Below are 115,343 nucleotides of genomic sequence, written 5' to 3' on the forward strand. Positions count from 1 at the left end.
CCTCAACGCTTTCGCCATCACCTTCGAAGGCCGGATCCACCCGACCGGGAACTAACCCACACCGAGGTCGGATCCGCCGTTAAACCGACAGTCCCAAATTGCGTTGCCGCACAGTCCCGGAGCTGTGGAGCGGCGTCAGTCTTCCGTCTCCATATGCGATTCCATGCGCGCCAGAATGTGGTCGATCTGTTCGCGCACCCACTCGGTGAGGCCGTCGCTGCTCATCGCGGTGGCGACCGGGGCCGGGTGGTCCAGGGGCATGACGTAGCGGCCGTCGTCGGGGAGGTCGCGCCAGAGCATGCCTGCTTCGATCCGGCCGCGTGGGCCGTACTTGGAACGGCCCTGCAGGACCTTGACGATGCCGGTGCTCACCGCGGGAGTCGCGAAGAAGGCGTCGCTGCTGATCGTGTCGTCGTCTGTGTCGTCGTTGTCCATGACGCCGGACGACGGGCCCTGGTGAACGATCGTGGGTTCCGAGGTCGGCAGGGTGAGCTGGATGTCGTCCAGATTGCCCGCATTGCATTTGGGCAGCAGTCCGAGCACGGTATCGGCCAGGGCGTGCGGATCGCATTCGACAGCGTCGAAACCACCTGCGTGCATGAGGGTTTCACCGGGGCGCTGGGTGATGACGTACCCGCGGGCGCGTTGCCGGACGGCATGCACCCGAGTGCGCGCTTCGGGGTTGTCGAAATCCTGGTCGTCCCAGGCGTGCGCCACGATGAAGATGTCAGGTCGGGCGATGGCGCTCGCCATGGCGTCCAGGTCGTGGTCGAACCGTCCCCGCAACCGCTGCTGGACCTCGGACTTCTCCCGCTCGTAGTCGTCCGCCAGCCGGGTGCGGCTGGTGAAGACGAACGGGGCGGGCAGTTCGCCTTGCCGCACTTCCTCGCACAGCAGGTTGAACTCGAGGTCGGTGAACTTCCAGGTTCGGCTCACGAGTCGATCACCGGCTTCACTCGGTCTGGCACGGCGCCGATGCCGTCGTTCAGATGCGCTTTGGACTTCAGGTACTTGGCCGGCTTTTGCGCGGTATCGCCCTGCCCACCGCCCGCGCCGGGGGCGCCGGCCGGACCCATCATCGGGGGACCTCCCATCCCGTGCGAGCCCTGGCTCGCCGCCGCTGTGGCCGGATAGAGCGGGTGTTCGGCGCCGGGCAGCGACGCGCGCGGAAACGCACGGGCCTGCTGGTAAGGATGCTCGGACAAACCAGCTGGGCTGCCCACACCACCGGAACCGGTGCTGCCGCCCGCGCCGGACGCCGGATCGACCGGCAGATCGCCCACGGCGGCGGCGAGTGCGGCCGGGTCGAAGCGGCGCAGCATCTCGTGCAACTGGTCCGCGCCGGGCAGGGTGGCACCGAGTTGACCGAGCGACTCCAGTCCTTGGGTGAGCGCCATACCGATCTGGCCGAGGAAGTCCCTGCCCGCCTGGGCGAACGACGCCGGGCCGCCGTCGGCGCCCGCCGTCTGACCGGACAGCCCGGCCACGGAGGACGACTGGCCCGGCACGCCGGCACGCCAGGCCGAGTGGTCACTTGTGCCGGTCGCGGCCGCCAGCGCCTTCTCGTCCAGTGCGTGCGGCAGGTTGTCCAGCACCGACCGCACTTGCGCCGGGTCGAGACCGGTGCGCTTCGCCAGTTCGTCGACGTCGGCCGCCTCCGGGATGTTCTTCAGCACCGAGCGCACCTGTTCCGGGGAGAGGCCGCTCTTCGTGGACAGGGTGTTCTCGTTCAGCAGCTTCGGCAGCTCGCCGAGCATCGAACGCACCTGGGCCGGATCGGCGCCGGTGGCCTTGGCGAGCGCGTCCTCCAACGCGCTCGCGCCGGATCCACCCGCACCCGTTCCCGATGACCCACTGCCCGTTCCACCGCCGCCGGACGATCTGCCCTTCGCACCGTTGGGCAGCGGAGTGCCCTTCGCGCCGTTGGGCAGCGGAGCGGACCCGAGCGACGGGACGCTTGGCATGCTGGTGCCGCTGCCTCCCGAGGGGGAGCCGGACGACGACTCGCCGGGAAAGCTGCTGCGCGGGAACGGATTCCCCGAACTCGACGGGCGCGTCTGCGTCCCGCCGCCGTCCGGCGAACCCGCGCCGGACGAACCGACCGGGGTCGCCGCACCGCGGGCGCCGGCCGCGGCAGACTCGGCCTTCTGCTGCGCGGCTTCGTAGCCGGGTGGGAGCTGCCCCTGCGACCTGGAACCCGCGCCGCTGCCGCCACCGCCCTTGGCGCCGTTGGGCAGCGGGGCACTCGCGCCCGACCCCGTGCCGCCCGATCCCGTGCCGCTCGATTCGGCGCCCTGCGATCCGGCGCTGTCAGGGCGCGGGCTCGTGCCGGAATCCGCTGTGCCGTAACCGGACTGGCTCGCCGGGACGACCTGCCCGTAGCCCGGCTGTTGCCTCGGATCCGGCTGCTGGTTCCCGTAGCCGTCCTGGTTGTTGCCGTACTGGCCGTTGCCGTACTGGCCATTGCCCTGCTGGTCGTTCCCGGGCTGGTTCTGCCCCTGACCACCCTGCGGCGCCGGTTGGGCGATCGGACCGTTCACCACGGGCATCACCGAGACGGTGTTCTTCATGCCCTCGCCGTAGTGCTTCTGCCACTCGTCGCGGTACCGGCGGGTCACCTTGCCCGGGCAACAGTCACCGGGATCGGGACTGGAGGGCATGCTGAGCCTGGTCAGGTGCAGCCACTGCGCGCTGTAGTCCAGGTTCTGGCTCATCGCGATCATCGAGGTGGCCAGCGGTTGCACGCCCTCGGAGTAGTTCTCGATCGCCGCTGCCGCCGCGGCCGCGCCCTGCCCCTCCCATGACTCGGTGCCGGTGTTGATGGCGTTCACGAACGTGTTGAGCTTGCCGAGCAGGTCGGTGGCCATGCTGTGCCAGGTGCCCGCGGCGGCCAGCACCGGAGCCGGGTCGAGATCGCGTCCCAGCTCGTACAATTCGCTGAAGGCGAGGCTGTCCTTGTTCTCGACGTTGGCGGTGACGCCCGGATCCTTCTCGCCCTGGTAGTCCTTCAGCGAGGCGGGGAAGCTCTCCGCGTCGGCACGCTGGATGTGTGGCTTGCCGTCCTTGCCCTTCCATGCGAATCCGCCGTTCGGCTTGTCGAACTCGGCGTCCGGCCCGCCCGGCTTGCGTGCGCCGGGAGTGTAGGTGCTGGCCTCGGTCGGCATCTTCAGGTTGTCGAGCGCCTTGAAGTCGCTCTCGGACTCACCCTCGGCGTTCGCGTACGCCTTGCCCGCCGCGATGTAGGTCTCGCCAATGTCCGTGACGATGTCGGCGTGATCTTCGAGGATCGTTCGCAGCCGGTTCCCTTTGGTGGTGAACGCCATCGCCAACTGCGTGCCGGAGGTGAGCGTGCCGATCGGCGCGAAATTGTCGAGGCGCAGGTCTGTCACGGCCGCGGCCATGCCGAGCAGGTCGTCGACCAGATCGGCGCAGGCCCGAGCGGCGGCCAGCGCGTCGGCCGCGTCGAACTTCAGATACCCGGCCTGCGCCTGGTTCTTCAGGCCCGACCACGTGCCTGGTTCGAGAGCCATCCCGTTCACCCTTCTTGTCGCGCGGGCGCACCGCGTGCGCCGCGTCAGTCGTCGTTGTCGGCCACCACGGACCGGGGCGCGCGGGCGCCGGAATCGTCATCGACGGGCCAGCGGCTCGGGTCCGGCGGGTTCAGCGGCGGTGGCGGCGCCGTCGGCATGAGCGAGCCCAGATCCGGTGCGCCCTCGATGATCTCGGAGAGTTTCGGCAGGGCGTTCTTGCGTTCCAGCAGCGGACGCATGAGCTCTCGGCTGCGCTCGGCCGCCTTCGCGGCGGCGGCCTGCACCGCGGCGGTGACGTTCTTCGCGATCTCCTCGAGGGTCAGATCCAGGACGTCGTCGGCGAACTTGGTGTCGATCAGGATGCCGTCGGCGTTCACCGTGACCTCGATGCGCTGATCGCACACGCGCACCGTCTCGGTGAGCCGCGAACGCCGCTGCTGCAGTTCGGCGATGCCGCGGAACTGCTCGCCGAGACCCTCCACCAGCGTCGCCATGTCGGCGCGCAGGCGTTCGTTGACGGTGGGCTGCCCCGTCACGGCGTCGGCTTCCCGAACTGGCCGGCGTTGCCGGAGTCGGTAGCGGCCAAGGCGTCCGCGGCATCGCGCTGCCCGGTCGCCATGTCGCCCAACGTGGTCGCGGCGCCGATGGCGCCCTCGATCAGGTTGTCCCGCGCCGCCTTGTAGCCCTTGTCGCCGTCGAAGAACTTGTGGCCGCGCTTGTCATCACCCCACGGCATGACGGTGCCGTCGGACTCGATACCGCTGAGGGTGTTGCGCAGCTTCTCGGCGACCCCCGTGGTGTCGTTCGACAGCTCCCGGGTCAGATCCGAGGCGTGGCGCAGCTTGTGAGGATCGACCTCAAACTGGTCCGCGGCCATGGCATTTCCTCCTGTGTCGTCGGGTTACGGAGTGAACGGGACGTCGACCTGCTCACCGGCGTTCGCGAGTGGGGCATTCCGCGCGTCTGTGGTCGGCAACCACTGCTCTCCCGAGGAGCCACTCGACGATGGCGCGGAGTACGGGCCCGGCAGCGGTTCCACCCACGGCCACTGCTTCGGCCGCGGCTTGCCGCGCACGTCCTTGCCCTCGCCCAGGAACGGTTCGCTGTGGTGTGTGGCGATCGGGTTTCCGTTGCTGCTCCCGCCATTCGCGCCGGTCACCCCAGCACCGGATGGGAGCGGGGGTCGCTGCGCACCGCCCGAGCCGGACGGAGGCGGTGGGGTCCAGCCGCCGTCGACCGAGGACGACCACGAGGTCGGGGGTTGGTGGGTGCGGGCGTCGTGGTAGATCGTGCGGCCCGAGCTACTGCTCGAACTGCTTCCGGCGCTGTGGAACGAACTCGCGGCGTCGTAGTAGACGCTGTTGCCCGAGGCGCTGCTGTGCGAGGACGACGGCCGGTGCGACGAGCCCGCGTGCACCGGCTGGGCCGAGGACGACATGCTCGCGTCGGAAACGCTGGACGGCCGGGAACTCGACCCGCTGGACGAACCGTCGCTGCTCGGTGGCCGGGGCGCCGCATTGCCGGAATGCGGTTTCGGCATCCAGACGTAGGAGCGAATGTCGCCGTGCCCCGGCGGAATCGGCTTGCCGATGGCGAAACCGCCGCGCGCACCGCCCACCACCGCACCCCGCGTGGCACCGCCGACCCAGCCCGGCCCGGAGGCGAACGACGAGAAGTCTCTGGTCACCGCGCCCACGGCCAGGTTGCCGAAGGCGGTGCCGACCACACCGGAGGCGCCACCGATCACCGCGCCACGACCGACCCGGCCCGGGATGTTGTTCAATTGCTTGCCCGCGACCTTGTCGATACCGTGCCCGAGATAGCGCCCGAATTCGCGCCCCGGCACCACGCCCGCGACACCGGCGAGGATGGACAGCCCGAACTCCGTGCCGTTGAAGTGCCGTCGTTTGCCCGCCGCGAGCTGACCGACCTGCACCGAGCCGTTGATGGTCCCGACGATGGCGGTCGCCTCGATGGCCCGCGCACCGTAGACGCCCCAGCCCTTCGCGGTGGGAAAGACCGGCCGCAGCCGCGCGGCTTGGGTCCAGAAGTGCCGCTTGGCGGTCGAAGCACCCAGGCGCGCAGCGAGATTGGTGATCGCCTTCTGCACGAAGTCCTCGAATACCTTCAAGAAGGAGCGCGTGGTGGTGATCGCGGCCGCCTCCACCGCGGGCGCGGTGGGCGGAAAGAGCCAGGCCCACAGGATCTCCAGCGCCAGCCAGGCCAGCGTCACGATGACGGTGATCTTGGTGGCCTGGATTTCGGTGCCCATGTCGAACGTGCTGTCGCCGACGGTGCTCATGAAGTTCGCCAGCGCCTCGATGGAGTGCTCACCGGTGCGCAGCGCGTCGTAGCGGGCGCCCATGGCGGTACCGCCCTCGCCCTGCGGATAGGCGTCGATGGTGGCCTGTTTCGCCGCGTCGACATCGGCGAGCAGGGCCGTCAGCTCCGCGCTCGCCGTCTTCCATGCCTCCGACACCGCCCATGCGACGTCCTCGTCGCCCTCCGGCCAGGTGGTTCCGGCCACCCAGGCCAGCCACTGCAACCCCTCGGGCATGTGAATGGTCATCGTTGCACCGCGGCGGCTCCGCACCGCACCGTCGGAACGCTCACCGCGGCTCTCCTCTCGGCGTCCGATGTCGTGGGATTAGAACGCAGACAACTGAATTCGCGATGACGGGCAAACGAATTCGCCGCACCGGCGCCGTTCGCTCCCGAGTGGTAGCGTGCGGGCCCGATCGAGGAGGTGCCGCCTTTCATGACCGCAGCAGAGGATTCGCTCCCCGCCGTTTCCGAGTCACCGCTCGCCGACGCGGCGAGCCGCCGGATCGCCGCGGAATTGATCGCGCTCGCCCCGCCGGGCTGGCACGAGATGCATGCGGTGTTCGCGCTCACCGCCGTATCGGAGCTGGCGTCGGTCTTCTTCACCGACGAGCACGGCCATCCGGCCCAGGTGTTGCCCTCCGAGGAGGTGCTGGCACTGGTCCGGCGACACCGCGAGGCGTCGGCCGCCCTGCCCGGTGGCCCGTGGTGGCGTTACCTGGTGACGGCGTCGGCGTCCGGCGAGGTCGGCGCCGAGCCCGACTTCGGCGCCGAGCCCTTCCCGGATGACCACCTCTTCCCGCCGGAGGTGTATCGGGCCGACCTCGAGGCGTTTCCGCGGGCGCGGCTCCCGGTCTGGTTGGCGGCCCATATCGGGCACGAGAACCGGCAGTCCCGGCCCACCGAGCAGGCGGGGGCACTGGCCCGGACCGCCACGCTCACCCCGGAAATCGAGACGACATTGCCCGCGCTGCCGTTGCTGGCGATGCGCTGGGCGGCGATCGCCGCGGCGTTCGTGGCGGCCGGATCTCCGTGGGGGCCACGGGTGCTGCCCGCGCTCGGCCTGTTCGAGGGCGCCGAGCGCAGCGGTTCTTCGCTGTGGCTGGTCCCCGGCGACCGCGCGGTGCTCTCCGGCGGAGTATGGAACGACCCGGTGCTGGACGCGGTCTACAACGCCGGCGCTCCCATGCCGGATCTCTACGCGGGCGCGCCGGGGTGGGTGGCGAACCCGCTGCTCAACCCGCGCGCCGGGTCCGGGTTGCTCTCCTTCTGCTACTGGTGGGAGGGCGGCCACTGGTATCGCGGCGCCGCACGGCCCGCGAGCGAGGTCGCGGCCGCGATTCCCGGGGTATGGACCAGGGAGAGCGCAGCCGACATCGTGGCGTCGCTCGCCGAGGAATCGGGCGTCGAAACGCGGAACGGGGCAATGGAACTGGTGCTGGCCGCGGAGCACGGCGCGGCCGAGCGCGCACTGCTGGTGCGGCTTTTCGGCGAGCGCGAGGACGTGGACGGCGCGCTACACCAGCTGGTCATGGCGGGCGCGGCGGACTGATGATGCGGTAACCCGCCTCGTTGCTCGAACTGAGTAGATCGCCCTGACAAGAGGTCCGCGCGCTCGACAGAATCGCCGCTGGCCTCCGGGCGCGGGTTCGCGTCGGGTCTCGGCGCGTTCTGCACTCGGCGCACAGTGGTGTGTCCCGTTCGCGCCCAACGTGTTTCGGCGAGAGAGCGACCCCGGATTCGTCGGGATTGCCGGATCTGGACGGGCCGGTTCCGCCGTGACCAGCGCGCGTCGGCGACCTCCACGTGGCGTGGCAGCGCTTGTCACGAAGAGCTCGTGTATGCGGCCGAGGTCGCGTATGCGCCGGTAGCATCGAGATGCTCGGACGGCTCCGTTGTCGAGGTCGCTTCGCAACCATGCTGCCAGTACGGCTTCGGTGCCCGGATGATCACCGATCCGGGGTCGAATTGCTTGGTAGGCAGCATATTTCGAGATATTAGGACGCTTCGACCGATCGGTCAAATATGTGGCGCTGCGAGCCGCGGGCCCGCTGCGGAACAGGCACCTGATGACGCTCAGGTCGGCCCAGGGCGATGCGCATCGTCGCGGGTGCGGCTGGTCACCGACTCGGTGCCGCCCGCCGCCGCGAGGCGTTCGATCCGCTCGGTCCCGAGCGCTGCGAACCCGCGGCTCGTCGTCGGTTCGGGTAACCGACGAGATGCTCTCGGACGGTTGACAAGCTCGAGACCGTACAAATACTGTTCGGTAACCATGAATCCTGTGCCGTCGTACGAAATTCCGAGAGGGATCGTTGTGCCAATCCACATCGCCATAGTGTAGGTGCGACGTACGCACCTTCCTTCGGGCACTACCCCTCTAGCGCGCGCCGCAATCCTCTGGCATGCCCCTGTAGCGCTTCTTTTTCAGCGTCGCTCGCTGATCAATTGCTCTACTGGGCCCCACGGCACAGCGCGGTCCGGTCCGGATCTGCGCCGTCTCCTCGTGGCCTGGGCTTTCCGAGGAAGACGTTCCGCTTTAAGAGGAAGGCATTCCGCTTTATTCGGAGCGCTTCGCCGACCCTCGGCCACGCCGAAATTCGATATGTCGAAGCATGAACTGCCTGAGCCGGAACTAATCAAATCTTAACGCAATCTTTTGGTTTAACCGCGAATCGATCGTGACGGGGGGTCACAGCGTGCGCTGAGGAAGGATGTTCAGAGGTGAACGGATCGGCCTTTGCCGTCGCTATCGTTGGCATGTCCTGCAGAATGCCGGGAGCGGCCGATCTCGATAGTTTCTGGCAGCTCCTCAGGGCGGGGCGCGCCGCGATCGGCGCAGCTCCTTCCGTACGCGGGAACATCACCGAGCGGGCCGGATTCGTCGACACCGTAGGGCAGTTCGACGCGGACTTCTTCGGAGTATCGCCCAACGAGGCGCGGGCGATCGATCCGCAGCAACTGTTGGCGCTGGAGTTGAGCTGGGAGGCGCTCGAGGACGCCGGGCTGGCCGCCACGGCGCGCGATGCCCGGCCGTGTGGCGTGTTTTTCGGCTGCACCGGCGGCGATTTCGCCGAAATCGTTGCCTCCCAGGGCAGTCCGGGAGTCAGCCGCCATTCTCTGTGGGGTGTCGGACGCGGCATCATCGCCAACCGCGTCTCGAACTACTTCGGTTTCAGCGGTCCGAGCATGGTCGTCGACAGCGCCCAGGCGTCCTCGCTGGTCGCGGTGCATCTGGCCTGTGAGAGCCTGCGCAGCGGCGAGAGCGACGTGGCCCTGGCCGGTGGCCTGAACCTGATTCTGTCGCCGACGAGCGGTGAACGGATCGAGCAGTTCGGCGCGCAGTCGGCGCTGGGCGCGTGCCACACCTTCGACGCGCGGGCCGACGGGTTCGTGCGCGGCGAAGGCGGTGGCGTGGTGGTGCTGAAACCCCTGGCGCGGGCGATCGCCGACGGCGACCGGATTCACGCCGTGATCCGCGGCAGCGCGGTCAACACCGGCAACGAACGCCGTGTGTTGAGCGCCCCGAGCCGGGACGCGCAGGCGACGGCGATCCGCTCCGCTCTGAATGCGGCCGGCGTCGAGGCGTCGTCGGTGCAGTACGTCGAATTGCACGGCACCGGAACACCCGCCGGTGATCCGGTGGAGGCGGCCGCGCTCGGTGAAACCTACGGCGTGCGCCGGGCGCGGAACGCGCCGCTGGCCGTCGGGTCGGTCAAGACGAATATCGGGCATCTGGAGGGCGCTTCCGGCATCGCGGGCCTGATCAAGACCGTGCTCTCGCTGAGTCACCGAGAACTGGTGGCCAGCTTGAACTTCGAGACGCCGAATCCGCGAATTCCGCTCGACGAACTGGGTTTGCGGGTGGTGACGGGTATCGAGGACTGGCCCGCAACCGATGTGCGCAGGGCAGGTGTGTCCTCGTTCGGTATGGGGGGCTCGAATGCCCACGTGATCCTGGAGGAGGCACCCGCCGTCTTCTCCGCCGCGTCCACTGGCGACGTCGCGGTCGGAGCGGTGCCGTGGGTGGTGTCGGCCCGCAGCGAGGATGGCGTGCGCGCGCAAGCGGCCAGGCTACAAGAGTGGTTGCTCCGTCATCCGGAGCTGGATGTGGTCGACGTGGCGCATTCTCTGCTGACCACCAGAGCCCAACTGGAGTGGCGCGGCAATGTCGTCGGGCGCGATCGACAGGAGTTGCTGACCGGTCTGGCGGTCCTGGCCGACCCGACCGCGCCCGCCGCGGCGATCGAGCCGACCATCGGGCGGGCCGAGCAGCGGCGGGTCGCGTTCGTCTTCCCTGGACAGGGCAGCCAGTGGGAGGGGATGGCGCTCGGGCTGTTGGATTCGGGTGGCGCGTTCGCGGAGTCGATTGCGGAATGCGCGACGGCGCTCGCGCCGTACGTGGACTGGTCGCTGACGGCGGTGCTGCGTCGCGAAGAGGCCGCGCCCTCGCTGGATCGCGTGGATGTCGTGCAGCCGGTGCTCTTCGCGGTGATGGTCTCACTGGCCCGGATGTGGCAGGCGGCGGGCGTGCGGCCGGACGTGGTGATCGGCCATTCCCAGGGCGAGATCGCCGCCGCCTACATCGCCGGTGGACTGTCGCTGTCCGATGCGGCGCGCGTGGTCGCTCTGCGGTCCCGGGCGGTCGCCGATGAGCTGGCCGGACACGGCGGCATGGCTTCGATCGGACTCGGCGCGGACGCGGTCCGGGAACGTTTGTCGGCGTACGGGGATCGGCTGTCGCTGGCGGCGGTGAACGGACCGGCGCAGAGCGTGATAGCCGGTGATGTTCCGGCGATGGAGGAGTTTCTCGCCGACTGTGCTCACGACGGTGTGTGGGCCCGTCGGATTCCGGTCGACTACGCGTCGCATTCGAAGGCGGTCGAGCGGCTCCGTGATCGACTGCTCGCGGAACTGGAGCCGATCCGCCCGCGATCCGGTTCGGTGCCGTTCTTCTCGACGGTATCCGCCGACCGGTTGGATACGGCGGAACTGGACGCCGACTACTGGTATCGGTCGCTGCGGGAACCGGTTCGATTCGCCGATGCTGTCACGGCGCTCATCGGCGACGGCGTCGACGGATTCATCGAGGCGAGTCCGCATCCGGTGCTCACGATGGGCATCGGCGTAACCGCCGAGGCGGCCGGTGCGGCCGAGGACGTATCCGTTGTCGGGTCGTTGCGGCGCGGCGCCGGCGGCCCGGAACAGTTCATGGCGTCGCTGGCACAGGCACATTGCGCCGGTGTTCAGGTGGATCCGCGTGCGCTGGTCGCCGGTGGGGCGCGGGTCGACCTGCCGCCATACGCGTTCCAGCGCAGAAACTTCTGGGCCGGTGCGCCGGTCACTTCCGGTGGGAATCTCGCCGATCTCGCGGTGGCCGAGGAGCAAGTTTCCGAGGGCCGGATTTCCGAGGACGGGGAACGAACCGGAGCCTGGGACAACGGACCGCTGGCACGCAAACTACTGGCCGCTCCCGAATATCAGCGCGACACAGTCGTTCTCGATATCGTTCGCGAGCATGCCGCTGCCGTACTGGGCCACGAGTCGGCCCGATCCGTTCAACCCGACCTGCCGTTCACCGAGTTCGGCTTCGACTCCGTCAGCGGGGTGGAGTTGCGGAACCGGCTGACGCGGGCCACCGGTGTGCCGCTGCCGAAGACGCTCATCTTCGACCATCCGACCGCGACCGCGGTCGCGGCATTGCTCCGGGCACGGGTCACGGGCGCCGATCGTGGGCAGCGGCGGATATCGCGACGGACGACCTCGGACGAACCGATCGCGATCGTCGGCATGAGCGCCCGATTCCCGGGCGGTGTGCGCTCCGCCGAGGATCTGTGGGACCTGGTGGCCGCGGGGCGGGACGCGATCGGCGAATTCCCGACCGACCGCGGCTGGGACCTGGACCGGCTGTTCGACCAGGACCCCGACAAGCCGGGCAAGGTCTACTCGCGCCACGGCGGATTCCTCGGCAGTGCGGGCGATTTCGATCCGGGCTTCTTCGGCATCAGCCCTCGCGAAGCGCTGGCGATGGATCCCCAGCAGCGGCTGTTGCTCGAAACAGCATGGGAGGCCTTGGAGGACGCGGGCATCGACCCGACGTCGTTGCGGGGCAGTGACACCGGCGTCTTCGCCGGCGCCTGCTCGTCGGGATACGCCGGCCGGGTGACCGGTGACCTGGAGGGATTCCGGCTGACCGGCACGTCGCACAGCGTCATCTCGGGTCGTGTCGCGTACGTGTTCGGCCTGGAAGGGGCGGCGGTCACGGTGGATACGGCCTGCTCGTCGTCGCTGGTGGCGTTGCACCTGGCGTGTCAGGCACTGCGCCAGGGCGACAGCTCGCTCGCTCTCGCCGGTGGTGTGACCGTCGCGGCGAGTCCGTACCTGTACGTGGACTTCTCCCGACAGCGCGGCCTGGCGCCGGACGGTCGTTGCAAGGCGTTCTCGGCTGCGGCCGACGGTGTGGCGTGGTCCGAGGGTGCGGGTGTCCTTGTGCTCGAACTCCTTTCGGACGCGCAGCGGCTCGGCCACAACATTCTGGCCGTCGTTCGCGGTAGTGCGGTGAACCAGGACGGCGCGAGCAACGGTCTGACCGCTCCGAACGGCCCGGCGCAGGAGCGGGTGATCGCGCAGGCCCTCGCCAACGCGGGGATCTCGGCGGTCGACGTGGACGCTGTCGAGGCGCACGGGACCGGCACGACGCTGGGCGATCCGATCGAAGCACAGGCGTTGATCGCTGCCTACGGACAGGATCGCGGCGATCGGGAGCCGTTGCGGATCGGTTCGCTGAAATCGAATATCGGCCATGCCGTGGCCGCCGCCGGTGTGGCCGGTGTGATCAAGATGGTGCAGGCGATGCGGCACGAGCGGTTGCCGCGAACGCTGCACGTCGATTCGCCGTCGCCGCACGTGGATTGGGCTTCGGGCGCGGTGCGTCTGCTGACCGAAGACGAACCGTGGACCACCACCGAGCGGGTGCGTCGGGCGGGTGTGTCGTCGTTCGGCATCAGCGGCACCAACGCGCATGTGATCCTCGAAGAAGCGCCTGCCGCCCCGGTAGCGGCGGCCGAGGGCGACATCGCAGACGACGCGGAGCGGCAGTCGAACACCACCGCGCCGCTCATCCCACTGCTGGTGTCGGGTAAGGGCGAGACAGGGCTGCGCGCGCAGGCCGCCCGGTTGCGTGCGTGGTTGTCGGAGCGACCGGAGATCGACGTCCCGGATGCGGCCTACGCGTTGGCGACGGCACGAGCGCAGCTGGATGCGCGCAGTGTGATCCTCGGTCGCGATCGGGACGAGCTGCTCGAGCGGTTGACGAATCTCGCCGAATCGGGGACCGGCGCCGGTGTCGTCGCGGGCGCCATCGGTACGGGGCGGACGGCGTTCTTGTGCACCGGTCAGGGTGCGCAGCGGGTCGGTATGGGCGCCGGGTTGTACGAGGCGTTCCCGGCATTCGCGGACGCCTTGGATTCGGTGTGCGCCCAGTTCGATCCAGTGCTGGAGTGCTCGCTGAAGCAACTCATGTTCAGCGGCGCCACCGACGAAACCGGTGTCACGGTGCTGGATCGGACGGAGTTCACCCAGCCCGCGCTGTTCGCCTTCGAGGTGGCGCTGTATCGCCTGCTGGAGTCGTTCGGCGTCACTCCGGATGTGTTGATCGGCCATTCGATCGGCGAAGTCGCGGCCGCGTACCTCGCGGGCCTGTGGTCGCTCGAGGATGCCTGCCGGTTGGTGGCGGCGCGCGGCCGTCTCATGGGCGCCTTGCCCGAGGGCGGGGCGATGCTGGCCATCGCGGCGTCCGAGACCGAAGTGCGCGATGTCGTCGCCCGGTATCCCGGCCGAGTGTCGATCGCGGCGGTGAACGCACTTGCCGCCCTGGTGATTTCGGGTGACGAGGACGCGGTTGCCGAGATCGAACCGCTGTTCGCCGAGCGCGGCAGGAAGACGTCGCGGTTGCGGGTCAGTCATGCCTTCCACTCGCATCGGATGGATCCGATGCTGGCCGAATTCGAGGCTGTCGCGAAGGAATTGACGTACCACCGGCTGCGCCTGCCCGTGGTGTCGAATGTGTCCGGTCGGCTGGCCGGGGACGAGATGACCGAACCTGCCTACTGGGTACGGCAAGTGCGGGCCGCGGTGCGATTCGCGCCGGGTATCGAGACGTTGCTCGACTCGGGTGTGCGTCGCTTCCTGGAAGTGGGGCCCGACGCGGTGCTGGCGGCGCTGACCCGGCAGACCCTTGCGGAGGGCGCGGAGTCGGTGGTGACCGCGGCCACGCGGCGGGATCACGATGAGCCCCAACAGTTCCTGACCATGTTGGCGCACGCTCATACGGCCGGTGTGCGGGTGGATTGGACGCCACTGTTCGGTCGCCGCGCGATGCGGCGAGTTCCGCTGCCCACGTACGCCTTCCAACATCAGCGATTCTGGCTGCCGCCGCGTCCCGAAGCCACCGTCGACGATCTCGGCCACCCGTTGCTGACCGGTGTGGTGCCGGTGGCCGGTAAGGACGAGTACGTTTTCACCGGCCGGTTCTCGCTGCCGACCGACCCGTGGGTCGCCGACCACATGACCTACGGCACCGTGGTGCTGCCGAGCGCGACCCTCGTCGAGTTCCTGCTGGTAGCGGGCAGCAGAATAGGTTGCGGCGTCGTCGAGGAGCTGACCCTGGAGGCTCCGATCCTCCCGTCGGAGGACGACGAGGTCGAACTCCAGGTGTCGGTGCGGGAGCCGGACCGGACCGGGCGGCGGCAATTCAGTTTCTATTTCCGCAAGTCGGGTCGCCGAGCGGGCGAGTGGGTGCGCAACGCCAGCGGTGTACTGGCTCCTTCCTGGGACGGCGACGACGCTCTGCTGGACCGGCTGCGGAACGAGTCATGGCCGCCGGTCGACGCCGAAACACTCGACACCGCATGGATTCCCGAGCGGATCGCCACGGGATCCGGACTCGAATACGGTCCGGCGTTCCTCGGTGTCGACGCCGCATGGGAGCGGGATGGGGCCGTCTTCTCCGAGATCACCCTGGACACCGCGGCCGCGCCCGAACCGGAGCGGTTCGATCTGCATCCCGCTCTGCTCGACCTGGTGATGCACGCCGGGCTGGCCGGGCTCGTCTGGCGCGATCAAGACAGCGATCCGAACACCGGCCGGTTGCTGTTCCGTTGGGGCGGGGCGCGACTGCACCGGCCGTTGGTCAAGGCGACGACGCTGCGAGTCATCGCCACGACGACCGGCCCGGAAACGATCTCCGTCGCGACCGTGGATGATTCGGGACGGCCCGTCGTCTCCGTCGACGCGGTCGTCATGCGGCCGTACGACGTGAAGCAGATGCGCGGCACCCTTGCCGGGGATGACGCCGACCTCTACGAGATCCAATGGACGCCCGCGGCGGTGGCGACGCCGAGTGTGCCCGCGGACCGGATCGCCGTACTCGGTTCGGCGCCGGTCGCCGGAATCGAGGCCAGCTATTCGAACCCCGCAGAACTCGCTGCGGCACAGGCGCTTCCGGACGTCGTGCTCTGGCAGACGGAGGTCGGCGCCGCGGCCGACGATCCAGCGGCCGTTCGCGGACACCTGGAGACGGTGTTGGCGACGGTGCAGGCCTGGCTGGCCGAAGATCGTCTGGCCGACACTCGCCTGGTCGTGCTGACCACGAGCGGCGCCGGGCTGCCCGGCGAGACACCGGATCTCGCCGCGGCGGCCGTCCGGGGTCTGATGCGCAGCGCGCAATCCGAATACCCGGGCCGATTCGTCCTCCTCGACGCCGACCCGTCGGCCGCCGTGCCCATGGCCGACCCGACGCTGGTCGCCGCGGTGATCGCGGCGGGCGAAGAGCAGGCCGCGGTGCGCGCCGGATCGCTACTCGTGCCCAGACTGGTGCGAGCGCGCGCCGCGGACGAAGCCGAGCCGCCGCCATTCGGCGACGGCACCGTACTGATCACCGGCGGTACCGGCGGCCTCGGCGCACTCGTGGCTCGTCACCTGGTCTCCGCACACGGAGTTCGCCGTCTGCTACTGGTCTCCAGGCGAGGTGAAACCGCGGATGGTGCAACGGAACTGGTGTCCACGCTGTCGGAAGCGGGCGCTGCTGTCCGGGTAGCGGCCTGCGATGTGGGCGATCGCGAAGCCCTCCGTGCACTCCTGGGTTCGATCGATGCCGATCATCCGCTGACCCGCGTAGTACACGCGGCGGGCGTCCTCGACGACGGCACCCTCGCGGGCCTGACCGCCGAGCAACTGCGGCGCGTGTTCGACTCGAAGGCCGCGGCCGCATGGCATCTGCACGAGCTCACTCGCGATCGTGACTTGTCGGCCTTCGTGCTGTTCTCGTCCGTCGCGGCGACGATCGGTACGGCGGGACAGGGCAACTACGCCGCGGCCAACGCGTTCCTCGACGCGCTGGCACACCGCCGCCGAGCCGAAGGGCTGTCCGCGATATCGCTGGCGTGGGGGCCCTGGAATTCGGCTGCCGGTATGACCGGCGCTTTGGACCGCAGCGCCGTCGCCCGCTGGGAAAGGCTCGGTCTCCATCCCCTCGCCAACGACGAAGGTCTCCGCCTGTTCGATGCGGCGACCAGCCGCGCCACCGCGCACGTGGCAGCGATCGGGTTCGACCCGGCGGAGCTGCGGCGCGAAGCGCGCGACGGTGCGGTGCCCACGGTGCTCCGCGGGTTCCTGCCCCGCACAACGGACCGGCCCGCGGCGGCGTCGAGTTCGCTGGGTACCCGGCTGAGCGGGGTACCGGAAGCCAAACGCGCCGAAGTGGTGCTCGACGTGGTCCGGGAGCACGCGGCAGCCGTGCTCGGTCATGGTTCCGCCGAAGATATTGGTCCCGACCAGCGATTCGACGCATTGGGATTCGACTCGCTCGGCGGCGTCGAGTTCCGCAACCGCCTGTCCAAGGCCACCGGTGTCCAGCTGCCGTCCACGCTGGTCTTCGATCACCCCACCGCCGCGGCGGTCGCCACCCTCTTGCACGCCAAGATCGCGGGAACGGAGTCCGATTCCAGGACGACCCGGGTGTCGCGTCGCGTCCGCGTGGACGAGCCCATCGCGATCGTCGGCATGAGCTGCCGGTTCCCCGGCGGCGTCCGAACCCCGGAGCAGTTGTGGGATCTGGTGCGCTCGGGTACCGATGCCACCACGGAGTTCCCGAACGATCGCGGCTGGGATCTCGAGCGGCTGATCGACCAGGACCCGGACAAGCCGGGGACGGTCTACAGCCGCGGCGGTGGATTCCTCGATGACGCTGCTGATTTCGACGCCGGATTCTTCGGGATCAGCCCACGCGAGGCCCTGGCGATGGATCCGCAGCAGCGGTTGCTGCTGGAAGCGTCCTGGGAGGCATTGGAGCGATCCGGAATCGACCCGGTCACGTTGCGCGGCAGCGATACCGGCGTGTTCGCGGGCGCGTGCGCCTCGGGGTATGTCGACCGCGTCACCGGCGACCTCGAGGGATACCGGCTGACCGGCACCACCCACAGCGTCGTCTCCGGCCGCGTCGCCTACGCGTTCGGCCTGGAGGGGCCAGCGGTCACGATCGATACCGCATGCTCGTCGTCATTGGTGGCCTTGCACCTGGCGTGTCAGGCGTTGCGTCAGGGCGAGACGTCGCTGGCCTTGGCGGGCGGCGTCACCGTGGCGGCGACCCCTTATCTTTCCGTGGATTTCGCGCGGCAACGGGGCCTGTCGCCGGATGGCCGGTGCAAGGCGTTCTCCGCCGCGGCCGACGGTGTGGCCTTCGCCGAAGGCGTGGGCGTCCTGGTCTTGGAGCGACTGTCCGACGCGCAGCGGCTGGGCCACGACATCCTGGCCGTCGTCCGGGGCAGCGCGGTGAATCAGGACGGTGCCAGCAATGGCCTGACAGCGCCGAACGGCCCGTCGCAGGAGCGCGTGATCGCGCAGGCCCTCGCGAATGCCGGGCTCACGCCCGCCGACGTGGACGCGGTGGAAGCGCACGGGACCGGCACTCCCCTGGGGGATCCCATCGAAGCCAACGCGTTGATCGCCGCATACGGGCAGGAGCGTGGGGATCGGGAGCCGCTGCGCATCGGATCGATCAAATCGAATATCGGTCACACCGTCGCGGCGGCCGGTGTCGGCGGCGTGATCAAGATGGTGCAGGCGCTGCGACACGAAACCCTGCCTCCGACCCTGCACGCGGAAACGCCGTCCCCGCATGTGGATTGGTCGTCCGGCGCGGTGCGTCTGCTGAACCGGCCGGAGCCATGGCGCTCAGGGGGGACGGTCCGTCGAGCCGGAGTGTCGTCGTTCGGAGTCAGCGGCACCAACGCGCACGCGATCATCGAGGAGGCGCCCGCCCCGCGGTCCGTCGTCTCGCCACCGGCTATCGACCACGCTCCGACGGCGGCGCCGTGGCTGGTGTCGGCCAAGACCGAGACCGCCCTGCGGGCACAGGCGGCGAACCTCCAGCAGTGGCTGATCGATCACCCCGATGCCGATCCGGCGGATGTGGCGTATTCGCTGGTAACGACACGCGCGCAGCACGAGTGGCGGGCAGCGGTCCTCGGCTCCGATCGCGACGAACTGCTGGCGCGGCTGGCGACGCTCGCCACCGGAACTTCCTCGGCCGGAGTGGTTTCCGGCACGGTGGGCTCCGGCAAGACAGCCTTCCTGTTCACCGGTCAGGGCGCGCAGCGGGTGGGTATGGGCGCAGGTCTCGCCAAGGCCTTCCCGGTATTCGCCGCCGCGCTGGACGAGGTGTGCGCCCAGTTCGATCCGCTGCTGGGCTGCTCGCTGAAGCAGGCGATGGTCACCGGGCACCTGATCGACGACGAAGGAGTCGCCGCGGAGCCCGGGATTCTGGATCGGACACGCTTGACCCAGCCCGCGCTCTTCGCGTTCGAAGTGGCGCTGTCTCGGCTGCTGGAGTCGTTCGGACTGGTCCCGGACATGGTGCTCGGGCATTCGATCGGTGAACTGGCCGCGGCCTATGTGGCCGGTGTCTGGTCGCTGGAGGATGCCTGCGCGCTGGTCGCGGCACGAGGGCGGCTGATGGATGCGCTGCCCTCCGGCGGCGCGATGCTCGCGGTCGCCGCGTCCGAGCCGGAAATCAGCGCGGCGATCGCCGGATTCGGCGAACGTGTGTCGGTGGCAGCGGTGAATGCGCCTGCGTCCGTGGTGGTCTCGGGTGACGAGGACGCCATCGACGAGATCGATCGGCAGTTCACCGAGCGGGGCCGCAAGACCAGCCGACTGCGGGTGTCGCATGCGTTCCATTCCCCGCGGATGGAGCCCATGCTGGCCGAGTTCGAGTCCGTGGCGGCGCGAGTGACCTTCAACGCCCCGCGTATCCCCCTGGTGTCGAACGTCTCCGGACGGATCGCGGGAGACGAGATCCTGGATCCGGGGTACTGGGTGTCGCAGGTGCGCGCCGCGGTGCGTTTCGCGCCCGGCGTCGAGACGCTGTCGGCGTCGGGCGTGCGCCGGTTCCTCGAAGTCGGACCCGACGCGGTGCTGGCGGCGATGACGCGGCACACGCTGTCCGCGGAGGACGAGGCTCGATCGGTGGTCGCCGCGGCGGCCCGCCGGGATCACGACGAGGTCGAGCAGTTCCTGACGCTGCTCGGCCACGCGCACACCGCCGGGCTGGCCGTCGACTGGAATCCGCTGTTCGACACCCGCCGGGTGTCACGAATCGCTCTGCCCACCTACGCCTTCGAACATCGGCGATACTGGCTCGAACCCAGTCTCGAGGAGACCCGGAACGCGACCTCGGAACACCCGCTGCTCACCGACGTGGTGCGCGTGGCCGATCGCGACGAGTGGCTGTTCACGGGGCGGCTCTCGCTGCGCACCCATCCATGGATCGCCGACCACACCACCTACGGCGTTGTGCTCGTCCCGAGTGCCGCGCTCATGGAGATGCTGCTGGTAGCGGGTCCGCGGATCGGCTGCGGCGCCGTGGAGGAGCTCATCCTGGAGGCGCCGATCCTGCCGCCGGCGGAGGGCGACGTCGAACTCCAGGTTTTGGTGCGCGAATCCGATCCTGCGGGACGTCGACCGTTCACGTTCCACTACCGCCGCACCGGCGACGCGGCCGACGGCGAGTGGACGCGCAACGCCAGCGGCGTGCTGAGCAGCCGAGAGCTGGTCGACATCGGACTGATGGACATGCTGCGCGAGGCGCCGTGGCCGCCCGTCGACGCCGAACCGGTCGATACCGACTGGATTCCGGCCCAGGTGGCGCGTGCAGCCGGACTGGAATACGGTGCCTCGTTCCTCGGCGTCGACGCCGCGTGGCGCAGTGGTGACACGGTCTTTTCCGAGGTCACCTTGAATCCGGAATTCCCAGCTGAACGGTTCCAACTGCATCCGGCGCTGTTCGACATGGTGATGCATGCGGGTATCGCCTGTTTGATCTGGCCCGACCACAAGGGCGATCCCGCCGAGGGCAAACTCCTGTTCCGTTGGGGCGGAACGCGAATCCACACCACGTCCACGGTAAGGACGTTGCGGGTGATGGCGATCCGGCGCGGCGGTGAGGCGATCACCGTCGTGGCCGTAGACCAGGACGGAAGTCCGGTGGTCACCATCGACGAAGCGGTCATGCGTTCCTACGACGTCCAGCAGTTCCGCGCCACCTTGCCGGGCGGACGCGCGGCACGGTACGGGTTGCGCTGGGCGACGGTGGAGATGCCCGACGGACGCACCTCGACCGGAAGCGCAGCCGTGCTCGGAGCCGCGCACGTCGACGGAATCGACGAGCGGTATCCGGATCTGGCCGCGCTCGCCTCGGCTTCGACCGTTCCGGACGTCGTGGTCTGGTCCGAAGGCGCTGCACGACAAGGTGATTCGAAGGGGCCCGCGCGCGATCGGGTCAACGCCGCGTTGCGCACGGTACGAGACTGGTTGGCCGACGAGCGATTCGCACGGTCACGGCTGGTCGTGCTGACCAGCCGTGCGGCATCCTTGCCCGAGGAGACGCCGGATACCGCATCGGCTGCGGTGTGGGGGCTGATACGGAGCGCTCAGACCGAATACCCGGAGCGGATAGTCCTGCTCGACACCGGTGAATCGACCGGTGCACAACCGCTTTCGTCAGATTCGATCCGAGCCGTGCTGGAGACCGGCGAGCCGCAGGTGGCAGTGCGGGACGACCGCGTCCTGATACCGCGACTGGAGGCACTGACCTCGAGAGATGTCACAGAGCCAGTGTCGTTCGGCCCCGGAACCGTTCTGATCACCGGCGGGACCGGCGGATTGGGCGCGCTGCTGGCCAGGCACCTGGTCACCGCACACGGTGTGCGGCGACTGCTGCTGGTCTCCCGCCGTGGCGAGCGTGCCGACGGTGCGACGGAACTCGTGGCGGAACTGTCCCGATCCGGCGCCGAGGTACGGATCGCCGCCTGCGATGTGGCCGACCGCGACGCGCTCCGCGATCTGCTGTCCGACCTGCCCGCGGAGCGCCCGCTCACCGGTGTCGTCCACACGGCGGGCGTGCTCGACGACGGCACGTTCCATACACTCACCGAGGACCAGGTCGATCGGGTGTTCGCGGCCAAAGCCGATGCGGCGTGGCATCTGCACGAGCTCACCCGGGACATGAATCTGTCGGCGTTCGTGATGTTCTCCTCGATCGCCGGAATGATCGGTTCGGCCGGGCAGGCGAATTACGCTGCCGCGAACAGCTTCCTGGATGCCCTCGCGAGACAACGCCGCGCCGCGGGACTTCCGGCACTCGCACTCGCCTGGGGTCCGTGGCAGCAGGACATCGGCATGACCGGCGCGTTGGATCGCACCGCCATGAGACGGTTGGAGCGTCTGGGCCTGGCTCCGCTGGACCGCGCCGACGGCCTGCGGTTGTTCGACGAATCGCTGACCACGGCCGAACCGGTGCCGGCGCTGTTGCAGCTGGATACCGACAAACTGCGCATGGAAGCGCACACCGATCCGATTCCGGCGGTGCTGCGTGGGTTCGTTCGCGCCCGCGGCCGGTCGGCCCCGGCATCGAGTGCTGAACCGTCGCTCGGGGAGCGGCTGAACGGTGTGGCGGAGGCGAAGCGACGCGGGATCGTCCTGGACCTGGTGCGCGAACACGTCGCGGCGGTACTGGGTTACGGGTCGGCCGACGACATCGGACCCGATCGCGGCTTCAGCGAACTCGGCTTCGATTCCCTCGGCGGAGTCGAATTCCGGAACCGGCTCTCGAAAGTGACCGGGCTCTCGCTGCCCTCGACCTTGGTCTTCGACTACCCGACCGCGGGAGAGGTCGCCGACTACCTGCTGTCGCAGACCGTGGTGACGACACCCGCGCAACCGACGCCTGTGGCGTCCGACGACATAGCACGGCTCGAGGCCCTGCTCGAGCGGATCATCGCCGATGGCGGTGACAACGACGAGACCGTCGCCGGATTGCGGGGCGTCAACGAGCGCCTGCGCACCTATCTGGCAGGCACGTGGTCGGACGGTGAGTTCGACGACCTCGAATTCAGTTCCGACAGCGAGCTCATGGACCTTATCGACGAGGAGTTCGGCCCAGCATGACCAACCCCGGCACCAGCAACGAGGAACGGCTCAGCCGGTATCTGCGCAAGCTCACCGGAGACCTCCGCGCCGCCAAGAAGCACATCCAGCACCTCGAGGACCGGGCCGGCGAACCGATCGCGATCGTCGGCATGAGCTGCCGTTATCCGGGTGGCGTCGAAACTCCGGCACAACTGTGGGACGTGGTCGCCTCCGGCGCCGACGCCGTCGGCCCCTTTCCGGCCGACAGGGGCTGGGATCTGGAGCGGCTGTTCGACACCGATCCGGACACGCCCGGAACCGTCTACACCCGCGAAGGCGGATTCCTGAACGCCGCAGGCGATTTCGATGCCGGCTTCTTCGGTATCGGCCCGAGTGCGGCCCTGGCGATGGACCCGCAGCAACGGCTGTTCCTGGAAACGGCCTGGGAGGCGCTGGAGGACGCCGGTATCGATCCGGTGACACTGCGCGGCAGCGACACCGGAGTGTTCGCCGGCGTGATCCACCAGGACTACGGCCCGCGCGTCGGTTCGCCCGGCCTCACCGCCGAGGCGGAAGGCCATGCCTACCTGGGTGTTTCGAACAGTGTCCTGTCCGGGCGGGTGGCCTTCACCTTCGGTTTCAAGGGCCCGGCGCTGTCGGTGGACACCGCGTGCTCGTCGTCGCTGGTCGCCCTGCACCTGGCCTGCCACGCGCTGCGACAGGGCGACACCTCGCTGGCACTGGTCGGCGGCGTCACCGTGATGTCGGATCCGGCCCTGTTGATCGCGTTCGGACGCCAGCACGCGCTGTCCCCGGACGCGCGGTGCAAGGCCTTCGCGGCGGCGGCGAACGGGACGGGCTTCTCCGAGGGCCTCGGCATGCTCGCGATCGAGCGCCTGTCCGATGCGCGCAGGCACGGCCACCGGGTGCTCGCGGTCATCCGCGGCAGCGCGGTCAACCAGGACGGCGCCAGCAACCGGCTGACCGCGCCGAACGGTCCGTCGCAGGAGAAGGTGATCGCGCAGGCGCTCGCCAATGCCGGTCTCACCCCGGCCGACGTCGATGCGGTCGAAGCACACGGCACCGGTACCACCCTCGGCGACCCGATCGAGGCGCAGGCGCTGATCGCCGCCTACGGACGCGATCGCGCCGGAGAACCGCTGCGGATCGGCTCGCTCAAGTCGAACATCGGCCACACCTCGGCCGCGGCCGGTGTCGGCGGCGTGATCAAGATGGTGCAGGCGATGCGCCACGACCTGCTGCCCGCGACACTGCACGTCGATGCGCCGACCCCGCATGTGGACTGGTCCGCGGGCTCGGTGCGGCTGCTCACCACGGCGGAACCCTGGCCAGCGGGGGAGCGAGTCCGGCGCGCCGGTGTGTCCTCCTTCGGCGCCAGTGGCACGAACGCGCACGTGATTCTGGAGGAAGCCCCTGCTCTGGAGGATGCTTCCACCGAGACGACGGGCGAGGCGCCCGATCAGGGTGCGAAAGCCGTGGCGGCGGGAATCTGCACCTGGCTGCTCTCGGCGAAGACCGAGGACGGCCTGCGCGCGCAGGCGGCCAAGCTGCGCCAGTTCGCGATCGAGCACCCCGACGTGGCGGTCGACGATATCGGCTATTCGCTCCTGACCACGCGCGCCCGCTTGGACTGGCGGGGCGCGGTGGTCGCGGGCGATCGCGACACACTGCTGGCAGGCCTGGCGGCGCTCGCGGAGCACGGCGCGGCGTGCACGGCCGCCGGTGTGGCGGCAGCACAGGCGATGTCGCGCAAAACCGCTTTTCTGTGCACCGGGCAAGGTGCTCAGCGGGCCGGTATGGGACGTGAACTCTACGAAGCGTTTCCGGTGTTCGCCGCGGCGCTGGACGAGGTGTGTGAACAGTTCGATGCACTGCTGGGCGTTTCGCTGCGGCAGGTGATGTTCACCGGCGGCGGGCCGGACGACGACGGCCTGCTGGATCGAACGGATTTCACCCAGCCCGCCCTGTTCGCCTACGAGGTCGCGCTGTTCAGGCTGCTGGATTCGTTCGGCGTCACACCGGATTACCTGATCGGACATTCGATCGGCGAGCTGGCCGCCGCGTACCTCGCCGGTGTCTGGACGCTTCCGGACGCGTGTCGGCTGGTCGCGGCGCGGGGCCGCCTGATGGGCCTGCTGCCCGAAGGCGGAGCGATGCTGGCCGTCGCGGCGAGCGAACACGAAGTCTCCGAGGCACTCGCCGGTCGGGCCGACCGGGTGTCCCTCGCCGCGGTGAACGCGCCGCAGGCCGTGGTGGTGTCCGGTGACGAGGACGCGGTGGCGGCGATCGAGCAGCAGTTCGCCGACCGCGGGCGAAAGACCTCCCGGCTGCGGGTGTCGCACGCGTTCCATTCCCACCGGATGGACCCGATGCTGGCCGAGTTCACCGCTGTCGCACGGGATATCGGCTACCGCCGCCCGCAGCTGCCGCTGGTGTCGAATCTGTCCGGGCGGATCGCGGGCGACGAAGTGCTCGATCCGGCCTACTGGGTCCGGCAGGTGCGCTCGGCCGTGCGCTTCGCGACCGGGATCGAGTCGCTGGCGGCCGCCGGGGTGCGCCGATTCCTCGAAGTCGGTCCGGACGCCGTCCTGGCGGCCATGACCAGGCAGAGCCTGCCGGAGGATCTCGAAGCGGAGTCGTCGGTGATCGCCGCCGCCCGCCGCGGGCACGGCGAGGTCGCGCAGTTCGTGACCGGTCTGGCGCGGGCGCATGCGGCCGGCGTCGAGGTCGACTGGCGGGTGTTCTTCGCCGCCCGCCCCGTTTCGCGAGTGTCGTTGCCCACTTATGCCTTCCAGCGTCGCCGCTACTGGCTCGAGACGACACCGGGCATCGCGGCCGCCGATTCCCTGGGGCTGCGAGTGGTGGCTCACCCCATGCTGGACGCGGCCGTGCCGATGGCAGCCGGTGGTGTCGTGCTGACCGGGCACCTGTCCGCGCTGTCGCAGCCGTGGCTGGCCGACCACGTCATCGGCGGGGTCATGTTGCTGCCAGGGACCGGGTTCGTGGAGTTGGCGTTGCGTGCCGGTCGGGAAGCCGGGTGCCCGGTGATCGAGGAGTTGATGCTGCGGGCGCCGCTGGTGTTCCCCGCGTCGGGCGGGGTGCGGATTCAGGTCGTCGTCGGCGGACCCGAGCCGGAGTCGGCGCAGCGGTCGCTCTCGATCTATTCCCGCGGTGCGCACGACCACGACGGCCAGTGGGAACTGCACGCGCATGGACTGCTGACCAGCCGAGACGACACGGCTGTGCCCGAACCGGAGGCCTGGCCGCCTGCCGCGGCGAGCGCTGTCGAGATCGATTACACGAAGTTCTTGTCGCGCGGCTACGACCTGGGACCGGCCTTCCAGGGTGTGCGGGCGCTGTGGCGCCGTGGCGACGAGGTGTTCGCCGAGATCGCCGTCGACGCGGACACCGGCGTGCACAGTGCGGGATTCGGCATCCATCCGGCGTTGCTGGACGCGACCCTGCAGTCGGGACTGCTGGCCGGTGTGCAGGAGGTACCGCCCGGTCAGGTCGTCTTGCCGTTCGGGTGGCAGTCGGTGGCGCTGTACGCGGCCGAGGCCTCGGTGCTGCGGGTGCGGCTGACCGTGACCGGTTCGTCGGTGTCGGTGTCGATGACCGACGGGCACGGGCAACCGGTGCTGTCGGGCGAGATGACGACTCGTTCGACCCCGGTGGCGCGACTGGCCGCGACCGCTGCGGCCGCTCCGGTCCTGGAGCTGGTGTGGTCGCCGACCGAATCCGAGTTGCCCGTGGTGGAGTCGGAAGTGGGCCGGTGGGATCGGCTGGGACCGGACTCGCCGGTGCCCCCGCTGGTCGTGGTCGAGGCCGGGTCCGGCTGGACCGAGCACACCGGCGCCGATCCGGTGACCACGACCCACGCCGAAGTCGCCCGGATGCTCGAGGTGGTGCAGGCGTGGCTGGGGCAGGACCGGTTCGCGTCGAGTCGGCTGGTGGTCGCGACGCGCGGCGCGGTCGCCCTGCCCGGTGAGGATGTCACGGATCTCGCGGGTGCCGCGGTGTGGGGTTTGGTGCGGAGCGCGCAGTCGGAGGACCCGGGCCGAATCCATTTGGTCGACACGGACACTCGTATCGATGAGCGGCTCGGTGCGCTGGCCGCGGCCGAACCACAGGTGGTGGTGCGCGCCGGTGTCGTCCACACCGCGCGGCTCACCCGGCCCGCGACCGCCTCGGCCGCCGCCGACGCCTTCGGCACGGGAACGGTGCTGATCACCGGTGGCACCGGTGGTTTGGGTGCGGTGGTCGCCCGGCACTTGGTCGTCGAGCACGGCGTGCGGTCGTTGCTGCTGGTCAGCCGCCGTGGCCCGCGAGCAGACGGTATCGCGGCTCTGTCCGGCGAGTTGGAGCGACTGGGTGCGCGGGTGCGGGTGGAGGCGTGTGACGTCACCGATCCCGGCGCGGTGCGGCGTTTGGTGGCCGAGGTGTCCGAGCCGTGGCCGTTGACCGGGGTGATCCATGCAGCGGGCGTCCTCGACGACGGGGTCGTCGCGGCGTTGACCGCCGACCGGATGGATGCGGTCCTGGCGCCGAAGGCCGACGCCGCCTGGTATCTGCACGAGGCGACCGCGGATCTGAATCTTGCCGCGTTCGTGGTGTTCTCGTCGGTGTCCGGCACGATCGGCGGCCCCGGGCAGGCCAACTACGCGGCGGCGAACACCTTCGTCGACGGTCTGGTGGCCCATCGGCGTGCACGCGGGCTTGCCGGTCGGTCGCTGGCCTGGGGTCCGTGGGCACGCTCCAGCGGTATGACCGGACACCTGACCGATGCCGATGCGGCCCGGATGACGCGCACCGGATTCACCGCTTTGTCGGACGAGCAGGCTTTGGCGGCGTGGGATTCGGTGCTCGAAACGGGTTCGGGCCACGCGGTGATCGCCGGCGTGGACACCTCCGCGATCCGCGCCAAGGCCGAGGCCGGACTGCTGCCGCCTCTGCTCCGCGAACTGGTACCGCGGGCGGTCACCCGTCCGGCGGCGACCTCGATGGTGATATCCGGTCTGCGACAACGGCTCGCCGGCCTGGACGCCGATCGGCAGCGGCAGGTCGTGCTCGATGCCGTCCGTGCGCACGTGACGGCCGTACTCGGCCGGGACGCCGTGTCCGCCCTCGATGCCGACCGCAGCACCTTCCAGGATCTGGGATTCGATTCACTGGGTGCGGTCGAGCTGCGCAACCGGCTCAAAGCGGATACCGGCCTGGCGCTGGCGGCCACCGTCGTTTTCGACTACCCCACACCCGCCGCGCTGGCCGAGCATCTTCGCGAACAACTCTCGGACGGGCCAGGGGAAAAACCGGCTCGCTCGATCGACGCGATATTCGAGGATTTGGAATCCGCCCTCGCGACCGGAAATCGGGGCGAAGAGGAAAAGGTCCGGATCGCGGTTCGGTTGCAGTCCATCGCGGCCAGTTGGGCAGCGCGAATCGACACCGCCGGTGTCCACCGCGACGCCGATGTGGAAGACGCCGACGCAGCAGAGCTTTTCGCGATTCTCGACAGCGAACTAGAAGCCTGAGCACTGAATTCCTCGAGCCTGGCTCGAGTTCGGAAGGATTGCGGGAACTTAGATGGTCGACGACGACAAGACCCTTGACTACCTGAAGCGCGTGACGGTCGATCTGCGCCAAACGCGCAGGCGGCTGCGGGAAGTCGAGGATCAGAAATTCGAGCCCATCGCGGTCGTGGGTGTCGCGTGTCGCTACCCGGGTGGCGTGGCCTCTCCGGAGGATCTGTGGAATCTGGTGTCGGAGGGCGTCGACGCGATCGGTGAGTTCCCCACCGACCGCGGTTGGGACGTGGACGGGCTCTACGACCCGGACCCGCAGGCGCGCGGGAAGTCGTACACGCGCTCGGGCGGATTCCTCTACGACGCAGCGGAATTCGACGCGGAGTTCTTCGGGATCAGCCCGCGCGAGGCACTGGCGATGGACCCGCAGCAGCGGATCCTGTTGGAAACCTCCTGGGAAGCTCTGGAACGAGCCGGTATCGACCCGTCGACGTTGCGCGGATCCGACACCGGCGTCTTCGCCGGTGCGTCGAACGGCGAGTACGCCGATATGCTGCACGCCGGTCCGGTGGATCTGCGGGGCTACCTGCTGACCGGTACGACGGGCAGCGTGGTGTCGGGCCGGGTGGCGTACGCGCTCGGCCTGGAGGGCCCGGCGGTGTCGGTGGACACCGCGTGCTCGTCGTCGCTGGTCGCGGTGCATCTCGCGGTCCAGTCGCTGCGCTCGGGGGAGTGCGCGATGGCGCTGGCAGGCGGCGTGACGGTCATGGGTTCGCCGGGAATGTTCGTGGAGTTCTCCCGGCAGCGGGGGCTGGCGGCCGATGGCCGGTGCAAGTCGTTCGCCGCGTCGGCGGACGGCACGGGCTGGTCCGAAGGCGCGGGCATGCTGGTGCTCGAGCGGCTGTCCGACGCGCGGCGCCACGGGCATCGAGTGTGGGCGGTCATCCGCGGAACGGCGATCAATCAGGACGGCGCGTCCAACGGCTTGACCGTGCCGAACGGTCCCGCGCAGCAGCGGGTCATCCGTGCCGCGCTGGCCAACGGGCGGCTCTCGACCGACGACGTGGATGTGGTGGAGGCGCACGGCACCGGCACGGTGCTGGGAGATCCGATCGAAGCGCACGCCCTGCTCGCCACCTACGGACAGGACCGTGATCCGCAGCGACCACTGTGGCTCGGGTCGCTGAAATCCAATATCGGTCACTCGGTGGCCGCGGCCGGTGTCGGCGGCATGATCAAGATGATCATGGCGATGCGCCAGGGGGTGATGCCGCCGACCCTGCATGTCGACGAGCCCACCCCGCGGGTGGACTGGTCCAGCGGCGCGATCGAACTGCTGACCCGGAAGCGGGAGTGGCCCGAGGAAGCGGACCGGCCTCGCCGGGCCGCGGTGTCCTCCTTCGGCATCAGCGGCACCAACGCGCATGTCGTCCTCGAACACGTATCCGTAAGCGAGCCAGCAGAATCCGAGCCGGGCACCAACCTCGGCGGCGCGGGAAGCGCTGTCGCGGTCGCGGTTCCGTGGGTGGTGTCGGCGAAGTCGGAGGCCTCGCTCCGCGCGCAGGCAGCGCGGTTGCACGAGTTCGTCGCCGCCGATCCCGAGGTGTCGGTGTCCGAGGTGGCGCATTCGCTGATCGCGACTCGCACGCTGTTCGCGCATCGGGCCGTGGTCGTGGGGGACGACCGGACCGAGCTGCTGCGCCGGCTGGCCACGGTGGCGGCGGGCGAACCCGGTCCCGATGTCGCCGTCGGTTCCGGCGCGGCGTCACGGGTCGGCGTGATGTTCGCCGGGCAGGGCTCCCAGCGGGCGGGCATGGGTCAGCAGCTGTATCGACGATTCCCGGTGTTCGCCGAGGCCTTCGACCAGGTCTGCGCGCGGCTGGATCCGCTGCTGGGGCTCTCCTTGCGCGACGCGATCAGCGCCGGAACCGAATTGGAGCAGACCCGGTTGACCCAGCCGGCGCTGTTCGCGGTCGAGGTGGCGCTGTATCGCCTGCTCGAATCCTGGGGCGTCACCGCGGACGTGGTGTTCGGGCATTCGATCGGTGAGATCGCCGCCGCGCATGTCGCCGGCGTGCTGAGCCTGGCCGACGCGTGCACGTTGGTCGCGGCGCGGGGCCGGTTGATGCAGGAATTGCCCACCGGCGGAGCGATGCTCGCGGTGCAGGCCGGTGAGCAGGAGGTCATCGCGCTGCTGGACGGCGTCGACGGGGTGGACGTGGCCGCCGTCAACGGCCCTGCGGCGGTGGTGATCTCCGGTCGCGCGGAGGTCGTGGACGTGCTCGCCGAGCAGCTGCGCGAGCGGGGACGGCGCGTCAAACGGTTGCGGGTCAGCCATGCCTTCCATTCCTCGTTGATGGAACCGATGCTGGCGCTGTTCGCCGAGGTGGTCGCGACACTGCGCTTCGATCCGCCTCGAATCCCGGTGATCTCGACCGTCACCGGGGCGGTGGCGGATCCCGGCCTGTGGTGCTCGCCGCAGTACTGGGTCGACCAGGTGCGGCGGCCGGTGCGGTTCGCCGACGCCGCGGCCGCGGCCTGGGCCGACGGTGTGGACACCTTCGTGGAAGTGGGTCCCGACTCGGTGCTGTCGGCGATGACAGCCGAGTGCCTGCCCGAGGCGGCGACCGCGGTGGCGGTGCTGCGTCCCGAGCGTGACGAACCCGCCGAGATCCTCGCCGCGGTCGCGCGGTTGTCGGTGCGTGCGGTGCCTGTCCGCTGGAACGCTGTGCTCACGAACCCGAATCCGGCACCGGTGGATCTGCCCACCTATGCCTTCGACCGCAGGCGCTTCTGGCTCGAACCCGCGCTCGGCGCCGCCGGTGTCGAATCGGTGGGCCTCGGCGCGATGGGGCATCCGCTGCTCGGTGCGGTCGTGTCGGAAGCGAAGTCCGGCGACGTGCTGCTGACCGGTCGATTGTCGGTGGCGACGCAGCCGTGGCTGGCCGACCACACCGTCGCCGGGTCGGTCCTGCTGCCGGGAACCGGCTTCGTCGAGCTGGCCTTGCGTGCCGGCGCCGAAGCCGGATATCCGGTGATCGACGACCTGACGCTGCATGCGCCGCTGCTGCTGCCCGCCTCGGGCGGTGTGCGGATCCAGGTCGTCGTCGGCGGGACCGGACCGGAGTCCGCGCAACGGCAGATCTCGATCTACTCGCGCGACGAGCACGACCCGGACGGTCAGTGGCTCCTGAACGCGCGAGGCCAGCTGACCACCCTGGACGACACGGCCGCGCCCGCGTCGGAGACCTGGCCGCCGGCCGCGGCGACCGATCTCGATGTCGCGTCCGCGTACGCGGCCCTGTCGGCACGGGGCTACGAATACGGTCCGGCCTTCCAGAGTGTGCGGGCGTTGTGGCGACGTGGCGCGGAGGTATTCGCCGAGATCGCCATCGACGCCGATAGCGGCGCGCGCGCCGAAGGATTCGGGATTCATCCGGCACTGCTGGACGGCGCACTGCAGGCCGGACTGCTGGCCGGTGTCGTCGACGATACTGCGGGACAGCCGGATTCACCGTTCACGATGGCGGCCGGACAAGTCGTGCTGCCCTTCTCGTGGGAGTCGGTCGCGCTGCACGCCGCCGAGGCATCGGTGCTGCGCGTTCGGTTGACCACCGCTGGATCGTCGGTGTCGCTGTGGGCGGCGGACGAGCAGGGGCAGCCGGTGTTGTCCGGATCGGTGACGCCCCGGCCCATGCGGCTGGAGCAGCTCGCCGCGGGTGCGACCGGCGTGGCCGATCCGTTGCTGGAAGTGGTGTGGTCGCCGGTCGAATCACCTTCGCTCGCAGTGGATTCGGCAATGGTCCGGTGGGACCGGCTGGATCCGGAAGCGGCGGTGCCGCCGGTCGTGGTGGTCGAGGCCGGGTCCGGGTGGAGCGAAACCTCCGGCGCCGACGTGGTGACCGCTACCCATGCCGAGGTCGCGCGCGTCCTCGCGGTGGTACAGGCGTGGCTGTCCGAGGACCGGTTCGCCGCGAGCACACTGCTGGTCGCCACCCGCGGTGCGGTCGCGGTGGCCGACGAGGACGTCACCGATCTCCCCGGTGCCGCGGTGTGGGGCCTGGTGCGGACCGCGCAGACCGAGGATCCGGGACGAATCGTCCTGGTGGACATCGACTCCGGCGTCGATTCGTCCGTAGCTGCCGCTGTCGTCGCTGTGGGCGAACCCCAGGTGGTCCTCCGTGACGGCGTCACCCACACCGCGCGGCTCACCCGGCCTGCGCCCGTCGCGCCATCGGCCGCCGCGGAAGCCTTCGGTGCCGGAACGGTGCTGATCACCGGTGGCACAGGTGGTTTGGGTGCGGTGGTGGCCCGGCACGTGGTGGCCGAGCACGGCGTACGGTCGTTGCTGCTGGTGAGCCGCCGTGGTCCTGCGGCCGAGGGCATCACGGCGTTGTGCGCCGAGCTGGAGCGATCGGGTGCGCAGGTGCGGGTGGTGGCGTGTGACGTCACCGACGCCGACGCGGTGGCCGGGCTGCTCTCCGATATCCCCGCGCAGTCGCCGTTGACCGGGGTGATTCACGCCGCGGGTGTGCTCGACGACGGGGTGATCGCCTCCTTGACCGCCCAGCGGGTGGACGCGGTGCTGGCGCCGAAAGTGGATGCCGCATGGCATCTGCACCAGGCGACCGCCGACCTGGATCTCGCGGCGTTCGTGGTGTTCTCGTCGATATCGGGCACCGTGGGCGGTCCCGGGCAGGGCAACTACGCGGCCGCGAACGCCTTCCTGGACGGTCTGGTGGCCCACCGGCGAGCCCGCGGACTGGCCGGTCAGTCGCTGGCGTGGGGTCCGTGGGCGCGCTCCGGCGGTATGGCAGGGCAGTTGGCGGAGGCCGACCTGGCTCGGATGAGCCGGGCCGGATTCACCGCTATGCCGGACGAGCCGGCGTTGGCCGGTTGGGACGCGGCGCTCGAACGCGGCACGGCGCACGCAGTGATCGTCACCGTCGACACCGCCACGATCCGCGCCCAGGCCGAGGCCGGGTTGCTGCCCCCACTGCTGCGCGCACTGGCGCCCGCGGTGCGGCGGTCTGCCGGTCTCGCAACGGTGGGTACTGGTCTGCGGCAACGGCTTTCGGGCCTGGACGCCGGTCGGCAGCGGCAGGCGGTGCTCGATACCGTTCGCACCCACATCGCGGCCGTCCTCGGCCACGATGGCGCGTCCGCGATCGATCCCGATCGAGCCTTCCAGGACCTGGGTTTCGATTCCCTGGGCGCGGTAGAGCTGCGTAACCGGCTCAAGACCGCCACCGGCCTGTCGCTGGCGGCCGCGGTCGTCTTCGACTACCCCACGCCGCAGGCGCTGGCCGCACACCTGACCGACGAGCTCACCGGCGCCGGGCGCAACGTGGCGGTCACCGCCGCCAAAGCCTTCGACGGCGAACCGATCGCGATCGTCGGCATGGCCTGTCGGTACCCGGGCGGTGTCCGATCGCCCGAGGACCTGTGGCAGCTGGTCGTGACCGGGACCGACGCGACGTCGGAGTTCCCGGTGAACCGCGGATGGGATACCGAGCGGCTGTACGACCCGACCGGGGAGACACCGCACACCACGTACACGCGATCGGGCGGGTTCCTGCATTCCGCGGGCGAGTTCGATCCGGCGTTCTTCAACATCAGCCCGAACGAGGCAGCGCTGATGGATCCGCAGCAGTTCCTGCTGTTGGAGACCTCGTGGGAGGCGTTCGAGCGAGCAGGCGTGGATCCGGCGGTGCTGCGCGGCAGTGCGACCGGCGTCTTCGCGGGCATGATGTACCACGACTATCCGGCCAACTCGAACGCGGGATCCATCGCGTCCGGCCGTATCTCGTATGTGCTGGGTCTGGAGGGGCCCTCGGTCACGGTGGACACGGCGTGTTCGTCATCGCTGGTGACAATGCATTTGGCGGCGCAGTCGCTGCGGTCGGGGGAGTGCGATCTGGCTTTGGCCGGCGGCGTGACGGTGATGGCGACTCCGGAGACCTTCGTGGAGTTCAGCCGACAGCGCGGACTGTCGCCGGACGGCCGGTGTAAGTCGTTCTCCGACACGGCCGATGGTGTCGCCTGGTCCGAGGGCGCCGGTGTGCTGGTGCTGGAGCGGTTGTCGGACGCGCGTCGCAATGGTCATGACGTGCTCGCGGTGATCGCCGGTTCGGCGGTGAATCAGGATGGCGCGTCGAATGGTTTGACCGCGCCGAACGGTCCCTCACAGCGGCGAGTCATTCGTCAGGCCCTGGCCAATGCCGGGGTTTCGCCGGTCGATGTCGACGTGGTGGAGGCCCACGGCACGGGCACCACGCTGGGTGATCCGATCGAAGCGCAGGCGCTGCTCGCCACCTACGGCCAGGAGCGCGCCGCGGATCGGCCGCTGTGGTTGGGGTCGTTGAAGTCCAACATCGGTCACGCTCAAGCGGCGGCGGGTGTGGGTGGCGTGATCAAGATGGTCATGGCGATGCGGCACGGACTGTTGCCGCAGACCCTGCACGTGGCTCGGCCGTCCACGAAGATCGATTGGTCCGAGGGCCACGTCCGGTTGCTGGCCGAACCGATGGCCTGGCCCGAGGTGGATCGGCCGCGTCGCGCGGGTGTCTCCTCGTTCGGAATCAGCGGCACCAACGCACATCTCATTCTCGAACAGGCCCCGGAAGCGGCGGTCGAGTCGGTCCCTGAGGTCCGGACCGTCCCGGCGGTGCCGTGGATCCTGTCGGCGCGCAGCGGCGAGGCTCTGGCCGCTCAGGCCGCGCGGCTGGCATCGCATGTGGGCGAACAGAATCCGATCGATGTCGGTTTCTCGCTGGCGTCGCGCAGCGTCTTCGAGCATCGGGCCGTGGTGGTGGCCGAGGATCGTGATGGTCTGCTCGCGGGCGTGCGGGCGTTGGCCGCGGGTGTGCCTGCTCCCGGCGTGGTGTCCGGGCGCGTGGTGGCGGGTTCGACTGGTGTGGTGTTCTCGGGTCAGGGTGCGCAGTGGGCCGGTATGGCGGCTGAGTTGCGTGCTGTGTATCCGGTGTTCGCCGAGCATTTCGATGCGATTGTCGCGCAGTTGGATCCGCTGCTGGGGCAGGCGATTTCGCTGGAAATGGCGCTGTCGGACGATGATTCGATCGATCGGACGGTGTTCGCGCAGGCGGGGTTGTTCGCGTTCGAGGTGGCGTTGTTCCGGCTGCTCGAGTCGTGGGGTGTGCGGGCTGATGTGGTTGCTGGTCATTCGATCGGTGAGGTCGCTGCTGCGCATGTGGCTGGTGTGTTGTCGCTCGAGGATGCGTGTGTTTTGGTGGCGGCGCGTGGCCGGTTGATGCAGGCGTTGCCTGCTGGTGGTGCGATGGTCGCGGTCGGTGCGGCCGAGGCTGATGTGCTGCCGTTGCTGGTCGATGGGGTGTCGGTCGCGGCGGTGAATGGTCCGTCGTCGGTGGTGCTTTCCGGTGTCGAGGACGCGGTCGTCGCTGTTGTCGATACTTGTGTGGAGCGTGGTTGGCGCACGCATCGGTTGCGGGTCTCGCACGCTTTCCATTCGGCGTTGATGGAGCCGATGCTGGCCGAGTTCGCCTCGGTGGTCGAGGGTTTGACTTTCGGTCGGCCGAGTACCCCGTTGGTGTCGACGGTGACCGGCGCCCACGTCATCGATGAGATGGGTGATCCGGCGTATTGGGTCGGTCAGGTCCGGGACACGGTCCGGTTCGCCGATGCTCTTGCCACGATGGCGGGCATGGGCGTGTCCCGGTTCGCCGAGGTCGGACCGGACGCGGTGTTGACCCCGATGGTCGCCCAGACTCTCGGCGATGCCACGGCGGTCGCGGTGACCAGACGCGACCACGCGGACGCGGTGACCGTGACCAGGGCGGTGGCCGCGTTGTTCGTGGCCGGTTCCCAGGTGGACTCGGCCGCCGTCTACGCCGGTTCCGGAGCACGGCGAATCGATCTGCCCACGTACGCCTTCCAGCACGAACGGTTCTGGCTCGACGCCAAGCAGATGCTGGCGCAGTCGTGGCTCGGTGCCGAACTGGGCGGCGTCACCGCGGCCGGGCTGGACGCGGCGGCGCATCCGCTGCTGGGTGCCATTGTGCCGCAACCTGATTCGGGTGCGGTGAGCTTCACCGGCCGGTGGTCGCTGGATTCGGTGGAATGGCTGGCGGACCACAGCGTGCTGGGCACCGTCTTGCTTCCGGGCACCGGATTCGTCGAACTGGCCGGTCACGTCGGTGGCCTGCTGGGCTGCGAGGTCGTCGACGAGCTCGTTCTGCACACCCCGCTTACCCTGACGACCGAGGGCCACGTCTCCGTGCAGGTCGTAGTGGCGGCCCCGGACGAGGCCGGACGACGGCGACTGAGCGTGCACTCTCGCCAGACGGCCGCGGGCCCGTGGGTGCTCCATGCCGAAGGCGTGCTCGTCCCCGGGGACGAGCAGGCCGACTTCGACCTCGTCGCGTGGCCACCGGCCGACGCGCAACCGCTGGACGTCGACGACGCGTACGACGAACTGCTCGATATCGGCTACGGCTACGGCCCCTTCTTCCAGGGGCTGCGGGCGGCGTGGCAGCGCGGTGACGAGGTATTCGCCGAGGTCGCCCTTCCGGATTCTGAGGACGCCAAGGGTTTCGGGATCCATCCCGCGCTGTTCGACGGGGCGCTGCACGCCGCGATCGTCCATGGTCTCCGTGGTGGCGTCGAGGGCTTCCCAGCGCTCCCGTTCAGTTGGAACCGCGTGGTACTGCACGCGGCAGGCGCTGCCGCGGTCCGGGTGCGGATCGTGCTGCAGGGGGACCGGTTCGCGGTACAGATGGCCGACGAGCAGGGACAACCCGTGCTGTCGGTGGGCGCGTTGATCTCTCGGCCGGTGTCGGCCGATCGCCTGAGCACGGACGGGGTATCGGATGCCCTCTTCAGCGTGGACTGGGTCGCTGCCGCGCCGTCCACGGCGAGCATCGAGCCGGACCGGGTGGCGGTACTCGGCAGAGGCGACGGTGATCTCGCGGCATTGATCGCCGATCTGGACGCGAACCCCGATTCGGTCGTGCCCGACCTCGTGCTGCTCGAGTCCCCCGTCCACGAGGGTGCGCCACCGGAGGCCGCCCGCCGGGTCGCGATGGCCGTGCTCGAGACAGTCCAGTGTTGGCTGGCCGACAGTCGTTTCGCTGCTTCGCGTTTGGTGGTGCTGACCAGGCACGCGGTGGCCGTTGCCGAGGCGGAGCAGGTCGATCTCGGCCAAGCACCGGTGTGGGGCATACTGCGTGCCGCGCAAGCGGAACACCCGGGCCGATTCCAGCTGCTCGATCTGGACGCCGACGGTGATTCACTTGCCGCGGCGGCGGCCGTCGGGACCGAGCCGGAGGCTGCGGTGCGGGGTGCCACTGCGTACGTGCCCCGACTGCGTCGTCACGCGCCTGGCGCGAACGCTCGGCTGTCCGAGCCGGGCACCGTGCTGGTGACCGGTGGTACGGGTGGTCTGGGCGCGGTGATCGCGCGGCACTTGGTGACCGAACACGGTGTGCGCCAGCTGCTTCTGACGTCTCGGCGTGGTCCGGATGCTCCCGGGGCGGCCGAGCTGCGTGCGGAGCTGACCGAGCTCGGCGCCGAGGTGACCGTTGCCGCGTGTGATGTGTCGGATAGGTCGGCTCTGGCGGCGTTGCTGGACGGCATTTCGGCCGAATACCCCTTGGTCGGGGTGGTGCACGCGGCCGGGACCTCGGACAACGGTCTCGTCGAATCGATCACAGCTGACCGGATCGACTCTGTGTTCGTGCCGAAGGTCGATGCGGCGTGGCATCTGCACGAGCTGACTCGGGACACCTCGCTGTCGTTGTTCGTCTTGGTGTCCTCGGCGGGCGGATTGGTGCTGGCCGCCGGTCAAGCGAACTACGCCGCGGCGAACGTCTTCCTCGATGCGCTCGCGGCACATCGCCGGAGTCTGGGCTTGCCCGCGACGGCCGTGGACTACGGGTTGTGGGCGCGATCGTCCGGGCTCGGTGTCGAGCTGTCCGAAGAGGACTTCGATCGGATGCGCCGCCAGGGCTTCCCCCCGCTGACCGAGGCCGACGGCCTGGCGCTGTTCGATTCCGCGATCGCGACCGATACCGCGCAGCTGGTGGCGCTGCGAGTCGATCCCGCGGTGCTCCGGACGCGCGGCGAGCAGATCCCCGCTCTGGTCCGCTCGTTGGCACCGGCCCCGGTCCGCCGACAGACCAGGACCGCGGCGGGCCAAGCCTTCGCGCTCGAGCTGGCCGGTTTCTCGGATGTGGATCGTGCGCGTGCTCTGCTCGACCTCGTCCGATCGGTGGCGGCCGCGACGCTGGGGCATGCGTCGGTGGATGCTGTCGAGCCGCAACAGGCTTTCCAGCAGCTCGGTTTCGATTCGTTGAGTGCGGTGGAGTTCCGTAACAAGCTGAACGCCGCGACGGGTCTGCAACTGCCCGCGACACTGGTCTTCGACTATCCGAACCCGCAGGTCGTCGCCGAGTTCATCGATTCCCAGCTCACCGGCGTCGCGGCGGTCGAAAAGCCCGTGGTCGGCCGGGTGCGCACGGGCGACGATCCGATCGCGGTGGTGGCGATGAGCTGCCGCTACCCCGGTGGCGTCGCTTCCCCCGAAGACCTGTGGGACCTGGTCACTTCCGGCACCGACGCCACCGGCGAGATGCCGTCGGATCGTGGCTGGGATCTCGAGGGCATCTACGATCCGGAACCCGGCAAGGCGGGCAAGACCTACACCCGCCAGGGTGGATTCCTCTACTCCGCAGCCGATTTCGACGCGGACTTCTTCGGGATCAGCCCCAACGAAGCCACCATGATGGATCCGCAGCAGCGGTTGCTGCTGGAGATTTCGTGGGAGGCGCTGGAGCGGGCCGGTGTGGACCCTGCGGTGCTGCGCGGTAGTTCGACCGGTGTCTTCACCGGCCTGATGTACCACGACTACGCCCAGCGCACCGGTACCGGCAGCGGCGCCGCGGGCAGCTTGGTTTCCGGCCGGGTGTCCTATGTGTTCGGTCTGGAAGGACCGTCGGTCACCGTGGACACCGCGTGCTCGTCCTCGCTGGTCGCGCTGCATCTCGCCGCGCAGTCGCTGCGGTCCGGTGAGTGCGATCTGGCGCTGGCCGGTGGCGTGGCGGTGATGGGGACACCGGACATGTTCCTCGAGTTCGGTCGGCAACGCGGGTTGTCCCCGGACGGTCGGTGTAAGTCCTTCTCCGACACGGCCGATGGCGTCGGCTGGTCCGAGGGCGCCGGTGTGTTGGTGCTGGAGCGGTTGTCGGACGCGCGTCGCAATGGTCATGACGTGCTCGCGGTGATCGCCGGTTCGGCGGTGAATCAGGATGGCGCGTCGAACGGTTTCTCCGCGCCGAATGGTCCGTCGCAGCGTCGGGTGATCCGTCAGGCATTGGCCAATGCCGGTGTGGCTCCGACCGAGGTGGACGTGGTCGAGGCGCACGGCACCGGGACGACGTTGGGTGATCCGATCGAGGCTCAGGCGATCTTGGCCACCTATGGACAGGAGCGTGCTGCGGACCGGCCGCTGTGGCTGGGGTCGTTGAAGTCCAACATCGGCCACACGCAGGCCGCCGCGGGTGTCGCCGGAGTGATCAAGATGATCATGGCGATGCGCCACGGCCTACTGCCCAGCACGCTGCACGTCGATCGCCCCAGCACCAAGGTGGATTGGTCCGAGGGGCATGTGCGGTTGCTGACCGAGGCGGTGGCGTGGCCGGAGGTGGATCGGCCGCGTCGTGCGGGTGTGTCCTCGTTCGGTATCAGCGGGACGAATGCCCACCTCATCGTGGAGCAGGCCCCGATGACCGCGCCGGTCGTGGCCCAGACTCCGGAACCGGCTTCGGTACCGGCTGTGCGGCCGTGGGTGATCTCGGCCCGCAGCAGTGAGGCTCTCGCGGCTCAGGCTGCCCGCCTGGCATCGCATGTGGGCGACCACGATCCGATCGACGTCGGTTTCTCCCTGGCGTCCACCCGCGCGGTGTTCGAGCACCGTGCGGTTGTCGTGGCCGATGACCGTGACGGTCTGCTGGCGGGGGTCCGGGCGCTGGCCGCGGGCACGCAGGCACCCGGTGTGGTGTCCGGTCGTGCCGCGGCGGGGTCGACAGGTTTCGTCTTCTCGGGTCAGGGTGCGCAGTGGGCCGGTATGGCGGCTGAGTTGCGTGCTGTGTATCCGGTGTTCGCCGAGCATTTCGATGCGATCGTCGCGCAGCTTGATCCGCTGCTCGAGCAGTCGGTTTCGCTGACTACCGCGCTGGCGGACGGTGATCTGGTCGACCAGACAGTGTTCGCGCAGGCGGGGTTGTTCGCGTTCGAGGTGGCGTTGTTCCGGCTGCTCGAGTCGTGGGGTGTGCGGGCTGATGTGGTGGCCGGTCATTCGATCGGTGAGGTCGCTGCTGCGCATGTGGCCGGTGTGTTGTCGCTCGAGGATGCGTGTGTGCTGGTGGCGGCGCGTGGTCGGTTGATGCAGGCGCTGCCCTCTGGTGGGGCGATGGTCGCCGTGGGCGCCTCCGAGCTCGATGTGCTGCCGCTGCTGGTGGACAGTGCGGTGTCGATCGCGGCGGTGAACGGTCCGTCGTCGGCGGTGCTCTCCGGTGTGGAAGCCGATGTCCTCGCCGTCGCTGAACGGTGCGCCGAACAGGGCTGGCGCACACACCGATTGCGTGTCTCGCACGCGTTCCATTCGGCCCTGATGGAGCCGATGCTGGCCGAGTTCGCCTCGGCGATCGAGGGTTTGACCTTCGGGCAGCCCAGCATCCCGCTGGTGTCGACGGTGACCGGCGCCCGGATCACCGATGAGATGACCGATCCGGCGTATTGGGTCGGCCAGGTTCGTGACACAGTGCGGTTCGCCGACGCGGTCACCACGATGGCTGGTTCCGGTGTGTCGAGGTTCGCCGAGATCGGCCCCGACGCGGTACTGACGCTGATGATCGCGCAAACCCTCGATACCGGGGATGGCGCGGCCGCGACCGTGACAGGGCTGTCGCGTCGGGATCAGGCCGATGCCACCGCGCTGCCGACCGGGCTGGCCAGATTGTTCGTCGCGGGCGCCGACCTCGACTGGGCGGCTCTGTACGCCGGTACCGGTGCGCGCCGAATCGAACTGCCCACCTACGCTTTCCAGCGTCGTCGGTACTGGATGTCCGGCGGATCCGCCGGCGACGGCGATGCCCGGGCGATGGGTCTGCTGGCGACCGCCCATCCGCTGGTATCGGTGGTGGTATCGCAGCCGGACTCCGAGGCGATGATCCTGACCGGTCGCTTGTCGGTACAGACGCATCCGTGGTTGGCCGATCACCTGGTATTGGGGACCGTCTTGTTCCCCGGCACCGGATTCGTCGAGCTGGCCCTGTACGCGGGGGAGCGGGTCGGCTGCTCGACGCTGGACGATCTGGTGCTGCGAGCCCCGTTGGTGCTGTCGGAATCCGGCGGGGCCGCGGTGCGCATCGTGGTCGATACCGCGGACGAGACCGGCCGACGTGCCGTACGGATCTTCTCCAGCTCGGACGGAGATGTGGATACCGCGGCGTCGTGGCTGCTGAATGCCGAAGGCGCACTCGCGCCCAGCGCGACCGTACCGACCGCGGATCTCGCGGCGTGGCCGCCGGTCGGCGCGCAGGAGCTGGACGTCGACGGTGTCTACGACGAACTACTCGATGCGGGATACGGATACGGTCCCGTCTTCCAGGGCCTGCGGGCGGCGTGGCAGCGCGGCGAGGAGGTGTTCGCCGAAGTCGCCCTCCCGGACCCGCAGGACGGCCAGGGTTTCGGACTGCATCCGGCGCTGCTCGATGCCGCGCTGCACGCGCTGCGGGCGGTCGGCCACCTGCGCGCCGAGGGCGCCGGGCCGGAGTTGCCGTTCGAGTGGTCGGGTGTCACGGTGCACGCGGCGGGTGCCGGTGCGCTGCGAGTGCGGTTGACCCGGGTCGGTGACCGTGCCGTGGCCGTCGATCTGGCGGATTCGACCGGAGCCGCGGTGGCGACGGTGCGGCAGCTGTCGTCCCGGCCGATCGACCCCGCGCAGCTCACCACCGGTGTGTCCGTCGCACGTAACGCGCTGTTCCAGCTCGAATGGACACCGATCTCGGTGTCCGGCACCGGAATCGATGCGGTGTCGTGGGCGGAACTGGGTGACGAGGTTCCGGCCGCGGTGGTGCTGGACTGCCCGGCGGGTAATGAGCCGGACGCGGTTCGGGCCGCGACTCACGGTGTGCTGCGGGTGTTGCAATCGTGGCTTGCCGATGAGCGATTCGACGAGTCGGCGTTGGTGGTCCGAACCAGCGGTGCGGTATCGGTTGCCGGGGAGGACATTACGAATCTGGCCGGTGCCGCGGTGGCCGGTCTGGTCCGTACGGCCCAGGCGGAGAGTCGGGGCCGCATCGTGTTGGTGGACAGCGATTCCGGCATAGACGGTCTGCTGGGCGGGATTCTGGCGTCGGAGGAACCGCAGGTGGCGGTGCGTGGCGGGCAGGTCTTCGGTGCGCGACTGGCCCGGATCGCCGCCACCGACGCTTCGGCGACCGGTTCCTTCGCTCCGGAAGAAACGGTCCTGATCACCGGTGCCAGCGGCTATCTCGGTGGGTTGTTCGCCCGGCATCTGGTGGCCACACGCGGTGTTCGCCGTCTGTTGTTGTTGAGCCGGCGCGGCGAATCCGCCCCTGGTGCAGTCGAACTGCGCGATGAGCTGCGGCAGCTCGGCGCCGAGGTCGAGTTCGTCGCGTGCGACGTCGCCGACCGTGCCGCGCTGGCGGCGGTGCTGGCCGTGATTCCGGCGGACCGTCCGCTCGCCGGTGTGTTCCATACGGCCGGTGTGCTCGACGACGGTGCGATCGCCGCGCTCACCCCGGAGCGGATGGACGCGGTCTTGCGGCCGAAGGTCGACGCCGCCCTGCATCTGGACGAGCTGACCGCCGATCTGCCGTTGCGTGCGTTCGTGCTGTTCAGTTCGGCGGCAGGCACCTTCGGCAATCCAGGGCAGGGCAACTATGCCGCGGCCAACGCCTGTTTGGATGCGGTGGCGGCGCACCGCAGGGCTTCTGGGCATCACGGGCAGTCGCTCGCGTGGGGTCTGTGGGGCGCGGACGGGGGCATGGGCGCGGAGCTCGGCGACACCGAGCGGCGCCGGATGTCTCGGTCGGGTCTGCTGCCGCTGTCGGAAGAACAGGGTCTGACGCTGTTCGACGCCGTTTCCGGAATCGACGTGGCCGCTCCCGTGCTGGCCCGTCTCGATCTGGACGGCATCCGCACGGCGGGGTCTGCCACGGCTCTGCTGTCCGCCCTGCTCCCTGCTCGCCGTCGGACGGTTTCGGGTGGCGCTACGGCGCTGCGTGCCCGGTTGGCCGCTACTCCCGACAGCGAGCGCCTCGATGTGCTCGTCGAAACCGTGCGCGGTCAGGTCGCGGCGACTCTGGGACATCGGAACGCGAATGCGATCGCATCCGACCGGGCTTTCAGCGAGCTGGGCTTCGATTCGATTTCCGCCGTCGAGTTCCGTAATGCCCTCGCGACCGCGACGGGCCTGCGGTTGCCTGCGACTTTGGTGTTCGACTATCCGTCACCTCAGGCGTTGGCCGAATATCTGGCCGGGCAGTTCGCCGACCACCAGCTCTCGGCAGCTCTGTCGGAGCGGCCCGTTCGCGGAACGCTGCGGACCCGCGACCGTCAGCTCGACGAACCCATTGCGATCGTGGGTATGGCGTGCCGGTATCCGGGTGGGGTCGGTTCCCCCGAGGAGCTGTGGAATCTGGTCGCGACGGGGACGGACGCCGCGTCGCAGTTCCCCGTGAACCGTGGGTGGGATATCGATCGTCTCTACGATGCGGCCGGGGAGAAGCCGAACAGCACATACACCCGCGAGGGTGGATTCCTGCATGCCGCAGGTGAATTCGATCCGGCGTTCTTCAATATCAGCCCCAATGAAGCCGCAATGATGGATCCGCAGCAATTCCTGCTCTTGGAGACCTCATGGGAGGCGTTCGAGCGGGCCGGTGTCGACCCCGGCGCATTGAAGGGCAGCCGGACCGGCGTGTGGGTCGGCATGATGTATCACGATTATCCGGCCAACGCGAACGCGGGATCTATTGCCTCGGGCCGCGTTTCGTACGTGTTCGGTTTGGAGGGGCCGTCGGTCACGGTGGATACGGCGTGCTCGTCGTCGCTGGTGGCCATGCATTCGGCTGCCGCCTCGCTGCGGTCGGGCGAGTGTGATCTGGCGTTGGCCGGTGGTGTCACCGTCATGGCCACCCCGGAGACGTTCGTGGAATTCAGCAGGCAGCGCGGGCTGTCGGCGGACGGGCGGTGTAAATCCTTCTCCGACACCGCCGATGGGGTGGGCTGGTCGGAAGGTGTCGGCATCCTGGTGCTGGAACGATTGTCCGACGCCCAGCGCAACGGTCATCGGGTGCTCGCGGTGCTGACGGGTTCGGCGGTGAATCAGGATGGTGCGTCGAATGGTTTGACCGCGCCGAACGGTCCCTCGCAGCGTCGGGTGATCGGTGAGGCGCTGGCCAATGCCGGGATCGCGCCGACCGAGGTGGATGTGGTGGAAGCCCACGGCACCGGTACCACGTTGGGTGATCCGATCGAGGCCCAAGCCGTCTTGGCTACGTACGGGCAGGGCCGGGATGCGGATCGGCCGCTGTGGCTCGGATCGTTGAAGTCCAACATCGGTCACGCTCAGGCGGCGGCGGGTGTCGGTGGTGTGATCAAGATGGTCATGGCGATGCGGCACGGGATGCTGCCGAAGACGCTGCATGTCGATGCGCCCAGTTCGAAGGTGGATTGGTCCGAGGGGCATGTGCGGTTGTTGACCGAACCCACGGCGTGGCCGGAGGTGGATCGGCCGCGTCGTGCGGGTGTGTCCTCGTTCGGTATCAGCGGCACGAACGCGCACGTCATCATCGAGCAGGCCCCGGCCGTGGAGCCGGAGCCGGTGGCGGTTGTTCCGGTTGGCGGGTTGCTGCCGTGGGCGGTCTCGGCGCGCGGCGGGCAGGCTCTTGCCGCTCAGGCCGAGCGGCTGGCGTCTCATGTCGCCGATCACGACCTCGATCCGGTGGATGTCGGTTTCTCGTTGGCGTCCACGCGTGCGGTGTTCGACCATCGTGCGGTTGTTCTGGCGGAGGATCGTGCGGGTCTGCTTGCGGGTGTGGGGGCGCTGAGTCGTTCCGAAACCACTTCTGGTGTGGTGACCGGCCGTGTGGTTCCGGGTTCGACGGGTCTGGTGTTTTCCGGTCAGGGTGCGCAGTGGGCCGGTATGGCGGCCGAGCTTCGTGCGGTGTATCCGGTCTTCGCCGCGGCTTTCGACGGCATCGTGGACACGTTGGATCCGCTGCTGGGGCAGTCTGTTTCGTTGCGTGCGGCGTTGGCGGACGGTGATTTGGTCGATCGGACGGTGTTCGCGCAGGCGGGGTTGTTCGCGTTCGAGGTGGCGTTGTTCCGGTTGCTCGAATCGTGGGGTGTGCGTGCGGATGTGGTGGCTGGTCATTCGATTGGTGAGGTGGCTGCGGCGCATGTGGCTGGTGTGTTGTCGCTCGAGGATGCGTGTGTGTTGGTGGCGGCGCGTGGTCGGTTGATGCAGGCGTTGCCTGCTGGTGGTGCGATGGTCGCGGTCGGTGCTTCCGAGGCTGATGTGCTGCCGTTGCTGGTCGAGGGGGTGTCGATCGCGGCGGTGAATGGTCCGTCGTCGGTGGTGTTTTCCGGTGTCGAGGACGCGGTCGCTGCCGTTGTCGACACCTGCGTGGAACGTGGTTGGCGCACGCACCGATTGCGGGTCTCGCACGCTTTCCATTCGGCCTTGATGGAGCCGATGCTCACCGAATTCGCTTCGGTGGTCGAGGGTTTGACCTTCGGTCGGCCGAGTATCCCGTTGGTGTCGACGGTGACCGGTGCGCGGATCACCGATGAGATGACCGATCCGGCGTATTGGGTCGGCCAGGTCCGCGACACCGTGCGGTTCGCCGACGCGGTCGTCGCGATGGCGGGTCTGGGCGTGTCCCGGTTCGCCGAGGTCGGCCCGGACGCGGTGCTGACCCCGATGATCGCGCAGATCGCCGATTCCGGGCAGCTGAACGCGACCCCGGCGATCGTGCCCTTGGCCCGTCGGGGCAGGGCCGATACGCCCACCGTACTGGGTGGGGTGGCCGGGTTGTTCGTCTCCGGCGCCGAGGTGAACTGGGCCGCTTTCCATGCCGGAGGACAGCGAATCGACCTGCCCACCTACGCCTTCCAGCACGAGCGGTTCTGGCTCGATCCCCGGCAGGTGCTGGCGAAGTCGTGGCTGGGCGCCGAACTGGGCGGGGTCGGCTCGGTCGGGCTGGACGAGGTGGAGCACCCGCTGCTCGGTGCGATGGTGTCGCATCCGGAGTCGGGCGAGGTGAGTTTCACCGGCCGGTGGTCGGTGGACTCGATGGAGTGGCTGGCCGACCACAGCGTGCTCGGGGTGGTGTTGCTACCGGGTACCGGGTACGTGGAACTGGCGAGCTACGTGGGCGGCGTTCTGGGCTGCGAGGTGGTGGAAGAGCTCGTCCTGCACACCCCGTTGACGATGCCTGCCGAAGGCAGCGTCGCGGTACAGGTCGTGGTCGCCGGCGCCGACGAGACGGGTCGCCGTCGGCTGACCGTGCATTCGCGGCAGACCGCCGAGACGCCGTGGGCGCTGCACGCCGAAGGTGTTCTCGCACCGGGCGAGTCGGCGGCCGATTTCGACCTGGCCGCGTGGCCGCCCGCGGGCGCCCAGCCGACGCCCCTCGCGGGCGTCTACGACGAGTTGTTCGATCTCGGGTACGGCTACGGCCCGTTCTTCCAGGGCCTGCAGGCGGCATGGCGGCGCGGTGACGAGTTGTTCGCCGAGGTCGCGCTGCCGAATCCGCAGGACGGCAACGGCTTCGGAGTCCATCCGGCGTTGCTCGATGCCGCTCTGCACGTGGGAATCGTGCACGGTATGCGGGACGGTGTCGGTGATTTCCCGGCTCTGCCGTTCACCTGGAACCGCGTGGTCCTGCACTCCGCAGGCGCCGCCGCGGTGCGGGTCCGAATCGTGGTCGACGGCGCCACGTTCGCTGTGCAGCTGGCCGATGACCAGGGGCAGCCGGTGCTGTCGGTCGGTGCGCTGGTGTCTCGACCGGTCTCGGCCGATCGCCTGGGCGCCGACCATGGCGCGGAATCCCTCTTCCGCGTGGAATGGGCCCCTGTCGCCCTCCCCGCGGCGACCGTGGAGCCCGGGCGGCTGGCGGCGCTCGGCTGGGGCCGAAGTTCCGCCGCGGTGCGGAGCTACGGAGACCTCGCGGCGCTGATCGCCGATCTGGACGCGAACCCGGCCGCGGTCGTTCCCGAGATCGTGCTGTTGGAGTGCTCGTTCGACGACGATGCGCCGCCGCGAGCGGCACGCCGGGTGGCGACCGAGGTGCTGGACACCGTTCAGGGTTGGCTGGCCGAATCCCGTTTCGCCGGTTCGCGTTTGGTGGTGTCGACCAGACGCGCTGTGGCCGTGGCGGATTCCGATTCGGTGCGGCTGGATCAGGCGCCGGTCTGGGGGTTGGTGCGCGCCGCGCAGGCGGAGCACCCGGGTCGATTCCAGCTGCTGGACCTGGACGGCGACCACGATCCGATCTCGGTCGCGACCGCGGCGATTGCCGGGGAACCGGAAGCCGCACTGCGTACGCAGACGGTGCTCGTGCCGCGCTTCGGCCGCCACGCACCCGATGCGATCGCTCGGCCGATCGAGCCGGGCACCGTGCTGGTGACCGGTGGCACCGGTGGTCTGGGTGCGGTCATCGCCCGGCATCTGGTGACCGAACACGGTGTGCGCCACCTGCTCCTGACGTCTCGGCGTGGCCTGGATGCTCCCGGCGCTCCCGAGTTGCGCGACGAGCTCGTCGAGCTCGGCGCTCAGGTCGGTGTCGCCGCCTGTGACGTGTCGGATCGGGCCGCGCTGGCCGCACTGCTGGACGGCATCTCGGCCGAGCATCCGCTGGTGGGTGTCGTGCACGCGGCTGGAATCGCCGACAACGGCGTGATCGAGTCGATGACGCCGGACCGGATCGGAAAGGTCTTCGGGCCCAAAGCCGATGCCGCGTGGCATCTGCACGAGCTCACCCGCGACGCGGCGCTGTCGCTGTTCGTGCTGGTGTCCTCGGCGGGCGGGCTGGTCCTGGCCGCCGGTCAGGCCAACTACGCTGCGGCGAACGTCTTCCTCGACGCCCTCGCGGCGCATCGTCGCGAGCTCGGTTTGCCCGCTACCGCGATCGATTACGGTCTGTGGGCCCGATCGAGCGGCCTCGGCGCCGAGCTGTCCGACGACGATTTCGATCGGATGACCAGGCTGGGCTTCCCGCCGCTGACCGAGCCCGAGGGCCTGGCGTTGTTCGATGCGGCGCTCGCCACGGAGACGGCCCAGGTGGTGGCACTGCAAGTCGACGCGGCCGTGCTGCGCACCCGGGGCGAGCAGATCCCCGCCCTGTTGCGGGCGATCGCGCCCGCTCCTGTTCGGCGGGCGACTCGGACCGCGGCTGGGCAAGCGTTCGCGCAGCGGCTGGCCGGGCTCTCCGACACCGATCGCGCCGCCGCACTGCTCGATCTCGTCCGGGCCACTGCCGCGGACACACTCGGGCATGCCTCCGCCGCTGCCGTGGAGCCCCAGCAGGCTTTCCAGCAGCTTGGGTTCGACTCGCTGGGCGCCATCGAGTTCCGCAACAAGCTCAATACCGCGACCGGTCTGCAACTGCCTGCCACGCTGATCTTCGATCACCCCAACCCACAGCTCGTCGCCGACTTCATCGATTCCCAGCTCAGCGGCACGACGCAGGACATCGAAATCGCCACCGGCACAGTCGTCGGCGACGACCGGATCGCCGTGGTGGCGATGGGCTGCCGCTATCCGGGTGGAATCGCGTCGCCGGAGGATCTGTGGCGGCTGGTCGCCTCCGGCGGGGAGACCATCGGAGAGCTGCCGGACGATCGAGGCTGGGATATCGACGGCATCTACGATCCCGAGCCGGGCAAGGCGGGTAAGACCTACACGCGCCATGGTGGATTCCTGTATTCCGCGGCGGATTTCGACGCCGACTTCTTCGGGATCAGCCCGAACGAGGCGATGGCGATGGATCCGCAGCAGCGGGTGCTGCTGGAGGTCTCCTGGGAGGCGCTGGAGCGCGCCGGTGTCGATCCGGCGGTGCTGCGGGGCAGCTCGACCGGGGTGTTCACCGGCGTGATGTACCACGACTACGCCCAAGGCGCCGGTACCGGCAACAACGCGGGTGGCAGCCTGGTCTCCGGTCGCATCGCCTACACGCTGGGCTTGGAAGGTCCTGCCGTGTCGGTGGATACGGCATGCTCGTCGTCGCTGGTCGCTCTGCATCTGGCCGCGCAGTCGCTGCGCTCGGGCGAGTGTGATCTGGCGTTGGCCGGTGGTGTGGCCGTGATGTCGGCACCGGACATGTTCCTCGAGTTCAGTCGCCAGCGCGGGTTGTCCCCGGACGGTCGTTGCAAGTCCTTCGCGGACGCGGCCGACGGTGTCGCATGGTCCGAGGGCGCGGGTGTGCTGGTGTTGGAGCGGTTGTCCGATGCCCGGCGCAACGGACATCAGGTGCTCGCGGTGATCGCGGGTTCCGCGGTGAATCAGGATGGCGCGTCGAATGGTTTCGCCGCGCCGAACGGTCCGTCGCAGCGACGGGTGATCCGCCAGGCGCTCGCGAACGCCGGTGTTTCCGCGGTCGACGTCGATGCGGTGGAGGCGCACGGCACCGGCACGACACTGGGTGACCCGATCGAGGCGCAGGCGCTGATGGCCACCTACGGCCGAGATCGGGATGTCGCTCGGCCGTTGTGGTTGGGGTCGTTGAAGTCCAACATCGGCCACGCTCAGGCCGCCGCCGGAGTGGCAGGCGTGATCAAGATGGTCATGGCCATGCGGCACGGGCTGTTGCCGCAGACCCTGCACGTGGATCAGCCGTCCACGAAAGTGGATTGGTCCGAGGGCAATGTCCGGCTGCTGACCGAGGCGGTGGCGTGGCCGGAGGTGGATCGGCCGCGGCGTGCGGCAGTGTCCTCGTTCGGCCTCAGCGGCACCAACGCGCACCTCATCGTCGAACAGGCGCCCGCGGCGGACCCCGTTCCGGAGGTCAAGACCCCTCCGGCAGGCGGCGTACTGCCCTGGGTGCTCTCCGCCCGCAGCGGAGAGGCGCTCGCCGCTCAGGCCGCCCGCCTGGCAGCCCAGGTGAGCGCCCACGAGGACGACCCGATCGATGTCGGTTTCTCACTTGCCGATTCGCGCATGCTGTTCGACCACCGGGCCGTGGTGTTCGCGACCGGAGGTGACGCGCTGCGGGCTGGAACCCAAGCCTTGAGCCGGGACGAATCCCTTCCGGGGGTGGTGTCCGGCCGCGTGGTGGCGGGTTCGACGGGTGTGGTGTTCTCGGGTCAGGGTGCGCAGTGGGCCGGTATGGCGGCTGAGTTGCGGGCGGCGTATCCGGTGTTCGCCGAGCACTTCGATGCGATCGTCGCGCAGCTGGATCCACGTCTGGGGCAGTCGATTTCACTGGAAATGGCGCTGTCGGACGATTCGATCGACCGGACCATGTTCGCGCAGGCGGGGTTGTTCGCGTTCGAGGTGGCGTTGTTCCGGCTGCTCGAATCGTGGAGCGTGCGTGCGGATGTGGTTGCCGGTCATTCGATTGGTGAGGTCGCTGCTGCGCATGTGGCGGGGGTGTTGTCGCTCGAGGATGCGTGTGTGCTGGTGGCGGCGCGTGGCCGGTTGATGCAGGCGCTGCCCGCTGGTGGTGCGATGGTCGCTGTCGGCGCTGCCGAAGCCGATGTGCGGCCGTTGCTGTCCGGCGAGGTGTCGATCGCGGCGGTCAACGGCCCGACATCGGTGGTGCTCTCCGGCATGGAAGACGATGTGCTCGCGGTAGTCGCGAGGTGCTCCGAGCGTGGGTGGCGCACACATAGATTGCGCGTCTCGCATGCGTTCCATTCGGCCCTGATGGAGCCGATGCTGGCTGAGTTCGCCTCGGCGATCGAGGGTTTGACCTTCGGGCAGCCCAGCATCCCGTTGGTGTCCACGGTGACCGGTGCCCGGATCACCGATGAGATGACCGATCCAGCGTATTGGGTCGGTCAGGTCCGGGACACCGTGCGGTTCGCCGACGCGGTCGTCGCGATGGCGGGTCTGGGTGTGTCCCGATTCGCCGAGGTCGGACCGGACGCCGTGCTCTTCCCCATGGTCAACCAGATCATCGAGGAACTGACGGTCACCGTGCCTCCCACGGTGGTGGCGCTGGCGCGGCGGGGCCGGGCGGACGCGTCCGCCGTCGTGGCCGGGACGGCAGGATTGTTCGTCACCGGCGCTCACGTCGATTGGTCCCGCCTGTACGCCGGTACCGGCGCTCGGCGCGTCGACCTGCCCACCTATGCCTTCCAGCGGCAGCGCTACTGGATGGCTGCCGCGTCCGCCGCCGGTGGTGACGCCAGGTCGATGGGTTTCGCGGCCACCGGGCACCCCATGGTCTCGGCCGTGGTCTCGCAGCCGGAGTCCGACGCGATCGCGCTCAGCGGCCGACTGTCGGTGCGGACGCAGCCCTGGCTGGCCGACCACGCGGTCATGGACACCGTGTTGGTCCCCGGCACCGGTCTCGTCGAACTCGCCCTGCACGCCGGAGAACAGCTCGGCTGCACGGTGCTGGAGGAACTGGTACTGCGGGCGCCGCTGGTGCTGTCGGATTCGGCAGGGGTCGCCGTGCGGGTCGTGGTCGATGCCGAGGACGCGGCGGGTCGTCGCGGGGTGCGGATCTTCTCCCGCCCCGACGATGGTGTCGATACGTCGTGGACGTTGAACGCCGAGGGCGGGCTCGCGCCGGAAGGCGACAGCGCCGCGGTGGATCTGGTGTCGTGGCCGCCCGCGGACGCGGTCGCGGTGGATATCGACGGTGTCTACGACTCTCTCGATGCGCAGGGTTATCACTACGGTCCGGTGTTCCAGGCGCTGCGAGCGGTGTGGCGTGGAGCGGATGGGCTCTATGCCGAGGTCGCATTGCCCGAGCAGGTACGAGGCGATGCGGGGCGGTTCGGCATGCATCCCGCTCTGCTGGATGCGGCATTGCACGCCTTGCGTTTTGCCGATGACACCGCAGAGGAAGAAACCGGCCTGGCATTGCCGTTCGAGTGGTCGGGCGTCACTGTGCACGCGGCGGGAGCCGATGCGTTGCGGGTTCGGCTGACTCGTATCGGTGAAAGTGGAGTGGCGCTGGATCTGGCGGATTCGACCGGTGCCGCGGTGGCGACGGTTCGGCATTTGGCGTCGCGGCCGATCGATCCCGCGCAGCTCAGCGCGGGCACATCTATTACTCGTACCGCTGTATTCGATGTGAGCTGGTCACCGATCACTGTGTCCGGCAACGAGGTCGCCGCCGTGGCGTGGGCGGATCTGGGTGCGGTGGGTGAGCACGTCCCGCGGGTGGTGGTGCTGGACTGCCCGGTGGGCGATGATTCCGCGTCGGTTCGTGCCGCTACGCATGGCGTGTTGCATGTGCTGCAGTCCTGGATTGCCGAGCCTCGGTTCGGTGAGTCGGTGCTGGTGGTCCGGACCAGCGGCGCGGTATCGGTGGCAGGGGAGGACATTTCGAATCTCGCCGGTGCCGCGGTCGGCGGCTTGGTTCGTGCCGCGCAGACCGAGAATTCCGGCCGGATCGTGCTGATCGACAGCGATTCCGCCATAGGCGGTCTGCTGGGCGGGATTCTGGCCGCCGAGGAACCGCAGGTGGCCGTCCGCGCCGGGCGGGTGCATGTCGCGCGACTCGCCCGGGTCGTCTCCACCGACGCTTCGGCGACCGGTTCCTTCGCTCCGGAAGAAACGGTCCTGATCACCGGTGCCGGTGGCTTCCTCGGTGGGTTGTTCGCCCGACATCTGGTGGCCGCGCGCGGTGTTCGCCGTCTGTTGTTGCTGAGCCGACGCGGTGAATCCGCGCCCGGCGCAACCGAACTGCGGGACGAGTTGCGGCAGCTCGGCGCCGAGGTCGAGTTCGTCGCGTGCGACGTCGCCGACCGTGCCGCGCTGGCGCAGGTGCTGACCGCCGTGCCTGCCGAGCACCCGCTGACCGGCGTGTTCCACCTGGCCGGTGTGCTCGAGGACGGTGCGATCGCTTCGCTGACTCCGGCCCGGATGGATGCGGTGTTCGGGCCGAAGGTCGACGCGGCCCTGCACCTGCACGAGCTGACCGCCGATCTACCGCTGCGGGCGTTCCTGCTGTTCAGTTCGGCGGCCGGTGTATTCGGCAATGCGGGCCAGGGCAACTACGCCGCGGCGAACGCCTGCCTGGACGCGCTGGCGGCGCACCGCAGGGCAGCCGGTCTTCCCGGCACCTCGCTGGCTTGGGGTCTGTGGAGCATGGACGGAGGTATGGCGGCGGAACTCGGCGATGCCGAGCGGCGCCGGATGTCCCGGTCCGGCATGCTGCCGCTGTCGCAGGAGCAGGGCCTGGCGCTGTTCGATGCGGCGACCGGGCTGGACACGGCGGCCCCGGTCCTCGCCCGCTTGGATCTCGACGCCATGCGCGGCGCGGGATCCGCGGTGCCCGTGCTGCTTTCCGGTCTGATCCCGCAGCGCCGGAAGGCGGCCTCTGGTGCGTCGGCGGCGCTGCGGGCGCAGTTGGCGAGCACTCCCGAGGGCGAACGCCTCGGAGTCCTGGTGGACATCGTGCGCGGTCAGGTCGCGACGATCCTGGGTCATCGGAATGCGAATGCGATCGCACCCGACCGGCCCTTCAGCGAGCTGGGCTTCGACTCGATCTCCGCCGTCGAGTTCCGCAATGCCCTCGCGACCGCGACAGGTCTGCGGTTGCCCGCGACCGCGGTGTTCGACTATCCGTCGCCACAGGCGCTGGCCGAATATCTGGCCGGCCAGTTCACCGGCAATCGGGATGCCGAACCGGCAACCGATCTGTCGGAGAACAGTATTCGCAACGTCCTCCAGACGATCCCGCTCGCCCGGCTCCGCGAAGCGGGCCTGCTGGACGCCCTCATGAAGCTCGCGAACGGGCAGGACAGCCAGGACGACACCGCTCAGACCGTCACGGACGAGTCGATCGACGAGCTCGATATCGACGGCTTGATCGACCTGGCCTACAACAACTCCTCCGAGGACTGAAGGACCGACTGATGACCAAGCCCGATGACAACACTCAGAAGCTGGCTCAGGCCCTCCGTGTCTCGCTGAAGGAGACCGAGCGGTTGCGTGCCCGCAACCGCAAGCTCGAATCGTCGCTTCGTGAGCCGATCGCGATCGTGGGTATGGCGTGCCGGTATCCGGGTGGGGTGGGTTCGCCGGAGGAGCTGTGGAACCTGGTTTCGGCGGGTACCGACGCGACGTCTGAGTTTCCGGCGAATCGCGGCTGGGACATCGAACGCTTGTATGACGCGACCGGTGAGACGCCGAACTCCGCGTATACGCGCGAAGGTGGATTCCTGCATACCGCAGGCGAATTCGACCCCGCGTTCTTCAACATCAGCCCCAATGAAGCCGCGCTGATGGATCCGCAGCAGTTCCTGCTGTTGGAGACCTCATGGGAGGCGTTCGAGCGGGCGGGTGTGGATCCGGGGTCGTTGAAGGGCAGCCGGACCGGTGTGTGGGTCGGGATGATGTATCACGATTATCCGGCCAACGCGAATACGGGATCTATTGCCTCGGGCCGGGTTTCGTATGTGTTCGGTTTGGAGGGGCCGTCGGTCACGGTGGATACGGCGTGTTCGTCGTCGCTGGTGGCCATGCATTCGGCTGCCGCCTCGCTGCGGTCGGGTGAGTGTGATCTGGCGTTGGCCGGTGGCGTGGCGGTGATGGCGACCCCGGAGACGCTGGTGGAGTTCAGTCGGCAGCGGGGCTTGTCGCCGGACGGGCGGTGTAAGTCCTTCGCGGATGCGGCCGACGGTGTCGGCTGGTCCGAGGGCGCGGGAATGCTGGTGTTGGAGCGGTTGTCCGACGCCCAGCGCAATGGACATCAGGTGCTCGCAGTGCTGACCGGTTCGGCGGTGAATCAGGATGGTGCGTCGAATGGTTTGACCGCGCCGAACGGTCCGTCGCAGCGTCGGGTGATTCGCCAGGCCTTGGCGAACGCGGGAGTTTCGTCGGCCGAGGTCGATGTGGTGGAAGCCCACGGCACGGGTACGACGTTGGGCGATCCGATCGAGGCTCAGGCACTGCTGGCCACTTACGGGCAAGAGCGCCATGCGGATCGGCCCCTGTGGCTCGGATCGTTGAAGTCCAATATCGGCCATGCTCAGGCGGCTGCCGGTGTCGGTGGTGTGATCAAGATGGTCATGGCGATACGCCACGGCGTGCTGCCCAAGACGCTGCACGTCGATCGGCCGAGCACCAAGGTGGATTGGTCCGAGGGGCATGTGCGGTTGTTGACCGAACCAACGGCGTGGCCGGAGGTGGATCGGCCGCGTCGCGCGGGTGTGTCGTCGTTCGGTATCAGCGGCACGAACGCGCACGTCATCATCGAGCAGGCACCCGTGGCCGAACCAGCGGTGGACCAGGCCTCGGCGCCTGAGACCTTGCCGACGAATGGGTTGTTGCCTTGGGCGGTCTCGGCGCGCAGTAGCGAGGCGCTGGCCGCGCAGGCCGTCCGCTTGGCGTCTCATGTCGCGGATCACGACCTGGATCCGGTGGATGTCGGTTTCTCGTTGGCGTCCACGCGTGCGGTGTTCGACCATCGTGCGGTTGTTCTGGCGGAGGACCGTGCGGGTCTGCTTGCGGGTGTGCGGGCGCTGAGTCGTTCCGAAACCACTTCTGGTGTGGTGACCGGCCGTGTGGTTCCGGGTTCGACGGGTGTGGTGTTCTCGGGTCAGGGTGCGCAGTGGGCCGGTATGGCGGCTGAGTTGCGTGCTGCGTATCCGGTGTTCGCCGAGCACTTCGACGCGATCGTCGTCGAACTGGATCCGCTTTTGGGGCAGACGTTTTCACTGGGCGAGGCGTTGGCGAGCGAGGATCTGGTCGATCGGACGGTGTTCGCGCAAGCGGGGTTGTTCGCGTTCGAGGTGGCGTTGTTCCGGTTGCTCGAATCCTGGGGTGTGCGTGCGGATGTGGTGGCCGGTCATTCGATCGGTGAGGTCGCTGCTGCGCATGTGGCTGGTGTGTTGTCGCTCGAGGATGCGTGTGTGCTGGTGGCGGCGCGTGGTCGGTTGATGCAGGCGTTGCCTGCTGGTGGTGCGATGGTCGCGGTCGGTGCTTCCGAGGCTGATGTGCTGCCGTTGCTGGTCGATGGGGTGTCGGTCGCGGCGGTGAATGGTCCGTCGTCGGTGGTGCTTTCCGGTGTCGAGGACGCGGTCGTCGCTGTTGTCGAGGTCTGTGTGGAGCGTGGCTGGCGCACGCACCGATTGCGGGTCTCGCATGCTTTCCATTCGGCTCTGATGGAACCGATGCTCACCGAGTTCGCCACGGTGGTCGAGGGTTTGACCTTCGGTCGGCCGAGTATCCCGTTGGTGTCGACGGTGACCGGTGCGCGGATCACCGATGAGATGACCGATCCGGCGTATTGGGTCGGCCAGGTCCGCGACACCGTGCGGTTCGCCGACGCGGTCGTCGCGATGGCGGGTCTGGGCGTGTCCCGGTTCGCCGAGGTCGGCCCGGACGCGGTCCTGAGCCCGATGGTCGCCCAGACTCTCGCCGACGAGGCAGCTGTCGTGGTGGCGTTGGCGCGTCGTGACCGTTCCGACGCGTCCGCCGTGTTGGGTGGGATCGCCGGATTGTTCGTGTCTGGCGCCGAGGTGAATTGGGCTGCTCTCCATGCCGGAGGTCAGCGCGTCGACCTGCCCACCTACGCCTTCCAGCATCAGCGCTTCTGGCTGGATCCGATGGAGGCGCTGGGCATGTCGTGGCTGGGCGCCGAACTGGGCGGCGTCAGCTCGGTCGGGCTGGATCTGGTCACGCATCCGCTGCTGGGTGCGGTGGTGCCGCATCCGGATTCGGGCGGCGTCAGCTTCACCGGTCGGTGGACCGTGGACTCCGTCGAATGGCTGGCCGACCACAGCGTGCTCGGTACCGTATTGCTGCCGGGCACCGGGTTCGTCGAGCTGGCGAGCTACGTCGGCGGTGTGCTCGGTTGTGCCGTGCTCGACGAGTTGGTCCTGCAGGCTCCGTTGACCATGTCGGCGGAGGGCAGCGTCTCGGTCCAGGTCGTGGTGACCGCGGCCGACGAGTCCGGCCGTCGTCGGTTGAGTGTGCATTCGCGGCAGACCGCCGAGGGGCCGTGGTCGCTGCACGCCGAAGGCGTGCTCGCGCCCGACGAGGTGGTGGCCGATTTCGATCTCGCCGCGTGGCCGCCGGTGGATGCCGAATCCTTGGACATCGACGGCGTCTACGACGAGCTGCTCGATATCGGGTACGGCTACGGACCGTACTTCCAGGGCTTGCAGGCGGCATGGCGGCGCGGTGACGAGTTGTTCGCCGAGGTCGCGCTGCCTGATCCGCAGGACGGCAAGGAATTCGGCATCCATCCGGCATTGTTCGACGCGGCGCTGCACGCCGGGATCGTGCATGGTCTTCGCGGTGGCGTCGACGGCTTCCCGGCCTTGCCGTTCACCTGGAACCGAGTGGTGCTGCATGCGGCGGGTGCGAGCGCCGTGCGGGTTCGCATCGTGGTCGAGGGCACCCGGTTCGCGCTCCAGCTGGCCGACGAGCACGGCGCGCCGGTGATGTCAGTGGGGGCCTTGGTTTCTCGGCCCGTGTCGGCCGATCGCCTGCAGTCGGATCGGGTGGATGACGCTCTCTTCGGCGTGGAGTGGGTCGCTGCCGCGCCGTCGGTGGAGAGCATCGAGCCGGGCCGGGTGGCGGTACTGAATGGTGATCTCGCGGCGCTGATCACCGAGTTGGACGCGGCCGAGGATCCGGTTGTTCCGGAAATCGTGTTGTGGGAAATCCCCGTTCACGACGGTGCGCCGCCGGAGACCGCCCGCCGGATCGCGATCGGTGTGCTCGACACTCTGCGCGGCTGGCTGGCCGAACCGCGCTTCACCGGTTCCCGTTTGGTGGTGCTGACCAGAGGTGCGGTGGCCGTTACCGACTCGGAGCAGGTCGATCTTGGCCAAGCGCCGGTGTGGGGCCTGCTGCGTGCCGCGCAGGCCGAACACCCAGGCCGATTCCAGCTTCTCGACCTGGCTCAGGATGAGGATCGCGACGCGCTCGCCATCGCCGCTGTGGCCGCGACCGCTGCGCTGGAACCCGAGGCTGCGCTGCGCGGTGCGACCCTGCTCGTGCCGCGCTTGAGTCGCCACGCGCCTGGCGCGAACCTTCGGTTGTCCGAGCCGGGTACGGTGCTGGTGACCGGTGGTACGGGTGGTTTGGGTGCGGTGATCGCCCGTCATCTGGTGGCCGAACATGGTGTGCGCCAGCTGCTTTTGACGTCTCGGCGTGGCCCGGATGCTCCGGGAGCGGCAGAACTGCGCGATGAGCTGACCGAACTGGGCGCGCAGGTGACCATCGCGGCGTGTGATGTGTCGGATCGGTCGGCGCTGGCGGCCTTGCTGGATGGTATTTCGGACCAGCATCCGCTGGTGGGTGTGGTGCACGCGGCCGGAACAGCGGACAACGGTCTGGTCGAATCGATTACGGCAGAGCGGGTCGATTATGTGTTCGGGCCGAAGGTCGATGCGGCATGGCACCTGCACGAGCTGACGCGTGATGCGTCGCTGTCGTTGTTCGTGCTGTTGTCGTCCGCGGGCGGGCTGGTGCTGGCCGCCGGTCAAGCGAACTACGCCGCGGCGAATGTCTTCCTCGATGCGCTCGCCGCGCACAGACACAGCCTGGGATTGCCCGCGACCGCTATCGACTACGGATTGTGGGCGCGATCGACCGGGCTCGGTGTCGAGCTGTCCGAGACCGAATTCGATCTGCTGCGACGGCAGGGCTTCCCGCCGATCTCCGAGGCCGAGGGTCTGGCGCTGTTCGATGCGGCGATCGCCACCGACACCGCGCAACTGGTGGCGTTGCGGGTCGACCCGGCAGTGCTCCGGACTCGGGGCGAGCTGATCCCGGCACTGGTCCGCGCGCTCGTGCCGAACCCCGTTCGGCGCACGAATCGAGGCGCAGCGGGTCAGGCTTTCGCCCGAAAGCTGGCCGGTTTGTCGGAAGCGGACCGTGCGCGTGCGTTGCTCGATCTCGTCCGATCGGTGGCCGCCGCGACGCTGGGGCATGCGTCGGTGGATGCTGTCGAGCCGCAACAGGCTTTCCAGCAGCTCGGTTTCGATTCGTTGAGTGCGGTGGAGTTCCGTAACAAGCTGAACGCCGCGACGGGTCTGCAACTGCCCGCGACACTGGTCTTCGACTATCCGAACCCGCAGATCGTCGCCGAGTTCATCGATTCCCAACTCTCCGGTACCAGCCAGGATGTCGCGGTCACTGCCAGCAGGGTGGCCGGTGACGATCCGATCGCGGTGGTGGCGATGAGCTGCCGCTACCCCGGTGGCGTCGCCTCGCCCGAAGATCTGTGGCGCCTGGTTGCCGAGGGCGTGGACACCACGGGTGATCTGCCCGCCGATCGTGGCTGGGATATCGAGGGCATCTACGATCCGGAACCCGGCAAGGCGGGCAAGACCTACACCCGCCAGGGGGGATTCCTCTACTCCGCAGCCGATTTCGACGCCGACTTCTTCGGGATCAGCCCCAACGAGGCTTTGGTGATGGATCCGCAGCAGCGGATGTTGCTCGAGATTTCGTGGGAGGCGTTGGAGCGGGCCGGTGTGGATCCTGCTGTGCTGCGCGGCAGTTCGACCGGGGTGTTCACCGGTGTGATGTACCACGACTACGCGATGGGCGCCGGTACCGGCAGTAGCGTCGCCGGTAGTCTGGTCTCCGGTCGCATCGCCTACACGCTGGGCTTGGAAGGGCCTGCGGTGTCGGTGGATACGGCGTGTTCGTCGTCGCTGGTGGCTATGCACTTGGCGGCGCAGTCGCTGCGATCGGGCGAATGTGATCTGGCATTGGCCGGTGGTGTGGCGGTGATGTCCACCCCGGAGATGCTCGTCGAGTTCAGCAGGCAGCGCGGGTTGTCGCCGGATGGCCGGTGCAAGTCCTTCGCGGATGCGGCCGATGGTGTCGGCTGGTCCGAGGGCGCCGGGATGTTGGTGCTGGAGCGGTTGTCGGACGCGCGTCGCAACGGTCATCAGGTGCTTGCGGTGATCGCTGGCTCGGCGGTGAATCAAGATGGTGCGTCGAATGGTTTCTCCGCGCCGAACGGTCCGTCGCAGCGTCGGGTGATCCGTCAGGCATTGGCCAATGCTGGTGTGTCGCCGACCGAGGTGGACGTGGTCGAGGCGCACGGCACGGGCACGATGTTGGGCGATCCGATCGAAGCCCAAGCCCTTTTGGCTACCTACGGGCAGGGTCGTGCTGCGGATCGGCCGTTGTGGCTCGGGTCGTTGAAGTCGAATATCGGTCATGCTCAGGCGGCTGCCGGTGTCGGTGGTGTGATCAAGATGGTCATGGCGATGCGCCACGGCGTACTGCCCAAGACGCTGCACGTCGATAGGCCGAGCACGAAAGTTGATTGGTCCGAGGGCCATGCCAGCCTGCTGACCGAAGCGGTGGCCTGGCCGGAGGTGGATCGGCCGCGTCGTGCGGGCGTCTCCTCGTTCGGCCTCAGCGGCACGAACGCTCACCTCATCCTCGAACAGGCACCCGCGGCGGACCCGGCTCCGGTGGTCAAAACTCCTCCGACGGGCGGGGTGTCGCCGTGGGTGATCTCTGCGCGGAGCGGCGAGGCACTGGCCGAGCAGGCCCGGCGGCTGGCCTCCCACGTCGGCGACCATGATTCGATCGACATCGGATTCTCGCTCGCCGCTTCACGAGTGTTGTTCGAGTATCGGGCCGTGGCGTTCTCGCCCGAGGACGACGTCCTGCGGGCCGGAATCCAGGCGCTCGGGCGCGGCGAAACGATTCCGGGTGTGGTGTCCGGCCGTGTGGTGGCGGGTTCGACTGGTGTGGTGTTCTCGGGTCAGGGTGCGCAGTGGGCCGGTATGGCGGCTGAGTTGCGTGCTGTGTATCCGGTGTTCGCCGAGCATTTCGATGCGATTGTCGCGCAGTTGGATCCGTTGCTGGGGCAGTCGATTTCGCTGAATGTGGCGCTGTCGGACGATGATTCGATCGATCGGACTGTGTTCGCGCAGGCGGGGTTGTTCGCGTTCGAGGTGGCGTTGTTCCGGCTGCTCGAGTCGTGGGGTGTGCGTGCGGATGTGGTGGCTGGTCATTCGATTGGTGAGGTGGCTGCTGCGCATGTGGCGGGGGTGTTGTCGCTCGAGGATGCGTGTGTGTTGGTGGCGGCGCGTGGTCGTTTGATGCAGGCCCTGCCTGCTGGTGGGGCGATGGTCGCTGTTGGTGCTTCCGAGGCTGATGTGTTGCCGTTGCTGGCCGGTGTCGAGGGGGTGTCGATCGCGGCGGTGAATGGTCCGTCGTCGGTGGTGGTTTCCGGTGTCGAGGACGCGGTCGTCGCTGTTGTCGATACTTGTGTGGAGCGTGGTTGGCGCACGCATCGGTTGCGGGTTTCGCATGCTTTCCATTCGGCGTTGATGGAGCCGATGCTGGCCGAGTTCGCGTCGGTGGTCGAGGGTTTGGCGTTGTCTCGGCCGAGTATCCCGTTGGTGTCGACGGTGACCGGTGCGCGCGTCACGGATGAGATGACCGACCCGGCGTATTGGGTCGGCCAGGTTCGGGACACGGTCCGGTTCGCCGACACGGTCGCCACGATGGCGGACATGGGTGTGTCCCGATTCGCCGAGGTCGGCCCCGATGCGGTGTTGACCCCGATGGTCGCGCAGACTCTCGATGACGAGGCCGCTGTCGTGGTGCCGTTGGCGCGTCGTGACCGCGCCGACACGTCCGCCGTGCTGGCCGGGATCGCCGGATTGTTCGTGTCCGGTGCCGAGGTGAATTGGGCCGGTTTCTACGCCGGGACGGGGGCACGGCGGATCGACTTGCCCACTTATGCCTTCCAGCACCGGCGCTATTGGATACCCGAAGGTTCCGCAGGCAAGGGTGACGCCCGGTCGATGGGGCTCGTCGCCACCGGTCACCCGCTGGTGTCGGCGGTGGTGTCGCAACCGGATTCCGATGTGGTCGCCGTCAGCGGCAGATTGTCGGTGCAGACCCAGCCCTGGTTGGCCGACCACCGGGTCATGGACACTGTGTTGTTCCCCGGCACCGGTCTGGTCGAACTCGCCCTGCACGCCGGTGAGCGGGTGGGCTGTTCGAGCCTGGACGAGCTGATCCTGCGTTCCCCGCTGGTGTTGCCGGAGTCCGGTGGTGTCGCGGTCCAGGTCGTGATCGGCGGTGCTGACGCGGGGCGTCGGGGGGTGCGGATCTTCTCTCGCCCCGACGACGATGCCGATTCGATGGCGTCGTGGACCCTGCATGCCGAAGGCGTCCTCGTGCCGGGAGCCGACGGCGCACCGGCGGACCTGGCGCAGTGGCCGCCCGCCGACGCCACCGCGGTCCCGGTCGAGGACCTCTACGACTCTCTCGATGCGCAGGGCTATCACTACGGTCCGGTGTTCCAGTCGCTGCGGGCGGTCTGGCGTTGGTCCGACGGGCTCTATGCCGAGGTCGAGTTGCCCGAGGCGGCGCGCGGCGAGGCAGGGCGGTTCGGCGTGCATCCGGCGTTGCTGGATGCGGCATTGCATGCCTTGCGTTTTGCCGATGACACGGCGTCGGAGGAGACCGGGCTGGCGTTGCCGTTCGAGTGGTCGGGTGTGACGGTGCATGCGGCGGGGGCCGATGCGTCGCGGGTTCGGCTGACTCGTGTCGGTGAGCGTGGGGTGGCGCTGGATCTTGCGGATTCGACCGGTGCCGCGGTGGCGACGGTGCGACATCTGGCGTCTCGGCCGATCGATCCCGCGCAGCTCACCGCGGGCGCTGCGATTTCTCGTACTGCGGTGTTCGATGTGAGCTGGGCGCCGTTCTCGGTGACCGAGGGCGACATTGCCGCGGTCGCCTGGCCGGATCTCGGTGAGGTCGGTGAGCAGGTCCCGCAGGTGGTGGTGCTGGACTGCCCGGCGGGCAATGATCCCGCCACCGTTCGTACTGCTACTCATGGTGTGTTGCAGGTGTTGCAGTCCTGGTTCGCCGAGCCTCGGTTCGGTGAGTCGGTGCTGGTGGTTCGGACCAGTGGCGCGGTTTCGGTTGCCGGGGAGGACATTTCGAATCTGGCTGGTGCCGCTGTCGGCGGCCTGGTTCGTTCGGCACAAGCCGAGGGCGTCGGCCGGATCGTGTTGGTGGATACCGATTCCGAGTTCGGCGGTCTGCTCGGCGGGATTCTGACGTCGGAAGAGCCACAGGTGGCGGTACGTGATGGACAGGTTTACCGAGCGCGGCTCGGGAGAGTCGTCTCGACCGCCGCTGCGGCGACCGGTTCCTTCGATCCGGATGACACGGTTCTGATCACCGGCGCCGGCGGCTACCTCGGTGGGCTGTTTGCCCGGCACCTGGTGAACGCCCATGGCGTGCGCCGTCTGCTGTTGCTCAGCAGGCGCGGTGAATCCGCTCCCGGTGCGCCCGAACTACGGGAAGCGTTGCGGCAACTCGGTGCCGAGGTCGAGTTCGTCGGGTGCGATGCCGCAGACCGCGCCGCCCTGGCCGAGGTGCTGACCAGTATTCCCGCCGCACAACCGCTTGCGGGCGTGTTCCACCTCGCCGGTGTGCTCGACGACGGTGCTGTCGCGTCGCTGAGTCCGGAGCGGATGGACGCGGTGCTGACCCCGAAGGTCGACGCCGCGCTGCATCTGCACGAGCTGACCGCCGACCTGCCTTTGAAGGCGTTCGTGCTGTTCAGCTCGGTCGCCGGTGTGTTCGGTGCCCCCGGCCAGGGCAACTACGCCGCGGCCAACGCCTGCCTCGACGCGCTGGCCGCGCACCGCAGGGCATCCGGGCTGCCCGGGATGTCACTGGCCTGGGGCCTGTGGAGCACGGACGGGGGTATGGCCGCGGAACTCGGCGACGTCGACCGGCGCCGGATGTCCCGCTCGGGTCTGCTGCCGTTGTCGGCGGACCAGGGTCTGGCCCTGTTCGACGCCGCGACAGGAACAGACACGGCGGCCCTCGTCCTCGCCCGAGTGGATCTGGATGCCATGCGCTCTGCCGGATCAGACAGGCCCGCACTGTTTTCCGCACTGATCCCGCAGCGCCGCCGAGCAACCTCCGGCGCGTCCGCGGCGTTGCGTGCTCGGCTGTCGAGCGCTCCCGACAGCGAGCGTTTCGACGTGCTACTGGAGATCGTTCGCGGTCAGATCGCCACCGTCCTCGGCCATGAGAACACGAACGCGGTGGCAGCGGACCGGGCCTTCAACGAGCTGGGCTTCGATTCGATCACCGCTGTCGAATTCCGCAATGCGTTGAAGGCCGCCACCGGTCTTGCGCTGCCCGCGACCTTGGTGTTCGACTACCCCTCGCCGCAGGCTTTGGCGCGGTATCTGGCCGACGAGTTCGCCGGGACGAGCCGCGATGCCGAGGTCACCGCCGTCCGGGCTGTCGACGGCGACCCGATCGCCGTGGTCGGCATGGCCTGCCGTTACCCCGGCGGCGTGACATCCCCGGAGGAACTCTGGGAACTCGTGCGCACCGGCCGGGACGCGGTATCGACGTTCCCGGTCGACCGCGGCTGGGACCTCGACGGCATCTACGATCCGGAACCCGGCCGCGCGGGTAAGTCCTACACACGTGAAGGCGGCTTCCTGCACACGGCAGCGGATTTCGACGCCGAATTCTTCGGTATCGGTCCCAACGAAGCCGTGATGACGGATCCGCAGCAGCGGCAACTGCTGGAAACCACGTGGGAGGCGTTGGAGCGCGCCGGTGTGGATCCTGCTGTGCTGCGCGGCAGTTCGACCGGCGTCTTCACCGGCGTCATGTACCACGACTACGCCCAGGGGACCGGCAACAGCGCGGCAGGCAGCCTGGTGTCCGGTCGCATCGCCTACACCCTCGGGTTGGAGGGCCCGGCCGTGTCGGTGGATACGGCGTGCTCGTCGTCCTTGGTGACAATGCATTTGGCGGCGCAGTCGCTACGGTCGGGGGAGTGCGATCTCGCCTTGGCCGGCGGCGTGACGGTGATGGCGACTCCGGAGACGCTGGTGGAGTTCAGCAGGCAGCGCGGGTTGTCGCCGGATGGCCGGTGCAAGTCCTTCGCGGATGCGGCCGACGGTGTCGGCTGGGCCGAGGGCGCCGGGATGTTGGTGCTGGAGCGGCTGTCCGATGCGCGTCGCAACGGTCATCAGGTGCTTGCGGTGCTCGCGGGTTCGGCGGTGAATCAGGATGGTGCGTCGAATGGTTTGACCGCGCCGAACGGTCCGTCGCAGCGTCGGGTGATTCGCCAAGCGCTTGCGAACGCGGGGGTTTCTCCGATCGATGTCGATGTGGTGGAAGCCCACGGCACCGGTACGACGTTGGGCGATCCCATCGAGGCTCAAGCCCTTTTGGCTACCTACGGGCAGGGTCGTGCCGCGGATCGGCCGTTGTGGCTCGGGTCGTTGAAGTCGAATATCGGTCATGCCCAAGCCGCTGCCGGTGTCGGTGGTGTGATCAAGATGGTCATGGCGATGCGCCACGGACTGTTGCCGAAGACGCTGCATGTCGATGCGCCCAGCACCAAAGTCGATTGGTCCGAGGGGCATATCCGCCTGCTGACCGAGGCGGTGGCGTGGCCGGAGGTGGATCGGCCGCGTCGTGCGGGTGTGTCCTCGTTCGGTATCAGCGGGACCAACGCCCACGTCATCATCGAGCAAGCCCCGGTCGCGGACCTGGCTCCGATACCGGTGGAGGAGACCGTTCCGGTCGGCGGCGTGCTGCCGTGGGTGGTTTCGGCACGCAGTGTCGAGGCGCTTGCCGGTCAGGCCGACCGTTTGGCATCGCATGTGGGCGAACGGAATCCGATCGATGTCGGTTTCTCGCTGGCGTCCACCCGGAGCCTCTTCGAAAACCGGGCTGTAGTCGTGGCCGAAGGTCGTGATGGTCTGCTCGCTGGCGTGCGGGCGTTGGCCACGGGAGTGCAGGCTCCCGGTGTGGTGTCCGGTCGCGTGGTGCCGGGTTCGACGGGTGTGGTGTTCTCGGGTCAGGGTGCGCAGTGGGCCGGTATGGCTACCGAGCTACGTGCTGCGTATCCGGTGTTCGCCGAGCACTTCGACGCGATCGTCGCCGAACTGGATCCGCTTTTGGAACAGACGTTTTCACTGGGCGAGGCGTTGGCGAGCGAGGATCTGGTCGATCGGACGGTGTTCGCGCAAGCGGGGTTGTTCGCGTTCGAGGTAGCGTTGTTCCGGCTGCTCGAATCCTGGGGTGTGCGGGCCGATGTGGTGGCCGGTCATTCGATCGGTGAGGTGGCTGCTGCGCATGTGGCGGGTGTGTTGTCGCTGTCGGATGCGTGTGTGCTGGTGGCTGCGCGTGGCCGGTTGATGCAGGCGTTGCCGTCTGGTGGTGCGATGGTGGCTGTTGGTGCTTCCGAGGTTGATGTGTTGCCGTTGCTGGCCGGTGTCGAGGGGGTGTCGGTCGCGGCGGTGAATGGTCCGTCGTCGGTGGTGCTTTCCGGTGTCGAGGACGCGGTCGCTGCCGTTGTCGACACCTGCGTGGAACGTGGTTGGCGCACGCACCGATTGCGGGTTTCGCACGCTTTCCATTCGGCCTTGATGGAGCCGATGCTCACCGAATTCGCTTCGGTGATCGAGGGTTTGGCATTCGGCCGCCCCAACCTTCCGTTGGTGTCGACGGTGACCGGTGCGCGGATCACCGATGAGATGACCGTTCCGTCGTATTGGGTCGGCCAGGTCCGCGACACCGTGCGGTTCGCCGACGCGGTCGTCGCGATGGCGGGTCTGGGCGTGTCCCGATTCGCCGAGGTCGGCCCCGACGCCGTGCTGACCCCGATGATCGCCCAAACTCTCGACACCGCGATCACGATCGCTCTGACCAGAAGAGGCAACGCGGACCCCGCGACCCTGCTGACGGGGCTGGCTCGTTTGCACGTCACGGGTTCGACGGTGGATTGGTCGAGCTACTACGACGGCGCCGGTGCCGCGAGAATCGATCTTCCGACATACAGCTTCCAGCACCGCCACTTCTGGACCACGGGCCCACTGCACACCGGAGAGGCGCACGCGCTCGGCCTGCGGTCCACCGAACACCCCATGCTGGGCGCATGGGTAGCGCAGCCGGAGAGCGGGGGCGTCAGATTCACCGGTCGTCTGTCCGCGGCCACCCATCCCTGGCTGGCCGATCACGACGTACTCGGGACCGTGCTGCTGCCCGGCACCGGATTCGTCGAACTGGCCCTGCACGCCGGAAACCAGGTCGACTGCCCGGAACTGGAGGAACTGACTCTGCTGGCGCCGCTGGTGTTCCAGGGGCAGGGCGGAGTCCAGATCCAGGTGATCGTCGGTGAGGGTGACGAGACCGGTCACCGACGGCTCGACATCTACTCGCGCAAGGACGACGACGATCCGTCGGTCCCGTGGACCCGCCATGCGGCAGGCGCTGTCGGTCCGGGCGGGGAGACCGGCAGGACGGAAGACTGGGACGACTTCGTTCAGTGGCCACCGGCCGGTGTTACGGAGGTGACGTTGGATGGCGCTTACGACGAACTCGCCGACAACGGGTACAACTACGGGCCTGCCTTCCAAGGACTGGTAGCCCTGTGGCGGCGCGGCGAGGATCTCTTCGCTGAAGTCGCGCTACCCGAGCAGACCTCAGCGCAAGGCTATGGCGTACATCCGGCGCTGCTCGATTCGGCCATGCACGCGCTGTCCGTCGGCCTTCCGGAGGACGTGGACGGGCACGGAGAGCGGCCGACCCTCGTTCCCTTCGCTTGGTCTTCGGTGCGTTTGCACGCCGACGGCGCCCGGCGGGTGCGGGTTCGGTTGACCGTGCCGAATCAGGAGACGGTCACCCTGGCAATGGCCGAGTCCGGTGGCGCGCCACTGCTTTCCGTACAGTCCCTGGCGTTGCGCCCGCTGTCCCGCGAACTGCTCTCGGGCGCACCCCGGTCGCACGACGCACTCTACGAACTCACATGGCGGACCGGTCCGGAGTTGCGATCCGCAGCGGGAGTTCCCTGGGCCGAGTGGGGCGCGGCCGAGTCGGCCTCGGTATTCCTCTTCCGACCGCCGGTCGACGGCGCCGAGATGCCGGTCCGGTTGCGCACGGCTTTGCATCGCACGCTCGGTGTCATCCAGCAGTTCTCCAGCGAAGAACGCTATGCCGCAAGTACTTTGGCGGTGATCACCGACAGCACGGCCGACCCGGCCGCGGCGGCGGTGTGGGGTCTGGTACGCGCGGCGCAGGCGGAGAACCCGGGTCGGATCGTGCTCATCGAGGCGCCCGCGGAGACAACGACGGATCACCTGGTAGCGGCGGCGCTGACGGGCGAGCCGGAATTGGACGTCCATGGCGAGGGGACTCGGGTGCCACGGCTCGTTCGTGCCGCGTCACCCGGATCGGAGCGGCCGACACCCTGGGATTCCGAGCGGACCGTGTTGATCACCGGCGGCACCGGCGGGATCGGTCGCCACCTCGTCGAGCACCTGGTGCGCGAGCACGGTGTGCGACACCTGCTGCTGGCCGGCCGACGTGGACCAGACGCCGCCGCGGATCTCATCGAGGAACTCGACGCTCTCGGGGCCGAGGTTCGCGTAGCGGCCTGCGATGTCGGAAACCGTGATGCGCTGCGAGAACTGCTGGCGTCGGTACCCGCGGAGCATCCGCTGGGCGCGATCGTCCACGTAGCGGGCGTCGCGCACAACGGGCTGGTCGACACCTTGACGCCGGAACAGATCGACTACTCCCTCGGTGCCAAGGCCGACGCCGCTTGGTACTTGCACGAGCTCACCCGCGAAGCCGGGCTGTCCGCCTTCGTGATGATCTCCTCGGCGGCAGGGTCGATACTGCCCGCGGGGCAGGGTGGCTACGCGGCGGCCAACGTGTTCCTCGACGCGCTCGCTACCCACCGGCACGCGGAAGGTTTGCCTGCCACCTCGCTCGCCTACGGTCTGTGGGACATCGAGACCGGACTCTCGCAATGGCTCAGCCAGGCCGACAGGCAGCGCATGCGTCGTCAGGGTCTGCCGCCACTGGCCGCGGACAAGGCGCTCGAATTGTTCGATGCGGCATCGACTTCGGACCGTCCGGTGCACGTACCGGTCGAAATCGACCTGGCCGCACTGCGTGCTCGGGACGCGGTGCCCGCGCTGCTGCGTGACTTGGCCAAGCGGGCCGGGCGGCGGCAGAGCACCGGAACACAGGATGCGGGTGCGGTTCGCAGGCGACTGGCACAGCTCTCGGAGGCCGAACAGGAACAGTGGCTGCGGACACATATCCTCGAGAACGCCGCCAGATTGCTGGGGCACGAGAGCGCCGATGCGCTGGACCCCGAGCGGGACTTCCTCGAATCGGGATTCGACTCCCTGGCTGCCATGGAGTTGCGAACCACGCTCAACGCTTCCACCGGTCTGACACTGCCGACGGCCGCGATCTTCGATCACAAGACGCCGGCGGCGCTGGCCCGATACCTGCGGAAGGAGCTCGCCGGCGACTCCCGAAGGGGTGCGGAGGCCGGTGCCGAAGACGATTCGTTGTACGGGATGTTCCGTGGCGCGGTAGCGTCCGGCCAGGCCGACAAGGGTTTCGCTTTGTTGCGGGCGGCGGCGGAGTTGCGCGAGCAGTTCTCGTCGGCCCACGAACTGGATCGACTGCCGGTGCCCACGCGGCTCGCCGCGGGCTCCACCCTGCCACGCATCATCTGCCTCGCTCCGCCCCTGGCCACCGGAGGCGCACACCAGTACGCCAGGATCGTCTCGCACTTGCGCACTGCCCGTGACGTTTCGGCGCTGACGCCGATCGGTTGCCGGACGGGAGAACCACTGCCGACCACGCCGACGGCGGCCGCGGAAGCGGTGGCGCGCTCCGTTCTCGAGGCGGCGCAGGGAGATCCGTTCGTGCTGGTCGGATACTCCTCGGGCGGCCTGTTGGCCTACCTCGTCACCGAGCACCTGGAAGCAGCCGGCGGCCCAGCGCCCGCCGCGGTGGTCATGGTGGACACCTACAAGGTGAACGACGATGCCGAATGGCTGCTTCGGGCGATGTTCGAACACATGGTGTCGGCGGAGGCCACGTTCGGTCGCTTCGACCAGGCCCGGCTGACCGGCATGGGCCGGTATGTGCAGCTCCTGAAGGAGATGGTGCCCGGCTCCGTCGCCACGCCGACGTTGTTCATCCAGTGTGCCCAGAACTTCCTGGGAAGCTCACCGGATCACGTGAACTGGCAGGCGAAGCCGTGGGATTCGACGCATACCATTGTCTCGGTACAGGCCGACCACATCACGATCCTGGAGGACGGCTCGGCGGATGTCGCCGAAGCGATCGAGAATTGGCTCGAGAGCTAGGAACAACGACCGGGTGGGCGACTCGCCCACCCGGTCGTTTCATCCGCGGACAAGAGCCGTTGCGGGATCAGCTAGACAGCGCTCGAGCGCAATGATCGCGGATCAGCTCTGCTATCGGACGGCCGTTCGAATCGATGAAGAAATGGCCGCCCGGAAAGGATTTCGCGAAGAAGCTTCCAGACGTGTGCGAGCCCCATACCTGGATCTCGGCGAGACTCGCATCGGGGTCACGATCGCCGACCATCGCGACGATGGGGCAACCGACTATCGCGTCCGGCGCGCACCGATAGGTCTCGATGGCTCGGTAGTCGTTTCTGACGATCGACAAGACGATTTCCCGGAACTCGGGATCCTCGAGCAATACCGGCGGTGTGCCGCCGAACCGCACCAAGTGATCGGCGAGTTCTCGATCGCTCATCAGGTGCGTGCGCCCGGATTGCGGCGCCGAAGGGGCGCGCCGACCGGAGGCGAACAGGACTCTCGGGCTCCTTCCCAATTCGCGCTCGAGCCGTCTGCAAGCCTCGAAGGCAACGACAGATCCCATGCTGTGGCCGAATATGGAGAAGGTCTCCGCATCCTGGACCGCTTCTCTCAGCTCGGGAAGCACGCCGTCGACGAGGTCCGCGATGTTGTCCACGAGCGGTTCCTGCCGTCTGTCTTGCCGTCCGGGGTACTGGACGGCGAGAACGTCGTATTCCGGTCCCATGCACTTGGCCAATGGTCCGAAAGAGATGGCGGAGCCGCCGGCGTGCGGAAAGCAGAACAACTTGTGCGAGCCATCCCCGGGAGAGGGGGACAGTCGACGTAGCCAGCTATTACCCATGGGGCGGTAAGCCTTTCGTTACGGCATGGATACGCGCCACCGCGGGGTGCCCGCGGTGGCGCGCCTCGAGGACCAGAGCTAGCGGCTCGACGGGGTGTGCCTGAGCCGCACCACCGAACTCCAAGGCTTCCAAGTGCTTTTCAGCGGCTTGCGTGGATCCGGCTGCGGGAAGAGCGTCACCGGCTTCATGAACCAGGGCAGCCGGTGGTACCGGTGCGCCGCCGAGACCAAAGGTTCCACCTCGTCGGCGGTCCAGTCGAGGTCGGCGAAAAAACGCAGCGGATCGACCGGACCGAAGTGCCACGGGGCGTTGGCCAGCAGATCGGTGGTGGCCTTGCTCATCCGCTGCACAAGCGCCTCGTTGTTGACATCCAATGCCCACCAACCGATTTCAGGACGAGCCAGTGCGGTGGCCAAGCTGGTGACGTCGTCTTCGGTGAGGTAGTAGACCAGACCTTCGGTGAGGACCAGCGCCCGCTGCGCACCCGCGAGCGCCTCGTCGAGGAACTTGCTCCGCGCCTCGGGATCGGCGAGGTCCACCGCCGTTCGGGTGAGCGCGCAGCGCGGCGACTCTCCGGCCAGCAGCTCGTTCTTCTGCTCGATCAAGCCGGGGAGATCGGCCTCTATCCAGGGGAATTCGGCGGGCAGATCCAGTCGATAGGGGCGGGTATCCATACCCGCGGCCATATTGATCACCCGATCGCAGCCCTGCTCGATGGTCTTCATGATCAGGTCATCGATGAGTTTGGTGCGGGTGACCAGATTCCAGCCGTTGTGCATCAAGAGCGGGGTGCGGCCGGCGATGGCGCGTCCCCGCTCGCCGGCGACCCGGTCGGCGAGGGGATCGTGGAAAAGAGCGTCGGGACGGGCGGATTCGACAGCTCGGAAGGCGGCCACCCAACGGGCGGTGTCGGAAACGTTGGTAACTAGATCAGCGGTCTCGGCCACCAGTGCAGTCTCGCACAGCGAACGAAACGATGCTCAATGGTCGCATCGCCGCCAGCGGCGCCCGACTCCCGGAAACGCCGCGGCCCGCCACACGCGCCCGCGGGTGCGCTCGCGCTGGCGGCAACACCGGCCGGTGCGCGTCGTCCGGCGGCGGGTCGCCGAGGTCACCGAGTCGGGGTCCGCTCGGCTGTCGGCCGTCGGCTGGACGCGAGGGCGTTGTGAACGTTCCCAGTGCGGTTCCCGCTGGTCGTACGGCGTCGGCGATGCCGGTTGAGCTGGGTGTTCGCCGCGCGGTCGGGGGTTGTCGACGCCCGGACCAACCAGTGCCGGCTCGTACCCGCCAGTAGATCGGAGGCGACTGTGACGTTTCACAAAGTATTGCCAACGGCTTTCTAGATCGCACGAATCACTAGCTCGAGACGGGTCGGATGCGGTTTCATCATGGTGCGCTGGGGCTCGAGCAGCGGCGGGAAGGAAGTCCAGATGTCCACGATCGATTCCGCGCCGTTGTCGACGATGTCGGGTACGGCCGGTCACCTCACCCGCGCGGGACGTGGGCTCGCTTTCGCGGCGTCCGTCCCACCCATCGAGCCGAACCGTCGACCGTTCGGCTCGACCGCCGCGCACCTCGGCGAAGGAGCGCGTGGCCCGGGATCGCACTGACCTTTCCGGGTTGCTCCACCTATCTCACAGAAAGAAGGACGGCTGACCAATGCTGCCCACCCGAGGATCGCGGACCGCTCTGTCTGCTCTCGTATTGACGGCGAGTGCCGCACTCGTCGCACCGACGCCGACCATGGCCGCGCCACGGCCGGCCCCGGCACAGCAGGCCGTTCCGGCGATCGGAGAGAACGTTCCCTCCGAGGCGCTGGCCGCGCTGGCGCCGACGATCGTCAGCGCCATCTCCGCGCCCGCCCCCATCGCCGACGGCGGAAAAGCCGCGATCCTCGCCCAGGCGCGCGCACTGCTCGCGACACCCGGCATCCCCCCGCAGGTCAAGGCGACCCTGGAAAGGGTCATCACCTTCCTCGACGGTAGCGGTGGCGGTGGCCCCGAGCTCCCGCCGTCGGACGGTCCGCGAATCTCCCAGTTCCTCTACCCGACCATCGGCAAGGGCTGCATCGGACCGACCTCCGATTCGGTCGGCGCCGCGCTGGCCGTTCCCGGTCCGGCCGAACTGCCGCCGCCGGGACCCAAGGCAGGCCAGACCGGCTTCGTCTTCACCGCGCTGGGCACCAAATCCCCTGCGGCCGTGCAAAATCCGCCGCTGACCGTGCAGTGGGTCAACCTCGACAACCGTCGTTCGGGTGTCCAGCCGCTCACCAACGAGTCGGAGCTCAACGCCGACGGTCCCGCCACGCTGTCGGCCCTCGCCGACACCGGCTCGGGCCGCGTCGCCGCGGTGATCTCCGGCTCGCTCACCACCACGACCGCCGATTCCGGCGCTCGTACCTGCACCTTCGCGCCGACCCTAGGGTTCTTCACCGTCGCCTGAGTCGACGCAACGTATTGGAGTTCGATCTATGAAGTTTGCCGTTTCCGGCTTGGTCAGCGGGCTGACCGGCGCGACCTTGGGGGTGGTCGCCGTGCTGGGCGTCACCACTGGCGTGCAACAGAATTCGATCCCGGCGCCCGAGACGACCGTCGACCCCGGTTCGTCGCTGGCCAACACGCCGTACGGCAGCCGATGAGCAACGGGCGCAGGACCATCGCCTGCTTCCTCGTCGGCCTCGGCGCGCTGCTGCTCGTGGCAGCGGTCATGATTCCCAACTACACCGTCGGCAAAGTGGCCAAGACGCCGCTGGACCTGCGGATCACCACGATCGCGAAGAACGTTCCCGGCGAGGAAAGCCTTGTGCTGGACTCGAAGTCGCTCACCTCTCCCGAGGGCTCGGCCAGGGTCGACACCAATGTGCCGATCGTCTCGCAGCGCTTCCTCACCGTCGAAGAGCCGTCCGACGCCGACCAGATGACGGTGCAGGCGGGCCAGACGCTGCGTCGTGACGACCGCGAGGGCGACACCGGTCTGCTCACCGCCTCGATCGACCGCGTCACCATCGACCGCAAGACGGGCGAGCCGATCCCGGTGTCCCCCAACGGTTCCATCGCCGTCTCCGTCGACAAGTCGGGCGCGTCGGTGGCCGACCCGTCGCAGCGCGCCGGTCTGCAGTACCGCTTCCCGATCGGCACCGAGAAGAAGTCCTACCCCTACTTCGATCTCAACGCCCGCGCCACCTACGACATCGAGTACGTCGACGAGACCGAGATCAAGGGCGTGCCGGTCTATCACTTCCGCCAGACGATCCCGGTCACGAACATGTGGGACGTCGTGCAGGCGCCGACCAACAAGCTCACCCTCCCCGCCGCCAAGTGGGGCCTCGAGGGCGAGGAGCCGGTCACGATGACCCGCTTCTACACCAACACCCGCGACGTGTGGGTCGAGCCGAAGACCGGCGCGGTCCTCAAGGGCGGCGAGCAGATCCACCTGTTCTACGGTCGCAGCGCGGGGCAGGTCGACGTCACGGCCCTCAAGTCCCACCTCGTCTTCGACGAGAAGACCATCGATGCCCAGCTGGCCGTCACCCAGGAGAGCCTCGACAGACTCACCCTCTTCGGCCAAACCCTCCCCATCGCCCTGGGCATCCTGGGGGCGATCGCCCTCATCGGAGGCATCGTCCTCGGGGTGTTGAGTGGTGGATCCCGCGGACGCCGAACCGGAAGGTTCTAGCGAAACCTTTGAACAGCCCCACCACCTCGGCCTCCCGTGCCCCAGCACCGGGAGGCCGAGGTGTTTCCCGTTCCGAATGGTCGGCAGACCGGCGGTCCGGGTCAGGCCGCGAGCGTGCGGTGTTGCCGAATCCGGTGGCGGGGCGGTAAGGGCTCACCAGCGCACTGGGAAGGATTCCAGGTCGTTTTGGGTGAGGACGGGGAGATTGTGGATCTCCTCGACCGGGACGGCCAAGGCGAGGGTGGGGAAGCGGGTGAGGAGGGCGGGGAGGGCGATGGTGGCTTCGAGGCGGGCGAGGGCGGCGCCGGGGCAGATGTGCGGGCCGTGGCCGAAAGCGGTGTGGCGGTGGGAGGTTGGGCGGGTGGGGTCGAACGTGTCGGCGTCGGGGCCGTGCAGGGTGGTGTCGCGGCCGATGGCGCGGTAGGAAAGGACGACGCCGTCGCCCTTGGGGATGACGGTGTCGGCGACGGGGATGTCCTCGGTGGCGAAGCGCATCAGCAAGTGGGTGACCGGGGTGTCCCAGCGGAGGGTTTCCTCGATGGCGGATTTCCATTCGAGGTCGCCGTCGCGGAGACGGCTGAGGTGCTCGGGGTGAGTCAGTAAGGCTCGCAACGTATTCAAGAGCAGGCCGACGGTGGTTTCGTGGCCCGCGGCGACGAGCGCCTTCAGGTTGCCGACGACCTCTTCCTCGGTGAGCGGTTCGCCGCCGTCGTCGGCGAGGATGAAGGCGCTGGTGAGGTCGTCGGTGGGCGACGCGGTCTTGTTGCGCACCAAATCCGTGAAATAGGAGTCCAATTCGTCGATGACGCGCAGCCGCTCGTCCTGCGGAGTGAGCAGGGAGAAGAACGCCTTGTACCAGGCGAGCAGCATCGGGTGATCGGCACGATCGACGCCCATCAGTTCGCTGATGACGCGCATCGGCAGCGGATACGCGAACAGCGCCTTCAGGTCGACGACCACCCCGTCGCGGCCGGCAGCGTCCAGATCGTCGAGCAGTTCCTCGGTGAGCCGTTCGATGGCGGGCCGCAGCGCGTCCAAGCGGCGTGCGGTCAACGCCTGGGTGGTCTTGATCCGCAACCGCCGGTGTTCGGCGCCGTCCACCGTGAACATCGAACGACCGGTGTCGATCATGCCGATGAGCGGCCACTGCCTGGTCACCGTTCCGGAGGTCCACAGCGACCACGCATCGATGTCTTTGACCAAGCGCGGGTCGGTGAGAAGTTTGCGGGCCACCGCGTGTTCCGTGACGCTCCAGGCGGGCACGCCGAGCAGCTCGATCCGAGCGAGCGGGCCCGCGGCTCGCAGCCGTTCGGTCTCACCGTCGAGATCGCGTACCAGCGGATCGATGGATATCGCTGCGGTGCAAGGTCTCTCGTCGATCACGGGGTGCCTCCCTGCGCGGCCGAAGGCGACGATGTAGACAGCTACCTGCCCCCGCACATCCCCCGGACTTCGAAAAGAACTGTCGAGAACACGCTTTCGTGCCCACCACAGAGGCTACCGCCGAGGCCGCCGACCTGCCCGGGTTATGTCGCTCGCGCCCCCAGCTACGGGCAGGCTCGACTGAACCTGCCCGATGGCCGAACAGACGTGCGGACGCAACGCCGTTCACGGGAACGTGCAGGCAGGCCCGCCGCCGGAGCTGTCGACATACCCCGCCCGCAACATCCGCAGCAGCAGGCACAGGGACTGGGTGGCCGATCCGGTGGAAGCCGAGCCGCTGTCCGCCACGGAAGCGGGTTCCGAATGCGATGCGGCGGACACCGATCCAGCCGGGACGACGAGCGCGGCGGCAAGGGCGAATCCTGCGAGGGTCTTTCTCATCATGGGCGCGAAGTATTCGTGGCGATTCGGTCCTTCACACGACCTGAATGCTGCCGCCCCCGATTCTGGGGTATGGAGGCCGATGCGACCGGCAGGGTGAGGACGGCCAGGCACCCCAAGACCAGGGCGATGCCGAACCAACCGAGAACAGGCAGGCGTTCCCCGACTACCAACACCGCCAGCACCGCCGCACCGGCCGGTTCGAGCAGCGACAGGGTGGTCGCCGTGCTCGCGGAGACATGCGCGAGCCCCCACCCGAAGAGGACGTACCCGGCGAACATCGGCACCACCGCCATGTACGCGCCTACCGCGGCATTACCCCACGAGCCGACGAGAGGTCCGCCGGTGGCGATCAGGACGGGAACCAAACTCAGCCCGCCCAGGCCGAAGACCGCGCCCATCGACGCGCGGGCACCGATTCCGCCGGTGATCAGGCGATGGGCCGCCCAGGAGTACACCGCGTAGGTCGAAGCGGCGAGCAAACCGAGCACGACGCCGAGCGTGGCGGCCCCGGCCGAATCCGGCCCCGCCGCGCGGCTAGTCCCGGTGGCTTCGGCCGCGCAGATCGACACCGTCCCAAGCAGGCCCAGTGCCGCGCCGAATTGCCAACGGCGCGTGAGCTTTCGCCGGTCGGCCACCCGCTCGATCAGGGCCGAGGCCAGCGGCGCCATGCCGACCGAGACCGCGGTGCCCACCGCCACCCCGGCCAGCCGCATCGAGCTGTAGAACGCCAAAGGGTAGAGAGCCACCGAGACCGCGCCAACGAGCACGGTGCCACCCCGGTCGCGCAGCTGTTGTGCCTGGCGAGCGATCGGCCGCGCGGCCAGCAACGCCTGTAGCAGGCCGCCGACACCCATGGCCATCGCCCCGATGGCCAGCGGCCCCACACCGGGCGCGAAGCTCGCCGCCGTACCGGTGGTGGCCCACAGCAGCGACGCCGCGAGCACGCACACGGCACCCACCTGTACCGACCCGCGCTGTGCGGCGCGCGCCCGAATCACGGCGCGGCTCATGACCGCCAACCCCCGCTGTCGCTGCTCGACACCGCGAGTGCGCCCGAACAGTGATGCCGGTGTGCCCACACGCGGCGCCAACCCGCACCGATCCACGCTGAGCGGCCCGCTTCCGAACCAGGGCACGGCTCATCACAGACCGCCGCCAACTCGGCACGATTCACAACTTGTCCAGCAGTCCGGCGGCGATCGCTCGCGCACGGTCCAAGCGAGCGCCCTCACCTTCCAGCCCGGCTCGCGCTATCGCTCCTTCCAACAGAAACGACAGGTGCTCGGCCAGCACCCGCGCGTCCTCGCCACGCCCGGGAAGCAAGTGCTCGAGGTGGCCCCGCAGCAGCGACTCCACCTCTTCCTTGTGGCGGCGCACCACCGCACGGCCTTCGTCCCCGGCCGGTAGTTCCGCCGCCGCGTTCAGCAGCCCGCACCCGCGGAAGCCGTTCTCGTACGCCAAGGCCGCGTGATCGGCGTAGGAGTCGAAGATCGCCAGCACGCCCCCGGCCGGACCCTCGGCACGCGCGAGCCGCGCTCGGTACAGCCCGAGCCATTCCTCGTGGCGGGCGTCCAGATAGGCCCGCACGAGCTCGGCCTTCGACGCGAAGTTGTTGTACAGGCTCATCTTCGCGACGCCCGCATCGGCGGTGATGGTGTCGATCCCGGTCGCCGCCACGCCGTCGGCGTAGAAGCGCCGCGCCGCCGCCTCCAGCAGACGCTCTCGCGCCGGTCGGCGCCGCTGACCGGATGCTTCCATGCCTCACCTCCAATTAGGTAGGTCAGTCTACCCAGTCAGGCCGGAATCCGTCCTGAAAAACCCATCCGAATTCCGATCCGCAGCGAAGCACCTCTTATGCGGGAAAGGTCGAAGCATGTCGGATGACGCGGACGAACGCGGCATCATCCGGTTGCGCCGGTACTCGGCGGCGAACAGGACGGCGCCGCAGTGCTACCCGCGCGACCAGGACACGGCGGCCGAACGCAGCCGCTGGCTCGCGGACCTGCTGGCCGCCGTGGGCGACGGCGACCGGGAAGCCTTCACCGACTTCTACCGCTCGACCAGCTACCGCGTCTTCGGCCTCGCGATGCGCATCGCGCGCAGCAGGGCCGCGGCCGAGGAGATCACCCAGGAGGTGTACCTCCAGGCGTGGTCGACGGCCGCGACGTACGACCGCAATCGGGCCAGCCCCATCGGCTGGCTGATGATGCTCACGCACCGGCGCGCGGTCGATCGCGTCCGCGCCGAGCAGTCCACGGCCGATCGAGACATCGTGTACGGCCACAGCCACCTGGGCCGGGATCACGACATCGTCGCCGAGGAGGTCGGCCAGCGCCTGGACGAGCAATCCGTGCTCGAATGCCTGCGGACCCTGACGACCATGCAGCGCGAAGCCCTCGCGCTGGCCTACTACAGCGGGCGCACCTACCGCGAGGTCGCCGATCAGCTCGATGTCCCACTGCCCACCGTCAAAAGCCGCATCCGCGACGGACTGCGGCGACTCGCGACCTGCCTGACCGGAGGTGAATCCAGTTGATCGACGCCGAGTCCCCCGACCCGGAACTGCTCGACCTGGCTTTCCCCTATGCGATGGACGCTGTCACCGACCGCGAGCGCGCGATCATCGAACAACGTGTCGACGCCGCGGACGCGGCCACCGCCGCGGCCTTCGACGACACCGTCCGCGGCGTCCGCGAGACGTTGGCGGCGATGACGGTGGTCGACAGCGTCGCGCCGCCCGCCGAACTGGAGGCGACGATCCTGGCCGCCATCGACGGTCCCGCCGTAGGCGGCCTGCGCCGCACAGGGCCGCGATGGCTGGCGGCGGCCGCCGCGCTGGTCGTCGCGGTGGGCGTGGGGGCGGGCGCGGCAGTCTTGCTCGGCCGTGACACGGTCCAAACCAGCCCCGACATCACGGCCCAGCTGGTGCAGGAACAAGCCGACACCAGGACCCGCGCCGCGACGGTCGAGGGCGGCGGGACGCTACTGGTGACCACCTCCGCGCAACTGGGCGCCGCGACGGTGACCTTCGACGGGGTGCCCGCGCCCGAGCAGGGGCGGTCCTATCAGCTGTGGCTGGTGCCGCCCGAGGGTCCGCCGCGCTCGGTCGGGGTTCTCGCGCAGCTGCCGACACCGGACGCGCCGTTCGTCACCCGGTTCCAACCCACGGACGCCCTGGCGATGACGATCGAACCGCCCGGCGGGTCGCCGCTGCCGACGACGACACCGGTCACCGCGCTCGTCCTCGGCTGATCGGCGGGCGGCCGCGATCGCCGATTTCGCCTCCGCGGGCCAACGCCCGCACGTATTCTGGCCCGAATTCGGCCCTACCGACCTTCACCAGCGAGGAGGTGACGATGCGGCGGCGCCTGTCCACCCTGTCGCGGCACCTGTTGCGCGGACTGCTGCTGTACGGCGCGAGCGTCGGCGGTTCCACCCGCTGCCACAACGAATGGCTCGCCGCGGACACCGTTGCGGAGCAGTGGGATTGGTCGATACCGCGCCACTGGTACGACGCCGCGCACCGCTGAGGTTCAGCGCGTTCCTCGGGTAGGTCCCGCGACGATGTCGGAACCGGGCACCGGCTCCACAGGAGCCTCCGGCCGCCACGCTTCCCGGACACCGGGCACCCCGTCCTGCACGACGAAACTCGCGCGGGTGTGGATGGTCGCGCCCTGGCGGCGGATGTACGGCACGACACGGAAGTCGTTGCGCCACAAACCGTGATCGAGTTCGACGCGGACGTAGCCGCGCTGCGCGTTGAAGAACTCGAGATCGGGATTGGCGGCGAGCAGTCGCCGTCCGGTGTCGTTCATGTCCGCGCCGTCGCCCCCGCTGGTGATCGAGGTGCCCGTGAATTCCGAAGCGACCACCGGTGATTCGGGATCGGCGTAGTCGCGGCGCAGGTGGGCCGCGTGGTTCTGGTGCCGGTCGCCGGTGATCACCACCAGGTTGCGTACGCCGCGGTCCGTCGCCGCGCCGAGCACGGTGTTGCGATCGGCCACGTAGCCGTCCCACGAGTCGGTGGAGACTGCCAGATCCGGTCCGGGATCGCTGTCGGTCTGGCTCATGCCCACCTGGTTGCCGACGATCTGCCAGCGCGCGGGCGAGGACGCGAAGCCGTCGAGCAGCCAATCACGTTGCGCGGCACCCAGAATGGTGCGGTCTGGATCGAAGCGGTCGGCACAGCCCGCGGTGACGTTGCCGCCGCAGGCCTGCGGCGTCCGGTACTGCCTGGTGTCGAGCATGGTGATCTCCGCGAGATCGCCGAACCGGTAGCGGCGGTGCAGGTGCATGCCGGAGCCGCGCGGCAGCTGCGCGAGCCGCAGCGGCTGGTGTTCGTACATCGCCTGGAAGGCGGCGGCGCGACGGCGGCGGAACAGCGCGGGAATCATATGGATGTCGATGCCGAGGCCCGGAGAACCCGCCGCCCAGTTGTTGTCGACCTCGTGATCGTCCATGGTGACCAGCCACGGGAACGCGGCGTGCGCGTCACGCAGTGGCTGCTCGGCCTTGTACAGCGCGTAGCGCAGCCGATAGGTCGGCAGGTCGACGGCCTCGTCCTGGAACTCCGTGCCCAGCGAAAGTCCTTGGCGGCCTTGCACCCACGCGCGCTCGTAGATGTAGTCGCCGAGGTGCACGACCAGGTCGAGATCTTCCTGGGCGAGGTGCTCGTAGGCGGTGTAATAGCCGGAGCTCCACGACTGGCAGGAGGCGAAGGCGAAGCGCATGCGCGCGGTCGGCTGCCCGTGCGGCGGCGCGGTGCGGGTGCGCCCGATCGGCGAGATCACCGAGCCGGCGCGAAACCGGTAGTAGTACCAGCGATCCGGCGCGAGTCCGTTGATCTCCGGATGCACACTGTGCGCGAGTTCTCGGGTGGCGACGGCCGAACCGCGGGCCACCACCCGGTGGAAGAGTTCGTCGTCGGCGACCTCGTAGTCGACCGTCACCGGGTGATTCATCATGCCGCCGTGGCCGTCCGGCGCGAACGGGTCCGGCGCCAGCCGGGTCCACAGGACGACGCCGTCCGGAGTCGGATCGCCCGAAGCCACTCCGAGCGTGAACGGATCCGCCGACCAGCGCGGTGTGCGGAACCGCCCGCTGCTGGCCGCCGACGCGCCGACGAGTACCGCGGCCGATCCCGCCGCGCCGAACCGCAACAGCTGCCGCCGAGACACGCCCATAAATCACGGTACATCGGATCGGGCGCGACTCTCCGCCGCCGACCGCGCGGCGCTCGGCGGAAAACGGGCGCGTCTCAGGCTCCCTGGAGCCGGATCTCGCTGGAGAGTTCCGCTGCCAGCTCGCCCAGCTTGGTCCGGTCCGGATCGGCTCCGGCGCGACCCGCGACCTCGTCCCGTGTCGCGATGGTCAGACCTTGCGCGGAGCCCTCGGCTATCTCGACGCGACCCTCGAGCAGCACCAGGCAGGCGTCGGCGCCCGCCCCGAGCAACTCGCGCAGATCGCTCTCTGTGACCGTGGTGTGCGGGCGCTTCGCGTTGTCGTCCATGCCCAACGGGTGCCCGGCCCGCCGGGCGAGAAACCTGGATGCCAACAGTTTGCTGTCGAGGTCGGGGTTGGCCTGGCAAAGGGCATACTTGTTCCGTGACGGACATGGGTGAACTAACCCCGGAGACCCCGGCGGGCGTGGTCGCGCACGTGGTGAGCGTGGGTCGTCCGCAGGTCGCCGGGACTTTCCGCTTCTGGTTCGCCGACCAGCGCTGGGAGTGGTCCGACGAGGTTGCCCTGATGTACGGGTACACCCCAGGCAGCGTCACGCCGACCACCCAGCTGTTGCTCTCGCACAAGCATCCCGCCGACCGCGAACTCGTCGCCGACGCCATCGCCAACGCGCAGCGCAACGCCGCGCCGTTCTGCAGCAGACACAGAATCGTCGACACGACCGGCCGGGTCCATCCCGTGCTTGTGCTCGGCGACATGATGACCGACGACGCGGGCCACCCCCTCGGCACCGCGGGCTACTACATCGATCTCACCGACGCCATCGACGAGCAACGCAGGGAGGCCCTGGACGAGGCACTGCCCGAGCTGTTCGAGGCCCGCGCGGTGATCGAGCAGGCCAAGGGCATCCTGATGAGCGTGTACAGCATCAACGCCGATCAGGCTTTCCGGGTCTTGCGGTGGCGATCCCAGGAGACCAACGTCAAACTACGCACTCTCGCCGCGCAGCTCTTGGCCGAACTGAGCACGCTGCCGCCGGTGCGCCCCGGGGTGCAGACCGCGTTCGATCACCTGTTGCTCACGTTGCACCAACGCATCGCGCCGGACTGAGGGCCGCCGGTCCGATTCGACGCTGCGAAGCTGGGTAGCCCGTCGTTGACACGGACCGACGACGAGAAAGGCATGAGCGATGACTCAGCCCATCACGAGCACCCTCGATCCGGAACAGCAGCGCATCGCCGGCGAGACCCTGCGCGCCACCGTGGTCGATCTGATCGACCTCTCGTTGATCGCCAAGCAGGCGCACTGGAACGTGATCGGCCGGAACTTCCGCTCGGTACATCTGGCACTGGACGAACTGGTGACCGCGGCACGCGAGTTCACCGATTCGGCCGCCGAGCGCGCCACCGCGGTCGGGGTGAGCCCGGACGGCCGGGCGGCGACCGTAGCCGAGAAGTCCGGCGCGATCGGCTTTCCCGACGGCTGGCAGCAGGATTCCGAGGTCATCGACGCGGTGGTCGGCAACCTGACCGCGGTGATCTCCCGGCTGCGCGAGCGGATCGACGCCACGGAGAAGGCCGATCCGGTCACCCAGGATCTGTTCATCGAGATCGCCGCGCGCCTCGAGCAGCTGCACTGGATGTGGCAGGCGCAGCTGGCGACGGCGTGAGCGGGATAGGCCACCGCCCGCGCGCCGCCGACCGGCGTGGGGCGGATGGAGGGCAAATGTCCGGGTTCCGTCGCGGCGCACTGCTTTGGCGCCCTTCCGAATTGGCTGGTTGCACGGTGCTCCGGCCGAGCGGAGTGCTGGACTGGGACGGATATCGCCGATTCGGCGACGACCTGGTGCGATACGCCGTCGACCGCCCGCGCGCGGTGATCGTGGTGGTCGACGATCTCGATCTGGTCGAGGACGCGGTGGCCACGGCGTGCGCGTCCGCCCGGGTGCGAGTCAGCGACTGGCCGCACGTGCCGATCGTGCTGGTGGCCGCCGGGCTGGCGAACCCGACGGCGACCGTCGCGGCCAGGCACCGGGTGCCGACGTTCCCGTCCATCGAGGACGCGCTGCGGGCCCTGCCGCAAGCGCCGTCGCGGCGCGAGGCGGCGATCGAGCTGGCGCCGAGCACGGTCTCCTCGATGCACGCCCGACGGTTCGTCACCCGCATGTGCGATCGCTGGGAGGTCGGCCCGGTCCGCACGGACGCGCTGCTGGTCGCCACCGAACTGGTGGAGAACGCGCTGCTGCACGCCTTCGGCGAGCTGCTCCTGCGCCTGGAATGCCAGGGCGGGTCGCTCACGATCGCGGTGGCCGACGCCGATCCGCAAGAGGCGATGTTGCGCGAACCGGCCGCCGGGCATCCGGCCCGGTTCGGTTTGCACGTGGTGGCCTCGCTGGCGCGGGCGTGGGGTTGCGCGCCGCGCTGGCCGGTCGGCAAGGTCGTGTGGGCGACGCTGGCGGAGCAGCGGAGACCGCTGCTGTTGTGAGCGTGTCGAGGTCGGCCGCCGGGCCGCCGCGCTCGCGTCCGATGCGCGCGGCGGCCAGGACCGGCCGAGCTACGCCGACCGTTGCCCGCCGTTAACTCGGGCGTTCGGTGGGTACCGCCGGGTCATGGCGCACTTCAGACGGTGGGGCGCGGTGTACGTCCTGATACTGCTGTTTGCCGGGTCCTGGCTCGGGCAGTTCTTCACCCAGCTCGCCGACTTCCGCCACGCGCAGTCGGCGCATCAGCAGCCCTTCGTGTGGGGCGAGTTCTGGTCGGACTTCCTGTCCAGCACGTTCGAGAACTGGCAGAGCGAGTGGTTGCAGCTCGTCTTCCAGGCCGTGCTGTTGCTGGGGGCCAAGCACTGGATCTTTCGTGCCGACGCGGAGGATCTGGAACGCATCGAGTCCAAGGTCGACCAGGTGCGACAGGCTCTCGTCCAGCTCGAGGCCGAGAGCCGACGGGTCTGACGGCTCTCGACGCAGGCGCGGTCCAGGTGGCCGGAGCGAAGGCGGAGGTGCGCCGTCAGCCGAACAGGCCGCCCAGCATGCCGCCGCTTTGTCCCGCCTGCTGCCCGCCACCGGTGCCGCCGAGCAGCCCGCCGGGTGGCAGTTCCGAAGGCTGCACGATGACGAAGCCGCGACCCGAGAACGCCAGCGTCAGACCTTCTCCTGTGCTGCGGCCGATCAGCCTGCCCAGACCGAACGAGTCGTTGCGCTTGATACCCGTCTGCAAGCTCGACGACCACGCCACCGCCGCCTGCGGATCGGCGTAGGTCGGCTGGTCGACATTCAGCACCACCGGGGTGCCGTGGGTGGTGATGGCGATCCGGCCCCGTCCGGTGAACACGCAGTTGAAAAGGCCTGCGTTGCTCGCGAATCCGGCCGCGCCCTGCACCATCTTGATGTCGTAGCGCAGCGTCGAATCGAAGGCGAGCACGTTGGCGCCGTTGATGGTCAGGCCGTCGCTGCCGTCCAGATCGATGATGTGCACGTCGGCGGCGGCGCTGGCCAGGAACAGGTCGCCGCGGCCGGAGACCTTCATCAGCGGAACGCCCTCACCGGTCAGCCGCTGCTGGATGGCGCGGCCGATGCCGCCGGAGCCCAGCGCCTGGAACTGCAAGTCACCCTGATAGGCGACCATCGACCCGGCGCGAGCCATGACCTCGCCCGCCAGGCCGACCTTGACCATCTTGCCGCCCTGCTTCTGGATGCCGACGCCGTTGACCTCGGCGTGACTCGGGTTGAACAGATCGCTCTGCATCGGCAGCGCTCCTTGCTGGGGTGTCGACATCGGCGGGGGAGGTACCGCGCCGGGCGGAGGGTAAGCGGGGCTCGCGGGTTGCGGTGAGCCGTACGCCGGGGCGTTCGGGTACGCCGGAGGCGGGGTTGGACCGTATCCGGCGCCCGAGGTCGGGGCGCTGTAGGCACCTGACGGTGGGGGTGCGGCGGGGTACGCCGGGGGCGTGGTCGACGGGCCGTACGCGGTGCCCGCAGCCGGGGTGCCGTAGCCGCCGGATGCTGGTGGGGGAGCGGCTGGATACGCCGGTGGCGGAGCGGCCTGCGGCGCGGTGGGCGACGGCGCGGCCTGGGACGCGGCGGGTGGCGGTGCGGGTTCGTCGTCGACGTTCACACCGAACGCCCTGGCGATCCCGGCCAGCCCGTCGTCGTAGCCCTGGCCGACGGCTCGGATCTTCCACGCGCCGCCGCGGCGGTAGATCTCCACGCACACCACGGCGGTCTCGGTGCTGAGGCCGGTCATCGGGAAAGTGATCGTGCCCGAATCGGATCCGATCGTCGCGGTGAGCGAGCCCGCCCCCGCGAAGGTGGGCGGGCCGCTGCCGTCCAGGCTGGCGGTCACGACGACTTTGTCCACGTCAGCGGGCAGCGCGGAGGTCTGCACGTCGACCATGTCGCCCGCGCCGCGGCCGTGCCGATAGGTGACGCCAGGCCCGACGGGTTGGTTGAAGAAGACGAAATCGCCGTCGGAGCGCACCCGGCCCGCCGCGTTCAGCAGCAGCGCGGACACGTCGACGGGCGCGGTGCAGGTGACGGTGACGGTCATCCGGTCGCCGGGTGCGGGCCGGTTCTCGCCGCGGGCCAACGCGGTCACGCCGGGCCCGCCGTCGCGCTGGGTCGCCAGGACATCGAACTCATGGTCACGAGTGTGTCTCGCATCCGCGCCGTGCGCCACCGTGGCCCTTGGATCAGGCCGGAACGCACCTCAGCGCACCGGTCGATGACCGTCGGCGCACTCCGGTCGCGCCGCACCGGGCCGCGCCGGGATCGAAGCCACACCGCGAGATCGGCCGTGCCGCTGGGCAATACGCCATCTGGTCGATATTCGCGCCCGCCCCCCGAAAGGTCGATTTGTCGATATTCTGAGAATTGACAAGATCGTTTCTATAAGTGGATCGCCGCATTTTCGCTGGAGTCGACTTCTAGTTGATGGACGGCTGCGTTACCTTGGTAAAACAGTCTGTTAGCCAATTATTAACGGTGATAATTCGCACAATCACGAAACTGGATTTATAGATCTCTTTTCCATAACGTTGCTGGTGCGCGCCGCTGGCGTGACGAACCAGTCCGTGAAAGGAAAGCCCCACACATGTTCTCTCGCAAGACCTTCGCCGCCGCCGGTGCCGCCGCTGTCGCTGCCACCATGTTCCTCGGCCCCGTCGCGGTCGCCTCCGCCGACGATTCCACCGGCTTCACCGGTTCCGCCACCGGCTCCGCCGAGTCCGGCTCCGCTGGTTCGTCCACCGGTTCGGCCGGTTCGTCCGCCGGTTCGAGCATGCTCGACTCGGGCAGCTCGGCCTTCGACGGCGGCACCTCTGCCATCGTCAACATCATCGAGGCGCTCACCGGCGCTCGTGAGCTGGCCCAGCCCGCCGCGCCTGCCGAGCCCGCTGCCTGATTCGATCTCGGTCGATCACTGCTTCGGTGGTCCTGATTCCCTTTGAGCCGCGACGTACCGGCGCCTAGGGGTTCATTGCAGTGAATTTGCCGTAATTGATCTTGCCATCCGCCGTTCCCGTATGGGGGCGGCGGATGTGCCATTTTCAATGACATTTGCTGTCAAGGAAATTGGCTCACTACCTCGTCGGCGTGCGCCCTCTGGAACATCGATCGAGTGCCGTCCCGCGAACCCCTCGGAGAAATGATGACCTCGAGAGTCCGGGGTTGACCGCGCCGAGACCGCGGGGCAAGGTGGGCCGATGGGCAGCGAAGAGGTGCGCGCGGGCGTCACGCTGACGAATCTGGACAAGCCGCTCTTCGACGGTGCGTCGGCGACCAAACGGGATCTGATCGACTACCTGGAGTTCGTCGGCGACCGGCTGGTGCGTCAGCTGCGCGACCGCCCGCTTTCGGTGGTGCGGATCCGGCCGGGGCAGGAACCGTTCATGCAGAAGAACCTGCCCAAGTACACGCCGGAGTGGGTGCCGCGGGTGACGCTGTGGGCCGAGAGCGCGCGCCGCGAGGTCACCTACGCCCTCGGTGACGACGTGCGCACCCTGCTGTGGTTCGGCAATCAACGGGCCGTCGAATACCACCCGACGCTGCTGCTCGCCGACCACTCCACCGGCCCCACCCACCTGGTCCTCGATCTCGACCCCTCACCGGGGCAGACTTTTCGCCATGCGGTGCTCGGCGCCGAGCTGATCCGCGCGGCCTTGGCCGCCGACGGCCTGGCGGGCGCGGTGAAAACCAGCGGCGCCAAGGGGGTTCACGTGTTCGTTCCCGTCGCCGCGGGCACCGATAGCGAGGACGCCGCCGCGGCCACCCGGGCGATCGCGGCCCGCGCCGAGCGCCTCGACCCCGACCTGGCAACCACGGCGTTCATCCGCGAGGACCGCGAGGGGAAGGTCTTCCTCGATTCCACCCGCTCCGGCGGCGCGACCGTCGTCGCGGCCTACAGCCCCCGCATTCGCCCCGGCGTCCCGGTCTCCTTCCCGATCGGCTGGGCCGACCTCGCCGACGCGAACCCGACCGATTTCACCCTGCGCACCGCTCCCGAGCGCCTCGGCGACCGCGACCCGTGGACCGAGGATATGCCCGCGCCCCAAACTCTCCCCGAAGATCTCGTCGCCGAAGGCCACACCATCCCGATCGCCCGCGTCCAAGCCATGCACGAAGGCAAGCGCCGCGCCCGCGCCCGCCGCGCCACCTGACGGCGTCCACTGGCGCGAACTCACCGCACGGCTCGCAAAAGCAGAGCGTGCGTCAGGGGATGCGAGCGACGGCGCCGAGCATCGAGACGGCCTCGGGGCGGGGATGCGCGCGCCAGACTTCCGGACGCCAGGTCATCACCGAGCCGATGCCGGGGGGCACCAGACCGAAACCGGTGAAGAATTGGCGGAACTCGGCCGTCGAGCGCAATTGGAAGGGAACGCCGCTGCGCTCGTTGGCCAGTTTCGTCTCGGCGAGATCCTCGTCGGTGAGGTGATCGTTGGTGCCGTGGGTCATCACCAGGTAGCTGCCGGAGGGCAGCGCCTCGCAGAGCTGACGCACCAAGCCGTAGGGCGCCTCGTCGTCGGTGATGAAGTGCATGACGGCCACCAGCATCAACGCGACCGGCTGGGTGAGATCGAGGGTGGCGGTGAGATCCGGGTGGGTCAGGATCCGGTCGGGGTCGCGCAGGTCGGCGTCGAGGTAGGCGGTCGCGCCTTCGGGCGAGCTGTTCAGCAGCGTGCGGGCGTGCACGAGCACGATCGGGTCGTTGTCCACGTAGACGATTCGCGATTCGGGTGCGATGCCCTGCGCGATCTCGTGGACGTTGCCCGCGGTGGGCAGACCGGTGCCGATGTCCAGGAACTGCCGGATACCCGTCTCCGCGGCCAGGTACGTCACCGCGCGGCGCAAGAAGTTGCGGTTCTCCACGGCCGCGAGCCGCACCGTCGGAAAGCCCTCGGCCACCGCGTCGGCCGACTCTCGATCCGCCGGAAAATTGTCCTTCCCGCCGAGCCAGTAGTCGTACCGGCGCGCGGGGTGAGGTTTGCTGATATCCACCCTGGCTGCCGCCGATTCCGAGTTCACCACGCCCTCAATTCATCTCGACTAGGGTCATCATGTCAGCTCGAGTTGCGAACCGGTAGCGAGGGTGAAACTCGCACGGCCCCCGGAAGGCTCCGTCATGCAGTTGCAGTACAGCCCGTACGATTTCGACGTCCACCGCGATCCCTATCCGTACTACGCAAGGCTACGCGCGGAGGCGCCGGTCTTCCACAACCCGGCCGACGATTTCTACGCTTTCTCCCGATACGCCGATATCGTTGCGGCACTGCGTGATTCGGACCGTTTCTCCAGCGTCAACGGACTGCGGATGGAGCCCGCGTTCTGGGGACCGCAGGCCGAACGGTTCTTCTCCTTCGTCGCGATGGACCCGCCCAAGCACACTCGACTGCGCGGCCTGGTGGCCCGCGCGTTCACCAATCGCCGGGTGCAGGAATTGCAGCCCCGACTACGGGAGATCGCGCGCGGGCTGTGGCAGCCACTGCTGGAACGCGAAAGTTTCGACCTGATGGCCGATTTCGCGGGTCCGTTCCCCACCGATGTGATCTCCGAACTGGTCGGCGTCCCGGAAGCGGATCGCGACATGATCCGCAAGCTGGGCATGGAGATCATGTACACCGACGAGGAATCCACCGATCTGCGCCCGGAAGCGGTGCAGGCCATCGGGACCCTGGTCGGCTACTACACCGAGCTGACCATCGAACGGAGCAAGACCCGCCGCGACGACCTGCTCTCCGGCCTGCTCGACGCCGCCGACGGCGACGACCGGCTGACCCCCGAGGAGATCGTGGGCGTGCTGATCCTGCTGGTCGGCGCGGGCATCGAGACCACCATGCTCACGCTGGGCAACCTCTGGCACGTCGCGTGGCAGCACCCCGACCGGCGCCGCGAGGCCTTCGGCGGGCGCATCGACGAGTGGATCGCCGAGGGCATGCGCTACGAACCCGCCACCCAGACCCAGCTGCGCAGCACCACCGAACCGATCTCGTTGCACGGCGTCGACATCCCGGCCGGTGCGCGCATCCTGCTGCTGACCGCCTCGGCCAACCGCGATCCCGAGATCTTCACCGATCCAGACACTTTCGACCTGGACCGCGACACGGGCGCCACACTGTCCTTCGGCAGCGGACGCCACCACTGCCTCGGCGCGAACCTCGCCCAGCTGGAACTGCGCGTCGCGCTGGAGGAGATCATCGGCACGATCGCCGACTACGACATCGACGCCGCGAACCTGCGTCGCATTCACTCCTCCAACAACCGCGGCTTCGCCAGTCTGCCGACCACGGTCACCGCCCGCTGAACGGAATGTCGACGGGGTGGGCCGCCACCCCGTCGACGCCGAGCCGCAGCGCCTCGTCCACCTTGCCGCGGAAATGCGGACAGGAGCGGAAATCCGATGCGCCGCAATCCAATGCGTGGTCGATCGTGTTCAGCGCCGCGGTGGCGGCGGCGATCCGCGCGGCCAGCTGATCGCGGTGCGCGCGCAGCAGCTCGCGGCGCGTGTCGCGGTCCGCGGCACTCTCGAAAAGCCGGGCGATCTCGGCCAAGGTCAGCCCGACCCGTTTGCCGAGCAGGATGACGGCCACCGTCTCGGCGTCGTCGGCGCGATAGACCCGGCGACCGCCGGAATCGCGGCGCGGCGCGAGCAGACCGAGATCCTCCCAGTGCCGCAGCACGTGCGTGGCCAGGCCGAACCGCGCGGCCAGCTCGCCGATCGTCAATCCGGAATCGGACATACCAGCACTCTAAGTCGACAACGGGTGTCGTACCGCCGTGCCCGTCAGGCCGCGCGTGCGGTCCACTGCGCGTACAGCCCGAAGGGGTATCCGCGCGGGCGCACGACCCTCCTGCGCACCGTCGGCTCGGCGAAACGCGCGCCCAACGCGGTGCGCATGGACGCGTCCCGGACGAAACGGAAGTCGTAGAGCGCCAGCGTTCCGCGCGGACGAAGCACCCGCTCGAGCTCGGCCGCCGCCGCGACCGGATCCGGCCACTCGTGCATGCTCAGGCTGGAGACGACGACGTCGAAACTGTTGTCCGGGTGGGGAAGTGCGCCGACGTCACCCACGGACAGTTCGACCTCGTGGTCGGCAAGATTGGTCCGGGCGTGCGCGATCATGTGCGGCGAGAGGTCCACCCCGTGCAACAGCAGATCGGGTCGTCTGCGCGCGAGGTGGGCCAGCAGCAGGCCGGGGCCGGTCCCCACGTCGAGCACCGCCTCGCCCGTCCCGGTGGACGCGGCCACCTCGTCGGCGATATGCCGGTACAGCCCGCCGAGCAGTTTGGTGGCGCGCCGGTCGTAGCCGCGGCTTTCCTGTTCTCCGAACCGGGTCATTTCATCCCTTCCTCCAGGTCGACCCTCAGCGTGCGAGTTCAGGTCGACCTGAAGTCAAGGGCTGGGTCAGACCGCGACTCGGCGCAGTGCGTCCCTGGTCAGCTCGGAGAGGTCGCGGTAGCCGTCGACGGCCATGATCAGGTCGGCCTCGGCGAGCAGCGCGCGCAGCACGTGCACGATGCCGTCGGCGCCGCCGAGCGCGAGACCGTAGGCGTAGGGCCTGCCGATGCCGACCGCTGCCGCACCCAGGGCCAGCGCCTTGACGATGTCGTCGCCGCCGCGAACGCCGGAGTCGAACAGCACCGGCAGCCCGTCGGCCGCGTCGACCACCTCGGCGAGCATGTCGAGGGCGGGCAGGCCGCCGTTGGCTTGGCGGCCGCCGTGGTTGGAGCAGTAGATGCCGTCCACGCCACCGTCTTTCGCGCGGCGCGCGTCGTCGGGATGACAGATGCCCTTCACGATCAGCGGCAGCGTGGTGAGTTCGCGCAGCCACGGCAGGTCGGCCCAGGTGAGCGGATTGCCGAAGAGCTGGACCCAGCGCAGCACGGCGGCCTGGAGGTGCTCTTCCGGCGGGCCGGGCAGACCCGCGCGGAACACCGGATCGGTGAAATAGTTCGCCAGACAGTGCCCGCGCAGTTGGGGGAAATTCGAGGTGCCGAGATCGCGCGGGCGCCAGCCGGTGATCCAGGTGTCGAGCGTGACGACGATGCCCTTGTACCCCGCCTCCTCGGCCCGCTTCACCAGACTCGCGGCGAGATCGCGGTCGGTGGGCGTGTACAGCTGGAAAAGGCCTGGCGTATCACCCAATTCGGCCGCCACCTGCTCCAGCGGATCCACCGAGAGAGTCGATGCCACCATCGGGACGCCGGTGCGCGCCGCGGCGCGGGCGGTCGCCAGATCGCCGTGCCCGTCCTGGGCGCACAGGCCGATCACACCGATCGGCGCGAGGAAAACCGGTGCGGGCCAGGTCATCCCGAACAGCTCCACCGTGAGGTCGCGCTCGGACGCGCCGACGAACATCCGCGGCACAAGGCCCCACTGGTCGAACGCGGTCACGTTGGCGCGCTGCGTGCGTTCGTCACCGGCCCCGCCCGCCACGTACGACCAGACCGAGGGCGGCAATGCCGCCTGCGCCGCGGCCTCCAGCTCGTCGAAGGACATCGGCAGCGCGGGCTGTACCCCGCCGAGGCCGCGCAGGTAGATCTCGTTCTGGTAATCGGCGAAGGCCATGGATTCGGTCGCCCTTTCGTCTCCGGCGCCGCACCGCGCCACCGGGAGAAAGCATGGGTGTCCGGTTCCTCGCTCCCACTAGAATGCAGGAATCAGGCACGATGGGAACCGCGAATGCAGGATGACGCCGCACTCCTGAGCGAGGACGAGCTCGCCCTGATCAATGCGCTGCAACTCCGCCCGCGCGGTTCCTGGTCGGAATTGGGCCACGCGCTCGGCGTCGATCCGGTGACGGTGGCCCGTCGCTGGCAGCGGCTCACCCGGCGCGGGGTGGCCTGGGTGAGTCCTTCGCCCGGCCCGCGGCTGCTCGACCAGATCACCATCGCCTATGTCGAGATCGGCTGCACCGCCGACGCCGCGGCCGCGGTCAGCCGCAGCCTGTGCGAGCACCCGCACATGGTCACCGTCGAGCGCTGCGCGGGCACCTACAACCTGCTGGCCACCGTCGGGGCGCGCGACCTGGCCACCATGTCGCACTACACGCTGGACGTGCTGCCCGCCATCCCGCACGTCGCGGCGGTGCGGGCCAGGATCGTCACGCACATGTTCACCGAGGGCGGCCGCTGGCGCATCGACGCGCTCGCGCCCGACCAACGCGCCGAACTGGACATCCCGCCGCCGCGGCCGTCGGTGCCGGTGCGCGCGGTGAGCATCGACGACGCCGATCGCGCGATGCTCGCGCAGCTCGCCATGGACGGGCGGGCCTCGCACCAGTACCTGGCGACGGTCGTCGGCACCAGCGCCTCGACGGTGAAGCGCAGGCTGGATCGGCTCACCCGGCTCGGATTGCTCCAGTTCCGCTGCGATTTCGCCCGCCCGCTCGGCGGCTGGCCGGTCGCGGTGACCCTGTGGCTTGACGTGCCACCGGATCGGCTCGCCGAGATCGGCGACGCGATCGTCCGGCTCCCGCAGACCCGCAACTGCGCCGCCATCAGCGGCGGTCACAACCTGCTCATCCAGGCCAACCTGCACAGTCTCGCCGACATCCCGCGCCTGGAAGCCGGGCTGGCCGCCGCCCATCCCGCGCTGCGCGTCGCGGAGCGCACCGTCACGCTGCGCCACGACAAGCTCTTCGGGCACATTCTCGATCCGCGCGGGCGCAGCAGGCGCGTGGTGCGACCCGACGTCTGGAGCGAGCCCGGGTCGCTGGGGTGAGGCCAGGTTTAGCGGCGGGGAATCGCGGCATGCCGATCGGGGAGGGGGTCGATCGAGAGGAGTCGCTCATGGCTGAATTGGACGGCGTGCGGGTGCTGGTCGTGACCTCGAACACCGGTGTCGAGCACGACGAGCTGCTGGTGCCGCGCGACGAACTACGCAAACGCGGCGCGCGGGTGACCCACGCGGCGCCGAAATCGGAGCCGGTGCAGACCTTTCAGCACGACGTGGACAAGGACGAGGTCGTCTCGCCCGATGCCGCGCTGGACGCGGTGGACATCGACGACTTCGACGCGCTCGTGGTGCCCGGCGGCACCGTGAACGCGGACAAGCTGCGCGCCGACGATCGCGCCGTCGCGCTGGCCAAGGAATTCGCCGGTGCGGGCAAGCCGGTCGCCGCGATCTGCCACGGGCCGTGGCTGCTCGTCGAGGCCGATCTGCTGCGGGGCAAGACGCTGACCTCGTACCACTCGCTGCGCACCGATGTCGACAACGCGGGCGGAGCGTGGGTCGACGAGCCGGTGGTGCGCTCGTCCGAGAACGGCTGGACGCTGATCACCTCGCGCGCGCCCGGCGATCTGAAAGATTTCGTCGGCGCGATCTCCACCGAATTGCGGGCGTAGCGGCGGCGCGGCGGGAGGTTCGCCGCGGGCGTCGCCCGTTTCGGCCGTGCGGCCTCGGGTACGCGCTCGACGTCGGCCCTCACGAAGGGCAACGAAGCGGGAGGAGGCTGTATGGCAGGCAACCACGGCAACCGGCTGGTGGGCGCGCGAGCGCTCGCGACGCTGGCCGACCTGGGTTTCGCATCGATCGCCTCGGGGGTGATCGCCCGCAGACGCGCGGTCATGGGGGTGCTGGAACGGACGCAGGCCGACCGGCGCGCGGTGGCGCGCATGCGTCGGTTGCGTGCCGAGTTCGGCGCTGGCCCAGTCGAATTGGTGCTGCCGGGGCGTCGCATCGTGATCGTGCTCGACCCGGACGACGTCGGCAGGGTGCTCGCGGACGCGCCGCGGCCGTTCGATCCCGCCAATCGCGAGAAGCGCGCCGCACTGCGCCAGTTCCAGCCGCACGGCGTGCTGCTCTCGGAGGGGCCGGTGCGCGCGCAGCGGCGAGCGGTGAACGAGGCGGCGCTGGACACCTCCGCGCCGCTGCATCGCCTCGCCGAACCGTTCGCCGAGATCATCGCCGACGAGGCGCGCGACCTGACCGCGTCCGCGCTGCGCCGCGGCCACCTCAACGCGGACCAGTTCACCGCGGACTGGTGGCGGCTGGTCCGGCGGCTGGTGCTCGGCAGGCGCGGACGCGACGACGAGGCGATCACCGACGAACTGTGGAAGTTGCGCTCGGCCGCCAACTGGTCGTTCCTCGCGCTACCGCAGCGCGGGCGGCGGGATCGTTTCACCGAACGGCTCTACCGCTACGTGGAAGCGGCCGATCCGGACAGCCTTGTCGGCGCGCTGGCGGCGACCGCCGCGGGTGGCGCTGTGGACCCGGTCGGCCAGATTCCGCACTGGCTCTTCGCTTTCGACGCGGCGGGCATCGCCACGAGCCGAGCCCTGGCGCTACTGGCCACCCACCCGGATCAGCACGCCCGCGCGACTGCCGACGCCGCCGACCCGCACACCCCGCAGACCCGCGACTACCTGCGCGCCTGCGTCCTGGAATCGGTGCGGCTGTGGCCGACGACGCCGGTCATCCTGCGCGACATCACCGAGGACACGCAGTGGCGGACGGGCGCGGACCGGTTCACCATCGAGGGCGGCGCCGCGCTGATGATCGTGGTCCCCGCGTTCCATCGCGATACCGAGCTGCTGCCCTTCGCCGACCGCTTCGCCCCGGACCTCTGGTTGGAGGGACTCGCGGAGCAGTACCCGCAGCTGGTGCCGTTCAGCGCGGGCCCGGCGGTCTGCCCCGGCCGCAACCTGGTGCTCTTCACCACGAGCACCCTGCTCGCCCACCTGGTGGACGCCGCCGACTACCGGCTCCGCTCCACGCCCGCGCTGTCGCCGGACAGCCCACTTCCGTTGACCTTCAACAACTTCGGCCTCGACTTCGTGATCACGCCCGCGGTGACGCGCGCCCGGTGATCGGTTCGAAGCGCCGGGCGGCGCGGTGGCCGCAGGTCCGCGGTGCGAAGGTCAAGTCCGCGGTGCGCGAGTGGCTCAGGAAGGTCCGTCGCGCGGGTGGCTCAGGCGAGCGCGGTGCGCAGGGCGAACCAGCCGGTGGTCGGGTCCGCGAAGCCGTGGTAGACGAGCGGCGCGCGCTGGTCGAGCTCGAAGTGCCGGTAGACCGCGAGCATGGCCTGGCGGATGGATTCGGCCTGGAAGTCCTCGCTGCGGCGGAAGCCGATGCGGCGTTCGGGCAGCAGTGCCAGCCGGGTCACCTCCGCGCGGTCGCCGAGATCGAGTCCGAAGGGATCGATGATCAGGTGGTCGTGCAGGATCGCGCGCAGCCGTTCGGGGTCGGGCAGGTGCGTGGTGCAGGGGCGCAACTCGGCGTGGATCGATGGTTCGGAGCGGCCGGGCACGGTCGGCGTCTCCAGCGACTCGACCAGCGCCACATCGGGCCGCGGCGGCGCGTCGGGATCGTCGACGGTCGCCTGCTCCATCAGATGCAGGATGTTCCCGCCCGGCATCAGCGGTTCCGCGACGAGGAACAGGGTGACCGAGGGGCAGCGGCAATCCTGGCCGGTGAGACAGACCTTCGCGGGAAGCGGGTAGGACATACGTCCTCCTCCGGAAGCGGAACGAACGATCGGTGGGAGGCGACTCCTCTTCGAGCCCTCCCTGCATGGTAATCCGCGACGACGGCCGGTGGCAGGGGCCGCGGGCGGCCCGTTCGGCGGTTGGGCGGCGGCCTGGTCGTGTGTGATCGTTGGACGGTGAGTCCCATCGCGGAGCGCGGATGAACGCGGCGATACGGCCCGATCTCGGCCTGGCGGCGTTGTGCCTCGCGCTGGCGATCGGCGCGGCCACGGTGTATCGGGTGTCGAGACTCGGTTCGCCGTTCGTCGCGCCCCGCGCGGCCCTTCGCGGTGCCGTGCAATTGGCGATCGTGGCGCTCGTGCTGGCAGCGGCGCTGGCGCACCTGTGGTCGGCGATCCTGGTGCTCGCCGTCATGTTCGTCGCCGCGGTGGTGACCTCGGCGCGGCGCTCGGGTGCGGGGAAGTCCGCGCCGTGGCTGGCGCTGGCGCTGGGCGCGGGCGTCGGAGCGGTTCTCCCGCCCATGCTGCTCAGCGGTGTGGTCCCGATGACGGGCGTCGCGGTGGTGCCGGTCGGCGGGATCGTCCTCGGCGGCGCCATGACTGCGACGTCGCTGGCGGCACGCCGCGCCCTCGACGCGGTCGAGCAGCGGCGCGGCGAGGTAGAAGCCGCGCTGAGCCTGGGCTTCACCGAACGTGACGCCCGGCTGGAGGTGATCCGCCCGACCGCCGCCGACGCGCTGCTGCCCGGCGTCGACCAGACCCGCACGGTCGGATTGGTCACCCTGCCGGGCGCCTTCGTCGGCGTGCTGATCGCCAGCGGCTCGGCCATCCAGGCGGGCGCGGTCCAGATCCTGGTTCTCTCGGGTCTGTTGCTCGCCCAGACGTGCGCCGTCGCGGTCACCGTCGAGCTCGTCGCCCGCTGCCGCGTCATGCGAGAGCCGGGCAAGCGCATCGCCGTGTCCGCAAGCGGCCGGTGAAATCCGCCACCGAAATTGTAACTTCGAGTAACAGTTATCTACACTCGGTGCTGCTGGGAACGATCCGGCGACCGACTCGAATCCGTCCGTGCACTGAGGAAAAGCGTGATCTTCACCGAGCTGGCGCATGCGCTCGACAACGGCTGGGCGCTCACCTTCGGCGGTGGCGTCGAACCCCCTGCCCCGACTCCTTCGACGGTGCTCTACGACGAGCCGCACCGGCAGCTGCGCCGCTACGAGGGCGCGCACGGTTCCGGGAATCCGGTCCTGTTGGTGCCGCCGCTCGCGGTGCACAGTTCCTGCTTCGATCTGCGCCCGGGGCAGAGCCTGGCCAAGTTCCTGCTCGACACCGGGCGCACCCCCTACATCGTCGACTACGGCCGGATCACCTACGCCGACCGGAATCTCGGCTTCGAGGAGTGGATCGACGACATCGTCCCGACCGCGATCGCCACGGTCAGCGCGGAGCACGGTGGGGCCGAGGTCGACGTCGTCGCCTGGTCGCTCGGCGGCACTCTGGCCCTGCTCACCGCCGCCGAGCACGCGGACCTGCCGATCGCCTCGGTCACCGCGCTCGGCACCCCGATCGATTACCGGCGCCATCCGATGCTCGCGCCGTCCCGGCTGCTCGCCCGCGTCACCGGCGGCCGCGAAGTCGCCTGGTCCACCGCGTTGTTCGGCGGTATTCCGGCGTTCGCCGTGCAGCTCGGGTTCCGCGGCATGGCGTTGCCGCGCGAGATCATGCGCCCCTGGTTCATCGCCCGCAATCTGGGTCGCATCGAGGCGCTGGCGCGGATGGAGGCGATCGACCGGTTCATCGGACGGATGCCGGGCTATCCCGGCCGCCTCTACCGGCAGAACCACCGGCTGATGATCGTCGGCAACCACATGGCGAAGGGCAGTGTCCCGCTCGGCGCGGACCGGGTGATCGAGATGGCGAAGGTGAGCTGCCGGGTGCTGCTCGTCGGCAGCCCCTCGGACAACATCGCGCCCGCCGCCACGGTCGCGCCGGGCGTGCGGGTGCTCACCGGCGCGGCCGAGGCTCGCTATGTCGAAGTGCCGCGCGCCAGCCACCTCGGGCTCGTCGCCGGGCCGGAGGCGGCCAGCTGGGCGGTCATCGACGAATTCTTGGGTAGCGCCGTGCTCGCGGATCGCTGAAGTCCATCCGCCTGGCCGGACCATTTTCGTCCGAGCCCCCGTGCGGCCGGAGCGAATCCGGGATTCGAGAGGTACGCCTCACAACCCGACCAGCCGGGCGCTCACCTTGTCGAGTTCCTCGGCGAGCGCGTCGTCCTGGGCTCGGCGCGACGGGGTCTTGAGCGCGTTGTTCTGGAAATAGCGTCCGCTGTGCTCGGCGGGCTCCGGCGCGGCGGCGAGATAGGCGAGCCTGCGACCGCCCTCGGCGGCCGGAATCATGAAGACCCGCTTGGCGATCGCCGCGAACGGCCGGCCCCACCACGGCATCGCGTCCCAGATCCCGGTCGCCACCGCCCCGGGATGGAAGGCGTTGACGGTCACCCCGGTGCCTTCCAGCCGCCGCGCCAGCGCGCGCACGTAGAGGATGTTGGCCAGCTTGGACTGGCTGTAGGCCTTTTCGCCGGAGTAACCGCGCGACAGGTTCAGGTCGCCCAAGTCCAGGTCGGCGCCGTAGTGCATGACCGACGAGGTGAACAGGACACGCGATGGTGCGCTGCGCCGCAGCAGGTCGAGCAGCAACTCGGTGAGCAGGTAGCCGCCGAGATGGTTGACCGCGAAGGTGGCCTCGACCTCGTCGCCGGTGACGACGCGCTGCGGATAGTAGGCGCCCGCGTTGTTGGCGAGCACGTCGAGGCGGTCGTAGTTCGCGAGCACCTTTCCGGCGAGCTCGCGCACCGCGGACTGGCTCGCGAAATCGCACACCAGCGTGTCCACCTGTCCCGCGCCCGCCTCCCGGACGAGTCGTGCGGCACGGTCGAGCTTCTCGGGATTGCGTCCGACGAGTATCAGGTGATCGCCTGCTTCGCCCAGTTGCCGCGCGGCTTCCAGACCGATACCCGACGTCGCCCCCGTGATCAGGATCGTCTTCATGAAACCCACACTGCCACAGCGTTATGCGCAGCGGGGGTCACCGCGCGGGTTCGACCTCCGCCGCGTCGTCCGGTTCCGGCGGCGGTGCGGTCGCCGCGTCGATCTGCTCGCCCACGTAACGCAGCACCACGGCGACGATGGCGGCGACCGGCACGGCGAGGAACGCGCCGACGATGCCGTACAGCGAGCCGCCCGCGGTCACCGCGAGCAGCACCACCACCGCGTGCAGCTGCATGCTGCGGCTCTGCAACACCGGTTGCAGCACATTGCCTTCCAGCTGCTGCACGGCCAGGATGATGCCGAGCACGATCAACGCGGTCGTCACGCCGTTGGCGACCAACGCGACGAGGACCGCGAGCGCGCCCGCGACGAACGCTCCGACGATCGGGATGAAGCCGCCGAGGAAGGTGAGCACGGCGAGCACCGCGGCCAGCGGGACGCCCAGGATCACCAGGCCCGCGCCGATCAACACCGCGTCGATCAGGCTGACCAGCGCCTGGGTGCGGATGAAACCGCCGAGGGTGACCCAGATCCGGCCGAGCACTTCCTCGAAGTGCCTGCCGCCGCGGGTCCCGGTCACGCTGTGCAGCCAGGGCATGAAGCGCGGCCCGTCCTTGACGAAGAAGAACGCGAGGACCAGCACCAGGAACAGAGTGACCAGCGCCGAGGTGGCGGTGGTGACGCCGCTGAAGACGCCGGTCGCGATCTGCTCGGCGCTGGACTGCAACCGCGAGACGATGGCGTCCACCGCGGAATCGAGCTGCTCGTCGCGGATGTTCAGCGGTGGGCCCTGCAACCAGTCACGGACCCGGTTGACGCCCTCGGTCGCCTTGTCGGCCAATTCCGGCGCCTGATCCACCACCGAGGGCACGATCAGCGCGATGACCCCCGCGAGCAGACCGAGGAAGCCGAGTATCGACAGCGACGCGGCGAGCGCAGGCCGCAGACCGTGTTTGGTGAGCCAGCGCGTGGGCGGCCACAGCACGGTCGCGACGACGACGGCCAGCGCCATCGGCAGGATCACCACCCACAGGCGCGCGATGATCCAGCCGAGCACCCACGCGCCCGCGGCGATCGCGACGACGCACAGCGCCCATTTCGCCAGCCAGAACAGCCCGGTGCCGATCACATCTCCGCGCTCGGGCGGTTCGAGCGCCTTGTTCTCGCCGGTGTTGGTCTCCACCCTGGGCTTGCTCGGCTCGGTCACGACTTGCCCTCCACTCGCTGACGCCTCACCGGCCCAGTCTCGCACGAGGGCGCCCGCGCGGCGGGTCGCGCTGGCGGCGCACCGGATTGCCGCGCGGATCTCCGGGTAGTGCCACGAAGGAGGAGCTGACCGAACGCGAACCGAGGAGGCTCGATCATGACAGCACCGACCGCGCTGGCGCTGGTGTGCACATTGAAGAAGTCACCGAGCGAATCCAGCAGTGAGCTCATCGCCAGGCAGGCGCTGGCGCGGCTGGCCGAGCACGACGTGAAGGGCGAGGTGCTTCGGCTCGTCGACTACGACATCCATCCCGGCGTCACCGACGACGAAGGCGCGGGCGATCAGTGGCCGCGAGTGCGCGAACAGATCATGGCCGCCGACATCCTGCTCGTCGCCACCCCGACCTGGCTCGGGCACATGTCCTCGGTGGCGCAGCGGATGCTGGAGCGGCTCGACGCCGAGCTGTCCAACACCGATGAGCAGGGGCGGCCCGCGATGGTAGGCAAGGTCGGGCTGGCCGCGGTCGTCGGCAACGAGGACGGCGCGCACAAGATCGTGGCCGATATGTTCCAGGCGCTCAACGACATCGGCTTCACCATCCCGGCGCAGGGCTGCACCTACTGGAACGGCCGCGCGATGGAGACCACCGATTACACAGACCTCGACGAGGTGCCCGAACCGGTCGCGAGCGCCACCGCCGCCATGGCCCGCAACGCCGCGCACCTCGCCCGGCTGCTCGCCGACCAGCGGTATCCCGCTTACCAGTAACGGTTTTCTCTCGGCCAGAGCCGGTTTCTCCGGCGTATCCCGGGTACCCGATCGATGAGGAGGTGTGTGACATGCCGAAGGAATGGACCGACAAACAGGAACGGCAGTACGAACACATCAAGGATTCGGCGCAGGACCGCGGCGCGAGCACCAAGCGCGCCAAGCAGATCGCGGCCCGCACCGTCAACAAGAACCGCGCGCAGTCCGGCCAGAGCAAGACCGCGAGCCGATCCTCGGTCAAGGACAAGTCGCCGCAGCAGCGCGGCGGCCAGCGTTCGGGACGCAGCGGTCCGAAGGGCCCGACCAGGGACCAGCTGTACAACGAGGCCAAGAAGCGCAACATCAAGGGCCGCTCCAAGATGACCAAGAAGCAACTGGAGAGCGCTCTCGGCCGTTAATCCGGTGCGCCGAGCAGTGCCGTCGCGGCCTGCTCGGCGAGATCGGCGGCGTGGGCCGGAATCTCCTGTCCCGTGCGTAGATACCGCCTGACCAGGGCGTAGGGCAGATCGACCAGCGCGAGCAGCACGCGGTCGGTCGCTCGGGCGCCCTCGTCGCCGGTGCGCGCGATCAGTGCGGTCAGCGCGTTCTGTATCGCGGTATTGGCCCGCGCGGTGTCCGCGCGCGCCGCTTCGCTCCACTCCCGTTCGCCCAATTCCCGCGCCCCCGCGAGCAGCACGGCCGCCTCGCGGGGGCTTCGCCGTGCCCAGACGAGGGTCGCGCGTGCGCCGCGGCGGATCGCCTCCTCGGGCGGATCGAGGGTCAATACGGTGAGCAGTTCGTCGCGGAACCGGCTCAGCGTCCGTGTCCACAGCGCGGCGAGCAGCGCGGGCCGATCCGGAAACCGGTGGTAGACCGATCCGCTCGGCGCGCCGACCGCCTTGGCCACCGCCGACATGGTGACGGCGGCGGGCCCGCCCGCGGCGAGGAGTTCCGCTGCGGCGTCCAGCAGCCGATCGACGTCGTGCTTCGGGGGTCTTCCCATGTATTGGAGGATATGCTCTAATTCTGTTTTAGAGGTAGTTCTCTAAAATGGAGGTGGATCGGATGGACGCCGGGATCGAGCCGCCCGCGTGGGCGCGATGGGCGGCGTGGGGAACCGTCGCGGCCGTCGCGCCCTCGGCGGTGTGGCGGGTGCTCGTCGGAGTCGGTGTCGATCTCGGGTGGAGCGACGAGCAATTGGCTTTCCAAGACATTCCCGGCGGCGGAACCGTGTACGTCATCGGTTTGAGCGTGGCGTCGTTGGTCTGTGCCGCACTGACTTTCGCGTTGGTGTCGCCATGGGGTGAGCGGTTCCCGCGCTGGTTCCCGTCCGTCGCCGGTCGTCGGGTGCCGCCCGCGCTGCCCGCGGTCACGGCGACGGCGGGCGCGGCGGCGGTCCTGCTCATCGTCGCGATGAGCGCGTGGAACTGGGACCGGGTCAGCGGTTTCGCGGATCGCCCGGACTCCGGCTGGGCCCGGCTGATGGCCGCCTGCTACGCGCCCGCCGCGCTGTGGCCGGTCCTGCTGTCGGCCGTCACCGCCGATTACTGGCGGCGCCACCGCCGCCTCTCCGTACACGGCTGAAGAAGGAGCGAGAAACCATGGCCGTCATCAATATTCACGTGCGGCGCTTGCCGGCCCCTGCCGCGGAGGTCGGGGCGCTGCTCGACTCGCTGGCGAGCGAGGACGACCGCCTCTGGCCCGCCCCGGCCTGGCCGCCGATGCTCTTCGATCGTCCGCTCGGCGTCGGCGCCGTCGGCGGGCACGGTCCGGTCCGCTACACGGTGGAGCACTACGAACCCGGGCGCTGGGTGCGCTTCCGATTCACCGGTCCCCGCGGCTTCGACGGGTTCCACGAATGCACCGTTCAGCCCACCGCCGACGGCGGCGCCGATCTGATCCACCTGCTCGCCATGCACGCCCGCGGGCCCGCCCGCCTCACCTGGCCGCTGGCCTACCGCTGGATGCACGACGCCTGCCTCGAGGACTGCTTCGACCGCGCCGAACGTGCTCTCACCGGCTCGGTCCGCCACCCGGCCCGGTGGACCCTGCCCGTCCGCGTCTTGCGTTGGCTCGCCGAGCGTGTCATGGGACCGAAGGCCGAAACATCCTCGGCGACAAAACTTTCCACCGCGGGTTAGCCATCCCGGCGACCGTCGAGTGCGGCACCAGGTACGCGGAGTGATTCGCCAGAGAGGCGCGCCGGATACGTCGCCGAACCGGCAGCGCCACAACAACTTCTATCCGAAGGTGGCCGTTCGCGCCGTGCTCGCGCAGTGCCGGGCGAGGGATTGGAGGGCTTCGGAGCAGCCGGTGTCGAGGGCGAGGGCGGCGATTTCGTCGCCGCGGGTTCGGCCGCGGTTGACGATCACCACCGGAGAGCCGTTCTTCGCGGCGCGGCGGACGAAGCGCAGGCCGGACATGACGGTGAGCGAGGAGCCCGCGACAAGCAGTGCGTCGGCCTCGTCGACGAGGTCGAAGGCGGCGGCGACCCGATCCTTCGGCACGTTCTCGCCGAAGTAGACGATGTCCGGCTTGAGCATGCCGCCGCATTGGGCGCAGTCGACCATGCGGAAACTCTCGGTGTCGGTGACCACGGCATCGGCGTCCGGCGCGACCTCGATGCCGGTGGCGGTGGCGGCCGCGGCGAAGCCCGGATTGGCCGCCTCCAGCCGATCGGCGAGCGTCATTCGGGAGATCAGCGCGGAACATCCGAGGCAGCGCACGCGGGCATAGGTGCCGTGCAGGTCGATCACTGTGCGGTGACCCGCCTTGGTGTGCAGCAGGTCGACGTTCTGGGTGATCAACCCGGTGACGACGCCGAGACGTTCCAGGAGGGCGAGCGCCCGGTGCCCCGCGTTGGGCCGGGCGGCGTCCATCCGTCGCCAGCCGACGTGATTGCGCGCCCAATAGCGTTGGCGGAAGGCGGCATCGCCGACGAACTGCTGGTAGGTCATGGGATTGCGGGGCGGCGAATCGGGGCCGCGATAGTCCGGGATGCCGCTGTCGGTGGAGACGCCGGCGCCCGTCAGCACCGCGACCCGGCGATCGGCCAGCACCTCGGCCAACCGCTCCAGCTCCGTGTCGGTCGACGTGCTGCGCGACATGGTCGCATCGTAGGTGATGGGGATGAGTTCTCAGGTGTGCACGGTGATGCTCAACCGGGGCCGCTCGGTCTGGTCCGGCGTGGCGACCCGCTCCCACACCGCCTCGACCAGCGGCGCGAGCAGCAGCTCGCCGAGCTGCTTGACCAGCACCGAGACGACCTGCGTCGACTCGCGGCGGTCGATGGAGGCGACACCGGCCTCACGCAGCCCGATCACTTCGCGGCGAGTCAGCTCGATCAGCGACTCGAGCAGCTCGATCCGGGTCCCGGAAGGTTCGAGTACCGCGCGCCGCAGGTAGTTCACCACCGCGGGGTTGGCCGCGAGCATCCGATGCACCGCTTCGTCCCGGGCAGCGGCGACCTGTGCGGCGTCGCCCGCTACCGGCACCGCCGCCACCGTGTGCGCGAAATAGTCGACGATCAGCTGGTCGACCGCCGCCTCCAAGCCCGCCTTCGTCTTGAAGTGGTGCTGAACGAGTCCGAGCGTGACGCCCGCCTCGGCCGCCACCGCGCGCAACGACACCCGCTCCGCGCCGTACTGGGCGTACAGGTCCATGGCCGCGTTCCTGATCCGCGCCTTCGCGGTCAGATCCTCGTTGGTCGCCCGCGGATCAACCATGTGCCCTCGCCTCGTCGTGCCTGCTTCGGTGGCGGCGATTCTACGGTCACGGGTGATCGACGTGGTCGCCGCACCGGTTCCGGTACAGCTGTATTACAGCGAGGGGCGTCGTTCGGTGCGTGCGGCCTTGTGCGCCGGGCGTTTTCGTTGCGGTGGGTGCCGGATCAGTTGCGTGCCAGCAGCACGATGCCCGCCGAGATCATGCCGAGGGCTATCGCGGCGAAGCCGTACGCGACGCGATAGTTCCGCAGGGCCGGTAGTGCGCTGTCGACGGCGAACCGGCCGGGACCGGTCAGTGCGATGGCGGCGGCCGCACAGGCGATCAGCACTTCGTACTCGATGCCGCCCTTGTTGCCGAAAAACCCGGCATCCCATTTGAAGGCGATGGCGTTGACCATGACGCCGAGGATGGCCGCCGCGGCCAGTGGTGTGAGCAGGCCGATGGCAAGGGCCAAGCCGCCGAAAGCCTCGGAGGCGCCCGCGACGAGCGCGGCCGCCTTGCCCCCCGGATAACCCTCCGAGGTGAAGAACTGGGCGGTGCGGTCCAAGCCGTTGCCGCCGAACCAACCGAAGAGCTTCTGCGCGCCGTGCGCGGCCATCGTCAGGCCGAGCGCGAGGCGCAGGACGAGCAGGCCCAGATCGATGCCGAGCGTGCTCGTGGGTGCGGTTGTGGTCGGTGCTGTCGTGGTCGTCATGGCGAGGTCCTCTCTCGTCCACAAGCTGCCTGACCTTTTCGGCCACGGTACGCCCGGGCACTGTCCGATGTGCCGAATCTCGCCCAGAACGCGCTGGTGGGCGGGTCGTGCGACCCGCCCACCAGTGATGCGTCAGCGATCAGTCGCCGCGCTGGTACGCCTGCTGGCGCGCCTCGTCGACGTTGGCTTCCGCCCGTGCCTTCTCGGCGGCGGCTTCCTTCTGTGCGGCCTCACGCTGGGATTCGGCCTTGTCCTGCTGGACACGGCCTTCCTTCTCCAGGTTCTCGTTGCCGGTGACGATGCCCGCGGCCTCCTTGGCCTTGCCCTTGACGTCCTCGACGACGCCCTTGACACCCTCGCGGGGACCGCTTTCGTGCTTCGACACGATGTCTACCTCCGAATATCGGTTGTCGGCTGACACAGGCCGCATACCCGGTCCCGGCGACCTCAATCGCGTGACGTCGAGCACCCACCGAGCCCATACACGATCTACTGAACAGGCAGATCGAGGCTCGAGCCCTGATCGGCGGTCGAGGGTTTCGGGGAGGTCGGGTTCTGTCCGTTGCCGGGCGGCGAATCGTTCGACGGTTCCGTCAGCGACTCGACGATCTGATTCCGGGTGTAGTCGATCGCGTCGTTCGTTGCCCGCTCCGTGATGCTTTCCTGCTCGCCCCACGTCATGTCGGCAACTGTATTGCCGACCTTCTTGCCGATCAGGTAGTTCACCGTCCAGTCGCTCACGGAATTACCGGTGAGACTGACACCCTTGTCGTTCAGTAACTTGCTGACCGGGGCCGCGACGGCGCCGGAGATCGCGCCGTAGATGCTCTTCGAGGCGATGGAGAAGCCGTCGTAACCATCGCGGACTCCGAGCTTGATCTCCAGCGATTGGAATCCGACTTCCATTCCCCCTTTGACGCCCGCCCCCAGCACAGCGCCCTGGACGATCGTGCGTACGCCGATTTCTTGGATGAGTTTCTTCAGCGCCTGCGTGATCGCCGTGCGGACCGCGACCTGGACCGCGGCGCCCTCGGCCAGGCTCGCTCCCAACGTCGGGGCCGCCGCCGCTGCTGCCGCCGCCAGCTGGATCGCGAGGAACACCAGCATCGAGATGATGTACAGCTTCACCGCGAGGACCAGCATCGCCATCACCCGGAGGACGAAAGCCAGCTCCCTGCAGAATTCGGCGGTACTCTGCAGCGTTCCGCCGTCGCCGCCGACGTTCTTCCAGAAGGCGTCGATAGCGTCGTGGGTGTCGCCTTCGGTGTTCGCCAGCACGACCTTGACGACGTCGTCGCCGAGATCGTTCACCTGGTCCAGGAGGTCGGCGATCTGATCCCATCGATCGGCCGCCGCCCGGAGACCGGTCTCGTCGGTTTCCGGCCATTTGTAGACGACAACGGCGGCAACCGGTTTCAGAGCATCGGGTATCTGAAGTCCCACGGTCGCTCAGCCCTCGCCATCCAGGTATTCGGTGACCTTGGTCAGGGCGTCCTTGAAGTCCTGATCGAGGTTCTGGAACGTCGTCCCTGTCGCCTCGACGCCCCGGCCGAGGAACTGAAGCAACTGCACGGCCCCATCGATGGCCGTCAACGCCTCTTCTGCCTTGCCGGTGTAGTTCTGTGCGAACCGATCGCCGAATTCGTCGTCGCCCCACGCCTGGCCGATGCTGTCGAGTCCGGACTTCAGCGATGACAGCCCGCTGGAGAGCTCGGACGCCAGCTCGGCGAGCTTCGGCGCCTGCGCCTTGACAGCGTCGGGATCGATATGGAAGTTGCTGTTACCAGCCATGTTTGGCCCCCAGTCCCTTCCAATGCGGTCCTTCGTCCTCGTCTTCGTCGTCGGCGGGCGGCGCCGGTTCCGGAGCGTGCGCCGATGCCTCGGGTTCGGGCGGGGCGGGCAGAATGTCGCCGACCTGCTTACCGATGAAGGGCAAGTCCTCGTACACCTGTTCCTGTGGAGCGAAATCCGCGGCCGCCGCGGTGATCGGCGCCAACAGCGCGTCCATCTCGGATTTGGCCGAGCGCGCCGCGAACTGGGCCGCCTGCAGGAACGAGGCCGCCAGCTTCTCCGGCGCGGAGCGCTTGAAGGCAGCCGGGTCGACCCACACGTCGACCGGAATACCGGCCGCGTTCGTGGTCACCCGGACCATGTTGTCGTCGGACCAGCCCTGGGCAGTCGAGGCGGCGAGCACATCTCGCGCCTTCGCGATACCCCGCAGCTGTTGTTCGTAGGTGGCAAGCACGTTGTCGACCTGGCCCTGCAGCGCGTCAGTGCGCGCGCGGAGTTGCTCCTGCTCGAAGGAATTCACACCGAGTCCTCAGATCCGAAGTTGTCGCGTCAGTGGTAGGACGCTACAAGCGCGACATCGGTTCCATCGAATTCTCCGCGGCCACTGAGGATTCACTCGCACCGCCAGTCGCGCGCTCTCCTCGGGGATCTCGATCGCGCGGCTTCACGCCCGCCAGATGCCGTCGCCCGCGCGGGTCAGCACGATGTTGGGGATCACCGCGTTGCGCGACAGCCGGGTGACGGCCAGGACCATCTCGGCGATGTCGCCGGTGCTGAGCATGGCCGTGCGGTCCAGCTCGTCGCGCTTCCACGCCGTCATGTCGGTGTCGACGTAGCCGGGGGAGATTGCTGTCGCGCTGACGCCGTTGGCGGATTCCTCGAGCGAGACGGTCTCGCACAGCGAGATGAGCGCGGCCTTGGTCGCGCCGTAGGCGGCCAGCCCGGCCTCGCCCGCGACCCCGGTGATCGAGGCGAGCGCGACGATCTTCGCCCCGCGCGCCGGGTCGTCGGCGGCGCTCTTGCGCAGCAGCGGCAGCGCCGCCTGGATCAGCGTGATCGGCGCACGGAAGTTGACGTCCAGCATCCGCTCGTAGGTCGTGGCGGGCATGTCCGCCACCCGGCCCGCCGTTCCGGTGCCCGCGCTGAGCACGAGTGCGTTCAGCCCGCCGAACCGATCCTCGTGCTCGCGCACCAGGTTTCGCACCTGATCGAGGTCGTTCATCTGCGCCACAACGGGATTCACCTCGACGCCGGACTCGTCGCGCAGGCGTCGCGCGGTCTCGGTGAGGGTGTCGGCGTTTCTGGCGGCGAGGGTCAGGTGATAGCCCTCGCCCGCCAGACGCCGGGCGATCTCGGCGCCGATGCCGCGAGAACCGCCGGTGATCAGCGCGCTGCGCGTCATCCGAGGCGCTCGACAATGGTCGCGTTGGCCAGCCCGCCCGCCTCGCACATGGTCATCAGGCCGTAGCGCCCCCGAGTCTGCTCGAGGTGGTTGACCAGAGTGGCCAGGATCCGGGTTCCGGACGCGCCGAGGGGGTGGCCGAGGGCGATCGCACCGCCGCGCGGGTTCAGCTTGGCGGCGTCGGCGCCGAGTTCGTGCTGCCAGACCAGCGGCACCGGCGCGAACGCCTCGTTCACCTCGTAGGCGTCGATGTCATCGATGCCGAGCCCCGCGCGGTCGAGCACCTTGCGGGTGGCCGGGACGACGGCGGTGAGCATCAGCAGCGGATCGTCACCGAGCACAGCGAAGGAGTGGAACCGGGCGCGCGGGCGCAGGCCGAGCTTCGTCGCGGTCTCCTCGCTCATGATCAACGCGGCCGAGGCGCCGTCGGTCAGCGGAGACGAATTGCCCGGAGTGATCGACCATTCGATCTCAGGGAAGCGCGCCTTGTACTGCTCGTCGACGAAGGCGGGACGCAATCCGGCCAGGCCCTCGGCGGTGGTGGTGGCGCGAATGGTCTCGTCGGCGGTCAGCGTGCCCGCCGCGACCAGCTCGTTGTCGAATCCGCCCGCGGCGGCAATCTCGGCGGCCAGCCGGTGCGAACGCGCGGCGAACTCGTCCAGCGCGGCGCGGTCGAACTTCCACCGCGCCGCGATCACCTCGGCGGAAATGCCCTGCTGGACAAGGCCTTCCGGATAGCGATGGGCGATCGGGCCGCGATTGGCGTCCTTGCCCTGCGCGTTGGAGAACATCGGCGCCCTGCTCATCGACTCCACGCCGCAGGCGATGGCGACGTCGTAGGCGCCCGCGATGACGCCCTGTGCGGCGAAGTGCGCGGCCTGCTGCGAGGAGCCGCACTGGCGGTCCACGGTGGTGGCGGGCACCGACTCCGGGAAGCCCGCGGCGAGCACGGCGGTGCGCGAGATGTTGAACGCCTGCTCGCCGGACTGGGTGACGCAACCGCCCACCACGTCGTCGACCAGCGCCGGATCCAGATCGTTGCGCGAGACGAGCTCGGCGAGCACGCCCGCGAGCAGTGTCGCGGGGTGCACCTCCGACAGACCTCCGCCCGGCTTGCCCTTGCCCGAGGGGGTGCGGACGACGTCCACGACGACGGCGGACCTCATAGCTGTCTCCGATCGACTAAGTTAACTCACATTCTTGTTTAAGTTAACACGGATTCACCTCGCTCCGTAATGGTGACCCAGGTATTGGGGGCAGCCGAGCCGCCAACCAGGGTCGAAGTGGTGCGCGAATCGCCGAGACCGGCACGTAGCATCGTGCTACACAGGTTCGGTGGCCGGCGGGGATGTTGGGCCGCATCGACATGACGAGGTGTTCGTGGACAGCTGGCCGGTCACCGTCGCGTTGCCGATGGTCTTGGCGCTCATCATGTTCGGGCTCGGGCTCGCGCTGACGGCGGACGATTTCACCAGGGTGGTGCGGTATCCGCGCGCGGTGGTCGTCGCGCTGACCTGTCAGCTCGTGGTGCTGCCCGCGATAGCGTTCGGGCTGGTGGTCGCGGTGGGACTCGATCCGGCCCCGGCGGTCGGGGTGATGCTGCTGATGGCCTCGCCGGGCGGTGCGACGGCGAACCTGCTCAGCCACCTGTTCCGCGGCGACGTGGCGCTGAATGTGACGCTCACGGCCGTGAATTCGGTGCTCTCGGTGGTCACACTGCCGTTGGTGACCAACTTCGCGCTCGGCTATTTCGCGCCGCCCGGCGCCGACGGCATCGGCCTGCAATTCGGCAAGGTGGCGCAGGTCTTCGCGTTGGTGCTGATTCCGGTCGCGGCGGGCATGGTGACCAGGCGGCTGCGGCCCGGTTTCGCCGACCGCATGGACCGGCCGGTGCGGATCGTGTCGGTGGCGTTCCTGGCGGTGGTCACCTTCGCGGCGCTGGTGGCCGAACGCGGGAACGTGCTCGGCTATCTGGCCGCCGTCGGCCTCGTGGTCGCGCTGCTGTGCGTGACCAGCCTGGGTGTCGGCTACTTCGTGCCGAAGGCGTTCGGCGTCACCCGCAGCCAGGCCATCGCGTGCTCGATGGAGGTCGGAATCCACAACAGCGCGTTGGCGATGACCATCGCCATCAGTGTGCTCGGCGACATCCGGATGGCGGTGCCCGCGGGCGTCTACGGCATCGTCATGCTGCCCATCGCCTACGTGGCGGGTTCGGCGATCAGCCGCAGGATCCGCCGGGAGGAGACCGTCGAGCCCGCCGCGCTCACGGAGGCCTGAGCCGCGGCTCAGTCGCGGGAACCGGAGACCTCCAATTCCCGGACCCCCGGCGACGCGGCCGGATCCGCGCCGGTCACCTCCAGCCGGACGTATCGCGCCGAGACCGGTTCGGTGAGCGTCCCGCTCGCGGGATCGGCGGCGACGGTGGCCCACTCCCGCCCGTTCTCGGACACCGCGACCGACGACGCGACCGGCGCGGGCTCACCCCACCGGGGCAGCACCCGCTCGACGCGCGCGGGCGTGCCCAGATCGACGGTGAGGCTGCCGTGCGCGCCCTCGGGCGCCCATCCGGTCGCGGTGCTGCCGTCGACCGCGGCGTCCGGATACCGGCCGGGTTCGGTGGAACTGCTCGTGGCGGGACGGCAGCGGGCGAGGTTGCCGGTGGGTGCGAGATCGGGACGGCGGGTGTCCATCGTCACGGGCGCGCCGGGTACGACGGTGTGCGTACCGGTCGGGGTCCGCAGGGGCATCGGCGCACCGCCGGTCACCGTCACCGTCGTGCGTTCCGCGCCGATCTCCGCGTCGAAAGTGCGTCCCTGCCAGTGCATCCCGCGAATGGTCATGCCTCGTTCGAATTGCGGCGGCAGTGTCGGGTCCACCTCGACGGCGTCGCCGCGCAGCCGCAGCCCGAGCAGGCCGCTGGTGAGCGATTGCAGGAAGCCGCCCGCCGCGGTGGCGAACGTGAACGCGGGCGCGCCCGCCAGCGGGTCGCGCGCGCCCGCCTTCGCGCCGCGCGCCTCGGCGAACTGCGCGAACGGCGCCCGCACGAACGGACGGGCGGCGCGGTCCAGGAAGGTGTTGGTCGCGCAGCCGGGCCTGCCGAGGTGCGCGGCGTCGATGGCGTGCACCGAGTCGGTCATCGCCGGGCCGTCGGGATCGGTTCGCGCGGAATAGTATTCGAGCACTCGGGCGGCGACGTCGGTCGGCATCGGCCATTCCAGCGGATAGATGAGCAGCACGGTGTCGGCCTGTTTGATGGGAGTGCCGGTGTAGCCGTCGAATTGGGCGAAGACGCCGTTCGCCGCGTCGAACGGCATGCGCAGGCCATCGGCGATGGTGGTCCACTCGGCCGGGTGCGGCGTGCCGAGGATTTCGGCGGCGCGCACCGCGTGGCGCAGCGCGAGCGCCGCGACCGCGTTGGTGTAGACGCCGTCGTCGACGTTGTTGCTGTACTCGTCGGGGCCCGCGATATCGCGCAGCGAGAAGCTGCCGTCCGGGTTCGGCGTCACGCGCGCGGCCCAGAATTCGGCGAGCGCGCTCATGATGGGCCACACCCGGTCGCGCAGATATCCGGTGTCGCCGGTGGCCAGGTAGTACTGCCAAGCTGCCAGTGAGATGTCGCCCTGCAAATGAATCTGGTTCAGGCAGTGCGGCGGATCCCAGCTGTGGCATTCGTCGAGGTCGCCGTCCGTCGCGCTGGTCCAGGGATAGAAGGCGCCGGGGAAGCCGAGGCGCTGGGCGTTGGCCTTCGCGGCGGGCAACGTCTTGTACCGGTACTCGACAACGGTTTTCGCCAGGTCCGGCGCGAAATGCAGGAGGGCGGGGAACATCCAGATGTCGGCGTCCCAGAACACCGCCCCCGCGTAGTTGTCGCTGCTGAGCCCGACCGGCGAGAGACTGTTGTCCTGAGCGGGATTGCTCGCCGAATACAGCGAATACAGCGCGCCGCGTGCCCAGGACCGCACGTCGGGTTCGCCGGGGATCTCGACCTCGCCGCGCCACAGACCTGTCCAGACCGCGGTGGTGTCCGCCAGCAGCGCGGCCCAGCCCGCGCCCGCGGCACGCCGTGCGGCCGCCAGCGCGGAGGCGGCCGGATCGGCGGAGGTGCGTGCGGTGTCGACACCGACGAACTTGGTGGCGGTGTAGGACTCGCCTTCCCGCACCGAAATCCGGGCCTGCTGGCTCGCCGTCAGGTCGTTGTGCGATGGCGACGGCGTGATCGTCGCTCCGGAACCGGCATCCAGGACGGAGACGATCGAACCGGCGACTTCCGTTCCCGCCGTGCGGAATCCGACGCCGACTGTGGCCTCGCCGCGCTGCCCCGCGCCGGTCGGCACGACACGGCGGGCGCCAGCGCCGTCGAGCAGATCGGTCAGCACCAGCTCGCCGGACCAGCGCGGACGCAGGCTGAGGCGCACCGCGCCGACGTGCTGATCGGAGCGGGCCGCGAACACGTCGTACACCAGGTCGGTGGTTCGTCCGTCCGCGGTCGTCCAGGTCGCCTTGGTGCGGACCAGCCCGCAGCGCAGGTGCAGGGTCTGTTCGAAGTCGGTGATCCGCGCGGCGGGTGTGGCGGGGGAGTACGTCTCGTCGCCGACGCCGACCAGCAGGCCCGACCAGTTCGGGATGGCCGCCGCCACCTCGCGGTCGTCGGCGACGCCCGGGCTGTGCCCGTACAGACCGGCGACGAACGCGCCGTCGTAGGCCGGGTGTACAGCGGCCAGCCGGTGGGTTCGTCGGTGCCGAGGTAGCCCGTCCCGCGCGGCGGAACGCGCAGCCCGAGGTAGCCGTTGCCGACGAAGGGATGACCGTCGATCTGGGCGTCGACATCGGTGTTCGACGGCGACCACCCGGCGGTCTCCGCGACGCCCGGGCACGCCGAGTCCGGCCGTTCGGCCTCCTCGCGCACCACCACCAGCGCCACCGCCGTCACCAACGCCAGCACCGCGCCCAAGGCGATCACGAGCAGTATTCGCCGGAAGGGCCGGGCCGAGAACGACATCGCACCTCCCGTCGTGCGCGGCGCGCACGCTCGATTCACTCGGACGACTCGCGGGCGGGCCGGACCACGCTCGATCCGGTCTCGAGATGAAGCCTGTGCACGAGGATTTCCCCGTTCCCGCCGATCGACACCCGTCGCCGCCACCGTGTCGCGAATCGCCGCCCGGCGCGGGCATATCCTGTCGCCTGTTGGACTCCATCGACCGCGGCCGCATCGGGCCGGGGAAGGCAGGCCGGATGCGCGCCATCGCGTTCTACGAGTTCGGCGAACCGGAGGTGCTGCGGGTCGTCGACGTACCGGTCCCCGAGCCGACCGGCGCGCAGGTGCGAATCGCGGTGCGTGCCGCCGGAGTCAACCCGGCCGACTGGAAAATCCGTTCGGGCGCCTTGGTTTTCGGTGAGCCGAGCTTCCCGCAGTTCCCGGGCGCCGAGGTCGCGGGTGTGGTGGACGCGGTCGGGCCGGAGGCGGCAGGCGTCGCCGTCGGCGACGAGGTGATCGCTTGGACGCGCGGCGGCTACGCCGAGTACGCGCTGAGCGCCGAGGTGGCGGCCAAGCCCGAGGAACTCGCCTGGGCCGATGCCGCCGCACTTCCGGTCGCGGTGAGCACCGCGGCGAAGGTGCTGGCTCTGCTGCGACCGCGGGCGGGCGAGACCCTGCTGGTCAACGGCGCGTCGGGGGCGGTCGGCTCGATGGCCGTGCAACTGGCTCGGGCCGAGGGCGTCACCGTCATCGGCACGGCCGCGCCCGCCAACCAGGACCTGGTGCGTGCGCTCGGCGCGACGCCGACACCGTACGGCGACGGGCTGGTCGAGCGGGTGCGCGCACTGGCGCCGGACGGTGTCGACGCGGTGTTCGACGCCGCGGGGCACGGTGTGCTGCCCGCCGCGATCGAACTGCGCGGCGGCACGGATCGCATCGTCACCATCGCCGACGGCGCGGCCGTCGACCTCGGCATCGAGTTCTCCACCGGGCCCGGCCCGCGATCCACGGACCTGCTGGGCGACGTGGCGCAACGCCTCGCGCGCGGCGAATTCCGCCTGCCCGGCACTGCGCGCGCCTTTCCGCTGGCCGAGGCCGCCGCGGCGCAGCGGGAGATGGAG

The 115,343-nt window shown here is 69.0% G+C and carries 63 protein-coding genes (1 of these 63 running past the window's edge); 30 read left to right on the forward strand and 33 right to left on the reverse strand.

The features are described from left to right. Nucleotides 1-135: 135 nt before the first annotated feature. Genes AB0H49_RS19270 through AB0H49_RS19290 form a run of 5 tightly spaced genes read right to left on the reverse strand, consistent with a single transcriptional unit; the run spans nucleotide 136 to nucleotide 6,099 of the window. Nucleotides 136-936 carry an ESX secretion-associated protein EspG gene (locus AB0H49_RS19270; RefSeq protein WP_354999064.1) on the reverse strand — a complete coding sequence of 267 codons (801 nt, stop codon included), beginning with the start codon at nucleotides 934-936 and terminating at the stop codon, nucleotides 136-138. Next, nucleotides 933-3,530, reverse strand: coding sequence for a hypothetical protein (locus AB0H49_RS19275; RefSeq protein ID WP_357253191.1), 2,598 nt, complete (start codon nucleotides 3,528-3,530; stop codon nucleotides 933-935). The genes AB0H49_RS19270 and AB0H49_RS19275 overlap by 4 nt, the downstream gene beginning before the upstream one ends. Before the next feature lie 44 nt (nucleotides 3,531-3,574). Next, nucleotides 3,575-4,066 carry a YbaB/EbfC family nucleoid-associated protein gene (locus AB0H49_RS19280; RefSeq protein ID WP_357253193.1) on the reverse strand — a complete coding sequence of 164 codons (492 nt, stop codon included), beginning with the start codon at nucleotides 4,064-4,066 and terminating at the stop codon, nucleotides 3,575-3,577. Beyond that, nucleotides 4,063-4,407, reverse strand: coding sequence for a hypothetical protein (locus tag AB0H49_RS19285; RefSeq protein WP_357253195.1), 345 nt, complete (start codon nucleotides 4,405-4,407; stop codon nucleotides 4,063-4,065). Before AB0H49_RS19285 ends, AB0H49_RS19280 begins: the two co-directional genes overlap by 4 nt. Nucleotides 4,408-4,431: 24 nt before the next feature. Continuing rightward, complete coding sequence (locus tag AB0H49_RS19290; RefSeq protein ID WP_357253197.1) at nucleotides 4,432-6,099, reverse strand: hypothetical protein; 1,668 nt, start codon at nucleotides 6,097-6,099, stop codon at nucleotides 4,432-4,434. Nucleotides 6,100-6,288: 189 nt separating this feature from the next. Between AB0H49_RS19290 and AB0H49_RS19295 the strand changes: the two genes are divergently transcribed. After that, a complete protein-coding gene (locus AB0H49_RS19295) occupies nucleotides 6,289-7,404 on the forward strand; it encodes a hypothetical protein (protein ID WP_357253199.1) in 1,116 nt (371 codons plus the stop codon). A gap of 524 nt (nucleotides 7,405-7,928) precedes the next feature. Here AB0H49_RS19295 and AB0H49_RS19300 read toward each other — a convergent pair. Beyond that, nucleotides 7,929-8,180: a hypothetical protein gene (locus AB0H49_RS19300; RefSeq protein ID WP_357253201.1), complete on the reverse strand. Its 252-nt coding sequence runs from the start codon at nucleotides 8,178-8,180 to the stop codon at nucleotides 7,929-7,931. A gap of 393 nt (nucleotides 8,181-8,573) precedes the next feature. Between AB0H49_RS19300 and AB0H49_RS19305 the strand changes: the two genes are divergently transcribed. The 4 genes from AB0H49_RS19305 to AB0H49_RS19320 are packed head-to-tail and all read left to right on the forward strand — an operon-like array spanning nucleotide 8,574 to nucleotide 70,210. Further along, nucleotides 8,574-22,352: a type I polyketide synthase gene (locus tag AB0H49_RS19305; RefSeq protein WP_357253203.1), complete on the forward strand. Its 13,779-nt coding sequence runs from the start codon at nucleotides 8,574-8,576 to the stop codon at nucleotides 22,350-22,352. Beyond that, on the forward strand, nucleotides 22,349-27,865 hold the full coding sequence (locus AB0H49_RS19310; RefSeq protein ID WP_357253205.1) for an SDR family NAD(P)-dependent oxidoreductase: 5,517 nt from the start codon (nucleotides 22,349-22,351) through the stop codon (nucleotides 27,863-27,865). The genes AB0H49_RS19305 and AB0H49_RS19310 overlap by 4 nt, the downstream gene beginning before the upstream one ends. A gap of 52 nt (nucleotides 27,866-27,917) precedes the next feature. Next, nucleotides 27,918-53,948, forward strand: coding sequence for an SDR family NAD(P)-dependent oxidoreductase (locus AB0H49_RS19315; protein ID WP_357253207.1), 26,031 nt, complete (start codon nucleotides 27,918-27,920; stop codon nucleotides 53,946-53,948). An 11-nt stretch (nucleotides 53,949-53,959) separates the two neighbouring features. Further along, nucleotides 53,960-70,210 carry a type I polyketide synthase gene (locus AB0H49_RS19320; RefSeq protein WP_357253209.1) on the forward strand — a complete coding sequence of 5,417 codons (16,251 nt, stop codon included), beginning with the start codon at nucleotides 53,960-53,962 and terminating at the stop codon, nucleotides 70,208-70,210. A gap of 67 nt (nucleotides 70,211-70,277) precedes the next feature. Here the strand turns inward: AB0H49_RS19320 and AB0H49_RS19325 are convergent, their stop codons facing one another. Both AB0H49_RS19325 and AB0H49_RS19330 read right to left on the reverse strand, forming a co-directional pair. Then, nucleotides 70,278-71,033 carry an alpha/beta fold hydrolase gene (locus AB0H49_RS19325; protein WP_357253211.1) on the reverse strand — a complete coding sequence of 252 codons (756 nt, stop codon included), beginning with the start codon at nucleotides 71,031-71,033 and terminating at the stop codon, nucleotides 70,278-70,280. A gap of 78 nt (nucleotides 71,034-71,111) precedes the next feature. After that, entirely contained in the window at nucleotides 71,112-71,981 is an 870-nt protein-coding gene (locus AB0H49_RS19330) for an SAM-dependent methyltransferase (RefSeq protein ID WP_357253213.1), read from the reverse strand. Nucleotides 71,982-72,464: 483 nt separating this feature from the next. On the opposite strand from AB0H49_RS19330, the gene AB0H49_RS19335 reads away from it, so the two are divergent. Genes AB0H49_RS19335 through AB0H49_RS19350 form a run of 4 tightly spaced genes read left to right on the forward strand, consistent with a single transcriptional unit; the run spans nucleotide 72,465 to nucleotide 74,709 of the window. After that, nucleotides 72,465-72,644: a hypothetical protein gene (locus AB0H49_RS19335; protein ID WP_357253215.1), complete on the forward strand. Its 180-nt coding sequence runs from the start codon at nucleotides 72,465-72,467 to the stop codon at nucleotides 72,642-72,644. Between the two features lie 49 nt (nucleotides 72,645-72,693). Continuing rightward, nucleotides 72,694-73,476 (forward strand): hypothetical protein, encoded by a 783-nt coding sequence (locus AB0H49_RS19340; RefSeq protein WP_354999075.1) that lies wholly within the window; start codon nucleotides 72,694-72,696, stop codon nucleotides 73,474-73,476. Nucleotides 73,477-73,504: 28 nt separating this feature from the next. After that, complete coding sequence (locus tag AB0H49_RS19345) at nucleotides 73,505-73,672, forward strand: DUF2613 domain-containing protein (RefSeq protein ID WP_354999076.1); 168 nt, start codon at nucleotides 73,505-73,507, stop codon at nucleotides 73,670-73,672. Continuing rightward, on the forward strand, nucleotides 73,669-74,709 hold the full coding sequence (locus tag AB0H49_RS19350; RefSeq protein WP_357253217.1) for a DUF3068 domain-containing protein: 1,041 nt from the start codon (nucleotides 73,669-73,671) through the stop codon (nucleotides 74,707-74,709). The genes AB0H49_RS19345 and AB0H49_RS19350 overlap by 4 nt, the downstream gene beginning before the upstream one ends. Nucleotides 74,710-74,862: 153 nt before the next feature. Here AB0H49_RS19350 and AB0H49_RS19355 read toward each other — a convergent pair whose 3' ends face one another. The 4 genes from AB0H49_RS19355 to AB0H49_RS19370 form a co-directional block, all read right to left on the reverse strand. Continuing rightward, nucleotides 74,863-76,092, reverse strand: a complete 1,230-nt coding sequence (locus AB0H49_RS19355; RefSeq protein ID WP_357253219.1) for a cytochrome P450 — start codon at nucleotides 76,090-76,092, stop codon at nucleotides 74,863-74,865. 225 nt (nucleotides 76,093-76,317) lie between these two features. Continuing rightward, nucleotides 76,318-76,536, reverse strand: a complete 219-nt coding sequence (locus AB0H49_RS19360) for a hypothetical protein (RefSeq protein ID WP_357253221.1) — start codon at nucleotides 76,534-76,536, stop codon at nucleotides 76,318-76,320. Continuing rightward, on the reverse strand, nucleotides 76,533-77,546 hold the full coding sequence (locus tag AB0H49_RS19365; RefSeq protein WP_357253223.1) for an EamA family transporter: 1,014 nt from the start codon (nucleotides 77,544-77,546) through the stop codon (nucleotides 76,533-76,535). Before AB0H49_RS19365 ends, AB0H49_RS19360 begins: the two co-directional genes overlap by 4 nt. 160 nt (nucleotides 77,547-77,706) lie before the next feature. Next, complete coding sequence (locus AB0H49_RS19370) at nucleotides 77,707-78,294, reverse strand: TetR/AcrR family transcriptional regulator (RefSeq protein WP_357253224.1); 588 nt, start codon at nucleotides 78,292-78,294, stop codon at nucleotides 77,707-77,709. A 115-nt stretch (nucleotides 78,295-78,409) separates the two neighbouring features. Here AB0H49_RS19370 and sigK point away from each other — a divergent pair, with 115 nt between their 5' ends. From sigK to AB0H49_RS19385, 3 genes are all read left to right on the forward strand, one after another. After that, entirely contained in the window at nucleotides 78,410-79,072 is a 663-nt protein-coding gene (gene sigK / locus AB0H49_RS19375; RefSeq protein WP_357253226.1) for an ECF RNA polymerase sigma factor SigK, read from the forward strand. After that, the gene (locus AB0H49_RS19380; RefSeq protein ID WP_357253228.1) at nucleotides 79,069-79,788 is read left to right on the forward strand and encodes an anti-sigma factor; all 720 of its coding nucleotides are present in this window, start codon (nucleotides 79,069-79,071) and stop codon (nucleotides 79,786-79,788) included. Before sigK ends, AB0H49_RS19380 begins: the two co-directional genes overlap by 4 nt. Nucleotides 79,789-79,892: 104 nt before the next feature. After that, complete coding sequence (locus tag AB0H49_RS19385; RefSeq protein ID WP_357253230.1) at nucleotides 79,893-80,066, forward strand: hypothetical protein; 174 nt, start codon at nucleotides 79,893-79,895, stop codon at nucleotides 80,064-80,066. 3 nt (nucleotides 80,067-80,069) lie between these two features. Here the strand turns inward: AB0H49_RS19385 and AB0H49_RS19390 are convergent, their stop codons facing one another. Continuing rightward, nucleotides 80,070-81,719: an alkaline phosphatase D family protein gene (locus AB0H49_RS19390; RefSeq protein WP_354999086.1), complete on the reverse strand. Its 1,650-nt coding sequence runs from the start codon at nucleotides 81,717-81,719 to the stop codon at nucleotides 80,070-80,072. Nucleotides 81,720-81,793: 74 nt separating this feature from the next. After that, nucleotides 81,794-82,045 carry a hypothetical protein gene (locus AB0H49_RS19395; protein WP_354999087.1) on the reverse strand — a complete coding sequence of 84 codons (252 nt, stop codon included), beginning with the start codon at nucleotides 82,043-82,045 and terminating at the stop codon, nucleotides 81,794-81,796. Nucleotides 82,046-82,149: 104 nt separating this feature from the next. Here AB0H49_RS19395 and AB0H49_RS19400 point away from each other — a divergent pair, with 104 nt between their 5' ends. From AB0H49_RS19400 to AB0H49_RS19415, 4 genes are all read left to right on the forward strand, one after another. Continuing rightward, nucleotides 82,150-82,827 (forward strand): PAS and ANTAR domain-containing protein, encoded by a 678-nt coding sequence (locus AB0H49_RS19400; RefSeq protein WP_357253475.1) that lies wholly within the window; start codon nucleotides 82,150-82,152, stop codon nucleotides 82,825-82,827. Between the two features lie 79 nt (nucleotides 82,828-82,906). Beyond that, on the forward strand, nucleotides 82,907-83,386 hold the full coding sequence (locus tag AB0H49_RS19405; RefSeq protein WP_354999089.1) for a DNA starvation/stationary phase protection protein: 480 nt from the start codon (nucleotides 82,907-82,909) through the stop codon (nucleotides 83,384-83,386). A gap of 56 nt (nucleotides 83,387-83,442) precedes the next feature. Continuing rightward, the gene (locus AB0H49_RS19410) at nucleotides 83,443-84,201 is read left to right on the forward strand and encodes an ATP-binding protein (protein ID WP_357253232.1); all 759 of its coding nucleotides are present in this window, start codon (nucleotides 83,443-83,445) and stop codon (nucleotides 84,199-84,201) included. Between the two features lie 124 nt (nucleotides 84,202-84,325). Further along, a complete protein-coding gene (locus AB0H49_RS19415; protein ID WP_354999091.1) occupies nucleotides 84,326-84,667 on the forward strand; it encodes a DUF6766 family protein in 342 nt (113 codons plus the stop codon). Between the two features lie 55 nt (nucleotides 84,668-84,722). Here the strand turns inward: AB0H49_RS19415 and AB0H49_RS19420 are convergent, their stop codons facing one another. After that, nucleotides 84,723-86,309, reverse strand: a complete 1,587-nt coding sequence (locus AB0H49_RS19420) for an AIM24 family protein (RefSeq protein ID WP_357253234.1) — start codon at nucleotides 86,307-86,309, stop codon at nucleotides 84,723-84,725. A gap of 495 nt (nucleotides 86,310-86,804) precedes the next feature. Here AB0H49_RS19420 and AB0H49_RS19425 point away from each other — a divergent pair, with 495 nt between their 5' ends. Both AB0H49_RS19425 and AB0H49_RS19430 read left to right on the forward strand, forming a co-directional pair. Further along, nucleotides 86,805-87,113, forward strand: coding sequence for a hypothetical protein (locus AB0H49_RS19425; RefSeq protein WP_354999092.1), 309 nt, complete (start codon nucleotides 86,805-86,807; stop codon nucleotides 87,111-87,113). A 301-nt stretch (nucleotides 87,114-87,414) separates the two neighbouring features. Beyond that, nucleotides 87,415-88,368, forward strand: coding sequence for an ATP-dependent DNA ligase (locus tag AB0H49_RS19430; RefSeq protein ID WP_357253237.1), 954 nt, complete (start codon nucleotides 87,415-87,417; stop codon nucleotides 88,366-88,368). Nucleotides 88,369-88,420: 52 nt separating this feature from the next. Here AB0H49_RS19430 and AB0H49_RS19435 read toward each other — a convergent pair whose 3' ends face one another. Continuing rightward, entirely contained in the window at nucleotides 88,421-89,233 is an 813-nt protein-coding gene (locus AB0H49_RS19435) for an SAM-dependent methyltransferase (protein ID WP_357253239.1), read from the reverse strand. A gap of 97 nt (nucleotides 89,234-89,330) precedes the next feature. Here AB0H49_RS19435 and AB0H49_RS19440 point away from each other — a divergent pair, with 97 nt between their 5' ends. Further along, a complete protein-coding gene (locus AB0H49_RS19440) occupies nucleotides 89,331-90,509 on the forward strand; it encodes a cytochrome P450 (RefSeq protein ID WP_354999095.1) in 1,179 nt (392 codons plus the stop codon). Here the strand turns inward: AB0H49_RS19440 and AB0H49_RS19445 are convergent. The 3 genes from AB0H49_RS19445 to AB0H49_RS19455 form a co-directional block, all read right to left on the reverse strand. Continuing rightward, entirely contained in the window at nucleotides 90,496-90,945 is a 450-nt protein-coding gene (locus tag AB0H49_RS19445; RefSeq protein ID WP_357253241.1) for a MerR family transcriptional regulator, read from the reverse strand. The two genes, AB0H49_RS19440 and AB0H49_RS19445, sit on opposite strands and share 14 nt — an antisense overlap. Before the next feature lie 44 nt (nucleotides 90,946-90,989). Further along, nucleotides 90,990-91,544: a class I SAM-dependent methyltransferase gene (locus AB0H49_RS19450; protein WP_357253243.1), complete on the reverse strand. Its 555-nt coding sequence runs from the start codon at nucleotides 91,542-91,544 to the stop codon at nucleotides 90,990-90,992. A gap of 66 nt (nucleotides 91,545-91,610) precedes the next feature. Next, nucleotides 91,611-92,774, reverse strand: coding sequence for an alpha-hydroxy-acid oxidizing protein (locus tag AB0H49_RS19455; RefSeq protein ID WP_354999098.1), 1,164 nt, complete (start codon nucleotides 92,772-92,774; stop codon nucleotides 91,611-91,613). A gap of 114 nt (nucleotides 92,775-92,888) precedes the next feature. Here AB0H49_RS19455 and AB0H49_RS19460 point away from each other — a divergent pair, with 114 nt between their 5' ends. From AB0H49_RS19460 to AB0H49_RS19470, 3 genes are all read left to right on the forward strand, one after another. Further along, the gene (locus tag AB0H49_RS19460; RefSeq protein ID WP_357253246.1) at nucleotides 92,889-93,929 is read left to right on the forward strand and encodes an AsnC family transcriptional regulator; all 1,041 of its coding nucleotides are present in this window, start codon (nucleotides 92,889-92,891) and stop codon (nucleotides 93,927-93,929) included. A 68-nt stretch (nucleotides 93,930-93,997) separates the two neighbouring features. Continuing rightward, nucleotides 93,998-94,552: a type 1 glutamine amidotransferase domain-containing protein gene (locus AB0H49_RS19465; protein WP_354999100.1), complete on the forward strand. Its 555-nt coding sequence runs from the start codon at nucleotides 93,998-94,000 to the stop codon at nucleotides 94,550-94,552. A 111-nt stretch (nucleotides 94,553-94,663) separates the two neighbouring features. Continuing rightward, entirely contained in the window at nucleotides 94,664-96,016 is a 1,353-nt protein-coding gene (locus tag AB0H49_RS19470) for a cytochrome P450 (RefSeq protein ID WP_354999101.1), read from the forward strand. 101 nt (nucleotides 96,017-96,117) lie between these two features. Here the strand turns inward: AB0H49_RS19470 and AB0H49_RS19475 are convergent, their stop codons facing one another. Further along, nucleotides 96,118-96,654, reverse strand: coding sequence for a hypothetical protein (locus AB0H49_RS19475; RefSeq protein ID WP_357253248.1), 537 nt, complete (start codon nucleotides 96,652-96,654; stop codon nucleotides 96,118-96,120). A gap of 179 nt (nucleotides 96,655-96,833) precedes the next feature. Between AB0H49_RS19475 and AB0H49_RS19480 the strand changes: the two genes are divergently transcribed. Together AB0H49_RS19480 and AB0H49_RS19485 are read left to right on the forward strand one after the other, a co-directional pair. Further along, entirely contained in the window at nucleotides 96,834-97,610 is a 777-nt protein-coding gene (locus AB0H49_RS19480; RefSeq protein WP_357253250.1) for an ABC transporter permease, read from the forward strand. Nucleotides 97,611-97,715: 105 nt separating this feature from the next. Further along, nucleotides 97,716-98,768 carry an alpha/beta fold hydrolase gene (locus tag AB0H49_RS19485; RefSeq protein WP_357253252.1) on the forward strand — a complete coding sequence of 351 codons (1,053 nt, stop codon included), beginning with the start codon at nucleotides 97,716-97,718 and terminating at the stop codon, nucleotides 98,766-98,768. Nucleotides 98,769-98,846: 78 nt separating this feature from the next. Here the strand turns inward: AB0H49_RS19485 and AB0H49_RS19490 are convergent, their stop codons facing one another. Both AB0H49_RS19490 and AB0H49_RS19495 read right to left on the reverse strand, forming a co-directional pair. After that, a complete protein-coding gene (locus AB0H49_RS19490; RefSeq protein ID WP_354999105.1) occupies nucleotides 98,847-99,677 on the reverse strand; it encodes an SDR family oxidoreductase in 831 nt (276 codons plus the stop codon). Between the two features lie 37 nt (nucleotides 99,678-99,714). Further along, nucleotides 99,715-100,860, reverse strand: a complete 1,146-nt coding sequence (locus AB0H49_RS19495) for an AI-2E family transporter (RefSeq protein WP_354999819.1) — start codon at nucleotides 100,858-100,860, stop codon at nucleotides 99,715-99,717. A 180-nt stretch (nucleotides 100,861-101,040) separates the two neighbouring features. Here AB0H49_RS19495 and AB0H49_RS19500 point away from each other — a divergent pair, with 180 nt between their 5' ends. Further along, entirely contained in the window at nucleotides 101,041-101,652 is a 612-nt protein-coding gene (locus AB0H49_RS19500; protein WP_354999106.1) for an NAD(P)H-dependent oxidoreductase, read from the forward strand. A 71-nt stretch (nucleotides 101,653-101,723) separates the two neighbouring features. Beyond that, on the forward strand, nucleotides 101,724-102,050 hold the full coding sequence (locus tag AB0H49_RS19505; protein ID WP_354999107.1) for a plasmid stabilization protein: 327 nt from the start codon (nucleotides 101,724-101,726) through the stop codon (nucleotides 102,048-102,050). Here the strand turns inward: AB0H49_RS19505 and AB0H49_RS19510 are convergent. Next, on the reverse strand, nucleotides 102,047-102,634 hold the full coding sequence (locus AB0H49_RS19510) for a TetR/AcrR family transcriptional regulator (protein ID WP_357253255.1): 588 nt from the start codon (nucleotides 102,632-102,634) through the stop codon (nucleotides 102,047-102,049). The genes AB0H49_RS19505 and AB0H49_RS19510 overlap by 4 nt on opposite strands. Nucleotides 102,635-102,696: 62 nt before the next feature. Between AB0H49_RS19510 and AB0H49_RS19515 the strand changes: the two genes are divergently transcribed. After that, entirely contained in the window at nucleotides 102,697-103,215 is a 519-nt protein-coding gene (locus AB0H49_RS19515; RefSeq protein WP_357253257.1) for a hypothetical protein, read from the forward strand. Nucleotides 103,216-103,232: 17 nt separating this feature from the next. Further along, nucleotides 103,233-103,772 carry an SRPBCC family protein gene (locus tag AB0H49_RS19520; RefSeq protein WP_357253259.1) on the forward strand — a complete coding sequence of 180 codons (540 nt, stop codon included), beginning with the start codon at nucleotides 103,233-103,235 and terminating at the stop codon, nucleotides 103,770-103,772. 99 nt (nucleotides 103,773-103,871) lie between these two features. On the opposite strand, the gene AB0H49_RS19525 is transcribed toward AB0H49_RS19520, so the two are convergent. The 9 genes from AB0H49_RS19525 to AB0H49_RS19565 form a co-directional block, all read right to left on the reverse strand. Continuing rightward, nucleotides 103,872-104,738 (reverse strand): NAD-dependent protein deacetylase, encoded by an 867-nt coding sequence (locus tag AB0H49_RS19525; protein ID WP_357253261.1) that lies wholly within the window; start codon nucleotides 104,736-104,738, stop codon nucleotides 103,872-103,874. A gap of 30 nt (nucleotides 104,739-104,768) precedes the next feature. Continuing rightward, entirely contained in the window at nucleotides 104,769-105,356 is a 588-nt protein-coding gene (locus AB0H49_RS19530; protein WP_354999112.1) for a helix-turn-helix domain-containing protein, read from the reverse strand. A 164-nt stretch (nucleotides 105,357-105,520) separates the two neighbouring features. Then, on the reverse strand, nucleotides 105,521-106,051 hold the full coding sequence (locus tag AB0H49_RS19535; RefSeq protein ID WP_357253263.1) for a DoxX family protein: 531 nt from the start codon (nucleotides 106,049-106,051) through the stop codon (nucleotides 105,521-105,523). A 139-nt stretch (nucleotides 106,052-106,190) separates the two neighbouring features. Beyond that, on the reverse strand, nucleotides 106,191-106,436 hold the full coding sequence (locus tag AB0H49_RS19540; RefSeq protein ID WP_354999114.1) for a CsbD family protein: 246 nt from the start codon (nucleotides 106,434-106,436) through the stop codon (nucleotides 106,191-106,193). Between the two features lie 104 nt (nucleotides 106,437-106,540). Next, a complete protein-coding gene (locus tag AB0H49_RS19545; protein WP_357253265.1) occupies nucleotides 106,541-107,362 on the reverse strand; it encodes a hypothetical protein in 822 nt (273 codons plus the stop codon). Nucleotides 107,363-107,500: 138 nt separating this feature from the next. Then, entirely contained in the window at nucleotides 107,501-107,842 is a 342-nt protein-coding gene (locus tag AB0H49_RS19550; RefSeq protein WP_354999116.1) for a WXG100 family type VII secretion target, read from the reverse strand. Then, on the reverse strand, nucleotides 107,832-108,362 hold the full coding sequence (locus AB0H49_RS19555; RefSeq protein ID WP_357253268.1) for a YbaB/EbfC family nucleoid-associated protein: 531 nt from the start codon (nucleotides 108,360-108,362) through the stop codon (nucleotides 107,832-107,834). The genes AB0H49_RS19550 and AB0H49_RS19555 overlap by 11 nt, the downstream gene beginning before the upstream one ends. A 144-nt stretch (nucleotides 108,363-108,506) precedes the next feature. Next, nucleotides 108,507-109,244, reverse strand: a complete 738-nt coding sequence (locus AB0H49_RS19560; protein WP_357253270.1) for an SDR family oxidoreductase — start codon at nucleotides 109,242-109,244, stop codon at nucleotides 108,507-108,509. Further along, nucleotides 109,241-110,410, reverse strand: a complete 1,170-nt coding sequence (locus tag AB0H49_RS19565) for a thiolase family protein (protein ID WP_357253272.1) — start codon at nucleotides 110,408-110,410, stop codon at nucleotides 109,241-109,243. The genes AB0H49_RS19560 and AB0H49_RS19565 overlap by 4 nt, the downstream gene beginning before the upstream one ends. A gap of 214 nt (nucleotides 110,411-110,624) precedes the next feature. On the opposite strand from AB0H49_RS19565, the gene AB0H49_RS19570 reads away from it, so the two are divergent. After that, nucleotides 110,625-111,521, forward strand: a complete 897-nt coding sequence (locus tag AB0H49_RS19570) for a bile acid:sodium symporter family protein (RefSeq protein ID WP_354999120.1) — start codon at nucleotides 110,625-110,627, stop codon at nucleotides 111,519-111,521. An 8-nt stretch (nucleotides 111,522-111,529) separates the two neighbouring features. Here the strand turns inward: AB0H49_RS19570 and AB0H49_RS19575 are convergent, their stop codons facing one another. Further along, the gene (locus AB0H49_RS19575) at nucleotides 111,530-114,490 is read right to left on the reverse strand and encodes a discoidin domain-containing protein (protein ID WP_357253274.1); all 2,961 of its coding nucleotides are present in this window, start codon (nucleotides 114,488-114,490) and stop codon (nucleotides 111,530-111,532) included. On the opposite strand from AB0H49_RS19575, the gene AB0H49_RS19580 reads away from it, so the two are divergent. Continuing rightward, on the forward strand, nucleotides 114,480-115,343 hold the 5' portion of the coding sequence (locus tag AB0H49_RS19580; RefSeq protein WP_357253477.1) for an NADP-dependent oxidoreductase. The gene runs 42 nt beyond the window's last position; only the first 864 of its 906 coding nucleotides appear in the window; its start codon is at nucleotides 114,480-114,482; its stop codon lies off the right edge, out of view. The genes AB0H49_RS19575 and AB0H49_RS19580 overlap by 11 nt on opposite strands.

The sequence above is a fragment of the Nocardia sp. NPDC050713 genome, from assembly GCF_040654315.1.
Lineage (GTDB): Bacteria > Actinomycetota > Actinomycetes > Mycobacteriales > Mycobacteriaceae > Nocardia.

Excerpts from the sequence above, each read along its gene's own strand:
- AB0H49_RS19370 (WP_357253224.1), bottom strand. The coding sequence starts at position 78,294 with ATGGAAGCATCCGGTCAGCGGCGCCGACCGGCGCGAGAGCGTCTGCTG.
- AB0H49_RS19525 (WP_357253261.1), bottom strand. The coding sequence starts at position 104,738 with ATGTCGCGCAGCACGTCGACCGACACGGAGCTGGAGCGGTTGGCCGAG.
- AB0H49_RS19310 (WP_357253205.1), top strand. The coding sequence starts at position 22,349 with ATGACCAACCCCGGCACCAGCAACGAGGAACGGCTCAGCCGGTATCTG.
- AB0H49_RS19535 (WP_357253263.1), bottom strand. The coding sequence starts at position 106,051 with ATGACGACCACGACAGCACCGACCACAACCGCACCCACGAGCACGCTC.
- AB0H49_RS19455 (WP_354999098.1), bottom strand. The coding sequence starts at position 92,774 with ATGGCCTTCGCCGATTACCAGAACGAGATCTACCTGCGCGGCCTCGGC.
- AB0H49_RS19325 (WP_357253211.1), bottom strand. The coding sequence starts at position 71,033 with ATGGGTAATAGCTGGCTACGTCGACTGTCCCCCTCTCCCGGGGATGGC.
- AB0H49_RS19395 (WP_354999087.1), bottom strand. The coding sequence starts at position 82,045 with ATGGACGACAACGCGAAGCGCCCGCACACCACGGTCACAGAGAGCGAT.
- AB0H49_RS19385 (WP_357253230.1), top strand. The coding sequence starts at position 79,893 with ATGCGGCGGCGCCTGTCCACCCTGTCGCGGCACCTGTTGCGCGGACTG.
- AB0H49_RS19365 (WP_357253223.1), bottom strand. The coding sequence starts at position 77,546 with ATGAGCCGCGCCGTGATTCGGGCGCGCGCCGCACAGCGCGGGTCGGTA.
- AB0H49_RS19515 (WP_357253257.1), top strand. The coding sequence starts at position 102,697 with ATGGACGCCGGGATCGAGCCGCCCGCGTGGGCGCGATGGGCGGCGTGG.
- AB0H49_RS19470 (WP_354999101.1), top strand. The coding sequence starts at position 94,664 with ATGGCAGGCAACCACGGCAACCGGCTGGTGGGCGCGCGAGCGCTCGCG.
- AB0H49_RS19530 (WP_354999112.1), bottom strand. The coding sequence starts at position 105,356 with ATGGTTGATCCGCGGGCGACCAACGAGGATCTGACCGCGAAGGCGCGG.
- AB0H49_RS19415 (WP_354999091.1), top strand. The coding sequence starts at position 84,326 with ATGGCGCACTTCAGACGGTGGGGCGCGGTGTACGTCCTGATACTGCTG.
- AB0H49_RS19335 (WP_357253215.1), top strand. The coding sequence starts at position 72,465 with ATGTCCACGATCGATTCCGCGCCGTTGTCGACGATGTCGGGTACGGCC.
- AB0H49_RS19445 (WP_357253241.1), bottom strand. The coding sequence starts at position 90,945 with ATGTCCGATTCCGGATTGACGATCGGCGAGCTGGCCGCGCGGTTCGGC.
- AB0H49_RS19320 (WP_357253209.1), top strand. The coding sequence starts at position 53,960 with ATGACCAAGCCCGATGACAACACTCAGAAGCTGGCTCAGGCCCTCCGT.
- AB0H49_RS19300 (WP_357253201.1), bottom strand. The coding sequence starts at position 8,180 with ATGTGGATTGGCACAACGATCCCTCTCGGAATTTCGTACGACGGCACA.
- AB0H49_RS19405 (WP_354999089.1), top strand. The coding sequence starts at position 82,907 with ATGACTCAGCCCATCACGAGCACCCTCGATCCGGAACAGCAGCGCATC.
- AB0H49_RS19440 (WP_354999095.1), top strand. The coding sequence starts at position 89,331 with ATGCAGTTGCAGTACAGCCCGTACGATTTCGACGTCCACCGCGATCCC.
- AB0H49_RS19390 (WP_354999086.1), bottom strand. The coding sequence starts at position 81,719 with ATGGGCGTGTCTCGGCGGCAGCTGTTGCGGTTCGGCGCGGCGGGATCG.
- AB0H49_RS19480 (WP_357253250.1), top strand. The coding sequence starts at position 96,834 with ATGAACGCGGCGATACGGCCCGATCTCGGCCTGGCGGCGTTGTGCCTC.
- AB0H49_RS19350 (WP_357253217.1), top strand. The coding sequence starts at position 73,669 with ATGAGCAACGGGCGCAGGACCATCGCCTGCTTCCTCGTCGGCCTCGGC.
- AB0H49_RS19285 (WP_357253195.1), bottom strand. The coding sequence starts at position 4,407 with ATGGCCGCGGACCAGTTTGAGGTCGATCCTCACAAGCTGCGCCACGCC.
- AB0H49_RS19490 (WP_354999105.1), bottom strand. The coding sequence starts at position 99,677 with ATGAAGACGATCCTGATCACGGGGGCGACGTCGGGTATCGGTCTGGAA.
- AB0H49_RS19315 (WP_357253207.1), top strand. The coding sequence starts at position 27,918 with ATGGTCGACGACGACAAGACCCTTGACTACCTGAAGCGCGTGACGGTC.
- AB0H49_RS19430 (WP_357253237.1), top strand. The coding sequence starts at position 87,415 with ATGGGCAGCGAAGAGGTGCGCGCGGGCGTCACGCTGACGAATCTGGAC.
- AB0H49_RS19575 (WP_357253274.1), bottom strand. The coding sequence starts at position 114,490 with ATGGCGCGCATCCGGCCTGCCTTCCCCGGCCCGATGCGGCCGCGGTCG.
- AB0H49_RS19475 (WP_357253248.1), bottom strand. The coding sequence starts at position 96,654 with ATGTCCTACCCGCTTCCCGCGAAGGTCTGTCTCACCGGCCAGGATTGC.
- AB0H49_RS19520 (WP_357253259.1), top strand. The coding sequence starts at position 103,233 with ATGGCCGTCATCAATATTCACGTGCGGCGCTTGCCGGCCCCTGCCGCG.
- AB0H49_RS19275 (WP_357253191.1), bottom strand. The coding sequence starts at position 3,530 with ATGGCTCTCGAACCAGGCACGTGGTCGGGCCTGAAGAACCAGGCGCAG.
- AB0H49_RS19560 (WP_357253270.1), bottom strand. The coding sequence starts at position 109,244 with ATGACGCGCAGCGCGCTGATCACCGGCGGTTCTCGCGGCATCGGCGCC.
- AB0H49_RS19565 (WP_357253272.1), bottom strand. The coding sequence starts at position 110,410 with ATGAGGTCCGCCGTCGTCGTGGACGTCGTCCGCACCCCCTCGGGCAAG.
- AB0H49_RS19465 (WP_354999100.1), top strand. The coding sequence starts at position 93,998 with ATGGCTGAATTGGACGGCGTGCGGGTGCTGGTCGTGACCTCGAACACC.
- sigK (WP_357253226.1), top strand. The coding sequence starts at position 78,410 with ATGTCGGATGACGCGGACGAACGCGGCATCATCCGGTTGCGCCGGTAC.
- AB0H49_RS19450 (WP_357253243.1), bottom strand. The coding sequence starts at position 91,544 with ATGACCCGGTTCGGAGAACAGGAAAGCCGCGGCTACGACCGGCGCGCC.
- AB0H49_RS19400 (WP_357253475.1), top strand. The coding sequence starts at position 82,150 with ATGGGTGAACTAACCCCGGAGACCCCGGCGGGCGTGGTCGCGCACGTG.
- AB0H49_RS19410 (WP_357253232.1), top strand. The coding sequence starts at position 83,443 with ATGTCCGGGTTCCGTCGCGGCGCACTGCTTTGGCGCCCTTCCGAATTG.
- AB0H49_RS19290 (WP_357253197.1), bottom strand. The coding sequence starts at position 6,099 with ATGACCATTCACATGCCCGAGGGGTTGCAGTGGCTGGCCTGGGTGGCC.
- AB0H49_RS19460 (WP_357253246.1), top strand. The coding sequence starts at position 92,889 with ATGCAGGATGACGCCGCACTCCTGAGCGAGGACGAGCTCGCCCTGATC.
- AB0H49_RS19295 (WP_357253199.1), top strand. The coding sequence starts at position 6,289 with ATGACCGCAGCAGAGGATTCGCTCCCCGCCGTTTCCGAGTCACCGCTC.
- AB0H49_RS19510 (WP_357253255.1), bottom strand. The coding sequence starts at position 102,634 with ATGGGAAGACCCCCGAAGCACGACGTCGATCGGCTGCTGGACGCCGCA.
- AB0H49_RS19340 (WP_354999075.1), top strand. The coding sequence starts at position 72,694 with ATGCTGCCCACCCGAGGATCGCGGACCGCTCTGTCTGCTCTCGTATTG.
- AB0H49_RS19550 (WP_354999116.1), bottom strand. The coding sequence starts at position 107,842 with ATGGCTGGTAACAGCAACTTCCATATCGATCCCGACGCTGTCAAGGCG.
- AB0H49_RS19360 (WP_357253221.1), bottom strand. The coding sequence starts at position 76,536 with ATGATGAGAAAGACCCTCGCAGGATTCGCCCTTGCCGCCGCGCTCGTC.
- AB0H49_RS19500 (WP_354999106.1), top strand. The coding sequence starts at position 101,041 with ATGACAGCACCGACCGCGCTGGCGCTGGTGTGCACATTGAAGAAGTCA.
- AB0H49_RS19345 (WP_354999076.1), top strand. The coding sequence starts at position 73,505 with ATGAAGTTTGCCGTTTCCGGCTTGGTCAGCGGGCTGACCGGCGCGACC.
- AB0H49_RS19425 (WP_354999092.1), top strand. The coding sequence starts at position 86,805 with ATGTTCTCTCGCAAGACCTTCGCCGCCGCCGGTGCCGCCGCTGTCGCT.
- AB0H49_RS19505 (WP_354999107.1), top strand. The coding sequence starts at position 101,724 with ATGCCGAAGGAATGGACCGACAAACAGGAACGGCAGTACGAACACATC.